Origin of the sequence: Desmospora activa DSM 45169 (assembly GCF_003046315.1) — a bacterium.
Lineage (GTDB): Bacteria > Bacillota > Bacilli > Thermoactinomycetales > DSM-45169 > Desmospora > Desmospora activa.
The window spans coordinates 2,649,690-2,754,541 of sequence record NZ_PZZP01000001.1 but is presented as its reverse complement, the minus strand read 5'-3'; the positions used below and the strand labels follow the sequence as shown (position 1 = coordinate 2,754,541).

99 protein-coding genes, 7 tRNA genes, 1 rRNA gene, 1 pseudogene and 1 riboswitch are annotated in these 104,852 nt (G+C 48.6%); of the genes and pseudogenes, 75 read left to right on the top strand and 33 right to left on the bottom strand.

All coding sequences use genetic code 11. The annotated features are described in order from the left end of the window. The 6 genes from rrf to C8J48_RS13275 form a co-directional block, all read left to right on the top strand. Positions 1-95: ribosomal RNA gene (rrf, locus tag C8J48_RS13300) — 5S ribosomal RNA — on the top strand; the annotation flags it as partial. A gap of 89 nt (positions 96-184) precedes the next feature. Beyond that, positions 185-523 (top strand): DUF4190 domain-containing protein, encoded by a 339-nt coding sequence (locus C8J48_RS18955; RefSeq protein WP_211316628.1) that lies wholly within the window; start codon positions 185-187, stop codon positions 521-523. A gap of 19 nt (positions 524-542) precedes the next feature. Then, positions 543-636 (top strand) — tRNA-Ser (locus C8J48_RS13290). A gap of 52 nt (positions 637-688) precedes the next feature. Continuing rightward, a tRNA-Phe gene (locus C8J48_RS13285) sits at positions 689-764 on the top strand. A gap of 5 nt (positions 765-769) precedes the next feature. After that, positions 770-845, top strand: a tRNA-Thr gene (locus C8J48_RS13280). Between the two features lie 9 nt (positions 846-854). Beyond that, positions 855-928, top strand: a tRNA-Trp gene (locus tag C8J48_RS13275). On the opposite strand, the gene C8J48_RS13270 is transcribed toward C8J48_RS13275, so the two are convergent. Then, positions 895-1,434 carry a YugN family protein gene (locus C8J48_RS13270; protein WP_107727506.1) on the bottom strand — a complete coding sequence of 180 codons (540 nt, stop codon included), beginning with the start codon at positions 1,432-1,434 and terminating at the stop codon, positions 895-897. The two genes, C8J48_RS13275 and C8J48_RS13270, sit on opposite strands and share 34 nt — an antisense overlap. Between C8J48_RS13270 and C8J48_RS13265 the strand changes: the two genes are divergently transcribed. The 3 genes from C8J48_RS13265 to C8J48_RS13255 all read left to right on the top strand — a co-directional run bounded on the left by C8J48_RS13265 (position 1,399) and on the right by C8J48_RS13255 (position 1,856). Beyond that, positions 1,399-1,472: transfer RNA gene (locus C8J48_RS13265), tRNA-Cys, on the top strand. The genes C8J48_RS13270 and C8J48_RS13265 overlap by 36 nt on opposite strands. Before the next feature lie 213 nt (positions 1,473-1,685). Then, positions 1,686-1,773 (top strand) — tRNA-Leu (locus tag C8J48_RS13260). A 6-nt stretch (positions 1,774-1,779) separates the two neighbouring features. Then, positions 1,780-1,856: transfer RNA gene (locus tag C8J48_RS13255), tRNA-Arg, on the top strand. 96 nt (positions 1,857-1,952) lie between these two features. On the opposite strand, the pseudogene C8J48_RS19230 reads toward C8J48_RS13255, so the two are convergent. Continuing rightward, positions 1,953-2,159 (bottom strand): annotated as a pseudogene (locus C8J48_RS19230) (hypothetical protein); the annotation flags it as partial. 647 nt (positions 2,160-2,806) lie between these two features. On the opposite strand from C8J48_RS19230, the gene C8J48_RS13245 reads away from it, so the two are divergent. The 11 genes from C8J48_RS13245 (at position 2,807) to C8J48_RS13195 (ending at position 14,682) form a co-directional block, all read left to right on the top strand. Continuing rightward, positions 2,807-3,430 carry a glycoside hydrolase family 11 protein gene (locus tag C8J48_RS13245; RefSeq protein ID WP_107727504.1) on the top strand — a complete coding sequence of 208 codons (624 nt, stop codon included), beginning with the start codon at positions 2,807-2,809 and terminating at the stop codon, positions 3,428-3,430. A gap of 220 nt (positions 3,431-3,650) precedes the next feature. Beyond that, positions 3,651-4,493, top strand: coding sequence for a formylglycine-generating enzyme family protein (locus C8J48_RS13240; RefSeq protein WP_107727503.1), 843 nt, complete (start codon positions 3,651-3,653; stop codon positions 4,491-4,493). Between the two features lie 448 nt (positions 4,494-4,941). Continuing rightward, positions 4,942-6,213, top strand: a complete 1,272-nt coding sequence (locus tag C8J48_RS13235; protein WP_245891154.1) for an ABC transporter substrate-binding protein — start codon at positions 4,942-4,944, stop codon at positions 6,211-6,213. Between the two features lie 41 nt (positions 6,214-6,254). Further along, on the top strand, positions 6,255-7,154 hold the full coding sequence (locus tag C8J48_RS13230; RefSeq protein WP_107727502.1) for a carbohydrate ABC transporter permease: 900 nt from the start codon (positions 6,255-6,257) through the stop codon (positions 7,152-7,154). Positions 7,155-7,167: 13 nt separating this feature from the next. Then, positions 7,168-8,037: a carbohydrate ABC transporter permease gene (locus C8J48_RS13225; RefSeq protein WP_211316627.1), complete on the top strand. Its 870-nt coding sequence runs from the start codon at positions 7,168-7,170 to the stop codon at positions 8,035-8,037. Between the two features lie 27 nt (positions 8,038-8,064). After that, entirely contained in the window at positions 8,065-8,730 is a 666-nt protein-coding gene (locus C8J48_RS13220) for a ThuA domain-containing protein (protein WP_107727501.1), read from the top strand. Beyond that, positions 8,727-9,827: a Gfo/Idh/MocA family protein gene (locus tag C8J48_RS13215; protein ID WP_211316626.1), complete on the top strand. Its 1,101-nt coding sequence runs from the start codon at positions 8,727-8,729 to the stop codon at positions 9,825-9,827. Before C8J48_RS13220 ends, C8J48_RS13215 begins: the two co-directional genes overlap by 4 nt. Then, positions 9,799-10,077, top strand: a complete 279-nt coding sequence (locus tag C8J48_RS13210) for a TIM barrel protein (protein WP_107727499.1) — start codon at positions 9,799-9,801, stop codon at positions 10,075-10,077. The genes C8J48_RS13215 and C8J48_RS13210 overlap by 29 nt, the downstream gene beginning before the upstream one ends. Continuing rightward, complete coding sequence (locus C8J48_RS13205; protein WP_170105485.1) at positions 10,068-10,619, top strand: RNA-guided endonuclease TnpB family protein; 552 nt, start codon at positions 10,068-10,070, stop codon at positions 10,617-10,619. Before C8J48_RS13210 ends, C8J48_RS13205 begins: the two co-directional genes overlap by 10 nt. A gap of 257 nt (positions 10,620-10,876) precedes the next feature. Further along, positions 10,877-12,052 carry a Gfo/Idh/MocA family protein gene (locus C8J48_RS13200; protein ID WP_425430463.1) on the top strand — a complete coding sequence of 392 codons (1,176 nt, stop codon included), beginning with the start codon at positions 10,877-10,879 and terminating at the stop codon, positions 12,050-12,052. A gap of 479 nt (positions 12,053-12,531) precedes the next feature. After that, a complete protein-coding gene (locus tag C8J48_RS13195; RefSeq protein WP_107727496.1) occupies positions 12,532-14,682 on the top strand; it encodes a S8 family serine peptidase in 2,151 nt (716 codons plus the stop codon). Between the two features lie 56 nt (positions 14,683-14,738). Here the strand turns inward: C8J48_RS13195 and C8J48_RS13190 are convergent, their stop codons facing one another. The 3 genes from C8J48_RS13190 to mnmA form a co-directional block, all read right to left on the bottom strand. Then, the gene (locus tag C8J48_RS13190; RefSeq protein ID WP_107727495.1) at positions 14,739-15,554 is read right to left on the bottom strand and encodes a hypothetical protein; all 816 of its coding nucleotides are present in this window, start codon (positions 15,552-15,554) and stop codon (positions 14,739-14,741) included. A 289-nt stretch (positions 15,555-15,843) separates the two neighbouring features. Then, entirely contained in the window at positions 15,844-16,206 is a 363-nt protein-coding gene (locus C8J48_RS13185) for a hypothetical protein (RefSeq protein ID WP_107727494.1), read from the bottom strand. 193 nt (positions 16,207-16,399) lie between these two features. Continuing rightward, entirely contained in the window at positions 16,400-17,485 is a 1,086-nt protein-coding gene (mnmA, locus tag C8J48_RS13180) for a tRNA 2-thiouridine(34) synthase MnmA (protein WP_107727493.1), read from the bottom strand. A 325-nt stretch (positions 17,486-17,810) separates the two neighbouring features. Between mnmA and C8J48_RS13175 the strand changes: the two genes are divergently transcribed. Together C8J48_RS13175 and C8J48_RS13170 are read left to right on the top strand one after the other, a co-directional pair. Then, the gene (locus C8J48_RS13175) at positions 17,811-18,722 is read left to right on the top strand and encodes a tetratricopeptide repeat protein (protein WP_107727492.1); all 912 of its coding nucleotides are present in this window, start codon (positions 17,811-17,813) and stop codon (positions 18,720-18,722) included. A gap of 37 nt (positions 18,723-18,759) precedes the next feature. After that, a complete protein-coding gene (locus C8J48_RS13170) occupies positions 18,760-19,089 on the top strand; it encodes a hypothetical protein (RefSeq protein ID WP_107727491.1) in 330 nt (109 codons plus the stop codon). Between the two features lie 36 nt (positions 19,090-19,125). On the opposite strand, the gene C8J48_RS18800 is transcribed toward C8J48_RS13170, so the two are convergent. Beyond that, entirely contained in the window at positions 19,126-19,281 is a 156-nt protein-coding gene (locus tag C8J48_RS18800; protein ID WP_170105483.1) for a hypothetical protein, read from the bottom strand. 319 nt (positions 19,282-19,600) lie between these two features. Here C8J48_RS18800 and C8J48_RS13165 point away from each other — a divergent pair, with 319 nt between their 5' ends. From C8J48_RS13165 to ade, 5 genes are all read left to right on the top strand, one after another. Continuing rightward, entirely contained in the window at positions 19,601-20,695 is a 1,095-nt protein-coding gene (locus C8J48_RS13165; protein WP_107727490.1) for a PQQ-dependent sugar dehydrogenase, read from the top strand. 390 nt (positions 20,696-21,085) lie between these two features. Next, entirely contained in the window at positions 21,086-21,709 is a 624-nt protein-coding gene (locus C8J48_RS13160; protein ID WP_170105481.1) for a DUF47 domain-containing protein, read from the top strand. Continuing rightward, positions 21,702-22,694 carry an inorganic phosphate transporter gene (locus tag C8J48_RS13155; protein ID WP_107727488.1) on the top strand — a complete coding sequence of 331 codons (993 nt, stop codon included), beginning with the start codon at positions 21,702-21,704 and terminating at the stop codon, positions 22,692-22,694. The genes C8J48_RS13160 and C8J48_RS13155 overlap by 8 nt, the downstream gene beginning before the upstream one ends. A gap of 154 nt (positions 22,695-22,848) precedes the next feature. Beyond that, the gene (locus C8J48_RS13150) at positions 22,849-24,159 is read left to right on the top strand and encodes an NCS2 family permease (protein WP_107727487.1); all 1,311 of its coding nucleotides are present in this window, start codon (positions 22,849-22,851) and stop codon (positions 24,157-24,159) included. 4 nt (positions 24,160-24,163) lie between these two features. Then, a complete protein-coding gene (ade, locus tag C8J48_RS13145) occupies positions 24,164-25,933 on the top strand; it encodes an adenine deaminase (RefSeq protein ID WP_107727486.1) in 1,770 nt (589 codons plus the stop codon). Positions 25,934-26,130: 197 nt separating this feature from the next. On the opposite strand, the gene C8J48_RS13140 is transcribed toward ade, so the two are convergent. Then, complete coding sequence (locus C8J48_RS13140) at positions 26,131-27,036, bottom strand: zinc dependent phospholipase C family protein (protein WP_107727485.1); 906 nt, start codon at positions 27,034-27,036, stop codon at positions 26,131-26,133. A gap of 242 nt (positions 27,037-27,278) precedes the next feature. Here C8J48_RS13140 and C8J48_RS13135 point away from each other — a divergent pair, with 242 nt between their 5' ends. Both C8J48_RS13135 and pepV read left to right on the top strand, forming a co-directional pair. Beyond that, positions 27,279-28,103, top strand: coding sequence for an inositol monophosphatase family protein (locus tag C8J48_RS13135; RefSeq protein ID WP_245891153.1), 825 nt, complete (start codon positions 27,279-27,281; stop codon positions 28,101-28,103). Between the two features lie 77 nt (positions 28,104-28,180). Next, a complete protein-coding gene (gene pepV / locus C8J48_RS13130) occupies positions 28,181-29,593 on the top strand; it encodes a dipeptidase PepV (protein WP_107727483.1) in 1,413 nt (470 codons plus the stop codon). Positions 29,594-29,643: 50 nt separating this feature from the next. On the opposite strand, the gene C8J48_RS13125 is transcribed toward pepV, so the two are convergent. From C8J48_RS13125 to C8J48_RS13095, 7 genes are all read right to left on the bottom strand, one after another. Then, complete coding sequence (locus C8J48_RS13125) at positions 29,644-31,200, bottom strand: protein kinase domain-containing protein (protein ID WP_146160493.1); 1,557 nt, start codon at positions 31,198-31,200, stop codon at positions 29,644-29,646. 101 nt (positions 31,201-31,301) lie between these two features. Further along, complete coding sequence (locus C8J48_RS13120; protein ID WP_107727481.1) at positions 31,302-32,402, bottom strand: AI-2E family transporter; 1,101 nt, start codon at positions 32,400-32,402, stop codon at positions 31,302-31,304. 167 nt (positions 32,403-32,569) lie between these two features. Further along, entirely contained in the window at positions 32,570-33,283 is a 714-nt protein-coding gene (locus C8J48_RS13115) for a hypothetical protein (RefSeq protein ID WP_107727480.1), read from the bottom strand. Positions 33,284-33,488: 205 nt separating this feature from the next. After that, positions 33,489-33,983, bottom strand: a complete 495-nt coding sequence (locus C8J48_RS13110; protein WP_107727479.1) for a DinB family protein — start codon at positions 33,981-33,983, stop codon at positions 33,489-33,491. A 78-nt stretch (positions 33,984-34,061) separates the two neighbouring features. After that, on the bottom strand, positions 34,062-34,520 hold the full coding sequence (locus tag C8J48_RS13105; protein ID WP_107727478.1) for a DinB family protein: 459 nt from the start codon (positions 34,518-34,520) through the stop codon (positions 34,062-34,064). A gap of 116 nt (positions 34,521-34,636) precedes the next feature. Further along, complete coding sequence (locus C8J48_RS13100; RefSeq protein WP_107727477.1) at positions 34,637-35,611, bottom strand: helix-turn-helix transcriptional regulator; 975 nt, start codon at positions 35,609-35,611, stop codon at positions 34,637-34,639. Between the two features lie 195 nt (positions 35,612-35,806). Then, the gene (locus tag C8J48_RS13095; RefSeq protein ID WP_107727476.1) at positions 35,807-36,961 is read right to left on the bottom strand and encodes a cysteine desulfurase family protein; all 1,155 of its coding nucleotides are present in this window, start codon (positions 36,959-36,961) and stop codon (positions 35,807-35,809) included. A gap of 170 nt (positions 36,962-37,131) precedes the next feature. Between C8J48_RS13095 and nadB the strand changes: the two genes are divergently transcribed. The 5 genes from nadB to C8J48_RS13070 all read left to right on the top strand — a co-directional run bounded on the left by nadB (position 37,132) and on the right by C8J48_RS13070 (position 42,616). Then, positions 37,132-38,676 (top strand): L-aspartate oxidase, encoded by a 1,545-nt coding sequence (nadB, locus tag C8J48_RS13090; RefSeq protein ID WP_107727475.1) that lies wholly within the window; start codon positions 37,132-37,134, stop codon positions 38,674-38,676. After that, a complete protein-coding gene (gene nadC, locus C8J48_RS13085; RefSeq protein ID WP_107727474.1) occupies positions 38,642-39,490 on the top strand; it encodes a carboxylating nicotinate-nucleotide diphosphorylase in 849 nt (282 codons plus the stop codon). Before nadB ends, nadC begins: the two co-directional genes overlap by 35 nt. Beyond that, positions 39,487-40,590, top strand: coding sequence for a quinolinate synthase NadA (gene nadA, locus C8J48_RS13080; protein WP_107727473.1), 1,104 nt, complete (start codon positions 39,487-39,489; stop codon positions 40,588-40,590). The genes nadC and nadA overlap by 4 nt, the downstream gene beginning before the upstream one ends. A gap of 350 nt (positions 40,591-40,940) precedes the next feature. Continuing rightward, positions 40,941-42,371 (top strand): multicopper oxidase family protein, encoded by a 1,431-nt coding sequence (locus tag C8J48_RS13075; protein ID WP_107727472.1) that lies wholly within the window; start codon positions 40,941-40,943, stop codon positions 42,369-42,371. Between the two features lie 38 nt (positions 42,372-42,409). Then, positions 42,410-42,616, top strand: coding sequence for a DUF5957 family protein (locus C8J48_RS13070; protein WP_107727471.1), 207 nt, complete (start codon positions 42,410-42,412; stop codon positions 42,614-42,616). Positions 42,617-42,816: 200 nt separating this feature from the next. Here the strand turns inward: C8J48_RS13070 and C8J48_RS13065 are convergent, their stop codons facing one another. Together C8J48_RS13065 and C8J48_RS13060 are read right to left on the bottom strand one after the other, a co-directional pair. Continuing rightward, entirely contained in the window at positions 42,817-43,320 is a 504-nt protein-coding gene (locus tag C8J48_RS13065; RefSeq protein ID WP_245891151.1) for a GNAT family N-acetyltransferase, read from the bottom strand. A gap of 231 nt (positions 43,321-43,551) precedes the next feature. Then, positions 43,552-46,053 (bottom strand): golvesin C-terminal-like domain-containing protein, encoded by a 2,502-nt coding sequence (locus C8J48_RS13060; protein ID WP_107727470.1) that lies wholly within the window; start codon positions 46,051-46,053, stop codon positions 43,552-43,554. Positions 46,054-46,373: 320 nt separating this feature from the next. Between C8J48_RS13060 and pilM the strand changes: the two genes are divergently transcribed. From pilM to C8J48_RS13035, 5 genes are all read left to right on the top strand, one after another. Then, on the top strand, positions 46,374-47,384 hold the full coding sequence (gene pilM, locus C8J48_RS13055) for a type IV pilus biogenesis protein PilM (RefSeq protein WP_107727469.1): 1,011 nt from the start codon (positions 46,374-46,376) through the stop codon (positions 47,382-47,384). After that, on the top strand, positions 47,381-47,986 hold the full coding sequence (locus C8J48_RS13050; protein WP_107727468.1) for a hypothetical protein: 606 nt from the start codon (positions 47,381-47,383) through the stop codon (positions 47,984-47,986). Before pilM ends, C8J48_RS13050 begins: the two co-directional genes overlap by 4 nt. Then, complete coding sequence (locus tag C8J48_RS13045) at positions 47,976-48,878, top strand: hypothetical protein (protein WP_107727467.1); 903 nt, start codon at positions 47,976-47,978, stop codon at positions 48,876-48,878. The genes C8J48_RS13050 and C8J48_RS13045 overlap by 11 nt, the downstream gene beginning before the upstream one ends. Before the next feature lie 171 nt (positions 48,879-49,049). Beyond that, positions 49,050-49,400, top strand: coding sequence for a hypothetical protein (locus tag C8J48_RS13040; RefSeq protein WP_107727466.1), 351 nt, complete (start codon positions 49,050-49,052; stop codon positions 49,398-49,400). Between the two features lie 156 nt (positions 49,401-49,556). Next, complete coding sequence (locus C8J48_RS13035; RefSeq protein WP_107727465.1) at positions 49,557-50,174, top strand: tetratricopeptide repeat protein; 618 nt, start codon at positions 49,557-49,559, stop codon at positions 50,172-50,174. 85 nt (positions 50,175-50,259) lie between these two features. On the opposite strand, the gene C8J48_RS13030 is transcribed toward C8J48_RS13035, so the two are convergent. After that, on the bottom strand, positions 50,260-51,102 hold the full coding sequence (locus C8J48_RS13030) for a MerR family transcriptional regulator (protein ID WP_107727464.1): 843 nt from the start codon (positions 51,100-51,102) through the stop codon (positions 50,260-50,262). 630 nt (positions 51,103-51,732) lie between these two features. On the opposite strand from C8J48_RS13030, the gene C8J48_RS13025 reads away from it, so the two are divergent. The 6 genes from C8J48_RS13025 (at position 51,733) to C8J48_RS13000 (ending at position 56,854) form a co-directional block, all read left to right on the top strand. After that, entirely contained in the window at positions 51,733-52,779 is a 1,047-nt protein-coding gene (locus C8J48_RS13025; RefSeq protein WP_170105477.1) for a PP2C family protein-serine/threonine phosphatase, read from the top strand. Between the two features lie 111 nt (positions 52,780-52,890). Then, on the top strand, positions 52,891-53,460 hold the full coding sequence (locus C8J48_RS13020) for a hypothetical protein (RefSeq protein ID WP_107727462.1): 570 nt from the start codon (positions 52,891-52,893) through the stop codon (positions 53,458-53,460). 150 nt (positions 53,461-53,610) lie between these two features. After that, entirely contained in the window at positions 53,611-54,813 is a 1,203-nt protein-coding gene (locus C8J48_RS13015) for an HAD family hydrolase (RefSeq protein ID WP_107727461.1), read from the top strand. A gap of 123 nt (positions 54,814-54,936) precedes the next feature. Further along, entirely contained in the window at positions 54,937-55,554 is a 618-nt protein-coding gene (locus tag C8J48_RS13010; protein WP_107727460.1) for a superoxide dismutase, read from the top strand. Between the two features lie 227 nt (positions 55,555-55,781). Next, positions 55,782-56,477, top strand: a complete 696-nt coding sequence (gene sleB / locus C8J48_RS13005) for a spore cortex-lytic enzyme (RefSeq protein ID WP_107727459.1) — start codon at positions 55,782-55,784, stop codon at positions 56,475-56,477. Between the two features lie 92 nt (positions 56,478-56,569). Further along, on the top strand, positions 56,570-56,854 hold the full coding sequence (locus C8J48_RS13000; RefSeq protein WP_107727458.1) for an alpha/beta-type small acid-soluble spore protein: 285 nt from the start codon (positions 56,570-56,572) through the stop codon (positions 56,852-56,854). 94 nt (positions 56,855-56,948) lie between these two features. Here C8J48_RS13000 and C8J48_RS12995 read toward each other — a convergent pair whose 3' ends face one another. Continuing rightward, positions 56,949-58,241: a helix-turn-helix domain-containing protein gene (locus tag C8J48_RS12995; RefSeq protein ID WP_107727457.1), complete on the bottom strand. Its 1,293-nt coding sequence runs from the start codon at positions 58,239-58,241 to the stop codon at positions 56,949-56,951. A 295-nt stretch (positions 58,242-58,536) separates the two neighbouring features. On the opposite strand from C8J48_RS12995, the gene C8J48_RS12990 reads away from it, so the two are divergent. Next, positions 58,537-59,658 (top strand): MGDG synthase family glycosyltransferase, encoded by a 1,122-nt coding sequence (locus tag C8J48_RS12990; RefSeq protein ID WP_107727456.1) that lies wholly within the window; start codon positions 58,537-58,539, stop codon positions 59,656-59,658. 88 nt (positions 59,659-59,746) lie between these two features. Beyond that, positions 59,747-59,872, top strand: a riboswitch (SAM riboswitch). Between the two features lie 86 nt (positions 59,873-59,958). Next, positions 59,959-61,263, top strand: a complete 1,305-nt coding sequence (locus C8J48_RS12985) for a homoserine dehydrogenase (RefSeq protein WP_170105475.1) — start codon at positions 59,959-59,961, stop codon at positions 61,261-61,263. 334 nt (positions 61,264-61,597) lie between these two features. Here the strand turns inward: C8J48_RS12985 and C8J48_RS12980 are convergent, their stop codons facing one another. Continuing rightward, positions 61,598-61,984 (bottom strand): Asp23/Gls24 family envelope stress response protein, encoded by a 387-nt coding sequence (locus C8J48_RS12980; protein ID WP_107727455.1) that lies wholly within the window; start codon positions 61,982-61,984, stop codon positions 61,598-61,600. A 199-nt stretch (positions 61,985-62,183) separates the two neighbouring features. Between C8J48_RS12980 and rlmD the strand changes: the two genes are divergently transcribed. The 3 genes from rlmD (at position 62,184) to C8J48_RS12965 (ending at position 66,992) form a co-directional block, all read left to right on the top strand. Next, on the top strand, positions 62,184-63,587 hold the full coding sequence (rlmD, locus tag C8J48_RS12975; RefSeq protein ID WP_245891150.1) for a 23S rRNA (uracil(1939)-C(5))-methyltransferase RlmD: 1,404 nt from the start codon (positions 62,184-62,186) through the stop codon (positions 63,585-63,587). A gap of 269 nt (positions 63,588-63,856) precedes the next feature. Next, positions 63,857-65,236 carry a YjiH family protein gene (locus tag C8J48_RS12970; protein ID WP_107727454.1) on the top strand — a complete coding sequence of 460 codons (1,380 nt, stop codon included), beginning with the start codon at positions 63,857-63,859 and terminating at the stop codon, positions 65,234-65,236. A gap of 148 nt (positions 65,237-65,384) precedes the next feature. After that, a complete protein-coding gene (locus tag C8J48_RS12965; protein WP_107727453.1) occupies positions 65,385-66,992 on the top strand; it encodes an amidohydrolase in 1,608 nt (535 codons plus the stop codon). Between the two features lie 69 nt (positions 66,993-67,061). Here C8J48_RS12965 and C8J48_RS12960 read toward each other — a convergent pair whose 3' ends face one another. Further along, a complete protein-coding gene (locus C8J48_RS12960; protein ID WP_146160492.1) occupies positions 67,062-67,655 on the bottom strand; it encodes a hypothetical protein in 594 nt (197 codons plus the stop codon). A 94-nt stretch (positions 67,656-67,749) separates the two neighbouring features. Further along, positions 67,750-69,015, bottom strand: a complete 1,266-nt coding sequence (locus C8J48_RS12955) for a vWA domain-containing protein (protein ID WP_170105473.1) — start codon at positions 69,013-69,015, stop codon at positions 67,750-67,752. Between the two features lie 252 nt (positions 69,016-69,267). Between C8J48_RS12955 and C8J48_RS12950 the strand changes: the two genes are divergently transcribed. Together C8J48_RS12950 and C8J48_RS12945 are read left to right on the top strand one after the other, a co-directional pair. Continuing rightward, complete coding sequence (locus C8J48_RS12950) at positions 69,268-69,690, top strand: cell wall hydrolase (RefSeq protein ID WP_107727450.1); 423 nt, start codon at positions 69,268-69,270, stop codon at positions 69,688-69,690. A gap of 14 nt (positions 69,691-69,704) precedes the next feature. Then, the gene (locus C8J48_RS12945) at positions 69,705-70,013 is read left to right on the top strand and encodes a spore coat protein GerQ (RefSeq protein WP_107727449.1); all 309 of its coding nucleotides are present in this window, start codon (positions 69,705-69,707) and stop codon (positions 70,011-70,013) included. Positions 70,014-70,240: 227 nt separating this feature from the next. Here C8J48_RS12945 and C8J48_RS12940 read toward each other — a convergent pair whose 3' ends face one another. Next, positions 70,241-70,681: a YtoQ family protein gene (locus C8J48_RS12940; protein ID WP_107727448.1), complete on the bottom strand. Its 441-nt coding sequence runs from the start codon at positions 70,679-70,681 to the stop codon at positions 70,241-70,243. 188 nt (positions 70,682-70,869) lie between these two features. On the opposite strand from C8J48_RS12940, the gene C8J48_RS12935 reads away from it, so the two are divergent. Next, positions 70,870-71,526, top strand: coding sequence for an FMN-dependent NADH-azoreductase (locus C8J48_RS12935; RefSeq protein ID WP_107727447.1), 657 nt, complete (start codon positions 70,870-70,872; stop codon positions 71,524-71,526). 237 nt (positions 71,527-71,763) lie between these two features. Here the strand turns inward: C8J48_RS12935 and C8J48_RS12930 are convergent, their stop codons facing one another. Beyond that, complete coding sequence (locus C8J48_RS12930) at positions 71,764-73,104, bottom strand: dicarboxylate/amino acid:cation symporter (RefSeq protein ID WP_107727446.1); 1,341 nt, start codon at positions 73,102-73,104, stop codon at positions 71,764-71,766. A gap of 292 nt (positions 73,105-73,396) precedes the next feature. Between C8J48_RS12930 and C8J48_RS12925 the strand changes: the two genes are divergently transcribed. Both C8J48_RS12925 and sat read left to right on the top strand, forming a co-directional pair. Further along, positions 73,397-74,134 (top strand): phosphoadenylyl-sulfate reductase, encoded by a 738-nt coding sequence (locus C8J48_RS12925; protein WP_107727746.1) that lies wholly within the window; start codon positions 73,397-73,399, stop codon positions 74,132-74,134. Between the two features lies 1 nt (position 74,135). Next, positions 74,136-75,302: a sulfate adenylyltransferase gene (sat, locus tag C8J48_RS12920; protein ID WP_107727445.1), complete on the top strand. Its 1,167-nt coding sequence runs from the start codon at positions 74,136-74,138 to the stop codon at positions 75,300-75,302. Between the two features lie 107 nt (positions 75,303-75,409). On the opposite strand, the gene C8J48_RS12915 is transcribed toward sat, so the two are convergent. Further along, entirely contained in the window at positions 75,410-76,162 is a 753-nt protein-coding gene (locus C8J48_RS12915) for a S1C family serine protease (protein ID WP_107727444.1), read from the bottom strand. Between the two features lie 164 nt (positions 76,163-76,326). Between C8J48_RS12915 and speE the strand changes: the two genes are divergently transcribed. Next, on the top strand, positions 76,327-77,190 hold the full coding sequence (gene speE, locus C8J48_RS12910; RefSeq protein WP_107727443.1) for a polyamine aminopropyltransferase: 864 nt from the start codon (positions 76,327-76,329) through the stop codon (positions 77,188-77,190). Between the two features lie 94 nt (positions 77,191-77,284). Next, complete coding sequence (locus tag C8J48_RS12905) at positions 77,285-77,848, top strand: biotin transporter BioY (protein WP_107727442.1); 564 nt, start codon at positions 77,285-77,287, stop codon at positions 77,846-77,848. A gap of 13 nt (positions 77,849-77,861) precedes the next feature. On the opposite strand, the gene C8J48_RS12900 is transcribed toward C8J48_RS12905, so the two are convergent. Further along, positions 77,862-78,248 (bottom strand): hypothetical protein, encoded by a 387-nt coding sequence (locus tag C8J48_RS12900; protein WP_107727441.1) that lies wholly within the window; start codon positions 78,246-78,248, stop codon positions 77,862-77,864. Between the two features lie 121 nt (positions 78,249-78,369). On the opposite strand from C8J48_RS12900, the gene C8J48_RS12895 reads away from it, so the two are divergent. Then, a complete protein-coding gene (locus C8J48_RS12895) occupies positions 78,370-78,597 on the top strand; it encodes a YqgQ family protein (RefSeq protein ID WP_245891224.1) in 228 nt (75 codons plus the stop codon). Between the two features lie 178 nt (positions 78,598-78,775). On the opposite strand, the gene leuD is transcribed toward C8J48_RS12895, so the two are convergent. Both leuD and leuC read right to left on the bottom strand, forming a co-directional pair. Next, positions 78,776-79,396, bottom strand: a complete 621-nt coding sequence (gene leuD, locus C8J48_RS12890; RefSeq protein ID WP_107727440.1) for a 3-isopropylmalate dehydratase small subunit — start codon at positions 79,394-79,396, stop codon at positions 78,776-78,778. 12 nt (positions 79,397-79,408) lie between these two features. Next, a complete protein-coding gene (gene leuC / locus C8J48_RS12885) occupies positions 79,409-80,821 on the bottom strand; it encodes a 3-isopropylmalate dehydratase large subunit (RefSeq protein WP_107727439.1) in 1,413 nt (470 codons plus the stop codon). 334 nt (positions 80,822-81,155) lie between these two features. On the opposite strand from leuC, the gene C8J48_RS12880 reads away from it, so the two are divergent. Then, a complete protein-coding gene (locus tag C8J48_RS12880) occupies positions 81,156-82,118 on the top strand; it encodes an SPL family radical SAM protein (RefSeq protein ID WP_245891149.1) in 963 nt (320 codons plus the stop codon). A gap of 183 nt (positions 82,119-82,301) precedes the next feature. Here C8J48_RS12880 and C8J48_RS12875 read toward each other — a convergent pair whose 3' ends face one another. The 6 genes from C8J48_RS12875 to C8J48_RS12850 form a co-directional block, all read right to left on the bottom strand. Next, on the bottom strand, positions 82,302-83,267 hold the full coding sequence (locus C8J48_RS12875) for an LCP family protein (RefSeq protein WP_245891148.1): 966 nt from the start codon (positions 83,265-83,267) through the stop codon (positions 82,302-82,304). Positions 83,268-83,563: 296 nt separating this feature from the next. Beyond that, complete coding sequence (locus C8J48_RS12870) at positions 83,564-84,295, bottom strand: DUF3153 domain-containing protein (protein ID WP_107727437.1); 732 nt, start codon at positions 84,293-84,295, stop codon at positions 83,564-83,566. Positions 84,296-84,392: 97 nt separating this feature from the next. Beyond that, positions 84,393-84,587, bottom strand: a complete 195-nt coding sequence (locus C8J48_RS12865; protein WP_107727436.1) for a hypothetical protein — start codon at positions 84,585-84,587, stop codon at positions 84,393-84,395. A gap of 214 nt (positions 84,588-84,801) precedes the next feature. Then, positions 84,802-86,469, bottom strand: a complete 1,668-nt coding sequence (locus C8J48_RS12860; RefSeq protein WP_107727435.1) for an ABC1 kinase family protein — start codon at positions 86,467-86,469, stop codon at positions 84,802-84,804. Positions 86,470-86,488: 19 nt separating this feature from the next. Beyond that, the gene (locus tag C8J48_RS12855; RefSeq protein ID WP_107727434.1) at positions 86,489-86,848 is read right to left on the bottom strand and encodes a phasin family protein; all 360 of its coding nucleotides are present in this window, start codon (positions 86,846-86,848) and stop codon (positions 86,489-86,491) included. A 172-nt stretch (positions 86,849-87,020) separates the two neighbouring features. Next, positions 87,021-87,989: a LacI family DNA-binding transcriptional regulator gene (locus C8J48_RS12850; RefSeq protein ID WP_245891147.1), complete on the bottom strand. Its 969-nt coding sequence runs from the start codon at positions 87,987-87,989 to the stop codon at positions 87,021-87,023. Between the two features lie 273 nt (positions 87,990-88,262). On the opposite strand from C8J48_RS12850, the gene iolB reads away from it, so the two are divergent. The 16 genes from iolB to ytxJ all read left to right on the top strand — a co-directional run bounded on the left by iolB (position 88,263) and on the right by ytxJ (position 104,667). Then, a complete protein-coding gene (iolB, locus tag C8J48_RS12845) occupies positions 88,263-89,066 on the top strand; it encodes a 5-deoxy-glucuronate isomerase (RefSeq protein WP_245891146.1) in 804 nt (267 codons plus the stop codon). A 243-nt stretch (positions 89,067-89,309) separates the two neighbouring features. After that, a complete protein-coding gene (locus tag C8J48_RS12840; protein WP_107727431.1) occupies positions 89,310-90,797 on the top strand; it encodes a tagaturonate reductase in 1,488 nt (495 codons plus the stop codon). Between the two features lie 105 nt (positions 90,798-90,902). Next, positions 90,903-92,000, top strand: a complete 1,098-nt coding sequence (locus C8J48_RS12835; protein ID WP_425430462.1) for a glycoside hydrolase family 88/105 protein — start codon at positions 90,903-90,905, stop codon at positions 91,998-92,000. A 95-nt stretch (positions 92,001-92,095) separates the two neighbouring features. Further along, on the top strand, positions 92,096-92,926 hold the full coding sequence (kduI, locus tag C8J48_RS12830; RefSeq protein ID WP_107727428.1) for a 5-dehydro-4-deoxy-D-glucuronate isomerase: 831 nt from the start codon (positions 92,096-92,098) through the stop codon (positions 92,924-92,926). Between the two features lie 213 nt (positions 92,927-93,139). Then, complete coding sequence (gene kduD, locus C8J48_RS12825; RefSeq protein ID WP_107727426.1) at positions 93,140-93,901, top strand: 2-dehydro-3-deoxy-D-gluconate 5-dehydrogenase KduD; 762 nt, start codon at positions 93,140-93,142, stop codon at positions 93,899-93,901. Between the two features lie 420 nt (positions 93,902-94,321). Next, positions 94,322-95,284 carry a pectate lyase family protein gene (locus C8J48_RS12820; RefSeq protein ID WP_107727743.1) on the top strand — a complete coding sequence of 321 codons (963 nt, stop codon included), beginning with the start codon at positions 94,322-94,324 and terminating at the stop codon, positions 95,282-95,284. Between the two features lie 299 nt (positions 95,285-95,583). Beyond that, the gene (locus C8J48_RS12815; protein WP_107727424.1) at positions 95,584-96,219 is read left to right on the top strand and encodes a YesL family protein; all 636 of its coding nucleotides are present in this window, start codon (positions 95,584-95,586) and stop codon (positions 96,217-96,219) included. A gap of 167 nt (positions 96,220-96,386) precedes the next feature. Next, a complete protein-coding gene (locus tag C8J48_RS12810) occupies positions 96,387-97,883 on the top strand; it encodes a UxaA family hydrolase (RefSeq protein WP_107727422.1) in 1,497 nt (498 codons plus the stop codon). Positions 97,884-98,080: 197 nt separating this feature from the next. Then, positions 98,081-98,764, top strand: a complete 684-nt coding sequence (locus tag C8J48_RS12805) for a protein kinase family protein (RefSeq protein ID WP_107727420.1) — start codon at positions 98,081-98,083, stop codon at positions 98,762-98,764. Positions 98,765-98,949: 185 nt separating this feature from the next. Next, the gene (locus C8J48_RS12800; RefSeq protein WP_107727418.1) at positions 98,950-99,378 is read left to right on the top strand and encodes a CoA-binding protein; all 429 of its coding nucleotides are present in this window, start codon (positions 98,950-98,952) and stop codon (positions 99,376-99,378) included. Between the two features lie 213 nt (positions 99,379-99,591). Continuing rightward, a complete protein-coding gene (locus C8J48_RS12795) occupies positions 99,592-101,355 on the top strand; it encodes a hypothetical protein (RefSeq protein WP_107727416.1) in 1,764 nt (587 codons plus the stop codon). 195 nt (positions 101,356-101,550) lie between these two features. Further along, positions 101,551-102,243, top strand: coding sequence for a tetratricopeptide repeat protein (locus C8J48_RS12790; protein ID WP_107727414.1), 693 nt, complete (start codon positions 101,551-101,553; stop codon positions 102,241-102,243). A gap of 325 nt (positions 102,244-102,568) precedes the next feature. Next, on the top strand, positions 102,569-102,958 hold the full coding sequence (locus C8J48_RS12785) for a DUF309 domain-containing protein (RefSeq protein ID WP_107727412.1): 390 nt from the start codon (positions 102,569-102,571) through the stop codon (positions 102,956-102,958). 242 nt (positions 102,959-103,200) lie between these two features. Beyond that, a complete protein-coding gene (locus C8J48_RS12780; RefSeq protein ID WP_107727410.1) occupies positions 103,201-103,782 on the top strand; it encodes a hypothetical protein in 582 nt (193 codons plus the stop codon). A 41-nt stretch (positions 103,783-103,823) separates the two neighbouring features. Beyond that, on the top strand, positions 103,824-104,246 hold the full coding sequence (locus C8J48_RS12775; RefSeq protein WP_170105471.1) for a Myb-like DNA-binding domain-containing protein: 423 nt from the start codon (positions 103,824-103,826) through the stop codon (positions 104,244-104,246). A gap of 70 nt (positions 104,247-104,316) precedes the next feature. Next, positions 104,317-104,667 carry a bacillithiol system redox-active protein YtxJ gene (gene ytxJ / locus C8J48_RS12770; RefSeq protein WP_107727406.1) on the top strand — a complete coding sequence of 117 codons (351 nt, stop codon included), beginning with the start codon at positions 104,317-104,319 and terminating at the stop codon, positions 104,665-104,667. Positions 104,668-104,852 lie beyond the last annotated feature (185 nt).

Sequence of the window (104,852 nt, the reverse complement as noted above, 5' to 3'; positions counted from 1 at the left end):
ATCCACCCGTTCCCATCCCGAACACGGCAGTTAAGCCCTCCAGCGCCGATGGTACTTGGGGCGCAGGCCCCTGGGAGAGTAGGACGTTGCCAGGCGTTTTTCCTTTTTAGGATAAAATTAGTGGGTACCTATAGCCTCATGAATTGTATCCATTTATGCTTTAGCTTTAAAATAGGCGATCAAAATGGAACCAGCAAAACAAATGGCAAAATCTGTTCGGGGAAATCCTGCTTTAAACGGACAGGCACTAATAGCGATGATTACCGGAATTACGAGCTTAGTGTTTACTTTTATCTCACCGTTGTTTGCACTTATTTTCGGCATCTTTTCCCCTTTATTTTGTTTAGTTGTTGGTGCGGTTGCTTTGATCCTAGGGTTCGTAGCACGTTCAGCGGAGTCGAGCGGGCAGGCTAAAGCGGGTATTATCATGGGTGCCATCAGTGTTGTTTTATCCATTGGATTTTCATTGCTTTTGCTTTTAGGCACAATTGGGTTCTTGATGTTACCGTATATAATGAGTTAAGCCTTATATATTCATTTATGGAGAGGTGTCCGAGCTGGCCGAAGGAGCACGATTGGAAATCGTGTAGGCGGGCTAAACCCGTCTCGAGGGTTCGAATCCCTCCCTCTCCGCCATAACCTTGTCTTGACTAAGTGGAAAGCGCATGATATAATCTTGAATACCTGCGGTTCGGTAGCTCAGTCGGTAGAGCAGAGGACTGAAAATCCTCGTGTCGGCGGTTCGATTCCGTCCCGAACCACCATTTTCGCCGGTGTAGCTCAACTGGTAGAGCAACTGACTTGTAATCAGTAGGTTGGGGGTTCAAGTCCTCTCGCCGGCACCACTGCGTTGTAGGGGCGTAGTTCAATGGTAGAACAGAGGTCTCCAAAACCTCAAATGCGGGTTCGATTCCTGCCGCCCCTGCCATTTTGAAAATGGTTTTCCAATTGCTTCAGCTCCGATTGAGCACGTTGGACCCATTTTTGTTCCACATCAGCATCTTTGTCCGCGGGTTCTGCAAATTGGTTGAAGGAACCTGATAGCAGTCCGATACTAACATGATCGTCTAATCCTTTTTGATATTCATGTTTGAGGACAAAAGGCTTTCCGATTTGTAAAGTTGCCTTGCGCGTGCCGATACTGCCTTCGATGGCGGTAACCGGGATGCGGAGATAAGCTTGATGTGCGTTGTCGTTTTCCCAATCGAGGGCTTTATCATAATATCCGTGATCATATTCATATCCACCACCAAGAACAAATCCTTCATCATTGAAGAAGCGGTCTATGGTCATAAAGTCATCAGTGATGCCTTCCAATGGGGAAGTTAATGGAATCAAATGTATCACCTCCGTTGTTCTTGAGTTATTGTGTGCGTCTGATTTCTTTTCATTCTTCATGGCGGCATAGCCAAGTGGTAAGGCAGAGGACTGCAAATCCTTTACCCCCGGTTCGAATCCGGGTGCCGCCTCCAAAATGTAAAAGCCACAAAAAAAGATATTGACTTTTACTCGGTGATGTAATACAATAAATAATGTCGCTGCTGAAAGTCATCACTTCACGGCGAGGCGCACCTTTCTCCAAACTAGCGCATAGCCAACTGCAAGCCTTTCGATAAGCCAAGCGGAATCTAATGCGGAGTATCGAAAAAGATGCGTAGGTAAAACGCTGGAAACAGCGTCATTATGCGGACGTGGCGGAATTGGCAGACGCGCTAGACTCAGGATCTAGTGGTCATTGCGACCGTGGAGGTTCAAGTCCTCTCGTCCGCACCATCATATGTGCCCTTAGCTCAGCTGGACAGAGCGTCTGACTACGGATCAGAAGGTCGGGGGTTCGAATCCTCCAGGGCACGCCATCAGGAAAGCCGCTATTGAAGCGGCTTTTTTGCGTTTGGGGGGTAAATTGGGGGTACTCCGCTACTGCCGATTTGCAAACGTATTGCAAACCTTTATCAGTGAAAGCGATCGTTTACTCTGATTAGGCGGCATCGAATCGAACATCTTGGCTGCATCTTTTTGCATCTTGGAATAACGTGGGAGTGCGTATCTAACGTTAGACTAATACTGGTGTGCCCTAAGCGTTCTGATACTATTTCGGGGTGAACCCCTTGTTTTAACATCAGTGTAGCATGGATATGACATAAGTCGTGGAACCAAAAGGGTGTCACTTCTGCTTGCTCAATTGACGGATCGGCGACTGTTGGAGGACTTGGGTTGAGCTTTTACAACGAATCCTTTACTGTTTCTTTGTACTCCGCTGGATGTGGATATTACTGTTTCCATCTGACCATTTCAAACCTAAGAGTTTCCCTTGACGTATACCAGTACTGCATGCCAGATAAGATAAGGTGTATAAGCGTTCTACATTGCAACCAAATATTTATCCATCTCTTCAACAGACCAGATCTTCATTTCACTGGGCTTTTTTTTCGTGGGGGAGTTATCTTCGCAATGTTTTTGTTAACCAATTGCACTTGTTTCGCCTATTCGAGCAAAGTTTTCGCAATAATATTAGTTTGGCCAATAGACAAACTTTATTCCAGGTGATATACTTTTGATAAAGAAAGTGAGATTCATTGGTGCCATTTCAAATGTAAGCAAATATTATGTATCCGCTTACATAATCCACCTAGGGAGGAGATGACAGTCCGAGAGTCACGGTATTATGTAGGTAAGTTTGACATCCTTCACCCAGCTTCGCTCTACTTTGGCACACCTACCCTCTAGTGGTCCCGGTGGCGTCTGCCTGAGTAAGCGTAGCTACAGACTGCCACTGGGACCCCTAGAATCGTTTAGGAGGTAAATCATGTATAAGAAAATCTTGATGGTATCTGTTGCAGCTTTAATGAGTTTTGGCTTGTTTGCAGAACCCGCAAGTGCGAATACCTATTGGCAATATTGGACCGATGGTGGTGGGACAGTAAATGCTACCAATGGATCGGGTGGCAATTACAGTGTTAACTGGACAAATACCGGCAATTTTGTTGTCGGTAAAGGCTGGGATACCGGATCACCATCTCGGACAATCAACTACAATGCCGGCGTCTGGTCGCCGCAAGGAAATGCGTATTTGACTCTCTATGGGTGGACAAGATCCCCGCTCATCGAATATTACGTCGTGGATAGCTGGGGTACGTACAGACCTACTGGAGAGTATAAAGGCACCGTGACCAGTGATGGGGGCACATATGACATCTATACGACTATGCGATACAACGCGCCTTCCATTGATGGCACACAAACTTTCCCACAATACTGGAGTGTGCGACAGTCAAAGAGGCCAACCGGCAACAACGCCTCGATCACTTTCAGCAACCACGTTAACGCATGGCGAAATGCCGGCATGAATCTGGGAAGCAGTTGGGCATACCAGGTATTAGCGACAGAGGGATATCAAAGTAGCGGCAGTTCTGATGTAACGGTGTGGTAATAGATCAACGGCAAGCAGAGCAACTGACGGGCGCCAGACCATTGAGAAAGTCTTTTCATCATTAATATTGCCAGGGCTCGCCGGTCTAACATCCGGCGGCCTTATATATTTCAACAAAAGATACCTTACCACGCAAGACGAACGGCATTCGACGTTGCCAAAGGCGGGTTGCAGATCGTTACGACCTATCGCTTACCCTGTTAGTCCAAAGGAGATATCAATGAGAAAGCCAATTGTGACTTACCTCTTAATGGCAATGATAGTTGTGGTCAGCGCTTGTTCCCAACAAAATCCTCAAGAGGATGATAACTTTGTATTCGTCAAAGGTGGGACTTTTACGAACACACAATCCAACTACTATGGAAAAAGTGTAACAATATCGGACTTTTATATCGGAAAATATGAGGTAACTCAGAAAGAGTGGATTGAAGTAATGGAAAGCAATCCGTCAGCATTCAAAGGAGACCGTTTGCCGGTACAAATGGTGAGTTGGTATGACGCGATTGAGTACTGTAATAAAAGGAGTATAAAAGAGGGCTTGGAACCGTATTACAATATAGACAAGAATAAAAAAGACCCCAATAACAAGAGTGAGCACGATCAGATAAAATGGACAGTAACGGTCAATGAGGGAGCCAATGGTTACCGATTGCCGATTGAAGCGGAGTGGGAATATGCTTCAAGTGGAGGTCAGTTGAGCCAGGGTTACACATACAGCGGAAGCAATCATGCAGATGAAGTAGCATGGTATTGGAGAAACGCTGGAGATCAATACTTAACAGGAGATTGGAACTGGTCTAGCATAGAAAACAACAATAATCAAACAAAATCGATCGGTGTCAAGAAACCCAACGAGTTAGGACTTTACGATATGTCAGGTAATGTAAGAGAATGGTGCTGGAACTGGTACGGAGACTTGGATAGTGATAGCGGTTCTTTCCGGGTTGTGAAGGGCGGCGGTTGGATCGGCGATGTCAGCAACAACGAGATATCTTTTCGGGGCAAGTTTGAGGCGAGTGGTATTGGCCCCGATCAAGGTTTTCGTGTGGTTCGCGGCGAGTAAACGGGAACAAGACATACCAAGCATCGGGGATTGAAGTCCATGAGGAGGACTACTGTGGGATTCTGGGCCTGATGGTTGGGGACAGCGAATCCGAAGCCAGTTCATCCATTAACCAGAATACAGCTGCAAAACCAGCTCTAAAAAAGGCAAATGGAACTTTTTCAATATGTTCATTTCCTAAAAAATAGCAGGATCTAGAGCTGAATCATATCCCATTGCTGATTCGTTAAATCAATCCTTGACAAGGTTTATGAAGTAGTATAACCTCCGAAGTAAGTTTATTGAATGAACAAAGTAAGTACACATATGATGAATAATGAATCGGATTGCCAAAGGAAATGGATGTTATGTAAGTTTTTAAAAAGTTATTTGAAAGCGTTTACATCAATCTAATGAGTATGGAGTAAAGTAAGGTTTTTCGTATAAAAATGAAAAAGGTGGAGTGAAAATGGCAAAAAAATATTTAATATTTAGTTTCCTAGCGATGATAACTTTACTAGTTGTACTTGCCGGTTGTTCATCTTCATCAGCTCAGAAGAAGAAAGAACTTAGAATTTGGACATTCACTGATGAAGCTAAATATGCTGTGGAAAAGTTTCAAGAGAAACACCCCGATATTGATGTAGACCTCCTTTTTATTACCAATGATAACTATGTACAAAAACTAATTTCCGTTTTACAAGTAGAAAAAAACGTCCCCGATGTGTTTTTTGTAGAAAAGAGTTATTGGCCTCAGATTAGACAAATCCCAAGGTTAGAAAATTTATCGCAAGAACCTTATAACGCAGAAGAAATACTAGACCAGCAATATCAATATATCCAAGATAATGAAAGAGATGAGGAAGGCATAGTAAGAGGATTAGGATATCAAGGTACTCCAGGCGGCTTTTTCTATCGACGTGATCTAACGCAAAAATACCTGGGGACAGACGATCCGGAAGAAGTAAGTAAATTGATCTCTAGCTGGGATAAAATCATGGATATCGGAGAGAGAGTAGTTGAGGAAAGTAATGGAAAAGTCCATGCATTGCCCAGCTGGGAAGATATTGGTTCTGTAGAAAGTTCGAATATAAAGGAGCCTTGGATTGTCGATGATAAGTTAGTGATTGACTCAGTCAGGCTGAATCAATTGGATCTGGTGAAAGAAGCTAGAGAGAGGAAGGTGGTTGCGAATTATGAAGCTTGGGGCCCTGCCTGGACTGTTTCTATGCAGCAGGGAACGGTTATGTTCTATGCCCAGCCAACATGGGGACTTCCTCATATTTTTGAAAGGAATGCCCCTGAAACATCGGGTAAATGGGGATTAGCTCATGGACCAAAGGCTTTTAGCGGCGGCGGTACTTTCTTAGCCATGTATAACCAAAGCGAGAATAAAGACTTAGCTTGGGAGTTTATGAAATTTTATACCACGGATCGAGACTTTCTAAAAGAATTGGCAGAGAGCGAGCAGTACTTTTTAAGTAACCAAGAGATCAATACCGAATTAGCTCCAGAATTAACCTCAGACTTTTTAGGGGGTCAGAAATACTTTGAATTCTTTGATGAGGCAGGTGAAGAAGTGCCTTCTGCTCCCCAAACACCCTATGACAATGATATTAATGCTTTGTGGAGTGAAAAGGTAAATGATTATTTAAACGGCAGATTAAAGACGAAAGAAGATATGATTCAAACATTTAAGACAGAAGTCGGTCGCCATTTTCCGGAAATTCAAGTGGATTAGGGGAATTTCGACTTATCCCATCCTACTGAGGGGGAAAAATAATGTTTTCAAAGACATTGCGAAAAGATAATTATGGTTATCTTTTTATAGCGCCGTTTTTTATAACATTTCTCGTGTTTGGATTGTATCCAATTTTGTATTCCCTTTATTTAAGTTTTACGGATTGGGATGGTTTTGGTAATCCGACCATAATCGGATTTGAAAATTATCAGAGATTAGTTGGCGATTTTTTCTTCTATAAGTCCTTGTTCAATACATTAGCGATCTGGATTGTTTCGGTTATTCCACAGCTGACCGTCAGTTTAGTATTAGCTGTCATCCTGCATGAGAAATTTGTGAAAGGTAAAAGTTTTTTTCGAGCCGTATTTTTCTTTCCGAACATTGTTACAGCAGCCTCATTAGGTTTGTTAGTGGCCTTAATATTTAGCTGGCAAACAGGAAGTTTCAATCAGTTTTTAATGGGTTTAGGCATAATTGATGATCCCATTCATTGGACAGATAAACCAAATTTCATGAGGGGGTTGGTATCCTCCATTCTTTTTTGGCAGTATTTTGGGTATTCGATGATTATTTATATCGCAGGTCTCCAAGGCATTTCAAGGGATTTGTTAGAAGCTGCCGAAATGGATGGTGCTTCCAAAGTGAGGGTATTTTTCAGTATTACCTTACCGTTATTAAAACCGATCATTCTTTTTCAAGTGATCACCTCGATTATCGGAGGAATGCAGATCTTTGATCAGCCATACACCTTGACGAACGGATCGGGACAACCCGATAATGCAACACTAACTAGTGTGATGTATTTGTATGATACAGCATTTACCCGCTATCAATACGGTTATGGTTCGGCAATTGCATTTGGACTGTTTCTTGTCATCGTCGTCTTCTCGATACTATCTTTTAAAATGATGAACATCAGAACAAAGAATGAACCAAATTAAGGGGGGGTGTACGATGTCACAGACAAAAATGGCAACCATCAGTCACAAGGTTGCTAAATCGAGAAAAGTAAAACCTAGTCACATGATCGTTCATGTTTTTCTTATTTTGCTGGCAGTTGTTTGTATGGTTCCGTTTTATATGATGATTGTTTACGGTACACATACCAATGCAGATATTGCTTCCAAATTTATTTTTCTTCCAGGTGAAGCGCTCATCGATAATTATCAGTATATGACAGAAAATATCAACATTTGGCGGGGTTTCTTCAATAGTTTAATCATAGCAGGCTGTTCAACAGCGTTAACTCTCTATTTTGGTGCACTAACTGCATATGGTTTTGCAAAATATAAATTTAGGGGCAATAAGGTATTGTTTTGGTTTGTATTGGCAACGATGATGGTTCCTCAGCAGCTAGGTCTGGTTGGGACATTTCGGATTATGTATCTATTGAACTTGTTGGATACCCATGCAGCATTGATTTTACCAGCTGCTGCAAATGCCTTTGCCGTATTTTTTATCAAACAATTTATTGATGGAACGATACCAGATGAGGTGATTGAGTCAGCAAGAGTGGATGGGGCAAGTGAATTCAAAACGTTTCACCGGATCATCCTTCCCATGTTGGCACCAGCCTTAGCCGCACTCGGTATATTCGCATTTATCGGTTCTTGGAACAATTTCATCGGCCCGTTGGTGTTATTATTTTCTAATGAGAAATATCCATTGCCGCTCCTTGTTCAATTGCTTCAAGGATATTATGGCACAAATTATGGTGTGCAGTATTTAGGTGTTGCCTTATCCGTCCTGCCGATACTTATTGTTTTTGCGATTTTCTCCAAGCGGATTATAGGCAGTGTAGCGATCGGTGCGGTGAAAGGTTAGAAAATAACAAAAAGAAGGGTGAGAATATTGAAAAAGGCATTAATATTCCAAGGGGGATGGGATGGCCACGAGCCGGAAGAAGTAGCAAATATCTTATCAGAAGTATTGAAGGAAATTGATTTTGATGTAAAAATCACAGATTCACTGGAACCCTTACGTCAAGACGATCTGACCCAATATGATTTAATCGTACCGAACTGGACACAAGGAACGATTGAGAGAGAACAATTACAGCCATTGCTGGAGGCTGTCGCAGCTGGCACAGGACTTGCCGGTTTGCATGGCGGCATGGGAGATTCTTTTCGAATGGAAGTCGATTATCAATTTATGGTAGGAGGACAATGGGTAGCGCACCCCGGAAATGATGGGGTGGAATACCAAGTCCATATCTTAGATCCCAATCATCCATTAACAGAAGGTATGGCAGACTTTACTGTTGTTTCCGAACAATATTATATGCACGTCGATCCAGCGGTTCACGTCCATGCCACCACTCGTTTTCCCAATGCAGAGGGTCCCTATCAAACAAATGGAGAAGTGGATATGCCGGTCGTCTGGACAAAGAAGTGGGGCAAAGGCAACGTATATTACTGTTCATTAGGGCATGTTGCCGCGATCGTAAGAATGCCAGAGGTGCTTCAATTGATGCAAAAAGGGATGTTATGGGCAAGCAGAGGAGGGGTTGAATCATGAAGCAGCTAAAAGTTGGTATTGTAGGTTGTGGCAATATTAGCGGAATTTACTTAGAGAATGAAAAGCGCTTTCCTAACTATAAAGTGGTAGCAATTGCAGATCTTTTAATCGAGAGGGCACAGGAACGGGCAGAGGAGTTCGATATTCCCAAGGCATATACAACTGATGAATTGTTACAAGATCCGGAGATCGATTTAGTGATCAACTTAACAATACCTGCCGCTCATGCAGAAATTGCCATGAAGGCGTTGGAAAACGGTAAGCATGTTTATGGAGAAAAACCGCTGGCTGTCGAAAGGGAAGATGGTAAGAGAATATTAGACTTTGCTAAACAGAAAGGTCTCTATGTGGGCAATGCCCCTGATACCTTTTTAGGGGCGGGTATTCAGACATGTAAGAAGCTGATCGAAGATGGCTGGATTGGCCAACCTGTTTCCGCAACTGCCTTTATGATGATTCCCGGCCATGAGAGATGGCACCCAGACCCTGCCTTCTATTATAAAAAGGGCGGCGGTCCCATGTTCGATATGGGTCCCTACTATTTAACTGCATTAATTGCATTAATGGGTCCGATTAGACGGGTAACAGGTTCTACACAGACAACATATCCAGAGAGAACGATCACAAGCGAACCAAAATACGGTGAAAAAATTGTGGTGGAAACACCTACACAAATTAATGGAGTATTAGATTTTGAGTCAGGTGCTGTTTGTTCGATCATTACTAGTTTTGATACGTGGTATCACCGTCTGCCGAATATCGAAATATACGGAACAGAAGGCAGTTTAGCAGTGCCAGATCCTAATACATTTGGTGGGCCTGTCTATGTACGAAGAAAAGACGGGGAGGGATGGAGTGAGATTCCATTATTAAATGGCTTGGACAACAACAGTCGAGGTTTGGGTGTCGCGGAAATGGCCGATGCCATCTTAACGAATCGAAAATCAAGAATCGATGGCGAACTTGCTTACCATGTGTTAGACGTTATGCATGGTATCCATGAATCCTCGCAAGAAGGAAGGCACTATGAGACAGTGAGCAGTTGTATGAGGCCTGAATCTTTACCGATTGGCTTTGAAGAAACTAGAGGCATTTAAACAAGCCATTGATTCGCGCAATTTGACCATTAGTGCGCTAAGTTGTCACGGAAACCCGCTTCATCCTAATCGAGAAATCTCTAAAAAACATCATCAATTCGAACAAACCGTATTGTTGGCGGAGAAACTAGGAGTGGATACAGTCGTTACCTTTTCGGGCTGTCCTGGGGAATCAGAACACTCCAAATATCCGGTTTGGGTAACCGCAGCTTGGCCAGAAGACCACCCAGAAGTATTAGAGTGGCAATAGAAAGAACGGGTATTGCCATATTGGAAAGAGCTCAGTCCAAGTGTAAAAAGGGTTCACGTCAGTGGAAAAAGTACCAGAAAGCCAAACGATATGTGCTCTCGATGTCAGAAAAACAACTGCAAGATGCTCTCCATAAAACGACCAGACAATTTGTCGATTGGTGTGTCAAACGGTCCGTATCCGATGTACAGATGGGAAATCCTGAAGGAGTGCAGAGAAAGACGCGGAAGAAAAAGAAAGCAAATCGGAAACAAGGGCAACGTTTATCGAACTGGTCATTTGGAAAAGCGAAAAAATATTTGAAATATAAGTTAGCGATACAAGGAATAAAACTTCGTAAAGTGGATGAATCGTATACCAGTCAGACATGCCCTGTCTGCAAGAAGAGGAAGAAAATCTCTTCTAGAAAATACCGTTGTCTATGCGGATACCAAGAACATCGAGACACCCAAGGAGCGAGAAATATTTTGGCGAAATCCCTCTATGGAGATATTCGGCATTTCGATGTTTCGACGAAGCAAACGTATCTACGGATCGCTTGAGCGAGAAGTAGTAGATGGTCTGTTCCGACCCTGGTACGCTCTGTACCTGTTGCTTACTTAGGAATCAAGAAGGTTTCCGATCACTTTGATCGAGTATAGAGGGAAAACCCTTCGATACGTGAGAGCTTCTTGATTCTGATGGTAAGAAACTCCCACCTCTTCAGGTGGGAGAGGTTCATTGTCTGTAGAAGAGGGCTTTCAAAAGGCAGTTGATTTATTGCGGGAACCCTAATTAAGGAAAAAGTAGGTGATGTATGGTGGGCGTAGAGCAAAAGACGATACGAATTGGTATGATCGGTTATCAGTTTATGGGGAAGGCACACAGCCATGCTTACCGCGATCTGCCTTTTTACTTTGATACGCCATTGAAGCCTGAGTTGAAAGTAATTGTAGGCAGAAATGAAGCGACCGTAAAAGAGGCACAAAAGAAATTTGGCTTTGAAGCGTATGAAACCGATTGGCGTAAAGTAGTGGAACGAGACGATATTGATGTGATTGATATTGTCACGCCAAATCATACCCATGTGGAGATTGCCCTTGCAGCGATTGAGGCAGGCAAACATGTTATTATTGAAAAGCCCCTTGCCTTAACGGTTGAGGAGGCTAAACGTATGTATAAAGCGGCGAAAGAGAGCGGTGTCAAGCATATGATTTGTCATAATTACCGCTTTGCCCCCGCCATCCAATTTGCCAAACAATTGATTGACCAAGGAAAGATCGGGCGAGTATTTCATTATCGCGCCAACTATTTACAGGATTTTATTATTGATCCGGAATTCCCTTTAGTTTGGCGTTTGCAGAAGGATATCGCCGGTTCTGGGGCGCTTGGCGATATTGGTGCCCATAGTTTAGACTTGGCACGCTTTTTAATTGGCGAGTTTACGGAATTGACTGGCACGATGGAGACATTTATTAAAGAAAGACCCCTTGGTGAGATGTCCGGCGGGTTGAGTGCCAAAGGCAATTCGGATCAAATGGGCGAAGTAACTGTTGACGATGCAGTTGCGATTATTGCTCGGTTTGAAAATGGTGCACTGGGTACATTTGAGGCCACACGTTTTGCCAATGGTAATCGAAATAAAAATAAGTTCGAGATCAATGGTGAAAAAGGCTCAATCCGCTGGGATATGGAGAATATGAATAACTTGGAAGTCTATTTGAGTGATGATGAAGCAGGAGAACAAGGTTTTCGTTTAATTAACTGTACTGAAGAAGTGCATCCTTATGCAGGTGCTTATTGGCCAGCGGGACATATCATTGGTTATGAGCATACCTTTATCAACTTGTTCGATGAATTTTTCCGCGGGATTGCAGAGGATTATCAACCAAAACCCAATTTTGAAGATGGCGTAAGGAATCAAATTTTGCTGGAAGCGATTGAAAAATCGGCAGAGGAGAGGTCATGGGTGAAAATTGGACAAGAAATCGAGTAGATGAATGAAAGGCAGACGCTAACATTTAGCGAACTGCCTTCTTTTTTCAGACAAGCATAAAAGTAGCTGTCTAGCGAGCGCCCAGCGACTAGCATACTCCCCTCACCTCTGTACGATAAGTCAACATCGATTCGGCCAAAACTCATCGTCCGTTTATACGGCTGAACTGGCGCTTTGCGCTTTTTTTTTTCATTATTACACCGGTGACGGTTTGAACCGGGGACGGTCGCTATCTAAAAGGTAATCAGCGAATTGGGTACCGGATTATTCAAAGTTCCCTTAGTTCTGGATGATAAATGGCTTGTTTTTGTTAGAAAACCAGGAGTGGTTAGGTGGTATGTTCTATCGATAGATAAGCTTATAGGATAAAAGTTGTAAAAATTCGACATTCAAAATTTATTTATTTAAATTTGCAGGAAATAGCCGAAGTTGTCGCGTATTATTTATCCGTTCGACATTCTGATTCAAGGGGGAATACGATGGGCAGCAAGAAGTGGCGTGGATTATTGCTTACGTTATCGTTGGTAATTGTCCTGGCTGGGATAGCCAGTCCGGTACAGGCATCCTATGTCGATGATGGTGTGAATCAAAATACCCCTTCATCTGACGGAGAGTATTACTTCGTTCAATTGAATGATGACCCGGTTTCGACCTATGAAGGGGATGTATCCGGCTTTGCTGCAACGAAAGTGGATGAAGATGAACAGCTGGATGTAGAAGCGACTGAAGTGAAAAAATACCAGAAATATTTGAAAGAGAAACGCTCTGACTACAAATCTTGGTTACAGAAAAAAAGCGCCAAAGCCAAGGTTGTAGAGGAGTTTGATCTCACCTTTAATGGAGTGGCTGTTAAAGCCGATGGAATTGATCCCAAAGCGTTGGAAGAGGGTCCGGGTGTAGAGAACGTCGTGAAATCAGTTCAGTACTTCCCGGCGATGAATACCAGCCATGACATCATACAAAATCAACCCCTTTGGAATTCCGGTTTTAAAGGGGAAGATGTAAAAGTGGGTGTGATCGACAGTGGGATCGATCAAGATCATCCCTTCTTCCAAGATCCTTCTCTGCCGATGCCGGAAGGGTTCCCCAAGGAGCAAGAAGGGTTTGAAGGCCAATTTACCACCAACAAAGTGATTGCCGCTAAAGTGTATTGGCCTGATCCAAAAGCGACTCCAGAAGCGATTGGCGATCATGGGACACATGTAGCGGGCACCATCGCCGGTATTCAAGATTATAAAGATCCTTCCGGCGTGGCCAAAACGCCCCTTTCCGGTGTAGCCCCACGAGCGTATCTCGGCAATTACAATGTGTTTCCATGTGAAAGCTGCAGTGCCGAAAGCATCTATATCGCAGCAGCGGTGGAAGATGCAGTTCGCGATGGGATGGATGTAATCAATATGAGCCTTGGCGGTACTGCTGAACCCGGTTTTGACTTGTTGGATACGGTGGTTAACGGTGCGACCGAAGCTGGAGTTACAGTAGTAATCTCCGCCGGCAACAGTGGTCCAGGCCCGATGACGATCGGCTCGCCAGGGACGGCTGACAAGGTGATCACGGTGGCGGCTGTGGCCAACAGCCACTTTATCGGGCAAGTGATCGATGTAACGGTGGACGGTGAAACCAAAACCTTACCAGTAGCGACTGCAGATCCCGGTGGTATCGTGACGGAAAAAGTGGAAGCACCGCTTCATGTGGTAACCGATGGAGACGGCAAGGCATGCCAAGGAATCACAGAAGATCTCACCGGTAAAATTGCCGTTATCAAACGAGGCGATTGCACCTTTACAGAAAAGGGAGAAGCGGCCCAGAAAGCCAATGCTGTCGGAGTGATCCTGGTGAATAACGCTCCAGGAGATCCTTCTGGGATGTCGGTTGAGGCAAAAGTGACGATTCCGGTTGTAATGGTTTCCCTTGACGATGGTGAGTGGTTGTCGAGTGGTGCAGAGGCGAGCGCTGTCTTTGATCCAGGAGCATTAGAAGAGTTTAACACGGAAAATGGCGAAACCGTTGCGCTTTTCTCCTCCCGTGGCCCGACAGTTAACTATACGTTGAAGCCGGATGTGGCTGCAGTAGGAGCCAATGTTTACTCTGCAACCATCGGCGGCGGACTCAATTCGAAAAACGGAACCTCCATGTCGGCTCCCCATGTGGCCGGTGCGGCGGCTCTTTTGACCCAGGCCCGTCCGGATTGGACTCCACAGGATATTAAAGCGGCTTTGATCGGAACCGGGGTTGATTCAAAGGATAACGCTGTCCCCTTGGCAGTTGGTGGTGGGATTATTCAGGTGAATGAGGCCTTGAATACGCCGGCTTTGGCCAGCCCGGCCAGCCTCAGCTTCGGCCAAGTGCCGAATAAAGGCAAAGAAAGCGCTAAATCCTTCACTGTTACCCTGACCAACACCACCAACAAAAACCAAGATTATACGATAAGTGTGGATGATGGGAAACAGGTAAAGGTGGACAAATCCACGGTAAAAGTAAACAAAGGAAAGAGCGTCACGTTTAAGGTTACCGTGGATGCTGCCGGCAAGACAGTCTGGAACGATTACCAAGGATACATTACCGTCACTGCGGATAAAGGAAAAGGGAAGAAGATCCGTATCCCTTATCATTATCATGTGACGAATTAAATGATGGTAAAAGCCAACGTTCATTTGAACGTTGGCTTTTATAATGGACATCGATTTTATTTATCAAGCATTTTCTTTTCGTGAAGGAGGTTGCGTAGTTCATCCATTGGAACAGTAGAAGCATACATGGTTAAGTTAGCGGGATAGGATAGTGTTTTTCCATTCATCGAATACGTTAGTTTGGGACGTAAATAAACATTACCCGTAGTATCACTGATATTAATTTTTGCCGTAAGTGTCCCTTCGGCATCAGGTTTAATGGAAAGGTTTTTGGCCGACTCAACTTTTATGTTGTCATTTTTAACAGATAGATGTTTTAAAGTAATCTCACGCTCACTAATGTTAGCGATGTCGCTACGATATTCATAATCACTACTGTAATCTCCAGTCCAGGGCTCGTATAAACTTCCCCCTGTAATCGTTAGATAGTCATTTGGGTCAGGTTTATCCACTTCAAAGGTCCACTTTCCTATTACTTCCTCATATTTATTTTTTCCAGTATCAATGACAATGGTTAGATCATTAATTTTATGGATGCCAACTTTTTTCGGTATCAATGAAAACTCCAATGTGTATTGTTCAAAGTCATCAAATTTGTTTTGAGGAACCATTTTAATATCTGTTACTTCACCGATATCGAAGTTTTCTACATTTACAGAATAACCTTCTAACTCTTTGCTAAAATCGTAAATCGGTATTTGTATTAAGAGTGATTCATCTGTATTTGCATAAAGATAACTTTCCCAGTTTCCATAAATCAATAGTCCTTTAACCTCAGAAAGATTTTGGTTTTCTTTATCACACCCTATCAATAACAATAAATTTAAGATAATCATTAAGCCGATATAAGGTTTTAATGTTCTGCTTTTCACTATGTTTTCTCTCCTTTTTAAAAAGAGGAGCATACAAGATGCCCCTCTTTAATGATTCATAATTTTTTGTAGGAGTAGCTCCAGTTAGAGAACTTTTTGGGGTAAACGTAATCATAGGTGTTGTACCAATAGTCTCTTCCATCGAGATGTTGATACTTGCGTTGTGTTACCTTCCACTTATTATATCGAGCTCGATAAATAATACGCCAAGTTTCACCCTTTGGAACAGTGACACTGTAAGAAGCAGTTTTTGAATAACTTGTTGAGATATTAAATCCCACTGCCGAACTTACTGCTGATTTAGACACCTGCTGATTTCCTGTATATGAATTAGATACGGTGACAGATTGTGAAAATGTGTTACAGTTCCTGGGCCTTTCCCTTCTGGTCCTTGTCTCCAGCTTCCATAAACATCACTCAGCTTAGATTTGGAATATATTTTCCATCCAGTCCACCAAACATCACTAGGGACATTTTCACTGGGAAGCGGTCCTGGCTCACTATTTACAATTTTTTCTTCAGGAACGAACTCAGGATCTACGATTTCTTCATAATTATCCTCTACATCATCATTTGCATAAACATTACTACTGACACCAAATACAGTAGCAAAAATCATTGTTAAAGCCAAGATGGAATGTAGTATTTTCAATATACTGTCCCCTTAAGGGAATCTTTGGAATATACTACATTCAGAATTATAATTCATTTATAATTAAATAGCAATGATATTTTTTCATACTATTATTTGCTTTTATAGAAAAAGTATCATCCAGGTGGGGATCTGATTCAACACTAACATCCCGACCGGGACACTTACCCGCTCGGGATGGTTATTTTCAATCTTAATGGATGGTGTCAATAATGCCTCCACCGAGGCAAACGTCTTTATCATAAAAAACGACAGACTGGCCGGGAGTGACGGCTCGTTGCGGTTGATTAAAGTGAACCCGCACTTTTCCGTCGGCGAGAGGTTCGACGTGAACCGGTTGATCGGTTTGCCGGTAGCGGAATTTGGCTGTGCAGTCAAAGGGTTGGGTGATCGGTTTCCGATTGACCCAGTGTACTTCGGAAGCGGTAAGGCCGTTGGAGTAAAGGGCGGGATGGTCATGGCCCTGCTCCACCAGAAGGACATTGTGCTCCAGGTCTTTGCCGACGACAAACCAAGGTTCACCACTGCCGCCGCCTCCAATGCCCAACCCTTGCCGTTGGCCCAAGGTATAATACATCAAGCCGTCGTGGCGTCCTTTCACTTCACCGGAGAGTGTTTGCATTTCACCGGGTTGGGCGGGAAGATACTGGCTGAGAAACTCTTTAAAATCCCGTTCACCGATAAAGCAGATGCCGGTGCTGTCCTTTTTGTTGGCGGTGGGTAATCCCGCTTTTTCAGCGATGGCTCGCAGCTCATTTTTTTGGAGATGCCCTACTGGAAACATCGCTTTGGAAAGCTGATCCTGTCCTAACGTATACAGAAAATAGGTCTGATCTTTATTGGGGTCAGCTCCGCGCAGGAGTTGATAGCCGTCAGTATGTTGTGCGATTTGAGCATAGTGGCCGGTCGCAATATAATCTGCGCCCAATCCTAGAGCTTTGTCCAGGAATTCGCCAAACTTAATTTCCTTATTGCACATCACATCGGGGTTGGGTGTTCGTCCTTTTTGATATTCATCCAAAAAATATTGGAACACCTTATCCCGATATTCTTTTTCAAAGTTGACGGAGTAGTAAGGGATGCCGAGATGGCTACAGACCCGCCTGACATCTTCAAAGTCTTCTGTGGCGGTACAGTTGCCCCATTCATCGGTATCATCCCAGTTTTTCATAAAGAGGCCGATCACTTCATAACCCTGTTCTTGCAGCAACAGGGCAGCCACAGAGGAGTCGACTCCCCCGGACATTCCCAATACGACACGAGGTGTGGAACCACTCATGGCGTCTCACCTCCTAAAAAATCCTTATAACGATGATTATAGTGGTTATCTTATACCCATTCTTTTGATTATAGTCGATAATCCCAGGGAAAGGGAAGGGGATGTATTCCAGCTGTTTAAACTGAGGCGGGATTAGCAACAATACGGGTCGTCGAGCAAGCGTTGTAGCGCTTCTATTTTATGTATTCATAAAGTCTTGCAGTTTAAACCTCGTTCATTTGTTATAATCGATTTAAACCTTCTTTTTTTGCTTTGTTCGTAATTATTTTAGCTGTTTTATAGGCAAGCGATTTTTTTAATTTTTGAACGGAATGGGGACAAAGAGATGAATCCAGCAGAACGAATCCCCCTTTTCGATGAATGGGGTCATCTGATTTGGACGGATCGCGATGAATTCCGCGATCATGTGATTCCGCAAAATATGGAGGCGGACTGGGATCATGCTGAAAACTTATTTGCTTTTGTCGTTCAATTATACAAGGACGGCTTTATGGAGGAAGCGGGCAGCGGTGCCGACCGCTTGCTGGAACTGAGTGAACATGCGGAAGAAGCGCTGTTGTTAAAAGCGTTGATCCTGATCAGACAGGAGAAGACGGTTGAGGCGGCAACCTTGCTACAGGAGTGTATCCAACGTTATCCGGAGCGAGGGGTTGCCTATACATATCTAGCCCGTATACAGTTGGCTCACTCCGAAAAAGAAAAAGCAATCGCTTCATTATGTGAAGGGCTAAACCGGGAACCGAACCAGGAGTCCGCCCTGCGCTCCTTGATTCGATGGTTGGATGATCGTGAGAAGCTAAAGGATTTACTCCGGGGATGGAGCCAAATGGAGGGTGCTTGGTGGCCTTGTTTGGAGTTGGGAAAAATACTGCTGGCGGAGAGTCACGTCTCGGAGGCGATGGACCAATTTAAGAAAGCGTTTGCTTTTGTTCAGACCTACCGCAACGATGAAGGACTTCCATCATGGGAGGAAGAAGTAGCAGCGATGACCATATCCGCTTGTCTGCGCAAGTTTAACCGGCATGAGGAGCTGATTGGTTTTTGTGAGCAGTACTGGTCTCCAGCCTATTTTACTCCCTTCCATGGGATGGATTATGCCCAAGTTTTGCTGGAAACCGGTCAAAAGGAACAGGCTTTTTCCGTTTTACATCAAATGCTGGAATATGTGGACGAACAGTATTTTAAAATGGTGCAGTTAAAAATCGATCAGTTTAAACAACAGACGGCTCATTCATAAATTGTTTCGTGTGACATTGAAAGTGAGGTGAAGGGAATTGACCACACCATGCTTTGCATTTCCCTTTGATGAGCGCTTAGGCGTTCGTCGACCCCGCTTGTTTGTCGCTTATGAGGAATTATCTCGTGAGTACCTCCATCGCTTTGAGCTGGGTTGCCAAGAAGTATGCTCCGATATCCCGGAACGGATTCGATTGTTTGAGCGGCGATATATGCATCTCTTTGAAGCATTGAACGGAATTGAAAGAGAAGCCGAGATGGATCGAATACTGGAGGAGATGAACGATCTTTCCAGCCGTATCGCCGATTTAAATGTGCTCTACTTGCATATCGAAGGAACCTATATCGGTGCCAATGTGCACGCTTAAGAGAAAACCCGGGATCAAGGATCGCCGGGTTTTTGCTTACGATTCTTGTTTTCTCATCTCTTTTTCTTTTGGCGGAAAGTCGGTCAGCTCGCCACTTTGTTCATAGGCGAACTGAACTTGATCGTTGACGCCTTCATCCACCTCCGCGTTTCTTTGTTGATGTTGCTTTTCATCTTCACGGGATTGTGCCATTTTGTTCACTCTCCTTCCGGGTTCTGGCATGTAGCATGAATCAACCGGTTTAAAACTATACTGTAAAAATTATAGGCGTAAAAATTTGTTGGAGAGGGTACAGGTTTTTAGTGCACTTTTCGGGGAGGGATGGATTTCCTTCTGTATGACTCTGGCCACGCAAAGCGAGCCCGGGAACCGAAGTGACCGTGGCGAGACTGGTGCTTTGAAGTGCATGGAGCGATGGCGGAAATCCACTCCCGACCGCCACAATTTAAGAAACAACTTTTGCTGATGAGTACGAGTGTGTTACCTTAGCCTGTACAAAAGGAGTGAAGCCATGAAGCGCATAGGGTTGTGGTCCTTGGTCTGTCTGCTTGCCTTGGTTGGTTGTTCCCCTAGCACAGATGGGGGAGGCAGAAGTGGTGAAGCGGAAGAAGGCGAGAAAACCCCGTCGGCTGAGGCGGATTTGGAAGTAGTGGCAGATAGCCTGGATATTCCCTGGTCGGTGGTGGAAACGGATGATTCCCTGTTGGTGAGTGAGCGGGAGGGAGCGATTGTGGAAGTGCCCAAAAACGGGCAAGATCCGGTACGAAAAGGAGTAAAGTTGCAACACGAGGTACTTCATCAGGGTGAAGGGGGATTCCTCGGGTTGGAACCGGCACCGGATTTTGAGGAGAGTCGCGCTGTATTCGCTTATCACACTTATCGTAGCGATGGGGAGATCTATAACCGGGTGGTACGGTTGGAAGAGGCGGATGACGCCTGGGAGGAATCGGATGTGTTGATTGAGAAGATCCCGGGTGCAGGTATTCACAATGGCGGTCGCATCAAAATCGGCCCAGATGAGAAACTCTATATCACGACCGGCGATGCAAACATCGAAGAGATTGCACAGGATCGGGAAAATCTCGGCGGCAAGATTTTGCGGATGGAGCTGGATGGAAGCATTCCCACGGATAATCCGATTTCCGACTCCCTTGTTTACTCATACGGCCACCGTAATCCACAGGGGTTAGCCTGGGACGAGGGAGGACAGTTGTACAGCTCGGAACACGGTCCCACCGCCCATGATGAAATCAACCGAATTGAGCCGGGCAAAAATTACGGTTGGCCGGAAATTGTCGGCGATGAGGAAAAAGAAGGAATGGAAACGCCTCTTTATCATTCGGGCACCGATACCTGGGCACCTTCAGGCTTGGCCTATGCCGCTCAAAAGTTATGGGTGGCCGGGCTTCGCGGACAACAGATGCGATCCTTCTCCCCCGATGGGGAACAGACGGAATTAAAACTGGAGGGGGAAGGGCGGCTGCGGGATATTATCCCTGCATCGGATGGTTCCTTCTATATCCTGACCAATAACACCGATGGTCGCGGTACTCCCCAAGATGCGGATGATCGCTTGCTTAATTGGCCCGGATCGAAGGGGAAGTGACAACGGGAGCAGTATGTGTGATAAAGCGGAAATCGATCGTAGTTGTAAAAAAGCTGCTGACTTTTGTCAGCAGCTTTTGGTTGAAGGCAAAGTGAGCGGGGCTGTTCTCCGTCTTCCGCCTCTTTCCTCTGGATTGGTAAAATTTTAAAGATACGCCGAATGCGGTGATCCAGGGATTATCGCTAAATACGGAAACAGGTAAATCCCTTTGAAAATAGGGATTGAAGCACTGTTTTGACGCAGGATAAGAAGGAACGGATTAATTTTGTCGAATTTACAAAGGTGGTTTGCAATTGATCAAAAAACAATTATTATAGGATAAGATTAATGAAAAAGACGTATAGATACCTTATTGGTTTTGTAAAAGCCACGGTATAGGGGGAATTGCTGTTGTTCGGTTTTCAGCGGTCAAAGGACTCGGTGTTCTACCAGACACTGGTGGAAGCGTCGGGAAACATTGTCGAAGCGATGCAGCTGTTTCGACAAAATGTGGAGACCTTAGACCATAAGGAAGAGTATGCCGAGAAACTGAAGGACTTGGAGAACAAAGGGGACGATTATACACATATCCTGCTGCGGGAGTTAAATCAAACCTTTGTGACACCGTTGGATCGGGAAGATATCCTGCAATTGGCGGTGAAGTTGGACGATGTTCTCGATGGGGTGGAAGCGTGTGCCTCTCGCTTTGTGTACTGTCATGTGGAACAAACAACCCCGTATTTGATGCAGTTCGCAGAAATTCTGGAGAAATTGGCTGAACACTTGCAAGAAGCTTTTATCGCCCTAGAAAAAAAGGATTATACCACCATCCAAAACCAAGCTGTGGAAATCAATATGCTGGAGAACCAGGCTGATCGACTGATGCGTGAATCGGTGGGTTCATTGTTTGAAAACCCGACAGATCCGATTGAGTTGATCAAGATGAAAGAGCTGTATGAACAGTTGGAAGCCGTAACGGATACTGCCGAAGACTTGGCGGACGTTTTGGAAAGCGTGGTATTGAAATATGCTTGATCCGGTCGTGCTGATCATATTTGTCGTCGTTCTTGCTCTCATCTTTGATTTTACCAATGGATGGAACGACTCAGCAAATGCAGTGGCTACGGTGATCGGCACCCGGACCTTGACCCCGATGAAGGCGGTTACGATGGCGGCGGTCCTCAATCTGGCCGGCGCTTTCTTCTCGACCGCTGTGGCAAAAATGATCGGGGAAGGGATCGTCGATCCGCATAATGTGACGATGCTGGTGATCGCCGCTACACTGATTGCCGCCACTCTCTGGAATGCGGTGATGACGCTGTTTGGATTGCCGGTAAGTGCTTCCCACGGGTTGATGGGTGCTTTGATTGGAGCGGCATTTGCCTATAAGGGCATGGCAGTGATCCAGGTGAACGGCGTGATGCTGATTTTAGGAGCGATGTTGCTTTCACCGCTGTTGGGTGGACTGGTATCGTTCCTAATGATGAAATTGATTCGTGCTTGGTTTGCCAATCAGCCTCAATCCAGGGTGAAGCGCATCTTCCGCCCCCTGCAGATTTTTTCCGCGGGCTTTATGGCTTTTAGCCATGGAACCGCCGATGCGCAAAAGGTGATGGGGGTCATTACGCTGGCGCTGGTTGCGGGTGGGTTCCAGTCTTCGGTGGAAGTGCCGTTCTGGGTCATCCTCTCCTCCGGCTTGGTGATGGCTTTGGGAACCGCTTACGGCGGATGGAAGGTGATTAAGACTTTGGGCATGCGTCTCAATCACTTAGAAACGCCCCATGGCTTTGCTGCCGAGACGGCGGCGGCGCTGCTTTTGACCACTGTAGCCCGGATCGGGGTACCGGTTAGCACCACCCACACCATTACCGGGTCCATCATTGGTGTGGGGTTGTCTGAACGGGCAAAAGGCGTCCGCTGGGGCATCGCCGGCAAGATTCTCTATGCCTGGATTTTTACGCTACCGGGCACCGCTGTGATGGCATACCTGGTTTATCAAGTGCTACAAGTGCTTGAATAACGGTTTTAAATAGAACGCCGAACTTGCGGCGTTCTGTTTTTATTTACCTATTAAAAATAGAATCCATTATCTCGACAAATATTAGCATACTCATTATCCTCAATACGAATGGGGAAAAATACAGCAAGAGGAACACGAGGAGCGATTGTAGACAATGAACACTTGGTTGGAAAGGCGTTTTAATCTAAAGCATCACGGGACTTCGTTGCGGACGGAGTTTTTGGCCGGTTTGACTACGTTTGTCACCATGGCCTATATTATCATCGTTCAGCCCAACCTGATGGGGGATGCGGGGATGCCTGCAGGGCCGGTGATGGTTTCAACACTGCTGATTTCCGCGCTCTTTTCCATCATTATGGGCTTCTATACAAACCGTCCCTTTGCCTTGGCACCAGCGATGGGGGGGAATGCCTTCTTTGCCTACACCATCGTCGCAGGTGGATTAGCGACGTGGCAGACTGCACTGGGTATGGTCTTTATTTCGGGCACGATTTTTTTCCTGTTGACGTTGTTTGGGGTGCGGGAGGCGATCGCCAACATGCTCCCCAAAAACATCAAACTGGCGATCGGGGCCGCCGTCGGCATTTTTATCGCCGGTTTGGGCTTAAAAAATGCAGGAATTGTGGTTGTGAATGAGGCTGGCAACAGTTTGACCCTGGCCAGTTTTCACAATCCTTCAGTGTTGTTGGCCGTTTTTGGTTTGGTGGTCATTTTTGGCTTGATGGCTCGTGGGGTAAAAGGAGCGGTCTTATATGGAATCGTCTTGACGACTCTGATCGGGATCCCCTTGGGATTGGCGAAGCTACCGGAGGCGCTTTTTCAGCTGCCGCCAAACCCGGCACCGATTCTGTTTCAGGTGGATTGGCTGTCCGCATTAAAGCTTTCTTTTATCCCGTTGGTATTTACCTTTTTTACGGGAGATTTTTTCTCCACGATGGGAACGGTGTTGGGCGTCGGTGGCAAAGCGGGTCTCCTGGATGAAAACGGGGATCTGCCTGATATCAAAAAGCCTTTTATGGTCGATTCCGTGGCGACCATGGTAGGGTCGATGGCGGGGTTGACGACGGTCACCACTTACATCGAATCCGCCAGCGGGGTAGAAGCTGGGGGACGGACCGGGTTGACGGCGATTTCGACGGGCTTTTTCTTCCTCATCGGACTCCTGTTAACCCCGATTTTCCTTATCATTCCCAATGAGGCGACTGCTCCGGCGCTGATCGTCATCGGATTGACAATGCTCTCTTCCCTTAAAGGGATCGATTTTGAGCGGACGGATGAATCAATGGTCGCGTTTCTGACGGTTCTCGTCACGGGCTTTACCTTCAGTATCGCCAACGGGATTGTGTTTGGAGTGCTGGCGTATGTGATCATCAAAATCGTGATGGGAAAAATCCGCGAAATCCCAGTAGGTTTGTTTATTCTCTGTATCCCGCTTATCTACTATCTGTGGCTGATTGGAGCGTGATTGGATGAAAGATGATTTAATATCTGCCGCACGGGGAGATGTTCAACTGGATGTGGCGATCCAAAATGTGAAGATGGTCAATGTGTTTACGGGAGAAGTGTACCCCGCCGCCATCGGCATTAAGCAAGACCGGATCGCCCATGTGACTGCTCCTGGCGAAACACACCTCGACGCCGCCACCACGATCGATGGTAACGGCGCCTTTGCCATTCCGGGCTGGATTGACACCCATGTGCATATTGAGAGCAGTATGTTGACGCCTGCCGCTTATGCGGAAGCGGTTCTTCCCCATGGAACGACAACGGTGGCGACGGATCCCCATGAGATCGCCAATGTGTTGGGGGAGGAAGGGGTTCGCTATATGGTGGAGGCCAGTCGTGAGCTCGATCTCAGGGTGCTAACCTTTCTGCCTTCCTGTGTTCCGTCGGCTCCCGGTCTGGAGACGGCAGGAGCCGATTTTACCCCGGCGGTGATTGCGCGTATGCTCGCCTGGGAGGAAATCGACGGCTTGGCGGAAGTGATGAATTATCCAGGGGTCATCCAGCAGGATGAACGGATGATGGGTATCTTGGCAGCGTGGAAGCAATCGGGCAAATCAGTGCAAGGCCATGCTCCCACCGTCTCCGGCCGCGATTTATCGGCGTACTTGATGGCAGGGGTAAACTCGGACCACGAAAGCCGCACAGGGGAAGAAGCGCTGGAGAAAATCCGCGCTGGTATGTTTGTGGAGATTCGCGAAAGTTCTTTCTCTCTAAATGCGGGTCCAATCGCGGCTACGATCAAGGATAAGGGATATCTGCCCAATGTCTGTCTCTGTTCCGATGATGTAAAAGCAAACCATCTGCTGGAACGGGGGCATATCAACCATGTAGCCCGCCGTCTGATTGAAGAGGGGATTGAGCCGATCGATGCAATCCGTTACGGTACCCTAAACGCCGCCCGCCGTCTCAACCGATCGGATCTGGGGGCGATTGCCGTCGGGTATCGGGCTGATATCGTCTTGGTGAACGATTTACAGTCGCTGCAAGCCACCGATGTGTGGGTAAATGGAAAAGCGGTGGTACGGGAGAGCCGCTTGACCCGTCCACAATCACGGGTAGAGGCACCGGCGTACTTTTTTGAAACGGTTCGGGTTGGAGAGCTTCAGCCGAAGGATTTTGCCATTCGGGTGGATACGGCTGCCGATACCGCCGACATCCGGGTAATAGAGTATGACTATGCCCCGGGGATTCCGACGGACTTTATGCCGGTAACACTGCCGGTACAAAACGGAGAAGTGATGCTGGAGGATTACCAGGGACGAAAAGGACCATTAAATCGGATCGGCGTCTTTCATCGCCACGGTGGCAATCAAAACCGATTCGTCGGAGTACTTGCCGGATATGGGGTTGTAGCGGGAGCTGTCGCGACGACGGTGGCTCATGATAGCCATCATTTGGCGGTTTTGGGGACAGATCCGGCGGATATGGCTCTCGCCGGAAATCTTCTGCGGGAGAAAAACGGCGGTATGATTGCCGTGCACGCTGGCGAGGTGATTGCTGAGTTACCGTTGCCCCTGGCTGGGTTGATGAGTGAGCGCTCAGCCCATGCCCTCGCTCCGGATATCGATACCTTTGTCGAACGGTTACAACAGACGATCATGCCGGGTAAAAACCCGATTCACCGCTTGATCGCCGTAACACTTCCCGTAATCCCACGGGCCAAAATCACGGACCTGGGATTGGTCGACGTGGATCGGCAGCGCTTGGTGCCGCTGGTGATCACGGCGAAATAGGTGGTTGACAAGGTGGCTGTTATCGTGATGAACGGCTTTTCAATCAGGAGGTGGAAACGGAATCACCCGCCGTGCTGCGCTGCTTCAGGCGGGCTTCCGTGTCGATCCACCGTCGGTGCTCCTCGATCCCACGGAAATCGGAACACGTAGAGCAGGCGTTCAACGCTATTTCCACTCGATCGAGAGATGGCGGTTCGTCAGACGATCGGTTCCGCAACTCGGTTTTTCAGCCCTGAATCACAGGGTTTACCGGTATCGTAGGAGAGATTGCCGATATTTTGCGATAAGGTTTCAAGAGAAAGTTTCCCTTTCCAATAAGCATCCGTCTGACATAGGAGAAGGGCGCATTCCTCCAGGGCGGACTCCCACAATGTAAAAAAACTTTCTCGATGCTTTTCATCTGACTGGGCGGGGTGTATCCACTCCGCCTCTCTTTCGTTCAGGTAGTCTGTATCGCTGTCTATGGGGCGATAGCGGAAAGGGGAGATTGAACCCAGAGTCAATACCGACTTGATGCTCCAAGGGTCGTAAAAGAGGCGCAATGCTTTTAACATGTCCCGGTAGGCTGCATTCCAAGTGTCGGGGGTGATGGCGCGGCTCTCCTTTGGAAAGTGTTTGCGAGCGGCAAAATGGAGGATCTCCACCCACTGACGCGGGAGGGTAGGTCCTACATCGATCCGGGGATAGACCGGGGTTCGCCAGGTACGGATACCTTGTAACCCTTCTGCGAGTAACGTGTCGATGATCACCTCAAGCTTTTGATGTTTATATTTACCGTCTCCGGAATGGTAAACGATATACGGATGCAAACGCCGATCCAAGATGTGATGAGTGAGGAAACCATAGACATACTCCCGTATACTGGGATGATCGACACAAGCTTCGATTAGATCGATCAGAAATGGACCACAGTGGCGTCGATGGATGGCTTCTCCCAGCTCGTTGACATGGTTTTCCCGTTTCCACGGCCAAAAATTGTGATAGAGAAGGAAGTCAGGGCCCTGACAGCCCAGTTGGAAGGGAATCGGATCAGTTGGAAGCGGAAGTTCGGCCCGTTCTAGGGCAGCACGACCGAAAAGGATGTGAGTCCAAACATTGGGCATGGGCATTCTCCTTTTCAAATTTTTGGCGACACATGATATCCAATTCGCTGTTGCGGTACTAACTCCTGTTTTGCGTACAAAAGTTGATCCTCAAAATGTGTTAAGGGATGTTTAGACAGCTATTCTTCATTGAAACTGGAAGAGCACTTCGGCTCAAAAATCCCTTCCCCAAGTTGGGGAGCATCTTCTTTCCGTGTTATAGTAAGGTGGATCAATTCGAAGCGAAAGGTGGAGGGATCGCATTGCCGGAATTGGATACAGCGATTGAAGCGGCTCGAAAAGCAGGGGAATTGATCCGTGCAAAAGCGGATGTAGCCAAACGGGTGGATATCAAATCCTCTGCCCATGATTTGGTAACGGAAGTGGATAAAAAATCGGAAGCCTTGGTAAGGGAAGTGATTCTTTCCCACCATCCCGATCATGCCATTCTCGGGGAAGAAGGGGTGGCCGCCGGGGTGGAAGCTTCCAAACGGGCGTTGGCCGAGTATCGCGAGCAGGAGTCACTCTGGGTTGTTGATCCCATCGACGGAACGACCAACTTTGTCCACGGCTTTCCATTCTTCTGTGTTTCCATCGCCTTTGCACAGCGGCAGGAAGTGACAGTGGGCGTTATTTACGATCCGATACGAGATGATCTGTTTACGGCGGAAAAAGGAAAAGGGGCCTACCTAAACGGGGAACGGATTACGGTATCGGAGGAGCGTACCCTATCGGAAAGCCTGCTGGCCACTGGTTTTCCCACCGATGCCCGCGGGGTGCGGCAGGTGAATACCGCTGCCATCTTGAAGCTGGCTCCGCAAGTGCGCAATGTGCGGGCGGCAGGTTCTGCTGCTCTACACTTAGCCTGTATTGCAGCAGGGCGCTTGACCGGATTTTGGGAACTGGAGCTAAACGCTTGGGATTTGGCGGCGGGAGCGCTCCTGATCGAGGAAGCGGGCGGCCAAGTGACAGATACCGTCGGTCGTCCTTACGATCTTGGGGTTCGTCACATCCTGGCTACCAACGGCCATGTTCATCACGATGTGTTGCGCTTATTGGAAGAGGTGGGTTCCACCGGGTTTGAATAAAGTGGGATGGGATAGTGAAATTCTCGGATCGCTCGGTGATGGAGTAGTTAACGGTATGTAAAAAGGAGGAAACGCGTTTGCATATCAACTGGCAGCAGGAAATGGAGAAGCGACGAGAGGATCTGCTCCGTGATCTGACGCAATTGTGCGCGATTGAAAGTGTGTTGGATGAGACAACGGTTCGGCCAGGGGCTCCCTTTGGTGAGAAGATTGCGGAAGCGTTGCAATATATGTTGGAGCGAGGGGAAGACGCCGGATTTAAAACCAAAAATGTGGATGGTTATGCGGGCCATATTGAGCATGGGCAAGGGGAGGAAATGATCGGTGTATTGGCCCACTTGGATGTGGTTCCTACTGGCGATGGCTGGACGAGCCCCCCTTTTTCCCCGGAAATTCGGGAAGGAAAGTTTTATGCCCGCGGTGCCCAGGATGATAAAGGGCCGGCGATGGCCGCTTTTTTCGCCTTAAAACTGGTGAAGGAGTTGGAATTGCCCTTATCCAAACGGGTGCGTCTGATTTTGGGAACGGATGAAGAGGCGCAATGGCGGGATATGAATTACTACTTTGAGCGGGAAGCGATGCCGGAGATGGGCTTCACCCCCGATGCGGATTTTCCCCTGATTACGGCGGAAAAGGGATTGGTCGATCTTACGCTGGCAGGAGATGCTCCCACAGTGGAAAGTTCCGGCGATGATTGGGTTTTATCCCGGTTTGAGGCGGGCCAACGCCCCAACATGGTCCCTGATGCTGCCGGTGCCCGCTTAAGTGGAGATGGCGATGTGTTTGCGATAAAGGAGCAGTATCAGGATTATTTGCTGAAGCGTGGCATTCGTGGGTATGCGGAAGAAGCGGACGATTATCTCACCCTGGTGATGGAAGGAGAAGCCCACCACGGCTCCGAGCCGGATGGAGGCATCAATGCCGCCTATCATCTGGCGGAGTTCCTCGGCACGATTACGTTGGACGAAGCAGGCGGAAAATATATCGCATTTATACGTGATACCTTGGTAGACAGCTTTTTCGGGGAAAAGCTGGGAATCGCCCAATCCGACGAAATCGTAGGCGCTCTCACAGTTAACGGTGGCGTATTTCGTTATGAGGCAGGCGCAGGACAACATGCGGAACTCAATATTCGCTATCCCATCACCGGCGACGAAAAGGCGATTCGTCAACGGGTTGAGCAACGGGTGGCTCCTTATGGGTTAGCTGTGACGGCAGTGGATCACAAAGCGCCCAATTATGTGGAGCCCAAACATCCGTTGGTGACGACACTGCTGCGGGTTTATCAAGAGCAGACCGGTCAAGCGGCCCAACCGCTAGCAATCGGTGGCGCTACATACGCCCGCGCCTTAAAGACAGGGGTTTGCTTTGGCCCTCTCTTCCCTGGGCATGAGGAGCGGGCTCATCAAAAAGATGAATATATCGATGTTGACGATCTTATGCGCGCAGCGGCCATTTATGCGCAAGCGATCTATGAATTGGCGAAATAAATATGGAAAACCGGTGCCGTAATCGGCGCCGGTTTTCTCTTTACAGTAATTTATTCGATTAGTTCCAAGGTATAACTGGCAAAGCCGCTGCGTTTCTGGTCGGCTGATATTTCCCGGTAAAGATCGATTTTGACGAGTCCTTCTCCCTGAGGTAGTTTGGAAATGGCGATATCAAAGGATGTCGCCGAAAATTGCGCCTCGTTTCCGTTGTGGGAGATGGGTTGTTTATCAAGCACCTTGACACTGTTGGTGGGGTCCGTTACATAGACATTGTAGTACACTTGTCCCGGTGGCGATTGGATATCCACATGGACCCGATATTGTCCGTTTGTGCCGCTGGCTTTGAAGTTGCGAAAAACGTCGGTGTTCTGTTTGGAATCGGGGATCTCTTTACGCCATTGATGGCCCTGGGTCGGCGGTTGTTCTTCCTCTTCGTCTCCCTCTTCCGCTTGCTCGGAATCCGATTGCGGGGTTTCGTTTGAGTTTTCCTCTGGTTTTTCCACCGTTTGTTCCGTTGCGGGATCCTCGTCTGCTGCTGTCAGGAAACCGATACCCCATTGCAGGATAAAAAATGAACCGAGAAGCACAACGACTAAGGCAGCCGTCGCTCCCCCCCACCACAGCCACTTTTTTCGTGAAGGGGCAGCATCCGCTACATCCGATTCCTTCTGGTGCGGTGGGTGTGAGGTTTCCGTTGTTTGTTTGGTAGCGGTGTCGTCTGCGGCCTGTGATGGTGACGCGGTGGAGGGTGCAGGATCAATAGGGGCTTCTGTGTCGGTGCTCTCATTGGAGATGTGCACCAAATCCTTCTTCATCTCTTGCGCTGACTGGTAGCGCTCATCGGTGGATTTGGCCATTGCCCGGTGGATGATGCGAGAGAATTCTTCCGGCAAATCGGGATTCCACTGGCGTGGATCGGGTATCGGTTCCTGCAAGTGCTTAAGCGCGATGGCGATCGCTTCTTCTCCCTCAAAAGGCACGCGTCCGGTTACCATCTCAAACAAGACGACTCCCAAGGAATAGAGATCGCTCTGATGGTTGATTCCCTCGCCCCGGGCATGTTCCGGTGAAAAATAATGGACCGAGCCCATGACGGATCCCGTTTGCGTAAGAGTGGAATCCCCGTTTATACGGGAGATCCCGAAATCGCCTATTTTAAATTGGCCATCAGCCGTCGACATGATGTTATGAGGTTTAATATCGCGATGGTAGATTCCTTGTTGGTGGGCGTGGAAAAGCCCGTCACAGATTTGGGTGGCGATAATAGCCGCTTCCTGAGCCGATAACACCCCGGTCAATTGAATCAGTTCATCCAAAGAAGAGCCTTCCATATATTCCATGACGATATAAGGAACCTGGCCTTCTTTTCCTACATCGTAGATATTGATCACATGGGGATGAGACATGCTGGCGACTGCTTTTGCTTCCCGATCAAACCGGCGGACAAAACCATCGTCATGAATCAAGGACTCTTTCATCACTTTGATGGCTACTTGCCGCCTTAGCTGCAGATCCATGCCTAAGTAGACGGTTGACATTCCACCAACGCCCAACCTCCGCAGAAGTTGATAGCGATATCCCAATATATTTCCTTCCAATTGCCTCACCTTTTTCTCTTGATGCCCATCGGTTGGATACCGACCGCCCTACAATTTGGAGGGAAAAATCCCTTCTACAACGAATCGATACCTTTGCTGATAGTGCAAAGTTATTCCAGTACCTCTGTTTCCTCACCGCGTTTGTTGCGCAATTGGATCAGATGGTATGTGTGGCTTACCACCACTTTGAGAACAGCATAGGTGGGAACAGCCAACAATAAACCGAGGAACCCAACAAGGCTACCGGCAACCAGCAATATTGAAATAATGGTTAAGGGATGGATAGCGAGGCGACGGCCCATAACCTGGGGTGAAATCAAGTTGGATTCAATCTGCTGTGCGATTAGAGTAATCAATATCGCCCACAAGGCCATGAGCGGAGAATCGATAAAGGCGACGATAATCGCCGGGATCGTGCCGATGATCGGTCCCAGAAATGGGATGAAATTGGTGAACAACGCGACAAAGGCCAATAATAGCGCGTAATCTAGTCCGATGATGAGGTAACCGATATAGATCAACACACCGACACAGACACTGACGATAATCTGTCCTTGAATATAAGAACTGAGAGCGGTATCCATATCCGATAAAATTTTGCGCCCTTCAGCTCGCTGCGAGGCAGGCAGGAAAAGGATTAGTTTTTTAGGAGCCTTTTCACCCTCTTTCAGCATATAAAACAGGATGAAGGGAACCGTGAGAAAGGCGATAACCACGCTGGCAATCGCCCCGACAAACCCGGCGATGTTGGTGATGAGAGCGGTGATCTCATTGGTTACGTATTGAGTGACTTGATTGGATAATTCCTCTAGGCTGTAATGTTCAAGATACCCTTGCACCCAAGGGTGGCTCTCTAATGCTACCAACTGATCCGTCGCTTCAAGGATTAAAGCCGGCAGATTGTCGATCAGTTTGTTTATCTGTTCCTGCAACGTTGGGCCGACCAACAAGACCAAAAGCGTGATCAAACCGATAAACAGAAGGTAGATTACCAAAATGGAGACGGCTTTGGGTACTTTTTTTCGGTGAAGTAGATTAACCACCGGCCGAAATAGGTAATAAAGCACTCCCGCTACCAAAAAGGGAAAGAATAGTGTTTGAAACATAACAATCACAGGACGGAAAATAAAGTTCACCAGTGAACTCACATAGACAATCAATAAAATCAACAAAATGCCGTAACCCACGCGAAAGACTTTAGACTGGGGCATCGGCTATGACCTCCTCCATCGATATTCCGTTCTATCAACTTGCCCATAATGCCGATTGATCAAACGTTGATAGATTTTTACCATACCGGGAATCAACAAAAAAATCCCGTAAACCTGCGGGTTCACGGGGGTCTATGGATGAGCGCCATCACAGAAGAGAGATCGGATTACTTTTTCTGAAACAACCACTCCAACAGGGTGTCTTTCCGCTCTGGCTTCTCGTGATCATGCTCTTCCTCATCAGATTCATCCCCATCTTGCGATTGTTCTTCGTCCGCGGGATCGGATTTATCCGGTTCGTCATCCCCGTTACCGGGATCCATTTGTTCCGGATCTTCGGAAGCAGGAGGGTTTTCTTTTTGGTCGTCTCCCTCTTCCGGTTGCAGCTGTTCCTCTTCGTTATTGTTGGAGCCGCCTTCCGTTTGGGTATTGCTTACCTCATCTCGATCCGAGGAGTCTTCCGTGGTATCGGATGGGACGGAAGTGACAGCGGGTGTCTGTTTTTGATCGGCTTTCTCGCGGGATTCATCCGACTGGGGGCGGCTCCAGTTTTGTTGTGTATCGGAGGATGTATTTACTGGTATGGTGGTTTGTTGTAAGTCCTGCTCCAGCGTATGTCCGGAATCCTTTGGCTCTTCGGCTGAGGCCGTTTGTTTGTTTTCCTGCGGCTTCACCCGGGATAAGTGGATTCGGGGCTTTTCCGGATGGGATTCATCCCTGGGCTGCTTCTCCGCTGCTGTTAGATCGGGCTTATATCCTTTCGGGGCTTGGGCTATCGGAGGGGTGATAAAGCCCATCAAAACCAGGCTCCCAACAAAGCTGAAAACGGCTGCTTTGCGGATTTGGATCTTTTTACGGTGACTATTCCGCCGTAATTTCATTCTTTCCCTCCTTTCATTAGAAAACTATCACTAGTCTGCATCCAGTACTAGTGTAACAGATAAAAAAAGAGATGTCTGTATGAAGTTCACCGATTTTGCCAAATAAAAAAAGATTTCACGGGAAGTGATTGGATACGTTCTCGCTTGGCATCGCAGACGTGAGAGCGAGATCATATCTAACAATGCTCCATGTCCTCACAAAGGTTTATAATCGATGGATATAATCAGTGGCAACGCCTTTGTGTCCCAGTTGATGTAGCATCGCACTGATATTTCCCCGATGGTAAGTCCCGTGGTTGACGACATGATGGACTAAATCCGCCAGACGAAAATGCTTTGTTCCATATCGGGGATGGGCGGTCGTTACGATTTTTTCCATATCGTGCTGCTGTTCAAAAAAAGCTTGATACTGTGCGGATAACTGGTTAAACATTCCCTCTGCTTCCTCTAATGCCTTCTTTGGCATCGTCTCGCGTAGCCGGTCCGCCTCTGCGCGGATATCTTGAAAAGTGTGCTCCTGCATGGCAGCAAACCAGATGGTATCCACCACATAGATATGAGCGATCACATGTGCGATCGATGGAAAAACACTTTTAATCTCTTGGTGGTAGAGGTTTGGCGGAAGTTGCTTGAGGTGATCCAATACTTGTTTGTTGGCCCATGTGTGATAATCATACATTTGTAAAGCGCGATGTCTCATCAGTGATTCCTCCTGTTTTTTAGGATTATGACTATTATAAAACAACTCCCCTGACAACTACTGTCAGGGGGATTCTACTTAAACAAAAAACGGTAGCTCCTTTACTCCGACCATCCGTGCATATAGCATGAGTTGACCTTTGTGATGGATTTCGTGATCGGTCATTATCGTCAGTATTTTTTTCCTCGGTCCGTGGAAGTTTGGATATGGGGAGTCGTATTGCAACTCCAGTTCTGCGTCTGTCAGCGAGGAGTAAATCGCCTTCGTTTTCTCGGTATAGTCTTGCACAAGCCGAAGCACATCATCCAACGTGTTACAGTCGACGATTTCCGGCATCTTTATTTGCCCTTCACCCGTCTTCACAATCGATACAAACATATAGTTCGACGCGGCCACATGTTGGGCAAGCTCCCCCAGTTCCATCGCACCGTCCCAGGGTTTGTAGTGGAGATACTCGTTTGGAATCGCTTTAAGCAGTTCTTCCAATGCATGGCGATGCCTATACCAATGATTCACCATCTGATCAACTTGTCCCATTGTCTTCCCTCCGTATCGTTGTTCTAAAGCTGTATCGGTTGATTCAAGAGCTACGCTGACTCCATAATCCCTTCCCCTCCATCCTAATGATAAAACAACTTCCCTGTCAGATGTCGTCAGGGAAGTTGGGAAAGGGAATAGTGTTGAGCCAGTTCTTTCACCAGCTCACCAATTTTATCTTTTAATACTGCGGGCTCCAAGATGTGAATACTTGCCCCATATGTGATCAGCAGTCGGGGCAAATACTCCAAAACCGTATCTTCTTCCATCATAAAATGGATCTGTTCATCCCTTCGCTCCACTAGATAATGCCGCAAATACCAATGTTCAGCGAGACGGTCAAGACTCTTCTCTTTCCCCGCAATCTGCACCAAGATTGTCGGTTCCTCCGTGATTTGAAATGAGTTAAACCGATTAAGCAAATAATCGCGGATGGAAAAATCACTTGGTCGTTCAAATGTATCACCAGTCGGTGAAAAATGATGGATGCGATCGACCCGAAACGTCCGCAGATCCTGCCGCAGGTGACAAAATCCCACGATATACCACCGATCGAAACGGTAAGCCAATCCATATGGGTCGATTTTTCTCTCTACGGGATTATCCGCTTTCTTTTTCGTATACGCGATGAGAATCGTCTCGGCGTTTGCCACAGCCTGTTCCAATTGCTGTAATAGAGGCTCCATTGCGTGCCCACGTGCTGGTGCGATTACGTCAAACCCTTCAGTATGACGTTTTAAATAATCCATCTGTTCCTCGTTCAGATGGAACTGAATTTTTTCCAGTGCGGACGCTAAATGGTCGCTAAAGGGATAGCCCGCTCCTTTCGCAAACAAGGCAGCATGAACCATCGCTTTTAGTTCAGTGGAAGCGAAGAACAACGGTGTTTCCAAAAAATTTTCCTGCAAATAGTAGCCACCATCATGTCCCGACTCCGCTATAATCGGGACGCCGCTGGCACATAGCGCATCGATATAGCGATAAACTGTGCGCACGCTGATTTCCAGTGTCTCCGCGATTTGCATCGCCGTTATGCGCTTACGTGCTTTTAACAGCCACAAAATAGCCAATAGATTGTCCCATTTTGCCATAGCTACACATCCATCAACAGAGCCGATTTTCGATTCCGTATTTCCAATTTTATCATACTTGAACACCAGGCATGTTGATTTGATGTTCAGTTGCCGGAGGCGGTCCCGTTTTCCGGGTGCTACACCGAAAATCGTTCCGCTCTTTCCGTTATTACAAAGTAGGCCTTTCCCAATTTCCGTCTCTAGCTCATCCCATCATTCACCCGGTACGAGAGAGCGAAGGTAGCCGATCACTTCCTCTAAACATTTCACCAATCGGTCCACATCTTCCAACTGAGTCTCCCAGCCCAATGTGATCCGTAAGCTTTGGTATGCTTCTTCCGCACTTCGACCCATGGCGGAGAGAACATGGGAGGGAGCGTGTTTGCCGGCGCTACAGGCTGAGCCGCTGGAAACGGCGATTCCGTAACGATTCAGCTCCAACATCACCGCTTGTCCCTCCACCCGGTCAAAGCTGATATTCAGGTTATGAGGGAGGCGTTGTTGTGGATGACCGTTGAGGGTGACTCCGCCAATTTCAGTCTGAATACGGTTCCACAAATGGTTGCGAAGCTGTTCCAATCGCTTCCTTATCGATTCCACTTCCGCTACAGCTAATTGGAGGGCGACACTTAATCCGACGATACCGGCTGTGTTTAGAGTGCCAGGGCGCAATCCCCGTTCCTGTCCGCCACCATACAGAAGCGGGGTTAAACGCACACCTTTACGCACATACAGAAGACCGGTTCCTTTGGGGCCGTTGATCTTGTGCCCCCCGACGGAAAGGAGATCCACTCCCCAGTCATCGACGGTAAACGGAATCTTCCCCACAGCCTGCACGGCGTCAGTGTGAAAGAGGATATTGCGAGCGCGTAACAACTGGCCGATGGCGGCAATGGGCTGGATGGTGCCTACTTCATTGTTGGCCGCCATCACCGATACTAGAATGGTGTCGGGGGTTAAAGCGGATTCCACTTGCTTCGGGGTGATCAACCCGTGTCGATCCACCGGCAAAACCGTCACCGAAAAGCCTTCTGCTTCCAATGAGTGGCATGTTTGCAAGACGGAGGGGTGCTCAATCGCAGTGGTGACAATATGGCGTCCACGATTGCGCAGATAACGGGCGGCACCCAGGATGGCCAAATTATTGGACTCGGTTCCACCACTGGTAAAGATAATCTCGCGGGAGGAGGCGCCGAGGGATTGGGCCGCCAAACGGCGAGCAGCGTTTACTCGATCCGCTGCTTTTTGCCCATCGTCATGGAGACTACCTGGATTGGCAAATGTCTCCTCCCATGTGTTCGCCATGATGGTACGCACCTCGTCACGCAGCGGGGTTGTGGCCCCGTGATCAAAGTAGAGGGGGTTCATATGATCACGCCTTTGTGAAATATTGACCTCATTATACCGTATTGATGCACTTTCCGGCATTGTTTGTGAAAAAATGCTCAGATGAAAATTGAAAACGGTTGACAAATCAGCTGATATTGCGAAAATAGTAGTACTATGGTTGTTACAAATTTGTGAAAGGAATCACAAACATGAGGCAGGCTGATTTTATCGTCGTTGGATCGGGGATTGCCGGTTTGCTTACAGCCTGGGAACTGGCTCGTCACGGTGAGGTGCTGGTACTGACCAAAAACCGTGCCGCTGCAGGTAACACCGCTCGTGCCCAAGGCGGGATTGCGGCTGCGGTGGGAGAAGATGACACAATCGATCTGCATCGCCGGGATACCATTCGCGCCGGGGCAGGTCTCTGTGTGGAGGAAGCAGTTGATATCCTGGTGGGGGGAGGAAAGGAAGCGATCTCCCGCTTGGCACAGTTGGGAACTCCCTTTGACCGAGGGGATCATGGTTGGGCGTTGACACGGGAAGGGTCCCACTCGGTTTCCCGCATTTTACATGCCTACGGTGACGCGACCGGGGCGGCGATCGTGGAGACATTGCTAGCGCGCGTATCGGAACATCCTGACATCCACCTGTGTGATTATGTTTCGGTGTTGGATTTAGTGATTCATAAGGGGAAATGTACCGGGGTTTGGGTACAGGATCAGGATCGTGATCCCCAAATGATACAAGCTCGTGCGGTTGTGTTGGCGACGGGGGGATGTGGACAGATCTTCCGCTTTACCACCAATGATCCGGTGGTGACGGGAGACGGACTGGCAATGGCGTATCGGGCGGATGCACGATTGACGGATATGGAGATGGTCCAATTTCATCCGACGGCGCTGGCGGTGGAACAAAATCCGATGGTGCTGATCTCGGAAGCGGTGCGGGGAGAAGGGGCACGCTTGATCAACGACCGTGGCGAAACCTTTATGGATGCGATTCATCCGTGGAAGGATTTGGCTCCGCGGGATATTGTCTCCCGTGCAATCGATGGCGAAATGCGTGCGGGACGGCGCGTCTATCTGGATGCCCGTCGGATCGACGATTTTGGTCAACGCTTTCCCACGATTGATCGCCTCTGCCGTACCCATGGCGTCGATCCGAGCAGGGGACTGATTCCAGTGGTGCCGGCAGCTCACTTTTTGATGGGAGGCGTAGTGGTTGATACCTGGGGACGTACCACGATTCCCCATCTGTTTGCCGTCGGCGAAACGGCGTGTACTGGTGTCCATGGTGCCAATCGCTTAGCCAGCAATTCTTTGTTGGAAGGGGCAGTGTTTGCCCGACGTACGGCGGAGAAAGCAGCTCTTTTGCCATGTGTGAAAATAGAGAAAGAAGAACGTGTCATTCCATCTATGTGCGTCAATGAACAAGAATCGGCATCCCGTAAACAGCATCTTCGCCATATTTTGTGGGAGCATGCCGGTATTATTCGAGAGGAAAAACGCTTAATTTCAGGAATGAAGGCGCTTACCCGTTTGAAAGAGGAAACACCGGCATCCGATTGGGAGTGCCACAATATGATCACAGTCTCACAACTGGTACTACAAGCCGCTTTATGGCGAAAAGAGAGTCGGGGTGGTCATTTTCGCTCTGATTATCCCACAGTCAAGCCAGAGTGGGCGAAAAAAAGGAGCAGCAGCCAAAGGGGGAAGCCGGATGAATCGGTTACATTTGCAGCAATTGGTACGTGAAGCATTAAACGAGGATATCGGATACGGTGATTGGACTTCGGAGGTGTTGATTCCGGCATCCCATATCAGTCAGGCGCGGTTGATCGCTAAAGAGGAAGGCGTGGTTGCCGGGCTGGAAGTGGCGAGGGAAGTTTTTGCTCAATGGGATCCGCAGTTGACTTTTAACCCTGTGGTAAGGGATGGAGCGCCGGTAGCACCGGGTGAGGTTTTGGTTCAATTGGAAGGCAGCACCCGCTCCATTTTGACGGCGGAACGGGTAGCGCTCAATTTATTGCAGCGGATGTCGGGGATTGCTACAGTGACTCAGCGTGTCGTCCGTTCGTTGGCAGGGCTGCCTTGTCGCGTATTGGATACCCGTAAAACAACACCCGGTTTACGCATGTTGGAAAAATGGGCGGTTCAGATCGGTGGCGGTACCAACCACCGTTTTGGCCTTAGTCATGGGGTGATGATCAAGGATAACCATATCGTCGCTGCCGGTGGATTGCGGGAAGCGGTGGAGTGCGTGCGGCAACGGGTGGGCCATATGGTACAGGTGGAAGTGGAGGCAGACACATTGGAACAGGTGCGGGAAGCGGTGGAGCTGGATATCGATGCACTGTTGCTGGACAATATGGACCTTTCCACCTTGCGAGAGGCGGTGCAGTTGGCGCAAGGAAAAGCGTGGACCGAGGCTTCCGGTGGGATTACACCGGAAAATGCGCGCGCAGTCGCAGAGACCGGCGTTGATGCCATTTCCCTGGGCTGGTTGACCCATTCTGCCCCCGCTTTGGATATCAGCTTGGATTTGATCAACAAGGAGGGATCATCATGACAATCTTATCCCCATTTGTGGATACGGTTTTACCGGAACACTATCGCAACTTGGCCGATGCGGAGTATGACGAACGCATCCATGCGGCTAAAACCCGTTTGGGTAAAGATCTGGTGATTATGGGCCATCACTACCAACGGGATGATGTGATTCGCTTTGCCGATTTTACCGGCGATTCTCTGGAGTTGGCTCGGATCGCGCAACAGCAACAACAGGCGAAGGCGATCGTTTTCTGCGGGGTTCATTTTATGGCGGAGTCGGCGGATATCTTGACCCGAAATGATCAGATCGTCATCCTACCTGATATGAAAGCAGGCTGTTCCATGGCGGATATGGCGGATCTAGAGGAGTTAGAAGAGGCGTGGGAAGTGATGCAGCGGGAACTGGGGGATACCGTGCTGCCGGTTACCTATGTTAATTCTACTGCCGCCATTAAATCCTTTGTCGGTCGTCATGGCGGCACCACCTGTACTTCTACCAACGCCAAAGGGGTGCTGGAGTGGGCATTCCAACAAAAAAAGCGGATTCTGTTCCTGCCGGATCAGCATCTGGGCCGCAATACCGCTTATGCCATGGGCATTCCGTTGGAACAGATGGCGGTCTGGAACCAAGTGCAGGGCGAATGGGAAGAAGTAAAAGGACCACAAGATGATTGGCGTGTTTTGCTGTGGAAAGGCCATTGCTCCGTCCACACCAAATTTACCGTGGACCAGATCGAGCGTGTACGCCAGCGGGACCCGGAAACAAAAGTGATCGTCCATCCCGAATGCACCTTTGATGTGGTGCAAGCTTCCGACCTCAACGGCTCCACCAGCTATATTATTAAGCAGATTGAGCAAGCCCCTCCCGGCAGCAAATGGGCGATCGGAACCGAGGTTAACCTGGTGCAGCGATTGGCCAACCAACATCCGCAGCAGCATATCCAACTGCTGAGCCAGACGATGTGCCCTTGTCTCACCATGAACCGCATCGACCGCCCACATCTGTTGTGGGCGTTGGAAAGCCTGGTAGAAGGAAATATCGTCAACCAGGTGTCTGTAGACACAGACACGGCTCACTGGTCCCGGACGGCATTGGATCGAATGCTAGCGATTCAGTGAGCGTATACGATCCAAGGTCAAAAATAAAACCCTACAGCTAACCGACGTTGCGGTTGGATGTAGGGTTTTTTCCGTGTGAGACTCAACTAAGAAGAATGAGCTCTCATTCCGAAGGGGCAGCTTAATCAACCATGAAATTTAAGGGGAGGTGCTGAGTGGAACGGACTTTCATCCTTGTACGGAAAGCCCTGAGCGTTGTGTGTGGAAAGAGGAAATGGCACGTTAAAGGGACCCTCGGTTGGGCGATTCAATTTCATCCAACCCGTAACTGATCGTCAAAAGTTCACAACATCATGTTGTTAGGATGAACTCAATCGTTGCCACCTCAACACGAGGGAAGGAGATTGAGAATGATTAAGCAGAGCAAAACGATCAGCATGCTGTTGCTCTTGTTGTTGATGAGTCTATTGGCGACAGCCTGTGGATTCCATAGTGGATACCAAAGCGGTAAATATCCCGAAGAGATCAATATGGCAGAACACGGTACACACCATCACGAAAATGGGGGAGGAGACGGCGTCTCTTGTGCAGATATAACTGAAGCCCCCTCAGACGCTCCCGTCAAAAGGTTTACGCTTACGGCGGCTAAAACAACGATCACACTAAATAACGGCAAAACGGTGGAAGCCTGGACCTACAACGGCTCCACTCCCGGACCAGAATTGCGTGTCAAGGAAGGTGATCGGGTCATAGTCACCTTGGCAAATAAAAATGTAGAAAAGGGAGTATCCATCCATTGGCACGGTGTCGTTCTCCCTTGTTCACAGGACGGGGTCCCTGGTGTGACACAAGATGCGGTATGGCCGGGGAAATCCTTTACGTATGAATTTATCGCCAGACATCCAGGAACCTATTGGTATCACTCCCATCAACAAAGCTCAGAGCAGGCGGGGCGCGGATTGATCGGGCGACTGATCGTGGAGCCGAAGAAGGAAACCTTCCGCTATGACCGCGATTATGCCGTTACGTTACAGAAGCTAAATGATAAGCATACCCTTACCAATGGCCAAGTAGACGGCTTAAAGCTGGATGCCAAGCCGGGGGATGCCGTCCGCCTTCGTATCATTAATGCTGACAACGAAGTCCAGTGGATGGGTGTAGCCGGAGCCGATTTTCAGGTTATCTCCATCGATGGGCAGGACTTAAACGGCCCAGATGTGATCCGGCAGCAATGGATTCCGATCGGTGGAGGCCAACGGTATGATGTGCTTTTTACCATGCCTAAAAACGGACAGGTTCAGATCTACAGCAAGGAACAGCCAAAATTAAATCTATCCCTTGGGCATGGGTCAGCACCGGAGAGGCTGAACAAGAATGCGAAGGAGTTCGATTTCACTACCTATGGCACCCCAAAGGAAGACGGAATCACACCAGATATGAAGTTTGATCGCACCTATCAACTCACCCTTGGACTCCTCGATATTAACGGTAAACAGTTTCATGACATCCCACCCTTAATCGTGAAGGAGGGGGAGTGGATCAAGATCCGATTTGATCATAAATTTGGCGGGCCGCATCCGATGCACCTTCATGGTCATCTATTTAAGGTGTTAACGAAAAACGGAAAGCCTTTGTCCGGAAGCCCCATTTATGCCGATAGTATTCTGTTGTTTCGCGGGGATGTTTATGAAATCGCCTTTGAGGCCAATAATCCGGGTTTATGGATGGAGCACTGCCATAATTTGGGCCATGCAGCCAACGGCATGTCAATGATGGTCAATTATGAAGGAGTCACTACTCCTTATCGGGTTGGAACAAAATCGGGCAATCTACCGGATTAACAATGAAAAGTATTGTCCCAAGGAGGGGAGGGAATCATATGAAAAAGGCTATTGTAATCGCATTGGGCCTGATCGGAGGCTTGATTGGCGGATTTATCGCCGGTATTGTCCTGTCCGAAATGATCGCCATGATCGGTCTGCAACTATTTGATCGTCCCATCTGGCTGAGGTGGCTTCGCTTTCTTCCGTTTATTTCTGCTCTGGTGGGTGCCGTTGCGGTACCCGTGGTTTTAAGGCGTATATGAAAGGTTAGCCGCACTCAGGCAGACGCCCTAGAGGAAGTGTGCCAAAGTAGAGCATATTTCAGCAGTTCGATAGGGAAAGTGTTCTAGTAAAGCCAACGTGGTGATGGGCGATGGATAAACAACGCGGGGAATAACAAATCCCCGCTGATTGGATTTCACCGAATGCAAGGGAGTTATCAATGATTGCGCATTGATTCTGCTCAGTAGTCTTTATGGACAGCATAAACCAATACTTGTTTATTCCACTTCGTCACTTCTTTTTCCAGAACCATGCCGATTTTCTCTGCAACCCGTCTACTCGCTAAATTCAAGGGATCAGGAAGAGAGATTAGCCGGTTTCGGTTTAGTTCATGGAAACCGTATTCACGGCAAGCGAGGGCACCTTCAGTCGCGAACCTTTTTCCCCAGAACTTTCTCACAAACAAATAACCAATCTCAATTTCAATCACTTGCTCAACCTCTTGAGGGGTTAGCCCCACTTGCCCGAGAAACTCACCACTCTTTTTATCAATCGCCGCCCAAAGACCATAACCATTGTTTGCGTATAAGTTTAAATTCCATTGAATCCAACTTTTCGTCTCAGCCACGTCTTTTGTAGAAGGGTAGTGTTCCATTGCGATTGGATCACGAAAAATAAGTAATAAATTATCCACATCATCCATCGTTAACTGTCGCAAGATCATTCTCTTGGTTTCCAGGATCAATGCGATCGTCTCCTTTCACTTAATAACGAACCCTTTTCGATTTTAATTATGAAAAATCCTATAACTAAACGATGTAAGGTTGATATCCTCAAATCAATCTGGTTGGACATTTTTGGTGGGAAGGTAAAAAGTTTTAACCTTCGGTGTGGCTTAGATAGCGGTAATAAACCTCCTCTATTCAAAAACGAAAAGAGGAGGTTTCGTATTTAGGGCGCTAATATCTCTATTTTACTATTGCCCGACCGGCTCCACCAAGATGGCGTCGGCGACGACGAGGCCGCTGGCATCGTCTGAGAGCATGACTTGGTTGGTTCCGCCTTTTTCAAAGGTGTAGGTGCCCAATTCCACCCAGACACCGTTATTCTCCTGTTGATTGATGCGGACCATCTTTTCCCCGTCGCGGTGGCGGACGGTATATGGCGCATCGGTGGCGCGGTTGGTGTAGGGTTGAAAACGGGTGTAGATCTTATAGGTGCCGGAGGTGGGGATATCCAGATTCCAGGTGAAGGTGTCTTCTCCGGTTCCCTTGTGGTTATAGATGTAATCCGAACCATAGTAGGTTTTGATCGCAGTGGAACTAACCCAGTTGTCACCGGTGGCGGTGTTGCCGGCGTCATCGTTGTCGCTAATGGTCATATTGGGTACCCACTCAAAGCGGACAGCATCGGCAATGACGTAACCGTCAGCATTATCCGTCAAGCGGACGCGGCCTTCTTGCCCCGCTTGAAAGGGGAAGACGCCTACTTCTACCCAGCGGCCGCCGTTTTGTTTTTGGTTGATGCGCTGGGTATAGCTGCCGCCGTCATAGGTGACGGTAAAAGGAGCGTTTGTTGCCCGGTCGGAACCGGATGGATACCAAGTGGAAATACGATAGACACCGGTTTTGCCGGGGGTGAACTTCCAGGTGAAAGTGTTGGCTCCGCTACCGGCGCTGCGGGTGCGGTAATTGGTCCCCCAGTATCCCTGCACATTGCTGGAAGTGTTCCAGGTGCCGGTGATGGCAGTGGCTCCCTGATCGGCGTTGTCGATGACCCTTTCCGTCAGTGGCGGGGCTTCCGCCGTCAACTTCAGCCGCACAGCGTCGGCGATTATATAGCCGTTGGCATCGTCGGATTGGATGATTTTATTGGCGCCGCTGTCAAAGGAGTAAGAGCCGATGGAAACCCATTTGCCGCCGTTGCTCTGTTGGTTCACCCTTTTGGTCACGGCTCCGGTTTTGGCGTGAACCGTGTAAGGAGCATTGGTGGCTCGATCAAAGGCGGCGGTGTAATGGACAAAGACTTCATATGTTCCCGCTGTGGGCAGTTGGAAGTTCCAGGTAAAGGTGTTGGCCCCGCTTCCTTTGGTACGGGTTTGGTAGTTGGAGCCGTAGTATCCTTGCACATTGGTCGATTGGTTCCAGGTGCCTACCGTGCGATTGGCGCTATCCAGGTTGTCAACGGTTACCTCTCCATTGGCGGCATCCATTTTGGCTTTCACATCGTTGCGGATATTGGGCAGATCCGCGTGTACATAGGTGCCGGGGCATGCGGTGCTGTGTCGGGGAAAGTCTTTATGCCCCTGTAGCGTTGGCACATCGCGGTCGACTCTGGGTACGTTGGGGTCATTGTACTCATAGTTGCGGACAAAATCTTTTTTGCCCAAGGGATCGATCTTGTGCAAATCGGCTTGATATACGAGTAAATCGATCAAAGATTTGCGCATGGCGGCGGGAAGTTTCTTTTCACTGTAGTTTCCCATGAGGGAGACACCAAAGCTACCATAGTTAAATGAGTAGGCATGGGCAGCGACCACACCAGGAGTGAGCACTTCGCTGTCTTTTCCTTTCCGTCCTTCATAGATGCGGCCGTCACTGCCGATGATGGCATTGTAACCGATATCTCCCCAGCCTCGGGTTTTGGCGTGATAGTAGTAAATGGAACGCATACGCGCTTCCGGGTTGGGGTCATCATTGGGGGTATCGGTGTGATGGACGGCAAGGTGAGTCACACTGGTAGCGTATTGTCGCGGCCAATCTTCGCTGCCGTCCGGGAGATAGCGCAGCGATTCATCCGCTCCCCACTGTGCGCGACTGACGATGGCGGGTCGATTGACGGCAGCGATCGCCTTTTCGCTCAAGAGGGAGGCCAAGGAGACGGTGTCTGCGGATGCCGTCGACTTCCCGTCGGTCGAGTTGAGGAACACAACGGTCACATCTTGTAACGTATCCGCGTCTTTAGCGGAATCGAGCACCGCTTTGTACTGTAAATATTGATGATAATCGACTGTGATCAGGTTGGAGTAGAAGCGCTCTGTCTCTAGATGATCCGGTCCTTCCAGCGGATCAACATCGACCGATTGCCAGGGAGTCCACTCCTGCTTGTCCGCTGATGTGCGTACATAAAAGCGGATTCGCTCCTGCTCCTTCAATAAGTGGACCGGACCCTTTCCTTCGTTCCAATGGATGACGGCATCGGTAAAGGGAAACTCTGCCGTGATGACAGGGGACTGATACTCACCCAATTTCTCCTCGTTTTTTACCGTTATCTCCGCTTTTTTTCCGCGAGGTTTTACCTCCAGATTGGATTTCTTCCCTTTTTCAAAATGGGTCGAAGTTTGATGGTAAACCTCATCCGCCATTACTTCGATTGAGGAAGGTTGCGCCCAGGAAGCTGGAATAACGGGAGACAATAGCAACAACAACAGCAAGACAAAGAAACTGATTACAAGGGTGATACGAGAAGAAATACACATCAATACTCGATCCTCTCTGTTAATGTGTAAACAGCTTTCAAATAATCATTCGTAAACCAGTCTCTTTTTGTGTCCCTTTTGGCAATAATTTTTAGAAAATTACCGAAGAGGTTAATAGTTCTTTGGTATGATGTCGCTTTTGGTCCAACGGTGTATTTTATGGGCGGAAAGGGTTTAAATGGGGAAAAAGGAAAGGAAATCGGTCACGTGATATCCAATTGATAGAGGGATGTGGCGGTATCCTTACGATGATGCGTCGGGACTGAAATGTCAATCCCCACGCGGTCCACAGCATGGATAGATAAAGGAGAAATGAATGCATGCTTGGGTTCCGACGTTATGCCATTGGAGTGGAACTGACGGATTCCGTGTTTAAATTGGTCGAGTTAAAAAAAGGCTTTCGCCGACTTCAGTTAAGCCAGTATGTGATTCATCCATTACTGCCTATCTGGATGGGGGAACGATCGATCATCGATCCGGACGAGCTGATTCAATCGATCCAGGATGTTTTGTCCACACAGCGGCTTCATACCCGACAGGTGCGGGTTGCGCTGGGACACCGGCATGTGGTAACGGGTAGGTGGCATCTGCCGGAAATGGGAGCGGGCCGCATGAGACGCTGGATTGAAAAAAAGGTGTTGCCGGAGTGGGATCTCCCCTTTGATGACCCGGTGTTTGATTTTCAGGTGATCGGTCATGTCTGGCAGGATGGAGATCGGCAGGAAGTGGTGGTGGCCGTCTCTTCCCGCCGCTATGTGGAAGAATTGGCGGAAGTGTTGCGGTGGTGCGGCTTGGAGCTTGTCGCTGTCGATTTGTCCGCCCTCAGCCTCAACCGTTGGTTTGAGTATTCATTTGCCGAGGCGATTCGCAAGTGGGGAATGCTCCATTTAACACACAGTGGAGTGGATGTCAGTCTATTTAACCAAGGGGTGTTACAAGGGGCAACTTTTATTCCTTTGGAGTTGAAGCTCTTTTTGGAAGGGGTACCTGATCGGCCGTCGATCGACCCGTTGCAGCCGCTGTTAAAAGATGAGAGCCAGCGACAGAAATATGGAAAGGCGCTGTTGAAAGCGATGCGCCCGGATCAGTTGGGCTGGATTGGGGGAGAGCTGTGGAAACCGGATCGAGAGTGGGTGTTGAGCGGGGAAGGCATTGATATCCACCAATTGTCGTCATGGTTACAATCACAGGATGGCATTCCCCCGATACATGTGGCTGAAGGGCCGCAAGCTCTGATGACGGGAGATTTACAACTGCATTCCTCCAACCATTTAGGTAATGCGCTTTCCGCCCCCTTAGGCGCTGCGTTGACGGGGGTGGGAATCACATGAACTTGTTGCCGCAACCACCTGCGGGGCGTCGGTACTTTACTCTTGGATTGGTGATTGTGCTGTTATGGCTTCTTCATTTTGCCGGGTTTGCTTATTGGCTCATCGGTGAGCAGCGAGAGGTTGAACAACGTCTGGAAGCGGAAGCCAAGTCCTTACGTGACCAGCAACGGGAAGCGGAACGGACCGTTCGATCCCACCAGGCTTTTATGAACCAACATGGTACAACCATCACTTATCGCGATGCGGTAGATGCCCTACGGGATGGACGCCTGATCTGGCAGGATGGATTAAATGCGGTGTACGACACACTGCCGGCCAATGTTTCGCCACTGCGGATGGAGGCGAACGGATCCCGTCTTGATGGGTGGGTGATGTTTGCATCGCCGCCAGAGGCGGTAGATTTTCTAGAATCGTTGCAGGAACAGAATGCTGTTGAAGACGTCTCGCTTCGCTGTCTAGGGCGGCAATGTGATGGGGTGTCTCCACTACCAGAAGAGGAGGGGGACGGACAGATGCTTCACTTTCAACTGAAACTGCGTCAGGCTTCTCCCGTTTCCGGTGGCGGGGACCGTGAGGAAGGAGGCGGAAGCGATGGATCGTAAACCGCGCCGACGCCCCTGGGGCTGGTGGAAATCGGGCAAAACTCTCTTCTGGATCTGGTTGGGAGGAAGTCTCGCCATTGGGTTGACGTCCCTTGCCTTTTTGTATCCGACTGATCTTAATCTAAAGCGACTGGAAAATCAACGTGTGCAAGCGGAAGGTTATTTATCTGACCATCAGGAGGTCTTGGCAGCAGAGGAGGAACAGCCGTCGGCGCCGGATGAGGACGAACTGATGCTGATGCAACAACAGATTCCGTTACAGCCGCAACCGGCACGTCTGTTGGCTGAGATCCATGCGGCGGTGAATCGTTCCGGTGGGAATTGGGTGGAATTGCGGACCGAATCGGATCCGTCCAAGCTGACTCTGCTGGAGTGGCCTACTGAAACCTCGCCGCAGACAGCGGTCGATGAAGACGAACAGGATAGTGTGGAAGAGGAAGAGACAAGGGATTTGGATGAAACGATGAAGCCGGATGCAGTGGAGGAAGAAGTAACGGAGGAAGAAACCGCCCCCACAGCAGAAAGTTCAGCGGCGCATCCCAGATCGATCGAGCAACAAGATCTGGTACCGACTCTGCCTAAAGACTCCTCTATCAAACCCTTGTGGGCCGATCTCTATGTTGAAGCTTCTCAACAGGAGATGGAGTCGCTACTGTATGAACTGGAGCAGCTGGAACGTCTAGTGGCTGTGCAAGGATGGGATTTTGAAGAAGGAAACGGAGAACGGGGGAGACTTCGGATTCGATTTGCATGGTTTAGCTATCAAGATCCCAGATTGGCTGGACTAGCCGAATTGTCCCCGCTGCCGCCACTGCAAAACGGAGAAATGGAAACGGATGAGAAAGAGAAGCGGGACGGCGAAGATCGCGAAGCTGAGATAACGCTTCCCTAAATCCCTCTTTTTTAGGTGTGTGGAATCGAGTCATCGTCAGTTTTGCCGTGCCAATTTGGTACGGCCTTTTCCAAAAGGCTTGACCTTGATAAAAAGACGTTGAACAAAAGAGAGAAACGGGCCGTGTTTGCCCGATCGATCAAGACTGGAGAGGACAGGTGATCGGCAGTGATGGCCGAGGTGAATAAGTGTTGGTACATCCCTTTAGAGGGAGATGTGTACCGTATTCAAGTGGAAGAGCGTTGGGGATTTCGGATACTGCGGATCAATGATCGGTTACATCGACTCTACCCTCCCGGCTTTGCTTCCGGCGGGGATACGGAAAACCGTTTTCATTGGATTCCGTTCCGATTGGAGGGGCATCAGTGTCATCTCTATTTGTTGTGGCGGGAAAGCCATCTTGCGCTTAAGGAAAAGACGATATTTCTACACTGCGATCTGCTGTTGGATGGAAGATCGGTAGAGACGGGGAAAACGGTGAACGAGGATACGTTTGGTCTAACAGCGAAATGGATGTCGTAGGATAACGATGCACCCAGCGAATGGGTGCTTTTTATTTGCGAGAAAAAGTGAATCCTTTGGTTGGAGAAGCGATCTTCATAGAATATAATTGTCTTAAAGGAATGTCTAGGAATTGTTTTGCCATTTGTCAATCTATCATTCGAGGAGGAATATCGATTGGATCATGGTGAAAAGACGGATCAATTGACAGAGCAAAATGCTGAAGTGGTTGATCTTAGCGAAAAAAAAGAAAAGATGGATGGAGACGAACAGGTTCAATCGTCACAAGATGAAAAGACAGATCAATCGATTGAGCAATATGGTGAAGTGATCGACTTTAGTGAAAAAAAGGTAAAAATGAATGTATCCGAAGGAATGAGATGGTTACGAGAAGCTGCTGAACTTGGAGATGCTGTGGCGATGGGTGAGTTGGCAATTCTCTTTTTAAACGGTGAGAAAGTAGAGCAGAATTTAGTGGAAGGAGAAAGGTGGTTACGAAGAGGTGCTGAAACGGGCGATGGTTGGTCGATGACGGAACTGGGTTATCGCCTTCTAGTGGGGAAAGGGTTGAGGCAAGATGCAGCGGAAGGGGAAAAGTGGATACGAAAATCAGCGCAAACTCATTATCCACCAGCCATGCGGATACTAGGCTATCGATTGTTAAAAGGACAAGGGTTGGTGCAAAATATAGAAGAAGGAGAAAAATGGTTACGGCAAGCCGCAGAAGCGGGAGAGGTGATTGCAAAGCGGGAATGGGGATTATACTTGATTAATAAGGACAAATCCGATTCATGATCGCAATTTTAGCTGTGCCCTTCTCCCTTTTTAAAAGGAGGAGGGCACATTCTCTTTTCCTATGGATCGATATGGAGACTCTGGTTTAACGCTCTCGATATTCCTGCTCCGGTGAAGGAGGTTCCTGCCAGTATGTAGATGCGACTTCCTGCATCGCAAATGAAGCGTTTTCCCATGCTTCCCATTCATGCATGCTGGGAGCGCGGAAATCCTCGGATGTCGCCAAGTTGCGGGCGCGACGGGCTTCTCGTTCCAGCCGGAATGCCAGTTGGTTGAAGCGGGCGCGTATGTTGGACTCTATAGAACCATTGGCATGATCGCGACAATATTGAAGGCAATTGGGACACATCATCCATTTGAGTGCACCATCCACATAGATATCAGCAAAGATCGCCCCGGGGTAAAAGCGGTCATGCACTTCACAGAAGTCACAGTACAATTCGTTCTGTCCAGTCATAAACCCTAGCTTTACGCTTACTTGTCGCTGTTCTTGTTCCACTTTCACCTCTTTTTGTTTCTTTTTTTCCACCACTTTAAAAAATCGCTCCATCCATTCTCTCCATTTTAGATTGGATAAAGGCTTTTTTTGTCTCAATGCGCGAAATTGAGCCGTGATTTTTGCAAAGGCATTTTTCCACGATCCGGCACTGTCCCGAGCTTCTTGTTCGCTATGCTCCCGCTCTCCGGTCTCCAAAACAGTTAGGTTGTGCGTGGTTGTACGGCTTTCATCACTGTTGAGAATTCGGGCGATCGCTTCTTCTGAAAACCAGAGCTTACCATCTTCTTTTTCAAAGGCTGACAAACGATGTTCCGATACTAATATCCGTACTTCCTCTTCAGAGATGCGAAGAATCCGCGCCGCTTCTTTCAAGGGAATAAGAGTCTCCGGTTGATGGGAATTTTGCTCCCCCTGATCGTTAAACGTCATGGTGCACGTGGCCCCTTTCTGTTCCGGAATTCCTTGGTTTTCCAGATTCGACTAGCATCCGTCGTTTCTCCTTCTTTTTAAGGCCAAAAAATGAGAATCAATCAACCGATGGATTGAGCCATCGGTTGTCGGATGAAAAACCATCGGTTTTACGTCTAACGTCACAATGCATTCGCCTTCGATCTGTTGTAATGTTTACTACTAACGTCTTGACACCCATCCGCTAATTATATAATAAGTCGATTTTTTCTGGCTACCCTGCAAAGGAAGTAGAGAGATGTCCAATCACTTTGTTTTCAGCTTTGTAACTACTCCATCGGCCTTAATTTTTCCTCCCACTTTTGTGTATCTGTGGTATGATAAGAGTGAGAAGGGTGAGTATTGGACGAATTGCGGTTACAATGATTGGCTGCTCTTTCTTTGGTGTGATTATCGATGGAGCGGCACCACGATTTTTCGTTCTGTTACAGTGAACGAAATGCTACCGACCGAACCGACCCAGGCAATACCCTGGGTCTTCTTTCATCCATTAAAAACAGCCAGGGATCGTGAATGTATCCCTGTAGCCAACACAGGAGGACGATCTTCCAGCTATTTTGCTGATGATCGGTCTGGGGAGAGGTGTCGGGATTGGAACTCCTGTTGGAAAAACAATTTGCCGCCGCCATCGACAATCTGTCTGTGGGTGTATGTATCACCGATCCAAGACTGCCGGATAACCCCATTGTGTATGTTAATCCTGCTTTTACCACGTTGACGGGTTATACGGCGGACGAGGCGATTGGGCGAAACGGACGCTTCCTGCAAAGTGAAAACACCGATCCGGATGCGATTGAGCAAATTCGGTTTTCTGTGCAAAAGCGAGAACCTGTCAAGGTGGTTCTTCTAAATCAACGCAAAAACGGTACATTGTTTTGGAACGAATTAAAGGTAAACCCCGTTTGGGATGAAAAAGGAAACCTTGTTCACTTTATTGCGATGCAATCCGATGTAACGGCGCGGATTCAGGCCAAACGTGAGATGGCGTTGGCCGCCAAAGTGCAGAAGACGATGTTGCCGGCACCGTTGGATAACGACTTCGTTCGCATCGATACGCTCTATAAACCTTATCAGTTTATCAGCGGAGATAGTTATGACTATCAATGGGACACTGAGGGGGAAAAGCTGTCGGGGTATCTGTTTGACATTATGGGACACGGGGTGGCGACAGCACTGCAATCGTCAGCACTTCGGGTTTTGTTTGAGCAAGTATCCAAAAAACCCCTCTCGGTTGCAGAGAAGTTGGCGTGGGTAAATGATGCCAGCCTGCCGTACCTGGCGGCGGAGTATTTTATTGCCGGGATTGCTTTTGAACTGGATTTTCAAAGACAAACATTGTCGTATGCAGCGGGAGGCGTCAATTATTTTCTTGCTTCCACTCCCGACATAGAGGGCATTGTTAGTGTGCCGGGTATGTTTCTCGGCATTTTTGAAGGAACCTCATTCCAACAAAATGAAATTTCGTTCCAATCAGGGGATTCCTTTTATTTCTTTAGTGATGGACTGCATGAGCTCATGCCCTCCCCGCTGGAGGATTGGCCTGCCGATTTCGATTCGACGGTGGGTTGGCTGCGCGAGCTCTCTCATGATCCGAATCGACGGGATGATATATCAGCATTGTGCCTTCACATCAAGTGAAAGAGGCAGCGGCTCCCGGAGGATTTGGATTGGGAGCCGGGTTTATCTCCAGCAGGCGGAAGGGAAAAAATCCATGTAGTTACTTTCTTTTCGCCTGAGGGGGGTTCGTCTATGTTAAAAACGCCCAAGTCCCCGGAAAAAAAACTTGAATATATTGTGAAGCGGGCCTGGGAAGATGTAGAGTACCCCCATCTCCAGCCTTATGTGGCCAAGCTGAAATATGAAGATCGCAAATGTACGCTTGAAATGTGTCTGACGGCGCAAGAAGCCGATATATACCAAAATGCGAGAGCGGAATACGAAAAATCACTTCAGACCAGTTCCGACCTGAGAATGATTCAGCATTTGAAATCACAGCGTTTTATCTGCCTGCATGATCACTTTACCGAGCAGATTCGTAAATATGACAGTTTCCGTCATGACGATCCTTACGCCTTGGATCAGACGATTGAATACTGCCAAGTTCAGATTCAATATGCCCCTGTCGCAAAACGGGCATTTGAAAACGATCCCTTCCATCCCCATATGCCAGAGCACATCGGATATCAAAATTTGATCCAAATTTTGCAAGAAAAAGGGAAGACCGGCGAAGCCCTCTACCTAGCTAAACTAGCTTGGGAAGAAGGGTGGAAAGGGGATTGGGCGGATTTGATGAAACGATTGGGTAAAAGCGCACCATAGGGCGAAAGTTGCGATAACAAAGGATACGATAAGAAGGACAGGCTCCGGTCAGGAGGGCCGTCCTTTTTGTGTTGGGCTTTCAGTACGTACTCTGGTAAAGTATTAACCATGGAGAGTTGAAAGATTTTTATTGGAAAGGGAGGATGGCAGATGGTTCAGGTTGTTTTATTTGATGTGGATGGCGTGTTGTTAAGCGAGAAACGCTGCTTTGATTCCACCTGTCTCAGTGTGTGGGAATTATTGTATAGTGAGTATAGCCTGGGTCTGTCCGGCGGTTCCTTCCATCCCGCTCCCGCAGAAGAAACCATCGAGGAAATACGGCGAGCGGTATTGGATGATGAGAGGGTACTGGAATGGCTCAAATCAATCGGGGTTAATTCCAATTGGGATATGGTGGCGCTGTTATTCGGTTTTCAATTGCAGCGGTTACTACAACAACTTCATCAGACGAACCCTGATTTTGTGGAAGAGATCTTGGCTCGTCCGATCGGTCGTTTAGCACTGCAACAGATTGGGGAAGAGACCCAACGGGCAAAAATCGAATTTCAACCCCATTTTCATGAGGTGCGCGACGCTCTGGATGCGGAAGAGAGCGGGGAAGTTAAACTGTTGGAAAGATTATCCCTACTGGTGGCAGACTGGTCCGGTAAGGAGACAGATGTGTTTACCCATGGCGGTTCCCTGTGGAAACTGGGGCGGGATGTTTATCAAGAATGGTATCTAGGACATGATCAGTTTGAGCAACATGAGAAAAAGCGAAGCTTCTATCCGGAAAAAACGGGATTTTTACAACAGGAAATCCCTCTGGCAGAACCGGAGACAATTCGAGCCACCTTGGATGCTTTGGCAAATGAAGGGATCAGCCTAGGAATCGGTACCGGGCGGCCTGCACTGGAAACACGGGTACCATTGGAAGCATTGCAACTGTGGGATGCCTTTGATGCAAATCGAATTGTGACCGCCTCGGACGTCCGGCAAGCGGAGGAGCTGTATACCGAGGAAGCTCCCCTGGGAAAACCCCATCCCTTTACCTATGTAAAAGCGTATTTGGGGCGGAATAAACCGGATGCCAGAAGTGTGGGTGCCCGTTTGCCGTTACCGCAAGGCGATCAAATCCTGATTGTGGGGGATTCGGTGGCGGACCTATTGGCGGCACGCCGGATGGGTTGTCAGTTCGCAGCGACACTAACCGGACCCTCCGGACAAAAAGCACGTGCTAAATTTGAGGAGTTACAGGCGGATTATATCTTGGATGATGTAACCCAATTGACTGAACTTCTGCAAGAATGGATCCAACGCCGGGAAGAAGAAGAGAAACAACAAGAAGCGACATCTGATTCCGTTCAGGGGTGAAAACGAGAATATTGATATTCCCATAGGTTTTTAGCATAATATAAACGGGAATATCCCTTAATGGACTCCTCTCCACATTTAGGGGAGGAAATTTTTAAACCTACATACAGGAGGGTTTTTCGTATGGCTAAACATGAATTGCCTGCACTGCCTTATCCCCCTGATGCACTGGAACCCCACATTGACGCGCAAACGATGGAGATCCATCATGGACGCCATCATCAAACCTATGTGGATAAGCTGAATGCTGCATTGGAAGGGCATGCACAACTTGCAAGCCTATCCGTGGATGAATTGATCGCCAATATCGACCAAGTGCCGGATGCCATTCGTGGTGCAGTCCAAAACAATGGCGGCGGCCATGTGAACCACACGCTCTTCTGGCAAATTTTGAGCCCAGACGGTGGCGGTGAGCCAACCGGTGAAGTGGGAACTGCTATCAACGAAACATTTGGCGGCTTTGACAAGTTTCAAGAGGAGTTTGCCAATGCAGCCGTCAATCGCTTCGGCAGCGGCTGGGCTTGGTTGGTGGTGAAAAACGATGGGAACCTGGCGGTGATCAACACTCTAAACCAGGATAGCCCGTTGATGGACGGCCACACGCCAATTTTGGGGCTGGATGTGTGGGAGCATGCATACTACCTGAAATACCAAAACAAACGTCCCGATTACATTAAAGCTTTCTGGAATGTCGTTAACTGGGATGAAGTAAATAAACGCTATTTGGATACTAAAAAGTAAACGAAAAAGTTGTGCGGTGGGTCCTCCCCGCCGCTTTTTTATATAGGAAATTAGAATATATTACCTTACATACTAATCATTTGCTATTGAATCCGTTAGCGAGGCCTTATATAATGCCTGGTGTGGTTGGAAACTTTCGTTTTCCATTACAAATTTAAGTGGGATGAAATCGAGAGATTCATATATAAAGAGAACGGGAATTCCCACAAACTTAAAGGAGTGAAAAGATGAAAAGCATCTTGACGATCGGGTTGGCTCTCGCCATTACCGTCGTCGGTGTAGCAGTGCCTTTCGGAAAGCAAGCGGAAGCAGCTGCTCCTACCCTGGTGCACTACGGTAGCTCCAATGGGGATGTGTGGGATCTGCAACACCGACTGACGAAGTTGGGTTATGCACCGAAGGTAGACGGTATCTACGGTTTGCAAACGGAACGGGTTGTGATTCAATTCCAAAAAGATAACAATCTTCGCATCGACGGCATTACCGGACCGGAAACCTGGACAACCCTAAAAAAAGCGACGGCTGGGAAAAAGGCTAAAGAAGTCCAAGCCAATAAGAAAGCCAACTTGAGCAAAGAAGACATGGAGTGGATCGCCAAAGGCGTATACAGTGAAGCTCGGGGTGAACCCTATAAGGGTCAAGTGGCGGTTGCGGCTGTCATCCTTAATCGAATGGAATCCTCGCAGTATCCGAATACCGCCAAAGAAGTGATTCTTCAACCGCGGGCGTTCACTGCCGTTGATGACGGCCAAATTTGGTTGACACCTAACGAGGAAGCATACCGGGCTGTTCAGGATGCCGTTAATGGTTGGGACCCTTCCCAAGGGGCATTGTTCTACTTTAACCCCGTTACAGCTACCTCCAAATGGATTTGGAGCCGTCCGCAAATCGACAAGATCGGAAAGCACATTTTCGCGAAATAAGCGCTAAAAACAGAAGAACTTCTTGGATATACCGCCTTGAATCAGGCGGTTTTTTATTACAAAGAATAGAGGGAGAGAGGGGGTGACAAGGAATGGCCCGACGCAGGAGAAACCGTTTATTGGTTCCAGAGGCGAGAGATGCGATGAATCAGCTAAAGCAGCAGGTAATGGCTCGGCAGACGGACGATCCCGGTGCGTCAACCGAAGAGATGAAGTCGGAAATGGCAGATCGCCTCGGTGTTCCATACAGGGAGGACGGAAAAAACGGTGACCTTAAAGCGGAAGAGGCTGGACGCTTAGGTGGTCCAATCGGCGGTCAGATGGTGAAGGAAATGATCCGAATGGCGCAAGAAGAGTTGGCAAACAAATCCCGTTAAGATATTGAATCAATAACGGTATGTTGGGCAATCGTAACAGATGAGTTTTTCTGTAAGAAAAAGCGGCTCCGACGGAGCCGCTTGCGACTGATTGTTATGATCCGTTTCGCATTTTTTTCTGCAGTTCATACAGCTGTCGCATATTGTGAGCAAATTGCTCATCACCCAGTTGTTCTTGTAGCTGAACCAAATGAAACAAAGCGTCATGTTCCAGTTGCAACAGCTGATGTTCTTGACTCCGTTCTAAAGCACTCTGATATTGGGAGGCGGCCTGCTGATGGTCGCCACGCGCCCAATAATGATCACCGAGAGCGAGCAGGGCTTGTGCCAGCGGACGTGGATCATCGCAGGAACTGCTGTATTCCACGGCCTTATGGAGCCAGAGCCTAGCGTCTTCATGCCGGTTCAATTCTGTATAAGTTTGTCCCAGTCCGATATGAATGGATGCCATTCGTTTCGGATCGGAGATGACGGATTCCCAAGCTAACGCTGTACGTAAACTGATCTCTGCCTGCAGCCAATTCCTTTGGTCCATCTGAATTTTTCCGGATAAGGCCCATAAACGGAAAAGAGCCTGCCGATCGCGATAACGGTGAGCCAGTTGCAAGCCTTCAGCCGCAATCCGGCCCGCTTCTTCCAGCAATCCAGTGTAGCGCATGATTTCCCCGTGAAGACGATACCATTCCAGCTGAGTGGAAGGTGAACCGAGAGAGCCGCTCTCCCAAGCTTGCCTTACCGTTTGCAGGCATTCAGCCCGACGGTTGGTCACTTCCAGTGTAAGGGCGCGCAATAGTAGTAGTTCTCCCCGGATCTCTCCATCCTCTTCCGGTGGGTGAACTTCCAATCCGCTGTCCGCATGGTGCAAGGATTGTGACCACTCGCTCAGACGAAAATAAAAACGGGCCAGTTCCAGATGGGATTGAATGATCTGGTTGGTATCGGAGTCTTCTTTTGCTAAGCGCAGTGCTTGATGCAGCCACCGCTCCCCCTTTTTCCAATCGGTGCGTTCCATGGCTAGTCGCCCTTTGATATGATAACCTTTAACGGCAAGGGGATGCTGATCATCTGGAGTATGTTCCACCCACTCCTCGGCAAGGTGGGGATAGCCGAGGTCGATTAAGGTTTCGGCTGCGATCAGACGATGGGCGATCTCTTCTTGTTCGCTTTGATTATTGGCCATCATCTGTTGAAGATCCGTCATGCTTACGTTTAACTTTGTAAGCAAATAATCAATTTTCTGCGTGTTCACATGGGGAAGGCCACGCTCGATATTACTGATGGTGGCAGGAGAAATATTGGTGTCTGCCAAATCTTCTAGGCGAAGGCCTCGTTCTTTTCGGACTTTGCGAATAAGCTCTCCCACTTCGTGCATACGTAAGATATCCACTCTTCCACCCTCTTCAACAGTTACCGAAGTCTAATTGGACAAAATTATATCATAGCAATTTTTTAAAAATCAGGGGATTGAAAGAGGTAAATCTTACCGCAAAAAGAAATGCGTCAAATCAAGGGATTTTTAAACGCATATTTACTGGTATATTGAATTAATAGAAACATATACAAATTATAGAGTGAAGGAAAAGCAATCGTCACCATTAATATTTTGTTTAATCCTTGTTAACATCCCCTTTTTTTGGAGTGAAATCGTGCATAATAAAGGTATAAAGCTAGGAGGGAAACGGATGGAACGGATCATCATTTTAACAATGGGTTTCGGTTCCGGGCACAATGCCGCTGCAAAGGCGTTGCAGGAAGAGTACGAAGCTCGGGGAGTACCAGCTGAAGTGATCGATTTACTGGAGTTGGTCCCCGGTTCTGTGCATCCGTTTTTGCAATCGGGTTATAACCGGATGCTGAGTCGTTTTCCCTTTGTCTACTCCTATTTGTATGATCGGACCAATCATTCCGCCTGGTTGCGGACCTTTTCCTCGGAGATCATCGAAAAAACCGGTTGGATGATCCGCCATAAAGTAAACCGGTTGTTGTATCGCTTTGCACCGACACGGGTGGTGAGCACCCATCCCTTTAGCCTGTTGCTGTTGCCGTCCCGTTGGCGCTCTCTGCCGACGGTGGGTGTGTTGACGGATTATGAGTTGCATCCCCTGTGGTTGATGGAAGCGCCGGATCTGTTATGCGTACCCGCCCGTCTGCTGACATCGGAGCAGCGAAAGTGGCTCTCCTGGAAGTGGGGGGGACAGTTAGTGGAAACGGGGATTCCCTATAGCCACCGATTCCGGGAATCGGTTTCCGCTTATGAAGCGAAAAAGCGACTGGGAGCCGATCCCAACCGCCCGTTGGTTCTACTGATGGGAGGGGGACTGGGCTGTGGTCCATTGGCCAAGTTGGCGCAAACCCTAGCGAACTTTACTGGGGAATTTCAATTATGGGTACTGGTCGGATCCAATCGAAAGCTGTGGAAGCAGCTCTCCGACTTTGCAGCGAATAAAGATGTTCGCATCTATGGTACCCGCGATGATATGCCCCTCCTGATGGATGCTGCCGAAGTCTTGGTAACAAAACCGGGAGGTTTAACGGTGACAGAGGCGATGATTAAAGGCGTACCGTTGATTTTGTTTGAAGCTTTGCCCGGTCAAGAAAGGGCTAATTTGGCTCATGTTGTGCGTCACGGTGCCGCCAGGGCGGCAACACCGGATACATTGGCGGAAGAGGTGGTCCGATTGATCCGGCAACCTTCCCTACGTGATTCGATGTCCGACAAACTAGAGTTGTTGGCTTCCCCCGATTCAACGAGACAGATTGTTGATCGCTCTCTTTACTCCCAGTCATGGAACTCCGCTCTCTGAACCTTTGGCCAGAGGCGGTTTTTTTGTTTGACAGAATGATCGAGCTGTTGCATAATACTTGGTATTACTCATAATCGAACATGAAAACTCGTTATCCAGAGTGGTGGAGGGACTGGCCCGATGAAGCCCGGCAACCGTCCGATCCGGAATCACAGATTCCGGGAGGGAAATGGTGCCAATTCCTGCTGCGCCTGCGGGTGTGGAGAGATAAGGAGTGGACGGTTTAAACCGCTGTTCTATCAGCAACCCCACCCCCTCCTTATCGGAGAGGGTATTTTTATTTACAGGGGAGGGATCGTGGTGCGACGAATCGGGGTGGGCCTGTTGGGCTTGGGAACCGTCGGGACTGGTGTTTTTAAGACATTGGAGAGTAATCGGGATGTGATTGTGAAGCGAACAGGTCTATGGTTTGAGGTTCGCGGAATTTTAGTACGCGATACGGGAAAACAGCGCCGTGTGGCAGGAATACAATCGTTGCTCACAACCCGATTCGAGCGGTTGTTAGAGCAAAAGGTAGAGGTGGTGCTGGAGGCGATCGGGGGAGTGGAACCGGCCCGTACCTATGTGGAACGGGCATTGGTTGCAGGATGTCATGTTGTGACCGCCAACAAAGAACTGATCGCCAAGCACGGAGTTGAACTGGAGCGTCTTGCCCGCCAAAAAGGAGTGCAATTGTTGTATGAGGCCAGTGTTGGCGGAGGAATTCCGATATTGGGAAGCGTACGCCATCTGTTGAAAAGTAATCGCATCCATCGGTTTTCCGCCATTCTTAACGGCACGACCAACTATATTCTGACCAAAATGGAATCGGAACAAGTTTCTTTTGCACAGGCACTGGCAGACGCTCAAGGGCGAGGGTATGCAGAAGCAGATCCAAGCGCGGATGTGGATGGAGTGGATGCCGCCTATAAACTGGCGATCTTAGGACGATTGGCTTTTGAAACAACGATTCCTCCGGCCGAAATCTCCTGTCGGGGCATCCGGGATATTGCGCTGTCAGAGTTGGCGCTTGCCCGTTTGCTGGGGTATCGCATCAAGCTTTTGGCATTGGGTGTGCAGTATGGGGAAAAGGGTCCCATCTCACTCCAGGTAGGACCTACCCTACTTCCGCTCTCACACCCCTTGGCCCGGATCGAGGGTGTACACAACGCCGTCCGCTTGGAAGGGGATGTGGTGCAGGATGTGATGCTGGTCGGTCACGGTGCCGGGGAAAAACCGACAGCAAGCGCCATGGCGGAAGACTTGTGCAATGTGTTTCTTCTGCCGGGGGATCGACAGGATTCGTTGGCGGCGGCGACGTTGTTGCCGCCGGATGCGGGAGGATCTCGTTTTCTCTTTTTGGAGACCCGCGAATCGATTCCAGCGGAGGCTATACCCGCTTTACGGGAAACCCTTCGCCGCATTGGATTGGCTGTTATAGATATGGCGGTTCAGCCAAAGGACGGAAATTGCGTGGCCATGATATTACGGCGTTGGGATCCTTCCTATCCATCGGTGCTGTTGGCGGAATTAGGGTTCAATGTAAGTCGCGTGATCGATCGACCGGTGTTTGGAGTGGGGATTGAAGAGACGGCAGAAGCGATGTTGGAAACAACAATTTCATAACAACCTACACATTCGGGAATGTGAGTACCGTGTTGTGCTGGGACTGCATCAGCATGACTGGTGTGGTATGGGTAGCCGTCAGCCTGCCCTGATGTAACATCAATTCAAGATCAGAGATTCTGAGAATCGCTCGCATGACTGGATCGTTACAAGCTCACCGTTTCAATGGTAAGTCGTTGACGAGGATGCATGAAGGATTAATCTTGTTGAATTCAGATAATCAACGAGCCTGTCGTGGTCCGATTTCTTTTTACAAGGGAAAACCCGGCCGTCTACAAAAGTCGATGCCGGGTTTTTCGATGTAACTTTTTCTGGGGATATTGATTCCATCGGATTATCGTACACGTCCTCGCTCAGGCGGTGCTGCCGAAACTTCTTCCGGGAAGGAGACACCTTCGACATACATGACGACTTCCACTACACGCAATCCGGTCATATGCTGGATGGCGTTGCTGACATTTTGAATCACGTTTTCATAAACCTGTGGAACATTGCGACCATATTCCACAATCACCCGCAGGTCGATGGCCACTTCCTGCTCTCCCGCTTCCACCTCTACCCCTTTGGTGAGATTTTTGCGGCCGAGTCGCTCGCTGATTCCCTCTACTACTCCACCGCTCATCGCGGTAATGCCCTCAACTTCCATCGTGGCGATCCCAGCGATTGTTTCCAAGACATGCGTAGAAAATTTAAGACCGCCTCTCGGTTGGTAATCTGACATGGTGATACCCCCCTGACTATGGGATTGACGAATGGGCAGAAACCCCTTTCGTGGTTAGTATATCAAGAAGTATGTCGAATTTGGGCATTTCTTCACATTTCGATACAATGTAGTAGGGCCTTTTCGTTGTTAAGGTCTTACGTTAGCATGAGATAGGCTGGTTGATTATGCAAAAAATATACAGTGTCAGAAGGGTTATTTGAAAGCGAAGGGAAACGAGGAACAGATGATTTCGGATATACAGCTACAGATTGGGCAGATGATTCGTCTGCCGATCCGTAAGATGGGGATCAATGGTGAAGGGGTTGGCTATTATCGAAAGCAGGTTGTATTTGTCTCCGGAGGCATTCCAGGGGAATATTTGCTGGTAAAAGTGACCCGGGTGGAGAAACGTCATGCCTCTGCGCAAATTGTCAAACGCTTAAAATCGTCTTCGCATCGAGAAACTCCTCCCTGTCCCGTCTATTTGGAATGCGGGGGTTGCCAAACGCAGCACATCCAATATGCGATGCAGTTGCGGTTGAAGCGGGAATTGGTGGATGAAGCGTTTTCCCGCTATACGGATGTCGACTCATTACCGCTGGAGGAGACGCGGGGGATGGAAAGGCCATGGGATTATCGCAATAAAGCACAATTGCCCCTCAAGGAAGAGAAGGGCCGAGTAAAGATGGGCATGTACGGTGCGGGGTCACACCGCCTCGTCGATCTAAGTGGATGCCTGGTGCAACATCCTGCGATCAACCAGACTTTGGAACAGGTGCGAAAGCTGTTGCAAGAGACGGGGATTCCGATCTACGATGAGCGGACCCATCGTGGCTCCCTTCGCCATGTGATGGCTCGTCGGGCTTTTGCCACTAGGGAGATCCAGGTAGCGTTGATCAGCCGTACACCTACGCTTCCCAGGGAGAAAGAGCTAATCGAAGGGATTCGACGATTACCCGATGTGGCCAGTCTTGTCCTCAATCACAACCCCCGGCGCACATCGCTGGTCATGGGTGAGAAAACGAGGTTGTTATGGGGCAAGGAAAAGATTGAAGAACGCTTGAGATCCCGTATATACGCCTTGTCCGCCCCCTCTTTTTTTCAGTTGAATCCGGCCCAGACGGAAAAGTTGTATGATGAAGTGCGACGGGCGGCCGCTTTAACCGGGGCGGAAACCGTGGTGGATGCTTATTGCGGTGCGGGTACCATCGGGTTATGGCTGGCCGACGCCGCCGCACGGGTGATCGGGATGGATACCGTCCCGGAAGCGGTGGCCGATGCCCGCTACAACGCTCGCCTCAATGGGATCAAGCATGCGGAATACCATGTGGGAAAAGCAGAGGAACTGCTCCCCCGCTGGGCAGAGGAAGGGCTGAAACCGGATGTGGTGGTTGTTGATCCTCCTCGCACTGGGATGGATGAAGGGCTGTTGCGTTATCTGACGAAGAAACCGGTAAAAAGGTTGGTGTACGTCTCTTGCAATCCCTCCACTCTGGCAAAAGATTGTAACCGCCTCACCCGTTCCGGTTACCGGGTGGAACGGATTGTACCCTTTGATCTATTTCCGCAGACCGCCCATGTGGAAACATGTACGCTGTTGGTGCATGATTCTCGCAATTGAGTAGTTTTTACCGATAGACCGGGACTTAAGTAGATTTCCGGCAGTCTATCCGCCTTCGGGGTCTTCCGTAGAATAATACAGTAGAGGCCCTTTGCCCTTAAAAATCTTTCTGTAATGAACATCGCTGGGGTTTCCTCTTACTTATGGTGGCAGGTTATCGACATCGTGGCATGTGATAAACCATACTGTTGCCAGTGGTAGGGTATTCTGCTATCCTCGTGTAAGGTTATGCAGTTGTTTTGTATAAAAATACTAACGAGGTGGCTCATATGCCTGCACCCCAGCCAAAAAAATTGGTTTCTCTAACTTGGGAGACAGCCGGTTGGAGGCGACTCTTACGTTTTCTTCTCCCCTCATTACTGGGGGTGTTCTTGTTTCTCACCCCTGTTTATGTATCTGATAAATGGAATATTCCGGTAGGAGTGATGGCCGAAACCGTTCAATCCTGGTCGGCGGCATGGCTCCCGGGTATCATGACCACAGTGATGGTAGTAGCTGCTCTTGGTAGTATTCTTTTTCGGGTGTTTCAGCCACATTGGATCGCACGATCAGCGATTATGCGCCCGCTGTTCGATCTTTCCTGGGGATGGTTGACTTTTCGTGTCGTTGGAGCGATATTTGCTGCCATGACATTGTGGGAATGGGGGCCAGAGGCGATTACATCCGAAGTGACGGGTGGTACGGTATTGTTTGCCTTGATTCCGGTATTGGCCACCTGGTTTTTGTTTGCTTCCTTGTTTATGCCTCTGTTGATGGAATTTGGGCTGATGGACTTTATTGGCACTGTTGTGCATAAGGTGATGCGGCCACTGTTTCGCTTGCCGGGCCGTTCATCCATCGACGCAGTCGCTTCTTGGATGGGGAGTGGTCCAGTAGGAGTGTTGATCACCACGAAGCAGTATGAAAAGGGATATTATACGCAGCGGGAAGCGGCGGTAATCGCCACCAACTTTTCCATCGCCTCCATTGCGTTTAGTTTGGTGATTGCCACCTATATCGGAGTAGGGGCTTATTTTCTTCCTTTGTACGGGACGATTCTCTTGGCGGGGGTGGTGGCGGCTTTTATCTGTCCGCGTATCCCTCCCCTCTCCTGGAAACCGGATATCTATTATGAGCCAGTGGGTAAACAGATTGACGAAGAAGTGCCCGCCGGAAAATCACCATTGACCTGGGGGATGGAACAGGCCAAAGATCAAGCCTCAAGGGCAAGCATTCGTGGTGTGTTAAAGGCCAGCTTGGCTAATGTGTTGGATATTTGGCTGGGGCTGATTCCATTGGTGATGGGGCTAGGTACGCTCGCTTTGATAGTGGCGGAATTTACACCGTTGTTCCAGTGGTTGAGCATACCTTTAATCCCGCTGTTGACCTTGTTACAAGTACCGGAAGCGGAGGCGGCTGCGCCCGCGTTGATCGTCGGTTTTGTCGATATGTTTTTACCCGCGGTGATCGGAGCGGGAATCGAAAGTGAATTGACGCGTTTTGTGATTGCGGGAATGGCTGTTTCCCAGTTGATCTATCTTTCTGAGATCGGGATATTGCTTTTAAAATCGAAGATTCCAATCCGTTTTTGGGAACTAGCCGTCATCTTTTTGCAACGGACACTGATTACCTTGCCACTGTTTGTATGGGTGGGACATGTGTTGTTTTGAGTCCTTGTTGATGGTTGAAGTGACAGCCTTTTTACAGTAAATCGCGGGAGTGTCAATATCAATGGTACCGTGGAGATTTTGAAAAAGATGCGGGAATGACCAGCTTTTAGTCTTTTGGAGAAGCCGACAGGAAAGTAGGGGATAAACGGTGGAACGGGCTTTATTCATCAATGGCCAGGTGATCACGTTAGACTCGACGCGTCCTACAGCGGAAGCGGTCTATATCGAGTGGGGACGTATCCGCGCAGTTGGGGAGACAGAGGAGTTGCTGCTTCAATTTGGACGCCATGATGTGCCGGTGGTGGATTGGGAAGGAAATGTGGTTACACCGGGATTGGTGGATAACCATCTGCATTTGCTGGCTTATGGGATGGAACGCTCTCTACTTGATTTATCCCAGGTGAACTCCAAAGAAGAATTGTTGCGGTGCTTGCGGGAAGTTGTGGCCAAAACGCCGGAGGGCCGATGGATTCGCGGGATTCATTGGGATCAGAACCGCTGGAAAAAGCCTACTCTTCCCACACTGGCAGAAATTGATGCCGTCACCCCTTTCCACCCTGTGTTGCTGACCCGGACGTGTCACCATGTGTATTTGGTCAATTCCACTGCTTTGCGAACGGCTGGGATTGGGCAGAATGAGCCGGACCCGAGTGATGGATCTTTTGGTCGCGATGACAGGGGCAATTTCAATGGATTGGTATATGAAAACGCATCACAGCCGTTTTTTGCAGCCTTACCTGCCGCGACAGACGCAGATCGAAAAAAATGGGCGCAAACGGGGGCGCAAGAAGCGCTCTCTCTTGGGCTGACTGCAGTCCATACGGAAGATTTGCGCACAGCGGAAAGCGTCGATGCGCTAGAATCGATTTTTCGAGGGTTGGTGGAGGTGGATATTCCTTTACGCAGCCATCATTTGATCTATCATCCTTATTTGGAAGAGATCAAAGAGCGAGGATGGAAAACGGGAGATGGCGATGAATGGTTTCGCATCGGGGCGATGAAGCTTTTTGCCGATGGCAGCATTGGCGGGCGCACTGCCCTATTGTCGCAACCCTATGCCGATGCACCTGACACCTGTGGCTTATCTGTCCATATGCCGGCCGAGTTACAGCGATGGGTAGAGCACGCCCGCCAGGCAGGGATGACCGTAGCCATACATGCCATCGGAGACGGTGGAACCGAGATGGTGCTCGACGCCTTGGAAGCATTTCCGTTGCGGCAGTGGGTATCCGCCCCCAACCGGGACCGGCTGATCCATGCTCAGGTGTTGCGACGAGACTTATTACAACGCTTGACGCAATTGCCGCTGGCGTTGGATATCCAACCGCGCTTTGTTGCCAGCGATTTCCCGTGGGTGATGAACCGACTGGGGCGTGAGCGACTGGATTACGCTTATGCGTGGAAGACGCTGTTGGAAACCGGCTTACCCTGTGGAGGAGGAAGCGATGCCCCAATTGAGCCGCTTAATCCGCTGCTCGGCATCCATGCTGCGATTACTCGGCGGGCACCGGAAGACGCTCACGAAGAAGGCTACCTGCCGCAACAGAAACTAACCCCTCTCCAAGCGTTGCGTCTATTCACTCTGGGTGCGGCAGCGACTGCGGGGGAGGAAGGGGAGCGCGGCTCCATCTCCCCAGGTAAATGGGCTGATTTTACCGTATTTGATCGGGATTTGTTGGGACCGGATCCGGATGAATGGTTACAGGCTCAGGTGAGAATGACCGTGGTAAACGGGCGGATTGGTTATCGGGCGTAAAAACACCGTAGAAAATAAACAAAACTCCCCTGGGTAAGGGAGTTTTGTTTGAGCAGGTAAAAGGGGGTGTCAGGGTAGGGGATTGCTGTCTTCTTGAGACTCAGCCATTACTTCCACTTGATAATAGATGGTGGAAAACGTCGTACTGATGATCATGGTACAGATAAAAAGTACTAAAGTTGGTAATCCCGTTGCCGCTCCTCCACCTGTAACTGAAACAATGGAGCCAGCAATAAATAGGATACCGATCCATCGAAGGTTCCCATCTTTCTGGCTTTTTGGTTTACCATTTTTAATATCCATATTGAACAATTTGCACACCGTTGCCCGATGTTTATAACCCAATATGATTGAAGCGACAAACAAAACAGCGAACACAACCCCTAACCACACGGCTTCTCCTGAAATTCTCCACGCTAATACCAAAGCATAAAATGCGCCGAGGTTTACAGATACGATTGAAAAAAGATAGCGATGGGACAAACGATAAAAATGGCCAAAAAAATGACCATAACCAATCCAACAAATCAAAAGAAATAAAGATAATATCCATATTTCCAACCATACAGTTGAGACATCAGGTAAAATCGCTGCACAACCTCCAACAACGAATGGAAAAGAGATTATAGCGAAATATGCTGCAATCGACGGTTTTTCTTTCACCATTACATCTCTGCTATCAATCGACGTTTTTAGCTGAAACCATGGTAAAGACTAATGAGGGATGGAAGAGCATGTATCCATCCCGCTTTCATTCTTATGGAGCTTTCTCTTCAAGCTCTTTTGTTGTTTTCTCATCATCCTTTTCTATATCTTGATCCAACTGATTCAAGTATTCACTGATGTATTGATCGAGCTCGTCTCCACGTGATTCAATCCATTCATCGATCTTATTATTATCCTCGATTAAATTCATATCTTCCATCATCATTGCTAGTTTATAGAATCGACCTTCTTCTCTGGACAACACTTCATAAAAATGATCTTCTAACTCCATTAAGTCAAAATGCTTATCCGAGTTTTGTTCCGCAACCGAATAATAATTATCGTTTTTCCACTGCTCCCAAGCCGCATCGATCTTTAAACGCTCATTCTCCATCCATGCTTGCAAATCCTCGCCTGTGTCTACGGTTTCATACACGCCACCACCAGCTTCAGCTACTTCCTTTAATTCTTTTTGTCCTTTGTCATCCACATCAAAGCCAATGATATTGACCATCGCCTGTATATTCGATTGATTGAGATGCTTCGCTTCTTTGATCGGATCACCACCACAAGTTTCCTCTCCATCACTCACCACATAAACGAGATTGCGGGCGTTTTCGGAATTAGCACTTAGATCATCCTTGGCACTTTTAATGGCGGCTGCCAGAGGAGTCCAGCCTATGGGCTTTACGTTATCCAATACTTGTTGAAAACGATCATCATATGTATGAGCTTCGTAGATAACCTCATTGCTATCACATGACACTGCTTTATCTTTTTCGCTGTTACTTCCTTTGTGGCCGTAAATACGGAGGGAGACATTGGTTCCTTCTGGAAGGTTAGAAGCAAAGTGATTAACCGCTTCCTTCGCTAAGTCCATTTTTACTCCACCTGGAACTTGCCCGGCCATACTTCCACTTGCATCCAACAAGATGGCTACATTCAGTTGTTCTGGTACAAAATCAATCCCTGCAGCAATATCCGGTTGATCACTCAGCCGGTGTTCGGTATCAAACGCATCCAATCTCTTTTTAAACGGTCGATAATCTTCCGCTACATAGGATAGCATTAACGCAAATGCTTCATCGGGGTTCATTTTGTCATGTTTTTTAAGCTCTTGTTCAATTTTTTTTACATTGTATTTGTCTCCAGCGAAGGTGCCTGGTTTTGCTGTTAGGATGTCTTCAATCGATTGTGTTTTAGCGAAGTTTTTTTCCCTGCTCTCATCGTTATCAGCTGCATTATTTACAGGCGAGTTACATCCAATTAAAGCGATGCATAACAAAGTCACCATGGATAGTCTTACACGATCGAGCATGATTGGTTGCCCCCTATAAAGATGTGGATAAAGTTGAGTCATCAACAAAAAGACCGAAAGAAATAATGATTTAAGGGATTCTTTACTGTCAAATGCATGTTCATTTTATACCATCTGGTCAATATAACCAAGGAATTTATTGATATTTTCACAAAAATAATATCGGAGTTGTATAAGATCGACAATTGCACTTACAGCTTCCGGTTCTTTTTTTCCTTCACCTGAAATAGGGTTAAGGGTGAGGTGGTTTCTATGGCGGTGGTACGGACAAACAGCGAGCACGTCAAGTTGTTGGCGCGGTTGATGCGGGCGGAAGCGGAAGAGGATGGCGAGCAGGGGATGTTGATGGTGGGAAATGTGGGGGTTAATCGGGTGAGATCCAACTGCTTGGATTTTCAAGATCTGAGTACATTGCAGCAGATGGTTTTTCAATCACCCGGTGGGTTTGAGGCGGTACAAAAGCCTTACTTTTATCAGGCGGCACGCCAACGGGAGATTCGCTTGGCGCGACGGGTGGTCAAAGGGGAACGAATTGACCCGGCGCGTTATGCGCTCTGGTTTTTTCGACCGCCAGGAGTCTGTCCGCCAACTTGGTTTAATCAGACAAACAGCGGCCGTTTTAAAGCGCACTGTTTCTATGTTCCTTCTGCGACCGAGTGTCCTAACGTTTATTGAGGGGGTGTAGCGGGATGTATTGGAATTATCCCTATCAGGCTCAGGTGGCTGATTATAGCTGGGTATCCCAGCGGCGTGAACGGGTCTATACCGAGGATCTGTTGGAGCGGAACGTCGGCAAGCTGATTACCGTCTACCTCACCTTTGAGAACAATCCCCAGTGGAACGCAAAAAGAGTGACAGGCACGCTGCGCGGGGTGGGGCGGGATTTTATCCTGGTTCGTGATCAACAGTCGGGCAAAGATATGGTATTCCATAATATCAATGTCGATTATGTCGTGTTTGAAAACCAGCCTGCCGCCTTAGCCGGGGAAGCGGAGTGAGGATTTGGAGATTAGTGGGGATTGGTTTTCCAATATCCTTTATCCACGTGGGTTTATTTTCATCTGGTTTCCGTATATTGAACTAGGGGTGATAAATCTCACCCCATAGGTGCGACTTTCATCAGCGCTGTCTGCGACCCCGTATTACGTATCATAAAAAGTGACCCGCCCACGGTTTTCTAATTGGGACAGGGTCACTTTTTTCGAGCCCCCGTATGAGGGCCTTTTTATTCTAATACATATGCCAACGCATCCAGGGCTTGCTCCGGTGTTTCCACAACCACTTGCGCCCGTTGTGCCAGCTCTTTTAAAGGGTGGATCAGTGCTGGCGGCCGCACTAAGATGAGGGGTTTGTTGGATTGAATCGCGATGGCTGCGTCCATTGCCGTGTTCCATTGGCGGTATTTTTCTCCGAACAGGGCGATAACCACATCCGCTTTTTCCATCCATATACGGGTGCGCAGATTATTCATCTCAGAGGCGGCTTGATCCCGGTACTCCGCGTTGGGCTGTTGCCCCTTGATCGCTTCACCGATGTCATCGGAGCGGTCGTGATCTTCTTGCGGCCCTTTAAACACGATTGGAAGATTACGCTCCTCCGCTTTTAACCGCAGTTGCTCCCGCCAATCATCGTGGATCTGACCAGCCAAGTAAACAATGAGCTGCATTTTTTCCACTCCTTTATGTACGAAATAGAGTCATCATTTTTATGGTATCAGATATTCGGCTAAGATCAATCGAGGAAAGCGCTTTCTCTAGTTGATTAACTTGACAAAAGTAAGTAAATCGATTATCCTTCTGTTTAGTAAGTCACTAAATATTAGTTAGTTTTACATCGAGAAAAGGATGGGGAGACATGAGCAAAGTATTATATGTTACCGCCAACCCAAAAGCGGTAGAAGACTCCTTTGGATTAAAAACGGGACAAGCTTTCCTGGATGCTTACAAGGAAGCCAACCCTCAGGACGAAATCATTCATCTGGATCTGTATAAAGAAGAGATTCCATTGATTGATGCCGATGTACTTTCTGGATGGGGCAAGCTGGGTGCGGGCCAATCCTTTGATGCGCTTACCCCGGACGAGTCGAAAAAAGTGGCCCGGCTCGGCGAATTGGTCGATCAGTTTGTGGCGGCTGATCGCTATGTATTTGTTTCTCCGCTGTGGAACTTTGGTGTTCCTCCGCAGTTGAAAGCTTATATCGATGCCGTGGCGGTTGGAGGTAAAACCTTCCGCTATACGGAAGCAGGTCCGGAAGGGTTGTTAAAAGGGAAAAAAGCGGTCCATATCCATGCGACCGGCGGCGTCTACAGTGAAGCACCGATGGATGCCATGGATTTCAGCAACCCTTATTTGGTGGCGGTACTCGGCTTTTTTGGCATTACCGATGTGGAAACCGTTCGCGTTGAGGGGATGAACCAATTCCCGGACCGGGTGGATGCAATCTTGGCTGAAGCCAAGGAGAAAGCACGGGAAACGGCGAAAACATTTGCAAGTGATACAGTAACCGCCTGATCGAGAAAATTGGATTGCACCGAAGAAAGCCCGACATCTTGACCGATGTCGGGCTTTCCTGTTGCGACAAATTACTGCTTTATCCGTTGAGCGCTCTACTACGCATAGCGAGACCCAGGAGCGAAGCGATCAAGGCGAAATTTGTACTGGTGAGTACAGGCTTAAGGCGGATAATCCCCCCGACCGCTAGCACTCACGTACGTGTTTGATGCCGGGTTGTTTGTTGTATCGGTGACATCAACTACTGGTCGCTGTGGTATTGGAAGGGGTGTTCAATTCCAGTTCATCCGGGGAGTCGTTATTGTTAAAAGCTTCGCGGTCAAACTCTCCTTCTGAATCGGCTACCACCAGGGAGACAACGGTGTCTCCGGTAACATTGACGGCGGTGCGTCCCATATCCAACAGTGCATCGATTCCCAGTACTAGGGCCAGCCCTTCCAGGGGAAGTCCCAAACTGCTCAACACCACTGTCGTCATAATGGAAGCGGTGCCGGGCACCCCGGCGGTCCCGATAGAAGCCAAGGTGGCAGTGCCGATGAGCAGCAGATAATCGGTCACCCCGAGATCGATGCCAAAGACTGTCGCCACAAAGATGGCGGTTACTGCAGGGTATAGCCCTCCACAAGCATCCATATTCATGGTAGCGCCAAGAGGGGCAACAAAGCTGGATATCTTCTCCGACACTTTTACCCGATTGGTTAAGGTTTTAATGGTGACGGGAAGTGTGCCGTAGCTGCTGCGGGTGGAAAACGCGACCACCACCGCTGGATAGATTTTACGGAAAAAGCGAATTGGGTTTACCTTGGCTACAAAGGTGACGATACTGCCGTAGGTGATCACCATATGGATCAGACAAGCCAGATACACAGCGGCAATCATCTTGGTCAAGGGAAGTAAGGTGTCCAACCCATAACTGGCGGCGACGGAAGCCAGCAACCCAAACACCCCGTAAGGGGTTAGTTTTAAAATCAATTTGGTTACACGGAATATAATGCGTGAAAAAGCCTCGATAAAATCTTGAAACGGTTTGACACGGGCAGCGTCACGCTGGCTTTCAATGCTGATGGCGATCCCCAGGATGATCGTAAACAGAATGATTGGCAGAATTTTATCATCCGCAGCCTGAGACACGATATTGGAAGGAATCATATCCAGGAATACCTCGGATACTGGTGGAATCTCCCGCGCTTCCACTTGCTCGCTCCCCATCTGGATACCGGCTCCGGGGTTGATTGCGGTTCCAACCGCAATACCGATCCCGCTGGCGATTATAGCGGTCAACAGAAACCAAGCAATTGTTTTGGTACCGATTTTCCGCAATTGGGAAGGATCGCGCAAACGGGTGATGCTGGTTAATAAGGCGGTTACCACCAACGGGATTACCAGCATCTTAATCAGACTGACGAATGCCTGGCCGAAGAATTTGACTGGCTCGGCGGTTTCACCAAAATAGGCCCCAAAGGCTACACCTAGCAGCATGGCAATCAAGACACGAATGCCGAAGCTGATTCGGAAGAACTGTTTCAGAGAAAATAGGAGCAACAGCAAAACAACGGCTACACTCCACATCAACCACATCGTACTCACCCTTTCCTATAACCGGATTATCTCAATGATTAATTCTTATGAGGTCTGTTGATTATCAAAATGTTGGAAGGGCGGCCCTCCCTCTTTATCCGATATATAGCTTGATCAACAACCTGTAATTCTCATGCGATTAATGGGTTTTATATTACGCCTTTCGAAGGAGTATGTCAATACTTTTGTAAGGAGGATCGGTCGAAAAAAGGGGCACCTACCTACTCGATTTGGAATATGAAAAAAAGGGAGGAGGGAGATATCATTGCTCAATCGATCCAAGATGGCTACGATGTCGACAGAAGTGGCGGAGGTTAGTGATCAGGAAGCAGTTAAAGAGGCGGCGCAAGCCCTTCGTCGCTCATCGCCACAGGAAGTGTTGCAGTGGGGGGTGGGGCGATTCGGGAACTCCTTTACCCTGGCATGCAGCTTTGGATTGGAAGATGTCGTGTTGGTGGATATGCTGTTTCAACTGAACCCGGAAATCGAGATTTTTTATCTAGACACGGATTTGTTGTTTGCGGAAACACATCAAACCCGTGAACGATTGTCGAAACGATATGGGAAACACTTTATCCGCGTGGTACCGGAGCTTTCGCTGAAGGAGCAGGAAGAGGATTACGGGGAAACGTTGTGGAAGCGGGACCCTCACACCTGTTGTGCCATTCGCAAGGTAGAGCCACTGCGCCGTTTTCTCTCCGACTACCGGGCTTGGTGTACAGGGATTCGACGGGAGCAGTCTCCAACCCGATCCCAGGCGGAAACGGTGGAATGGGATGAGATATTCCAGATGGCCAAATTAAATCCCTTGGCCCATTGGACGATAGAAGAAGTGTGGGATTATGTCCACAAAAATCGTGTTCCCTTTAATCCGATGCATGAGCAGATGTATCCCAGCATCGGGTGTATTCCCTGTACGCAACAAGTACGTCCGGGAGAGGATAGCCGGGCCGGTCGCTGGCGGGGGATGTCCAGGACCGAGTGTGGCTTGCACCAACATCAATCCGGCTCCTTGGCGGGAGGGAAGTAAGATGGTGGCAGATCCTCATGGAGGACGGCTGGTCGATCAGGTATGGAGTGGAGCGCGCCGACAGGAGGGATTGCGTCGGGCGGAAAAAGGGCTGGCGGTTTCCCTGTCAGCGGCTGCTTTAGCCGATGTGGAATGTTTGGCGACAGGGGTGTTTTCTCCTCTACGGGGTTTTTTGACGGAAGAAGATTATTATCGTGTTTGTAATCGTATGCGTTTGGCGGATGGAACCGTGTGGAGCATCCCGATAACCTTGCCGGTTTCCCGCGATGTGCGGGAGGGGATGGAGTTGGGGTTGCGGGATGCCGCCAGCGGGGAGATCGTAGCCCTAATGGAAGTGAAGAGTCTGTTTGCAATTGATCCTGTGTGGGAAGCGGAGCGCGTCTTTGGCACTCAGGATCAAAAACATCCAGGTGTAAGCCAGTTGTTCCGCGCATCGCGGTGGCGGGCGGGTGGACCCGTTTATCTGTTGCGGAAGCCGAGGCGAGATAACTTTGCCGAATACCCCGCTTACCCTGCTGAGACGCGTACCCTTTTTCAACAGCGGGGTTGGCGGACGGTCGTGGGATTTCAGACGCGTAACCCTGTCCACCGTGCCCATGAATATATCCAAAAGTGTGCCTTGGAGATAGTGGACGGTTTGTTTTTACATCCACTGATAGGTCCTACCAAAGCGGACGATATTCCGGCGGAAGTTCGCATGCGCAGTTATGAGGCGATTTTGGAAGCTTATTACCCCCGTGATCGAGTATGCCTGGGCATCTTTCCGGCAGCGATGCGATATGCCGGGCCGCGGGAGGCGGTTTTTCACGCACTGGTGCGAAAAAATTATGGCTGTACCCATTTCATCGTAGGACGGGATCATGCGGGAGTGGGAGATTATTACGGCAGTTACGACGCACAGGATTTGGTCCGTTCCTTACCGGTGGAGGAACTGGGCATTCAACCGCTCTTCTTTGAACACAGCTTTTACTGTCGTCGTTGTCAAGGCATGGCATCGTTAAAGACGTGTCCACATACCGAAGCTGATCGACTCATCCTGTCGGGCACCAAGGTGCGAACGATGCTTCGTTCCGGCGTTACACCGCCCCCTGAGTTTTCCCGTCCTGAAGTGATCCGTGTATTGCTGGAACCGTTGCAAATAAAAAGCGAGCAATCCGTGGGTAGATAAAGCATCTCCCGCGGATTGCTCGCTTTTCCTGTGTAGGTGAGTAGGACTAGGTATGGTATAATTCCCTTGAATCCAGGTAGGCTGGATAGCGGTTGGCTAGTATCCACTTATCCGCTGAAGTGGGATCGGATCAAGGGTTTGACCTCATCGATGGGGATGGCAAAACTGATGCTTTGAGAAGGATAGACGACCAAGGTGTTGATACCGATAACCTGCCCCAAGATGTTTAACAACGGTCCACCACTGTTGCCGGGGTTGATGGCGGCATCCGTCTGGATTACATTGCCGAAGTGGCGGTTTTCCAGGCGAAGGGGGCGATCTTTGCCGCTGATGATACCGATGGTAACGGAATCGTTTAACCCCAAAGGATTGCCGATGGCGACAGCCCATTCCCCCACTTCCGTCAACTGGGATGAGCCCATCGGAAGCGGTTTAAGGGGTTGAGACGCTTGTACGCGAATGACGGCGATATCGTGGCGAGGTTCTCTCCATACTACTTCCGCCAGCAGCGGCTTTTTATGTCCATATAGGTTGACCAGTATCCGATGGGCATTTCGTACCACATGCTCGTTGGTCAAAATGAGCCCTTGGGGTGAAATGATAAAACCCGATCCAAATTGGCGCTGCTTACGTGGGGTCGATTGGCCGCCCCATTCAGACAAAATGCGGCCAAAAAAGGACGCCGGTACCGCTTCGTTTTGGTCTTCCGCCAAAATGGAGACCACACTGTGGCGGGCGCGGCGGATGACGGGAACAAAGGTGTTGGCCGGGTGACTGGCAGACAGAGAATGTACGTCACCGCGGCGGCGTCTGGCGTGGTTCATGGTTGTTGGTGCATGGAATGCATCTGATACATACACCAGTTCCCCCTCTCGATCGACGTTTGGCAAGGTGACGCTTAACAGATGTCACGCCTGATCCGTTTGTATATTTTATTGGCGGAGTGGGGAGAAGTGCGGGCGATTGTCCGGCTGAGACAGCAGTCTTATCATTGATTCATAAAAAAAGAGGAGGGTACCCAGCGTTGACGATTAAAGGTGTGTTCGTCTGGGATGACACGGATTGGCTGTCTGATCCCGAAGACCGTTTTGGCTTTCGCGCGACATGGAAAGTAAAGCGGGTATTGGCCAAGGAGGAGTCGGTCTTTCAGGAAGTGGCGGTGATTGAGACAGAAGGTTTTGGGAAGACATTGGTATTGGATGGCGTGGTTCAGACCACGGAAAAAGATGGCTTTATCTATAATGAAATGATTATGCACGTTCCGCTGGCGACCCATCCCCAACCGGCAGACGTTTGTATTGTCGGTGGTGGTGACGGTGGGGCAGCACAGGAAGCGGTAAAATATTCCTCCGTGCAAGCAGTAGATATGGTGGAGATCGATCGCAAAGTAGTGGAAGTTAGTCAACGCCACCTACCAGAAGTGGCCGGCTTTGGTGAACCGGATCCGCGCATTCGCTTTGTTTATGAGGATGGGACTGCTTTTATCAAGGAGCGGGAAAACGCATATGATGTGATTGCCATCGATTCCTCCGATCCCGTCGGTCCGGCGGCCGTATTGTTTGAAAAGCCATTTTATCAGGATGCGAAACGAGCGCTAAAGGATGACGGAATTTTAGTGTGCCAAAGTGAGTCCCCCGTCTTTCACCCTGAGGTACTAAAGCGGGTCCATCACACCTTACGTGAACTGTTTCCGGTGGTGCGCACTTATTTGGCGGCGATTCCCACCTACCCCGGCGGAGTATGGAGCTTTACTCTGGCATCGCTGCGGCACGATCCGTTGGAAGCGGACGGACAGCGACTGGTGACCGCGGGAAACCGCTATGTTAACCACGATATACTGGATGGATGCTTTCGTTTGCCACAGTATGTAAAAGAGCTCTTGTCCTGATGCGATATATGTTAACTTAGGATATATGAAGGTTGACAATTAGTCGACCTTTTTTTATGATTTCCTTGACCTATAGGAAATCGAGGTGTTGTGCATGAAGGGAAAGACAGCTTCCATTCGGTTGATGTTGTTTGCTGCGATGTTTGCGGCCTTGACCGCGGTGGCGGGTCAGATCGCCATCCCGTTACCACCGGTACCGATTACGCTGCAGACACTGGTGGTGATGTTGGCCGGATCGGTGTTGGGCGCCCGTTGGGGGGCGACAAGTATCGCCGTTTTGATCCTGCTGGCGGCGTTTGGAGTACCGGTATTGTCAGGGGGAAGTGGTGGGTTGGCGATATTGGTGGGACCTACTGCGGGATACATATGGAGTTGGCCCTTGGCTGCTTTTCTCATCGGCTGGTGGACGGAAAGGATGGCTCCCCGGCTTCATTTTTGGCGACTGGCGCTGGTTCACTTCATTTGGGGAACGGCGCTGATCAATCTCGTCGGAATGTCATGGTTAGTATTGGGAGCGGGGTTGGATTGGCGAGTGGCGTTGGCGACTGGCGTGTTGCCCTTTATTCCGGGCGATATCATAAAAGTGCTAATCGCCTCATCGATCGCCTTAAGTCTGTACCGAGCGTATCCGATTATCGACAAAAAACACGCCGGATGATAATGGGTTTTATCTACGTAGTGATGGCGGCAAAGGTATCCAGTTGTTGTAACTGCTGAATAAAGCGATCATTGAGTGGGACCAACAAATCAGTCGGACCTCGCTCATAGCTGCCATTTCGATTGATGACCCGAATGCGATGGGCTGAAATGCGATAATAATGTTGAGGAAACCGTGGGCGAACGGCGGAGTCTCCGACGATTTCCCACAGGGGTGTCGGCCGTTTCAAGCGAAAAGGAATTAATCCCAATGTATCGGAAAGCATGATTTGATAAGAAGTATGTGGTTTTTGGAAAATCAGTTCTTTTGTGGTCAGCGTGCAGCCCAATTGATTACGCTTTTGGGAGATGATCAGCTCGCCTTCCATCGATTTCACTTGGATAAAATCAGAAAATGGCATATGGCCACAACCCTTTTCACGTAGTAGTAAGCTTGTTGGCAAACAGATCGGATATCGTTGATCTTATTTTACCATATCTAAACAAAGGCTTTTTGCCGTCGGATTTTATATTTTGGGGTTGGTGGAAAAAGTGGTTCAGGAAGCATCCATTCGAGTGATGGCAGATGTACGGGCGTTGTTAAAGCGGTTTGGCACGATTATTTACACAGGGGACCCGTTGTCGGATCTATATATGATGGAAGAGGAGTTGCTGGAGCTTTACCAACTGGGCATGGTGGAGGCGAAGATATGGATGGCTGCACGTCAAGTGATTGCCCAGGAAAAACGTCGCTTAGAGCAGTCTCATTGAGTGAAGCCGGTGCTGCTCCCCTGATAAAAGGATACATTTTACGGCGGTACCTTGGTACCGGAACCGGTCAATATGCTTGATTGAATGCGGATTTCGACTTCGCTACAAATCGGCATAAGCGAAAGTGAATTTAAAAGCCAGCCTCCAACATTATTGGACGGCTGGCTTTTTAGTTCGATTATGTTCGTTCCACTGATTGCAATGAATAATAACCAGGAAGCTTTGCTTCGTATGTGGAGATTGTTTCATCCGATTGCAGGGTGATGGCGATATCGTCTAAGCCGTTTAAGAGGCAGTGGCGGCGATAAGGCTCTACTTCAAAGTCGACTTCAAAATCGGAATCGTCTTTGACGAGGCATTTTTCTAGATCGACGGTTAGTGTTTGGCTTTTTCCTTGATTGATCCGTTGAAACAATGCATCCACTTGTGTTTCCGGCAAACGGACGGGTAGAATCCCGTTTTTAAAGCAGTTGTTATAAAAGATATCGGCAAAGGACGGAGCAATTACTACCCGAATACCATAATCGAGAAGAGACCAGGGAGCGTGTTCACGGGAAGAACCGCAACCAAAGTTAGTACGAGCCAACAGAATCGATCCCGTCTTGTAATCATCCCGATTTAGCACAAAATCGGGGTTGGGATTGCCTTGACTGTCAAAGCGCCAATTGTAAAAAAGATATTGACCGAAGCCGGTCCGTTCGATTCGTTTTAAAAATTGCTTAGGAATAATCTGGTCGGTGTCAACATTTGCCCGGTCCAAGGGGATGACACGACCGGTGTGGATTGTCAGGGCTTCCACGGTAATCCCTCCTTAGTCTTGATAGTCCCATTGACGGATATCGGTAAACCGTCCCTCGATTGCAGCTGCTGCGGCCATCGCCGGACTGACGAGGTGTGTGCGGCCACCGCGACCTTGTCGACCTTCAAAGTTGCGGTTAGAGGTAGAGGCGCAGCGCTCTCCCTCTGACAAGATGTCGGCGTTCATGGCCAGACACATACTGCAACCGGATTCGCGCCATTCAAATCCGGCTTCGATAAAGATTTCATGTAAGCCTTCTGCTTCCGCCTGCTTTTTCACCTGTTGTGATCCGGGTACAACCATGGCATGGACATGGGGGGAAACGCGTTTGTTTTTTACCACTTTGGCGGCTGTGCGCAAGTCCTCCATGCGGGAGTTGGTACAGGAGCCGATAAAAACGCGATCCAAGCGGATTTTCGAGATCGGTGTGCCAGGGGTTAAGCCCATGTATTCCAGCGCGTTGCGAGCAGATTGACGTTCAGTTTCAGTGGGGAAAGAATCGGGATCGGGAACAGATTGGGTAATGTCTGTGCCCATGCCGGGGCTTGTTCCCCAGGTAACTTGAGGGGCGATCGATGCAGCATCTAACTCTACCCGGCGATCATAGACGGCTCCTTCATCGGTTTGCAGGCTTTTCCAATCCACTACGGCACGTTCAAAATCATCCCCTTTGGGAGCGTGTGGGCGTCCCCGCAGATAGGAGAAGGTGGTCTCGTCGGGAGCGATCATACCGGCACGAGCACCTGCCTCAATCGACATATTGCAGACGGTCATCCGCTCTTCCATCGACAGATTACGGATGGCTTCTCCGGTGTATTCAATCACAGTGCCGGTAGCGCCATCAGTGCCGATTTTGGCGATTACAGACAAAATCAAATCCTTGGCGGTCACGCCTGGGGCCAGTTTGCCCTTAACATGTACCTCCATCGTCTGCGGTTTCAATTGTTGCAGACATTGCGTGGCCAAAACATGTTCCACTTCACTGGTGCCGATCCCAAAAGCAAGTGCGCCAAAGGCACCGTGTGTGGAGGTATGACTGTCTCCACAGACGATTGTCTTGCCGGGCAGTGTCACTCCTTGCTCAGGGCCGATCACATGAACGATGCCTTGATCGGGGTGATGTAGATCAAACAGGGAAATTCCAAACTCGTGGCAATTTTTAGCCAGCGTGTCCATCTGCTTAGCGGAAGTGCCGTCGGTAATCGGTAGTGAACGGTCGGTAGTAGGAACATTGTGATCCATGGTTGCAATCGTAAGATCAGGACGGCGTACTTTTCGTCCTGCCAGACGTAATCCCTCAAATGCTTGTGGAGAGGTCACCTCATGAATCAAATGAAGGTCGATATACAGAATGGCCGGTTTGCCCTCCTGCTGCTCAATCACATGGCGGTCCCACACTTTTTCAAACAATGTGCGTGGTTTCACTCCTCCATCTCCTTTCCCCAAGTAAAATATATTGTTCCCATTGTAGCAAAGTTTCGGACGGTTTCAAGAGGGATTTAAAAAAGTGCAATCATTTAACTGTAAAAATAAAGGAAAATAGACGAGAGAGTTGTCGTGCAAAGCGAGACCCGGGAACGAAGTAACCGAGGCGAGACTTGTGCTTTGGAGTGCAAAGCGAGACCCGGGAACGAAGTACCCGAGGCGAGACTTGTGCTTTGAAGTGCAGGGAGCGCACACGAATAACACCCTATCAGTTCGGAGATAAGTTTGTCAGCGCCTCAAAGAGGTTGATTTGCTCCAAAGTTGCAAGCGTGGTATGATTAAAACATATGTTCGATGGATGGTGATTCTGTTGAATGGAGAGCTGCCAGCACGCTGGTTTCCAAAAAAACCAAAATCGATTCTTAACCGTGTCGAAGGGATGCCCTTTCAATGGTCGATCAATCCATACAGAGGTTGTGGGCATGGGTGTCACTTTTGTTATGCCCGCGGGACCCATTCTTGGCTGGGATATGGGGCCGATGACAGTTTTCGCAATAATATCGTTGTCAAACGTGACGCTGCCGACGTGTTGGAAGCGGAACTGAAGAGAGGGAAGTGGACAGGTGGCGGGATTAGTTTAGGAACAGCAACTGACCCCTATCAGCAGCTAGAAGGAAAGCTGGGTGTCACTCGCTCGATCTTAGAGGTGCTGCGAAAATATAAAGTGCCTTGCAGCATTACCACCCGCTCGCCTTTGATTTTGCGCGACCTCGATCTTTTGCGGGAAATGGAAATTCACTCCATCAACATCAGCATCAGCACTTTGGATGAGGGTGTGTGGAAGTGCACAGAGCCTTCTTCTCCTCATCCGCAGCAGCGGTTACGGACAGTGGCACGATTGGTGGAGGCCGGGCTATGCGCGGGGCTGTTTTTGGCTCCCATTATTCCTTATCTGACGGATGAAGAGCAGACGGTGGAGAATGTAATTCAGGAAGCACAGGCTGTGGAGGCTCGTTTCTTGTCGCCTTCTCTCTTGCGATTAAAGCCAGAGGTAAAAAGCTGGTTTTTTCGTCAGCTGCAGTCACACTATCCGTTGGAAGTGGCCCGATTGGCTCGCCTATATGAAGGCGCGCATGCACCGGAATCCTTTCGTAAACCCTTACTTCATCGTATCCGTTGTCAGATCGAAGCGGCGGGGTTTTCAACAGAGATCCCGATCGTAAATGATGGTGACAGAGTTGGGTCCGCCATGGCTAAAAAAGATGAGGGAGACTCTATTCAGCTCAGCTTATTTTAGTTTGAACAATGTACTGGACTCCTTCGATTTTTAAACTCAAATGGCCGGACATACCCTGGTTTGTCCCGATCCGAATGATCTCATCTACAAGCATAACAAACCCACAGCCCCTTTCTCATCGGAAGGCGAAAAAGGGGCTGTGGGGTATTAGGTTGATCAATATCCGCTCGATGGTGACGTCTCCTATGGAGTGTTTGAGTCCGGTATGCCTGAACCGTCTGGCGATTGTTCGGGGTTGGTCGGTTCCGGTTGACCCTCGGTATTTTCCTCCGTCTCATCGGTAGGGGCCTGTTCCGGATCATACGGTTGACCGTCCAAAGTTTCCAAAGGTAATTCCAGATGTTTGCGCAAAAGATTGCTGACCCGCAACCGCTCTTCATCACTGATGTAATGATACCAAACGCCTTCAGGGTTGTTTTTGTCGTCATATCCTTCCATCTTGATCGATTCGGAGTCGTCTTTGGATTCACGGTATATTTTTTGCAAATCCATGATTTGATTCATCTTAAAATTGTGGGTAATATTGTTTCCCACTGATTGCATAATATCGTCTACTTTGGTGATGGATGTTATGCTGAGAGCCTGGTTCATCAGGCTTTGTAAGACTTCGCGTTGGCGGTCGTTGCGACCCGCATCCCCGCGGGGGTCCTGCTTTCGCATCCGGACATAGCCTAAAGCCTCTTCACCGTTTAAATGGGCAGGCCCTTCTTCATAGGTTTTATACTGATTAAAAAGACGTGTCGTAAAGGTGAAGGGGACATTTACTTCAATCCCGCCAAGTGCGTCCACCACTTCCATAAAACCGGTGAAATTAACTTTGACGTAGTAGTCGATGGGGATATTGAGTAGTTCCTCCACTGCGATCGCCGAGTTGGTTACCGCTCCTGCGTTTGCTTTTTGTCCATAAACCGGTGCGGCGTTGATCTTTGTCTTTACCCCGTTGGAGTTAGGGATCTCCGTATAGGTATCCCTGGGAATACTCAACATTTTCATGGAATGATCGTTTGGATTAAACGTAGCTACCATGATGACATCCGAGCGCCAAGGCTGATTGGACTCCACCTTGACGTCGGTACCCAAGATGAGGACGGAAAAGGGTTCGTCTGTATTTACTACTCCATCCCGTTTAGCCGACTTATCCCGTTTCATTTGATCGAAGGATTCACTTGCCGCGTCCCATATGAGATAGATAAAATAACCGGACACCAGCAGGCAGACGGACATGAACACGGCAAGAATGCGGAGCCACCATTTTTTCTTTTTTTTCTGTTTGACGCGTTCTACTCGAGATTGATCGATAAGTCATACCCCACTTCGGCATCCAGTTTCCAGATTTTGTTTTATCTCAAGCCCGTTGGTTATCCCGCTTTAGGACTTCCGGGGAAGATTTTTGTATCATCAACAGACTTGGTTTTATCCCAAAATGGTAGAGAGGGAGTAGCGGATCATGCCCTTCGTCGCCTCCGGCGTCTGATCCAACGTACCATTAACACAATTAGTAACAGACCGATCAGCAATCCGATCAGCAACACGATAAGAACCAAGGTGTAGGGGTTGGGAATATCCCAATTAACCTCTACCGTCTGCACTTCACCCGGTTTTAGATCCCATGCCAGCGTTTTGCCGTCATCCGATACCTCATTGGCATTGTGCTCGTCTGGCTCCAGCGGCAGGGTTAACCGCAGGGTTAGGTTCATCTCTTTGGCAAATGCTTGTTGCAGAGGATCGTCGCCTACCAATGTAGTTAAGTCGACCTCGCGTTGAAAGCGGATATGGGTTATAAACAGACCGGAGTCTACTTGCAACGGGCCGATATTTTCCTCTCCCAATATGGGAAAGGGAAGGGAGCTGGCGGTTTTCCCCTCTGGAGTCAGCTCCTCCAGTAGGTCTTCACCAGGGGGATCTTCAGCCACATTCTCCACAGAACGGCTTGCTACCCATCCGATTTGCTCTCCCTCTTCGATCGACTCCACCTCGTAGCCTTTCCGTTCAAGTGATTCCTTGTATGAGGTCAATTGCTCAGCTAGGAGAGGGTTACTCAAAACTTTTAATTGATAAGTGCCAGAACCATCCCAATTGATCGTCACATGCATGTCGGCATCTACACACCCGCTGAGCAACAGCAGGCACAAGACCAGCAACATCGGTTTCAACCAGCGGACAACTGTTGTGGGCATTGATTCCCTCCTGCGGATTTGGTGTATAAAACCAAATAGAAAAGGCCACCAAAGGCCGAAAGAGAACTGGCGCTATACGCTTATACGCACGATGTTATTATGCCATCTCTACGACAGTGAGGAGGGCGCGGACATGTTTGTCCACGGATGCGGGATCAACCTTGCCGTTTTCATCAAAACGGACATTTTCCAGTGCCTCGGAAAAGACAGAAGGCTTCTCAAACCGAACAATCCCCTCATTTACCAACTCTTTCAATTTTACAACTTGTTGCTGCAATTGTTTATCTGTCAATTCTTCCCCTCCTTCAAACGGCCATTTTTCCAAAAAAGTTTCGACAAATTTCGTCGCTATTAGCGTATCGCAAATTGAATACAATTGAAATAAAAAGATGGTCTGAATCGTGGTGTTTTTCCTTAAATTGATATCATTATTATATGTGGAACCCTATTTTTTTGAAAGGTAAATGATGGGGGTGAGTGTAATCACTTTCGATGAAAAAGGCAAGCTATAGTCGCCCTGAACGAAAAATGCTCCAGATCAACCAAAAGAGCATAAAGATCGCGATAATAAAACCGATTTCAATGGCGGGCACTTTCCATAGAATCGTCTGCTGCCGGGTTAGAGAGGAGCCGATGATCAAGCCGCACATGATAATGCTAAACGAGAGCAGCACAATGCTGTAGGAGAGGCGGTTTACAATCTGATCCAGCTTGCGCAGAAAAACGTTGAGACGGGGAACGCCTACGTCTACTTGAATCCGGCCTTTTTTCAGCATTTCCGCCAGATCGTGCAACTGGCGCGGCAGTTGCAACAGGGATTCTCCGTAGTCAAAAGCGTTTCTCCAGGTTTGTTCCGCCAGCCGCTTGGGATTGTAGCGTTCCCGTAAGAGCATCTCACCAAAAGGCTGTGTAACTTTGGTGATGTTGATGGATGGATCCAATTTTTTGACGATCCCTTCCAAGCTGATCATGGTTTTTCCCAGTAAGGTTAGGTCGGAAGGGATGCGGATACGATGGCGGAAAGCGACTTCAAACAGATCGTTGATCGCTTCACCCAGACGGACATCGGCGAGAGGAACGTCCACATATTTTTCCGCCAGTTCATCCACATCCAGCCATAGCTCTTCCCGATCGACATCGTCAGGAACGACTCCCATCTTTAAGATCGCTTTGACCACGCCGTCGGTACTGCGCTGCATCATGGCGATAACCAAAGAGCCAAAATGATGGCGCATCTGTGGGGAAAGGCGCCCCACCATACCAAAATCGATAAAGACGATTCGCTCGCCTGGAAGAGCGAATAAGTTGCCGGGGTGTGGATCGCCATGAAATAAACCGTCCACCAGTACTTGGCGGAAAAGGGCTTGTACCAGCCGCTCCGCCAACAAACTGCGATTGAGTCCGTTTCGGTCCAGTTCATCCAAGTGGCTCATTTTTATTCCGTCAACAAACTGGGTGGTTAAAATCCGCCTTGTGGTTAGCTCCCAATAGACGCGAGGCACTTGAATCGGGTCGGATTTGCTCAGTTGTTGACGTATTTTTTCCGAGTAGCGGGCTTCCTTGGTATAATCCATCTCCTGGCGGACCGTCCGTACCAACTCATCTACCACACTGCCGACTTGATATTGTTCAGCCCAATCGAGTCGATGTTCTGCCATCGTAGCCAGATCCCTCAAAATATGAAGATCCGTTTCCACGATCGATTCAATACCGGGCCGCTGAATCTTGACCGCAACGAACTCACCGTTATGTAAAACCGCCCGATGCACTTGACCGATCGAGGCGGCGGCAAGGGGTTTTTCGTCGATTTGGGCAAAATGGCGCCTCCAATCCCCCAATTCTTCTTTTAACACGGTTTGAATGGTGGCAAAGGGATGCGGCTTTACTTCGTCGTGTAGCTTTTCTAATTCCCGGATCACTGTTTCCGGCAACAGATCGGAACGGGTACTGGCTACTTGTCCCAGTTTGATAAAAGTAGGCCCCAGCTCTTCCAGGGCCTGGCGCACATGCCGACCGGTCGGTGCCGGAGGCGGGGTTTGATCCGTCTGTTCTCGGGGCAGGGAGAGTTTTTGAAAGAGGTTGAGGTCTTCCAATAAAAACCCAAAACCGTGGCGGGCGAGAGTGGAGACAATCTCGCGATAACGGCTGATGTTGCGAATCGTTTGACCGAACACGGTACCACTCCTTTACGGGTTAGACGTCAGGTTTGCCGTCTTCCCGATCCTTGCGTGCGGCTTGAATTTCATCGATTTGCTGGAGCGTGGCCAATTCGTTTTCTAGCATTTGAATGCGCCGCTCTAAGCGATGGATATCATCCTGGGTGGCGACATTCCAATCATGGAGCGTTTTTTGTACCTGTGTTTGAATGGTATCTTCCAGTGCCTGTTGTTCCTGTTCCCCGCGGGCAATTAGTTGATCCAGCAGTTCACGGGAAGCTTTGGGGGTCATTTCCCCTTTTTTCACCAGCTCCTGAACCGTTTTTTCAATCCGTTCTTTGCTGATGACAGCCAGCCCCAATCCAGCCGCCATCCCTTTTTTCATCCAATCTTTCATCGTGATCGCTCCTTTTTTCACGGGACTACGCATATGGCCTTTCGCCAAGGGTCAAGTGGTTTCCTTCTTCTTTTTCCCGTTGGTGCAGCAGGCTAATCAAACCGGTTCAGGCTGTCCCACTTAGCGGAAGCTGTACAGGGCGCAAACGTAAAACCCCTCCCCTCTATACAACTCAAGAGGGTGGAGGGGCACAGGAATTGCGAATAATTAGCTCCGAATCCAATAGAGGGGAATCGATCGTCTCCTCCCGGATCAGCTTGATTAGTGATTGTGTGATCTGCTCCGCAATTTTGTCGAGGGGAGTCCCCACCGTCGTCAACGGGATTTCCACATTTGTCGCTTGTGGGATATTGTCGTAACCGATAAGGGAAATGTCAGCTGGAATCTCCATCTTTGCCTCTTTGAGCGCCCGCAACACCCCGACGGTGATATCGTGACTTCCTCCGATTATGGCGGTTGGAGTTTGAGATTGAAGCAGTTGTTTGGCAGCACGGTACCCTTCCTGTGACCCCAGTCCAGCGGTGTCGATGGGGATTGCACAGGTGGGGGCCAATCCTGACGCTTTGCTGCCGCTCATAAATCCTTTTAATTTTTCTTGTTGGTTCCGATTTTGTTTGGAGAGGTCACCAATATAGGCAATATGGCGATGTCCCAACTGGTAGAGATATTCCACCGCTTTTTCAATCGCTTGCCGCCGGTTGACGTTAAAAGTGGAATAAGGGGACGGACCAGGCTCCCCATAATATAGGATGGGAATTTTTGATTCAATGACAGTAGAAGTTCCCTCTTCGTTAAATACGAGAATGGCGTCTACCAGATAACGGTTGAAAACCGTGATCGCCGTATCGACCGGATTGATGGAAAGGAGCATATGGTACTGGTGTTTTTCCAACTCGGCGTTAATCTTGGTGGCTAATGCGGATAAAGCGGCCCTTTCCACTGTGGGCCACACAACCCCGATGGCGTTACTTTTTTTTGATACCAAACTTTTGGCGGCGATATTGGGTTGATATCCCAATTGATTTGCAACGAGCAATATTTTTCGCTTGGTCTGTTCCTTGACGAGGGGACTATTTCGCAGTGCTTTAGAAACCGTGGAGTAGCTGACCCCGGCAACTTTGGCGATATCTTTGATTGTCACACCCACAGTCGCTCACAGAAATGCGAGCAGGAATCTCACTGCCTGCCGGCATGAAAAGATGCCCGCCTCCTGTTCCCTCCCTTCATTATGATTAGTAAATAACGTTGTTATTTAGTAATTAGCACGATAATGGCACTATGATTATAGCACACTCAAAATGGAGATGGAAAAATCCACATTTTCTCTGAAGAAAAGTCGATTGATCCCGAGCGAGATATACGCTATATTGGTTATTAACAACGTTGTTAAATCCTTTTGGAAAGGATGAGTCAGTTGGCAAAGCTGGTTAGAGCGGTAGAACAGCGCGGACATCAGGAAATTTTACTTAGGAAAGAGTCCGGCTTAGATTATTTGGAGCTGTCCAAATTGAAACTTTCACAAGGTGAGCGATATCAAGCGGAAACGGAGGGTTGGGAAGTCGTTTTGGTCATTCTATCAGGGGTAGCCTCTATATCTTCGGAAAATAATGAATGGTCGCATCTGGGTGGCAGAAAGGATGTATTTGACGGAAAGGCGACAGCTGTCTACATTCCGTGCCGTTCAACCTTTGCTGTTTACGCTGAGTCAGAGGTGGAGATTGCGATTTGCCGAGCAAAAGCGGACGAGAAGTTTCAACCGTTTGTAGTGAAGCCGGAGGAGGTCGTCGTTAACCGACGCGGTGAAAACAACTGGCACCGGGAAGTCCACGATATTATTGTGGCAAACGGTGAAAATCGCGTGCAACGGATTGTGATCGGGGAAACCTTCAATGAACCGGGACAATGGTCCAGCTTTCCCCCACATAAACACGACGGAGAACATGCGCCGGAGGAGCCGGATTTGGAAGAGATCTATCATTATCAGGTGCATCCGCAGCAGGGATTTGGTGTGCAAATGCATTATGTCAAGGATGACGGTATCGATGATGCTTATACCGTTCGGCATGGGGATAGCTTTGCGATTGATCACGGTTACCATCCGGTCGCCGCTGCCGGTGGATATCGCTTATATTATCTCTGGTTTTTGGCAGGAGGCTCCGGTCGCGATTTGCGCCCCTACGATGATCCCGATCATCGCTGGCTGATCAGGAAGGAATAAGGAGGCTGATCTGCTAGTGCCCCATCCAGTATCTTTGATTGGTATTTAGGGAGGGATGGATTTCCTTCTGTGCGACTCTGGCCACGCAAAGCGAGACCCGGAAGCGAAGCGACCAAGGCGAGACTTGTACTGGTGAGTGCATGGAGCGAAGGCGGGAATCCACTCCCGAGGGGACTAGTTGAAAGGAACGAGGGCCGTGTGGGCGGCCAAGACGCCCGTAAAGATGGAAGGAGGTTGACGGTGATGAAGCCACTAACTGAAGAGCGAGTACGCCAACACCGGGGGGAGTCACTGATTCGCCCTCCCGAACGGATTCTTCAATTTGGCGAAGGTAACTTTTTACGGGGATTTATCGATTGGATGATTTATCGTATGAATGGTGCGGGTCTGTTTCAGGGATCGGTGGTTGCGATCCAACCAACTCCCCATGGCAAAGTGGTTCCCAAGCTGAATGCACAGGATGGGTTATACACAGTCGTGCTGCGGGGCATCCAGGATGGGAAGCAGGTGGATGACGCCGAGATTGTTTCGGTGATCAAGCGGGGGATCAATCCATATGAAGATTGGGAAGCGGTTTTGCAAACGGCGGAGAACAGACAGATCCAATTTGTTTTTTCTAACACGACCGAGGCAGGCATTACTTATGCGGAAGAAGAATTTTCTCTTGAGCGGGCTCCGCTCTCCTTTCCTGGAAAATTAACCGTGTTGTTGTACCACCGTTATCGGAAGTTTCAAGGTGACCCGAGTGCCGGTTGGACGATTATGCCTTGTGAATTGGTGGACAACAACGGGCAAGTGTTAAAAGCGATCGTTCAGCGCAAAGCGGATGATTGGCAGTTGCCCCACGCTTTTCGTCAGTGGGTAGATAAGTATAATCGGTTTTGTGATACTTTGGTCGACCGGATTGTGACCGGTTATCCGGCGGCGGAAGCGGAAGCGTTTGCACAGCGATTGGGGTACGAGGATCGCTTGCTTACCGTGGGCGAACCATACCATCTCTTGTGTATCGATGCTGACGAAGAGACACAGGAAGCGCTCCCACTACATCGAGCAGGATTAAACGTCCATTGGGGAGATGTACATCAGCATCGAGAGCGAAAAGTACGTCTGCTCAACGGCGCTCACACTCTGTTGTTCTCCATCGGTCTCCTATGTGGAAAACGGACAGTGGGTGAGGTGATGCAGGACGCACGTCTGCGCCGGCTGGTCCATCATGCTTTGTTTCAAGAGATCATCCCCACTCTGGACGGGGATGCCCGCTCATTGGAGCTTTTTGCTAAATCGGTGTTAGAACGATTTGAAAACCCTTACAACCGGCATTTGTTGACGGATATCGCTTTAAACGCCGTCTCCAAATACCGGGCGCGGGTGCTGCCCACCGTGTTGGCACAGGTGAAAAAAGGGAATCTCCCCTCCATTGTTGTTTTCTCCTTAGCGACACTTCTGTTTTTTTATCGCCCTGCTTCCCGGGATACGATAGGAGGCGTACGGGATGAGCCTGGGATTGTCCGCTTCTTGGAGAAAGCATGGAACGATTGTGGAGAGGCGGAGGGATCGTTGCGAAAATTGGCACACCAAATTCTTGCCGATGAAGCATGTTGGGGTAGGGATCTTTCCCGTATCCCCGGGCTGGAGGAGCAGATTGCCCGCCATCTGGGGGATCTACTGGAAGTAGGTGTGGAAACGGCTGTTCAACGCCTGTTGCAGGAGGTGGGGGAACCCACGCTTTAAGATTCCACACTCCTTACGATGTGGGATGCATAAGTAGGGGCTTCCTCCGCCCATCCCTACTTTGGACAACAGACGGAAAACAGAGTGGTGGAAAGGATGGAAAAAATGCTGTTAAAAAAAGCTTCCCCGATGGTATGGGCTGAGACGGCATGTGATGCTATGATCGCAACCTATACGCCTGCACAGCTCCCACCCGCCAATCGCTGGCATTACCATCAGGGTGTGTTTTTGCATGGGATGAACCGGTTGTGGGAGAAGACAGCAAAGACCGAACATTGGGAGTACATGAAGGCGTATGTCGATCATCTGGTGGATGACCAAGGGAATCTGGTATGTGCCAAAGGAGAATTAGATTCGATTCAGGCGGGACTGCTGTTACTTCAGTTGTTTGAGGTGACGAAGGAGTCAAAATACCGATCAGCGGCGGAACGGTTGTATCACTTGTTTCCCACGTTTAACCGTACGCGTGAAGGCGGCTATTGGCATAAAGACAAGTATCCCTACCAAATGTGGCTAGATGGTTTATATATGGGGGGACTATTTTCGCTTCAATATGGCCGGATGGTAGGAAAACCGGAGATCTGGGAGGACGTGCTTCACCAGTTTCGTTTGATGACCAAATATACCAAGGATGAGAAGACAGGACTGTTATACCATGCATGGGATGAAAGTCGGCAGATGCCTTGGTCAGATCCGGAAACCGGACGCTCCCCTGAATTTTGGGGCAGGGCGATTGGATGGTATGGGATGGTTGTCGTTGACTTTCTCGCTGAGCTGCCGGATGACGCACCGGGTCGTCCCGAACTGCTTAAAGCGCTGACGGATCTGATACAGGGATTGATTCGTTTTCAAGATAAGGAATCTGGATTATGGTATCAAGTGGTAGACAAGGGAGATCACCCTGACAACTGGTTGGAGACTTCATGCAGTTCCCTTTTTGTCTACACCATTGCCAAAGCGATTACCCAAGGTTATATCGATGCCCGTTATCGATCGGTGGTAGAGAAAGGGTTTCAAGGGTTACTGCAACAAATAGATTCCCATGATACAGAAACATTTGTACTGCCCAACATCTGCATTGGAACAGGTGTAGGCGATTATAAACACTATGTCAACCGCTCTAAATGTGAAAATGATCTGCACGGTGTGGGGGCGTTTGTACTCGCTTGTGTCGAAGTGGAAGCATGCCTCCGTCATGCTTAGGCGCCAAATTGGGAGAATCATTGACTCCGTAATCCTTCCTCCTGACCAATCAATGGACAGGTATTAGCTACGATTAAGCGAAAGGGGATGAAATGATGGAAATTCGCCATGCAACCAATCCAGTTGAGGCAAAACAGTATACGACGGAGCGACTGCGTCAGGAATATTTGATTGAGGACCTATTTCAACCGGATCAAATCAAACTGGTTTACACACACCATGATCGCGTAATCGTGGGGGGAGCTGTTCCAGTAAAAGAAACACTGGCATTAGAAGTTCCCGCTGAATTGCGGACGGATTATTTTCTGGAGCGGCGCGAGGTGGGCTTTATCGCCATTGGCGGGCCGACAGTCATCACCATAGATGGAGAAGAGCATCTGTTGCAACACAAAGACGGGCTATATGTTGGCAAAGGCGCCCGCGAAGTGAGCCTTCGCAGTCAAGACCCGTCGCAACCGGCAAAGGTGTATTTTGTCTCCACTTTGGCACACCAATCATATCCAACCGCCAAAATCGCATTGGCAGAAGCCAATCCCGTTCATCTCGGTTCATTGGAATCATCTAACGAACGAACCATCTACCAATATATCCACGCTGACGGAGTGCAAAGTTGTCAGTTGATGATGGGGATGACTCTGCTAAAGCCCAACAACATTTGGAATACGATGCCTCCCCATCTACATGACCGCCGGATGGAGGTATATCTTTATTTTGATATGGATGAACAGGCACGCGTGTTCCATCTGATGGGAGAACCGCAGGAAACCCGTCACCTGGTAGTGAAAAACGAACAAGCGGTTATCTCACCGAGCTGGTCCATTCACAGCGGAGCGGGTACCAGCCCTTACACCTTTATCTGGGCGATGGGCGGGGAGAATTATACCTTTAAAGATATGGATGCCGTTGCGATGGAGGACCTAAAATAACCTCCACTTCATTCCGGAGCCTAGCAAAACACTCCAGCTTCTTTCGTGCTTGGAGGCTTAACCATTTCTCCTCCGCTATCCGAGAATAGAGGTATCAACAAATTTGACATCTGATCGTTTTGATAGTGGTAATCCCCTTCTCCTGGGAACCACATGCCTTGATTGTCTTGGGAGGAGTGAAGGTTATCAACGTGATAAAGGAGGAGTGCGTCTGTGGGAAGTGTCGACTGGTTTTCGCTAGAAGGGAAGACCGCGTTGGTGACTGGTGCGCGCACAGGGATCGGGCAAGCGATTGCGGTCGGGTTGGCACAAGCGGGGGCTGATCTGATTTTGCACGGCCATCGTGACAATATGCAAGAAACGGAAGAGCGGATTGCCGCCACCGGCCGTTCCTGCCGGACGATCCTGATCGATTTGTCCGATCCAGCAGGAGTGAAAGTCGCTTGTGAGAATCAACTTGCCGGTGCCGATATCGATATCCTGGTAAATAATGCCGGTATCATCCGCCGTTCTCCGGCGGCAAAGTTCCAGTACGAGGATTGGCAGGAAGTGATCGATACCAATCTAAATTCACTGTTCCTATTGACACAACTGCTGGCACAGCCGATGTTGCGCCGTGGTGCGGGCAAAATTATCAATATTGCCTCGCTGTTATCGTTTCAAGGAGGCATTACGGTTCCCTCCTATACAGCGAGCAAACATGCCGTGGCGGGGTTGACAAAGGCGCTGGCCAACGAATGGGCGCCGTTAGGGGTGCAAGTCAATGCCATTGCACCTGGATATATTGCTACCAATAACACGGAAGCCTTGCGGAAAAATGAAGAGCGAAACGAACAAATTCTGAGCCGGATTCCTGCCGGTAGATGGGGAAAGCCGGATGATTTGGTCGGTGCAGCCCTCTTTTTAGCTTCTGCTGCGTCCAATTATGTAAATGGTCATGTGTTAGTTGTAGACGGAGGATGGATGGGAAGATGATCTGGAATCGGTTTGTGAAGCTGGGAAGAGACGCGGAGACGGAAATCGGGACCAGCCCTTTATGATCATCAACCTGCGTGTGGATTACTCCACACGCTTTTTTTTGACCAAAAATAAAAAAATAGTTGAAAGCGTTTACATGATTAATTATAATATTGTCAAATAACAACGTTGTTATAATTGTATAAATGATTGAAAAGAATTCCCCTATCCCCCTTCATTCCGGTGGTAAATGACGGTCTATTACAGGAGCATAAGGGAATTCCGCTTGCTGACGGAGCTTAGTCATCGACCGATCGGATCAGTTTTGTGGTGCTGGATTGTTGCCCTGCGAGGAGGTGTCGGCTGTAAAAATAGGAGGGTGTGATCTTGGTTGCAAGCGATTGAATGGGGGAAATTTTTAAAAAAGGGGAGTATCAGATGAAAAAAGCATTTGTGTGGTATGTGGCAGTCAGTTTGGTACTAGTTGGGATTCCTTTTCTGCCTCTCTCGGCGGTAGAGGCTGATGTCGGCAAACAGGACGTGGAAATCGCTGCCACCCCAGTAGGATTTGCCTCCGTTAATGGGAGTACTACCGGCGGTGCAGGTGGCAGCACTGTGACTGTTTCCAATGCCACGGATTTAATCAACCAAATGCAGGCTACCGGTCCCCGCATTATCCAAGTGTCCGGTACAATCTCATTGCCTGCGGGCATGCATCGGGTAGCCTCCGACAAAACGATCATCGGATTGGGCTCCAATGCCCGCATCACCAACGGTGGTTTCAACCTCCGCAGTGTCAACAACATCATCATCCAAAACCTCACGTTCTCCGGCTCAAATGATGATGCCATCAATGTGGGTTACGGCAGCCATCACATCTGGATCGATCACAATACATTTAGTAACGCTTATGATGGTTTGGTCGATATCAATCGCCAGTCCAGTTATGTCACCGTTTCTTGGAACCGCTTTCAAAACCATGATAAAACCTCCCTGGTCGGCAACACCGATAATGCTCCCGAAGATAGAGGTCATCTAAAAGTTACTTATCACCACAACTGGTTTGAGGGAACCGGTTCTCGCCATCCACGGGTTCGATTTGGTGAGGTTCATGTGTTTAACAACTATTATGATGCGGTGAGAGGGTATGGAATTGCCTCCACGATGGAAGCGGATGTTGTGGTTGAATCCAACTATTTCCGCAATGTGAGCAATCCGACCCATGTAGGTTACGGTTCTTCCGGTCCGGGGGATCTAGTTGAGCGGAACAATGTTTATAGCAACTCCGGTACGCCGGAAACACGGGGTTCCGCTTTTAATCCACCCTACAGCTATTCCCCTGACAATGCCGCAAATGTTCCCGATCGGGTGCGAAATGGTGCCGGAGCGGGTAAATTGTGATCGGTTGAAGGAGTAGCCGTTCTCTCGATTTGCACCTTGCGATCAATCGTAAAATTAAAGGGCCATACCCCATGGTAGTTGGGGTGACGGCCCTTTTTTGTGGATCGTGATTCGATGTTTTGGTGATGGCTGCACTGTTTCTCAAACGCATGATAAAAACGATGGGATGAAAGAAGTGCTGTAATATAGTAAAATAGGATTGATAGCGCTTACTACAAACGGCGGAACGAAAGATGCGCCTTTTTTAACTACATGATCCAGATGACCAAAAGAGCGGTGGCTAAAAAGGAGTGGGTCAATTGGAGTACCGTGGACTGACAGGCGTGTTGTACCAATGGTGTGAATGGATCATGAGACTGGCTTATCTCCACATTTTATGGCTGCTTTTTACACTGTTGGGCGGCGTGATCCTCGGAGTGGCTCCCGCTACCGCAGGCATGTTTGCAGTTTTGCGCCAATGGTTTTTAGGGCGGGAGGATGTACCCGTCTTTCGCACCTATTGGCAATCGTACCGCCGCGAATTTTGGGGAGCCAATCTACTGGGGTGGTTGTTGTTTGTGGTTGCAGCCGTTCTGTTTGTCGATCTGTGGGTATTTCGTCTGGTTGACGGATGGGTGGGGCTTGCTTTAAGTCTGTTTTTCCTCAGCTTATTGTTTTTGCTTGCGATTACAGTCCTGTATGCTTTTCCGGCTTTTGTCCACTACCGCATGGGGATTCTGCAATATGTAAGGTGTGCGCTGGGTTTGGGCATGTCCCACTTACCGCTTACCTTGTTGATGTTTGTATCTATTTTTCTTATCGGCTGTCTGTATGTCTATCTGCCGGGTCTGATTCCCGCGTTTGGTTTTAGTTTGGTCGCTTTTGTCATTATGAAGTTGTCCATGATTGTTTTTTCCAAAGCAGAAGAACGATTTGCCGATCAAAGCACTTCTTAGTCATATAAGAAATCGATCCGTCATTTTCTCATGAGCAGAGTGAGACAGATCGACTTCAAAATGGAAGGGGTTTTTGAAAGACTCAAAAATCCCTCTCGCCTGCTTACATGGAAAGGGTTAGCGTTATTTTTTTACTTCATTTTAACAACGTTGTTAGGGGGATTGGCATGCGATCACAATGGTTAAAAGTGCATCCCGATGATACGGTGGTTGTAGCCTTACGCGATTATGCGGCGGGAGAGAGTGTACAGGTGGAGAAAGGAGAAGTGATACTGAAAGATAACGTTCCCTCGGGGCATAAGATTGCCATCAGGGAGGTGGCGGTTGGGGCCGACATCATCAAATACGGCTATCCCATCGGAAAAGCTTCCACCTTGATTCAAACTGGGGAATGGGTACACACGCACAATGTTCAAACCGGTTTGACCGGTGCATTGGAATATGAGTACCTTCCCACCAAAAGCGAAAAAGCGAAAGAAACCTCGTCTCTCCCCACATTCCAAGGATATATCCGCAAAAATGGAGAGGTAGGGGTGCGAAATGAAATCTGGATTATCAATACCGTCGGTTGTATCAATAAGACGGCTGAGATGATCGCTCGCTTAGGGAATGAGCGTTTTCAGCGGGAGGGGGTAGATGGCGTTTACCATTTTCCGCACCCCTTTGGCTGTTCTCAGTTGGGGGACGATCTGCACAATACGCAAAAAATCTTGGCGTCGTTGGTCCATCACCCTAATGCTGCTGGTGTGCTCGTACTGGGATTGGGATGTGAAAACAATTATCTGGCGTCATTTAAAGAGGCAATCGGCCCTTATGAGGAAGAGCGGGTGAAGTTTTTAGGTGTACAGGAAGCGGCGGATGAGATTGAAGAAGGATTGGCGTTGATTGAGGAACTGAGCGATTATGCGGCTTCCTTTTCCCGGCAACCGGTTCCGGTTTCCCGCTTACGAGTAGGGTTAAAATGTGGTGGTTCCGATGGATTTTCCGGCATTACCGCCAATCCGTTGGTGGGGGCTTTTTCCGACCGTCTAATCGCCCATGGAGGGACGACAGTGTTGACAGAGGTGCCGGAGATGTTTGGCGCGGAGACGATCTTGATGCAACGGGCGGAAAATGAGCATGTTTTTACGCAAATGGTGGGACTGATCAACGGGTTTAAAGATTACTTTATCAAACACGGACAACCGGTTTATGAAAATCCCTCCCCCGGCAATAAAGAAGGGGGGATCACCACATTGGAGGAAAAATCACTGGGCTGTGTGCAAAAAGGCGGCTTTGCCCCGGTGATGGATATCCTTCCCTACGGAGGGCGCGTGACCAAACCAGGGTTGAATATTGTTCAAGGCCCGGGAAATGATCTCGTTTCGGTGACGGCGTTATCCGCTGCTGGCGCGCACATCGTCCTGTTTACCACCGGCCGGGGAACCCCCTTTGGTGGGCCGGTTCCAACGGTAAAAATATCGACCAACAGTCAGCTCTATGAAAAAAAGAAAAATTGGATCGACTTTAACGCCGGAAGTTTGCTTGAGGGAAACGACATCGGTACATTGTCGTCCGACTTATTTCAATATCTGATTCAACTAGCTTCCGGTGAAAAAAATACTCAAAATGAACGATTCGGTTATAAAGAAATTGCGATTTTTAAAGATGGTGTTATTCTTTGAAAAGGAGATCGAAAGATCTCCTTTTTTGTTTTGCTGACACTGTTGTCATCATGGAAACGTTAATATGAAGGAGCGATTCCATTCCATATGGAATCAAATTTTTAGATAGGGGTTGGATGAGCGATTCAGGTTAAAATATCTGCTGAAGATCAAATATCATACATAATAGTACAGGATAGAAAGGGGGGAACGGCCTGATGTCGTGGAAAAAGGTAATTCCCTTGCTACAGCGCGTCAGTTTGGAACCGCGTCCTGACAATCAGTTGGTAAAGATCTTCCATATCCCGGCACCCTTGGAAATCGTGGGGGTGGGTACGGATGCGGTTGTCGTTTATCATCCGCAGGACCGGGATACGGTATTTAAAGTGTTTGCGCCGAATCGGGAACAAGTCTGGGCCAACGAGGTGGAAGTATACCATAAGTTGGGGAAATCACGATGGTTTCCGCTGTTAAAAGATGCATATCCCGGTTGTCTGGTGTTGAGCTACGAGCGGGGGAAGACACTTTATGACTGCTTGATTGAAGGGATTCCCATCCCGGAATCGGTGGTGGAGGAAGTGGAGGAAGCACGCCGATATGCACGGGACCGGGGGTTAAATCCACGGGATATCCATTTGAAAAATGTGTTGTTGCAAGATGGACACGCCAAGCTTCTCGATGTATCGGAATATCTAAAGTCGGGTGACGATGGTCGCTGGGATCATATGGTGCAGGCATATCGCCGCTTTTATCCTTTATTCCGGGGGAAACGGATTCCCGTCGCACTCTTAGAGGAGATTAAGCGGGCATATCGGGAATGGGATGGCCGTTCCCTTCCGTTGACCGATTGGGCACGTCGTTTTTTACCGGCTATATTTTCCGACGATCCTGAGTCCAACTAAACGGTTTTTTCACTGCCGCTGAGGTTCTGTTATAATGAAGGTGGTTGTTTCGTTTTTCGAAATAAAACGTAGCTTCAATAAAAGCAGGGAGTATTCAGGCGGCTCTGGTGTTAGGACGGGAGCCAATCATGCCACAGGCGTATGCACGTGCATTTTGATCTTGAGAGAGTGGAGGAGGGGCTGTTATGCATCAAAATCCGGGAGAAGACCAACTCAAAGCCATGCTGACGAAAGCGAAAACGATTGCGGTCGTCGGCTTATCCGATAAACCCCACCGTACCAGCCATATGATCGCCCAGGCCCTACAGAAGGCGGGATATCGCATTATCCCCGTCAATCCTGCCTTACAAGAACCGGTCTTGGGTGAGCAGCCGTACCGGTCCGTGACGGAGATTGAAGAAGCGATCGATATCGTCAATGTGTTCCGTCGTAGCGAACATTGTGTACCGATCGCCCGTGATGCAGTCGCGGCCGGTGCAAAGGCCATCTGGTTTCAACAAGGTGTGATCAATGAAGAAGCGGCGGTGCTTGCACAGGATGCAGGCCTAACGGTAGTGATGGATCGCTGCATAAAAGTGGACCACGCGATTTTATTGGGTCGCACATCAACTTAAAATCATCCGCACAAATCGTAACGATTCATTTTTGTTGGGATGATTATCCTTTTGCGAAACGCGATAAAAACGGTAATTTCGACATGAATCGGCTTTTTCTTAGTGAAGGAAAAGTCGATTTTTTATTTTTTTATGATAATCACTGCTTTTTGACACGAAAATTGGAGTTGTCTGCGAATAATATACAATAGGGAAAGAGAAGGGGGGCGTGAGATGGAACGAAAGAGCTGGGCCGTTCAAATCGGGGGAAACCATCATATTGTCGAACTAGAGAACGATTTTGGAGCGGGTTTAATCCGGATCGACGGAGACTTGGTTGAACGATGGAAGGGCAGAGAAGAACGGGATTGTCACCGCTTTTTTAATCTGAAAGAGCATTGTTGTGGACTACATATGCGATATGACCACCACCAGAGAGAATATGACTATGATCTGTCATTGGACGGATTTTCCGTCATAAGCGGAAAAGATGTACCCCCCTTCTCGTCTTCGCCCTCAAAAGGGATTACCAAGCGCTGGATTCTGCGTCTGAATGACGGGTTACACACCTTGCTCTATCAGCATGTTCCCTTTGAACGGCGAATGATTTATCTGGACGGACGACTGGTGGAAGAGAGCCGTTTTTATGCCGAGGAAGATAGTGATCATCTGTTGATTTTTAAAGGTCATCGGATCGGGATTCATCTTTCGCAGGTGGATCGATATTATTTTTGTTATGACTTATCGATTGATGGATTGTTGCATGAGGCGGGGAAACAGATTGAGCCTGTTCCTCCTAGTCCCTCCGAATACCGCAAAAAAATATGGTTTATCACCCTGGAAGGCATCACCCACACCATTATGTTGGAGCACCGGGGGATGAATCATGAAAAGAAGTTGGTGGTGGATGGTCAACTGCTCGTCCAAAGCGGATTTGCACCGGATCAAAAAGATAGCCAACACCCGTTTTTCTTGGGTAATCACCGTTGTGCCCTCAGTATCAGGCATCATGGCAAATGGATGTACCGCTATGATTTGATGGTAAACGGAATCTCGGTCGATACGGGTGAGACATTGGATTTTAAACCAGCCGTCAGCTCTTCCGGTGGCGGCAAACGTATTTGGCGCTTTCATCTACAGGGAAAGACCCATACGGTCTTGGTGGAGCATGGACCGACAAAAGCGAAAATTTGGGTGGATAAGGAGTTAGTAGGGGAAAAGAATTTCTGGAAAAAGTCCAAAGATAGCTATTTTGCATTTCAGACGGGGGAGCATTCCTGTGCTTTAATTGTGCGGCAATTAAACGGATTCGAATATATGTATCAATTGTTTGTCAATGGCTATTCGATTGATACCGGTGAACCACTGTATCCATACAAACTACAGGGGAAGGATGTTGTGTGGCTGTTACAGTTGGAGGGTGGTAGTTGTTCCATTCGCTTGGAGCATCAACGGCTATCTGGAAAACGCTTTCTGTTTCTAGACGATCGTCTCATGGATGAACAACGGTGGAAAGTTGGGGAAAAAGGAAGTATCCACGCCTTTCGCATCGGACGTCATTGGGCCGTGGTGGAAGTGCGAGAAGAGGAGAATCATTCCTTCAGTTATCACTTATACGTAAATGGACACCGGGTAGAACGGGAATCCCCGGTATGTATGCATCCGCTGGATGCCACGGATGAATTGGCTTTTCTAAAAGAGCTAAAGCAGCAAAAACATATCCAACCAGGTCGAATCCGTTGGAGGAATCGAGTGGTTGGAGCCGTTTCCACCTATGTGAGCGTATTGCTCTTTCTCTTGATTGTCCATTATTTGGTGGGAACACAATGGCTGGGATGGACGCAACCTCAACCCTTCAGCTGGTATCTTTTTCTTCCTACGGGCTTAATACCCTTGCGGCTCTGGGATGCCTATCATACCAATTCTTATATTCGCTGGGTTTTGCTCGGGGGCGGTGTCATGTTAGTTGGTATCAGCATTTATGAACTTTTTTTCTAAGAAAACAGAACGACCGCACTCGATCGATATTTTTTCCAGCAGTTAAACTCAGGCGGAAAAATTCCGCCTTTTTTGGCGTTCATTTGTCGAAAAAACGTGACAAAAATTGTCGAATGCGATAAAATCGAATCGTTGTTATGAACGGAGAGGTGAGGGACCGGAATCCTTAGCAATCAGGGAGAAGGGGGAATCGAAATGGCTGGTTTGGGTACGGCGACGAAGGTGGAACCCTTCCGACCCAAAAAGGGGGATCACCGGCAAACCGAAGGAGACCCCAGCGTGACCCGCTATTATGAGCTGGCGCGTTTGAAATACGAGAAGAAAAAGTTTCCGGAGGCACTGGGCGCCATTGAGAAATTGTTGGGCCAAGATCCTTTTCACGCAGGAGGATTATTGCTTCACGCTCTGATTTTGGAAGCAGCGGGGCGCGTGGATGAATCCCGGTCCAGGTTTGAGCATGTATTGGCCAACCATCCAACTCTCAGCCAAGCGTATCGGGAATTTGGACGGTATCTTCTGTGGCGAGAACAGGCGTTGCAGTCGGCAGAGTCCCATCTGTTGCGAGGATTGACTATAAACCCGCAAGATTCTTTCGCCCACGCGTTACTGGCGAATGTTTATGTCCGTACAAACCGAAAACAACAAGCGGTCTTACATTTGGAGATCGCTTCGCGTCAACCTGTGGATGATATTCGTTATATTGAAACCTGCGCCGATGTACTGGGGCGATTGGGAGAGGGAAGCGAAGAGGTTCGTTATCTGCTGCACACGATTCTATCTAATTCTAGAAATCGCGTTTTGAAAAATCGGGTGCGAAAAGCATTACGTTCCCAGGAGAAATCCAAAGGAGACACCTTAAAACGAGTTTTTCAGCGCGTATGGTCGTGAAGCGATAATCTAAATCAATTGTAAAAAAAATAACGAGCATATATCGACAAATTTCGAACATTGTGGTAAGATGAAGCTGTAAGCGAGGTTGACCTCCTTGCTTAGGCTTGGCGAAGCCATCGTGGAGAGTTACGCTCAAAACGAGAAGCACCCGTACAACGGGAGCACGTCACGCTACCACGCTTCTTAACTCCTTAATCTTGACCCTCTTTCATGTGGCCAGGTTTTTGCCTGGTCTTTTTTTATTTACTTACCCTGTTGTCGAAAAGGGTAAACCGAGATGATATAAACTTAAAAAAGTCGACAGTGAAAAGGAGCGAGCAGTTTGAGCCGGGAACAAGCGTACCATCCCCTATACATTCAGTTCTTTCACCATTACCATCAACAGGAGTACTGGGAAGCGCATGAGGTGTTGGAAGAATTGTGGCAAACGGAGCGGGATAATGATTTTTATCATGGCCTGATCCAGATTGCGGCCATTATGCACCAGTTGAAGAGAGGTAAGGTGAGAGGAGCACGCAAATTGGCTTCATCGGCGCATCGTTATCTCAGTCCGTATGGATCAGACCAGGATGGAGTCGACGTCGCGGATATCCTTTTATGGCTGTCCACCTGTTTACGTATGTTGCCGGAAGAAATCGGACAAATGGAGCCAGAGCAGGTGGAAGCAATCGGATTGGGAGTATGCCCGCTCCCGTACTTGCATCAGGTATGAGCCGGATGGGTGAAGGTACCCTCCGGCTCTTTTTAATATAAGCTTGTAAATGACTTTTCAGAAATTGCCGTTCTAAGCATCCCCACAAAGGAGATACCGAACGACGCTCGCTATCATCCCCATAGCTGAAGCTAAGGGTTTTCCCGCTCGCAAAGATATAAAAAAGATACTCGTAAACGATAGCAATTGCTGGGCGGCTGACATATATTATAACGACGAAGCGAAGAAAGGGGAGCGGATCCATGAAAGGTCGTTCCTGGAGTGCGGAAGAAGATCGTATCCTGACGGAAGAAGTGTTGGCATCGGTTCGCCAGGGACAGAGTCAGTTGGAAACCTTTGAGCGGGTAGGAAGGCGGATTGGACGGACAGCGGGTGCCTGTGGCTTTCGTTGGAATGCGGTGCTTCGCAAGCGAGAGATGCGCGCTTTTCAAAAGGCAAAGCACGAACGGGTAACGAAACAGTTGCAACGGAATCGCTCCTCCGGCGATTCTTTAAAAGGCGTTATTCGTTCATTGCGACAAATGGATCAAGCCTACCGGGAGGACCAGCAGAAGTTGGATCAAATGGAACGTCTACGGCGAGAGCGTGAGCGTAAGCTGAGGGATTTAAAGGAGAAGCATAATCTTTTAAAGGATGAGTGGGAATCTTTTCGCAACTTTCAGGATGAAATCAAGGATCGGTATGCCAGTTTGGTAAAATTGTTGGAGCAGGCACGGGACAAACAACGAGAAATGGAAAAAGAAGAAGAAGAGGAGCGAGAAGAGGCGGTTTCCTCAGTTGGTAAAGGGGCTGACGTGGATACGAACCGGCAGGCCGAATCATAAGCTGGAGGGACAGGAAGCGTTGACGAAATGAGGTGCCTGGTTTGTCCCGTTCTTGGACCCCTGAAGAAGATCGGAACTTGCTCCATTGGGTGGCACAGTGTAAAAAAACAGGGATGTCACGTACTCAAACCTTTGATATCATCGGTGAACGCTTGGAAAGAAGCAGCAACGCTTGCTATCTTCGATGGAAAAGTTTAATCAATCGCAAGGGAATAGAGCCAGGAACCGCCATCGATAAGCTATCTGAATGGAGCCATGAATATCAGAAGTTGAAGGAACGTCTCAACCAATTGGAACAGCAGGTCGGTTCCAACGACGAGAAAATGGAGCAGTGGATTCGTGAGAGCCGAAAACTGCGGGAAGAGATGCGCTTTTTTGAAACCTTGTTGTTGGAAGAGTATCAGCTGCTGCTTAACCTGTTGAACAAGAACAATCGATCGGCACGACTTCACCAAGCCGATTAATAGGGGCGAATGCGCCCTTTTTTCATGATACAATGGAGACGGATTTCTGTAGTTGAGGAGTGGAGAATATATGTCCAAATGGATCGAGATTACAACGACGGAAGAATGGTCGCGTTGGCGTAGTGATCCCAACAAACGGCCGGCGTTGATTATGAAACACAGTACACAATGTTCCGTCAGCGCCGATGCTTATCGGGAGTTTGAGACGTTTTTGGCTGAGAGCGCACCGACGGATGTGGATTATTTGTTTGTAAAGGTGATTGAATCACGAGCTGTATCCAATCAGATTGCGGCAGATTTGGATGTCAAGCATCAATCCCCTCAGGCTATTCTCGTTCGCAACGGTTTGCCACTGTGGGACCAATCGCATTGGCATATTACACAACAATCACTAAAAGAAGCGGTGGATCAGCATTTATGATCCAACAAACCCCCATGTGGGAAAACATGGGGGTTTGTTATAAAAAGTTCCCGATTAACTGGGATAAAATGAGAAGAGCCCCCCTGAGGGGAGGGCAATCACGGGGTCATGAAGCACCACTTCGCCGGTATTATCAGTAGCAGATCAGAGCGAAGATGGTAGCAATGACCAGCAGGAAGATCAAC

Excerpts from the sequence above, each read along its gene's own strand:
- C8J48_RS13245 (WP_107727504.1), top strand. The coding sequence starts at position 2,807 with ATGTATAAGAAAATCTTGATGGTATCTGTTGCAGCTTTAATGAGTTTT.
- C8J48_RS13050 (WP_107727468.1), top strand. The coding sequence starts at position 47,381 with ATGAACTTGTTGCCGCAACCACCTGCGGGGCGTCGGTACTTTACTCTT.
- C8J48_RS13235 (WP_245891154.1), top strand. The coding sequence starts at position 4,942 with ATGGCAAAAAAATATTTAATATTTAGTTTCCTAGCGATGATAACTTTA.
- C8J48_RS13010 (WP_107727460.1), top strand. The coding sequence starts at position 54,937 with ATGGCTAAACATGAATTGCCTGCACTGCCTTATCCCCCTGATGCACTG.
- C8J48_RS13000 (WP_107727458.1), top strand. The coding sequence starts at position 56,570 with ATGGCCCGACGCAGGAGAAACCGTTTATTGGTTCCAGAGGCGAGAGAT.
- C8J48_RS13015 (WP_107727461.1), top strand. The coding sequence starts at position 53,611 with ATGGTTCAGGTTGTTTTATTTGATGTGGATGGCGTGTTGTTAAGCGAG.
- C8J48_RS13230 (WP_107727502.1), top strand. The coding sequence starts at position 6,255 with ATGTTTTCAAAGACATTGCGAAAAGATAATTATGGTTATCTTTTTATA.
- C8J48_RS18955 (WP_211316628.1), top strand. The coding sequence starts at position 185 with ATGGAACCAGCAAAACAAATGGCAAAATCTGTTCGGGGAAATCCTGCT.
- C8J48_RS12945 (WP_107727449.1), top strand. The coding sequence starts at position 69,705 with ATGTATTGGAATTATCCCTATCAGGCTCAGGTGGCTGATTATAGCTGG.
- mnmA (WP_107727493.1), bottom strand. The coding sequence starts at position 17,485 with ATGAGTGGTTCCACACCTCGTGTCGTATTGGGAATGTCCGGGGGAGTC.
- C8J48_RS13040 (WP_107727466.1), top strand. The coding sequence starts at position 49,050 with ATGGCCGAGGTGAATAAGTGTTGGTACATCCCTTTAGAGGGAGATGTG.
- C8J48_RS12990 (WP_107727456.1), top strand. The coding sequence starts at position 58,537 with ATGGAACGGATCATCATTTTAACAATGGGTTTCGGTTCCGGGCACAAT.
- C8J48_RS13215 (WP_211316626.1), top strand. The coding sequence starts at position 8,727 with ATGAAGCAGCTAAAAGTTGGTATTGTAGGTTGTGGCAATATTAGCGGA.
- C8J48_RS13240 (WP_107727503.1), top strand. The coding sequence starts at position 3,651 with ATGAGAAAGCCAATTGTGACTTACCTCTTAATGGCAATGATAGTTGTG.
- C8J48_RS12820 (WP_107727743.1), top strand. The coding sequence starts at position 94,322 with ATGAAAAAAGCATTTGTGTGGTATGTGGCAGTCAGTTTGGTACTAGTT.
- C8J48_RS13120 (WP_107727481.1), bottom strand. The coding sequence starts at position 32,402 with ATGCCCCAGTCTAAAGTCTTTCGCGTGGGTTACGGCATTTTGTTGATT.
- ade (WP_107727486.1), top strand. The coding sequence starts at position 24,164 with ATGAAAGATGATTTAATATCTGCCGCACGGGGAGATGTTCAACTGGAT.
- C8J48_RS12870 (WP_107727437.1), bottom strand. The coding sequence starts at position 84,295 with ATGCCCACAACAGTTGTCCGCTGGTTGAAACCGATGTTGCTGGTCTTG.
- C8J48_RS13075 (WP_107727472.1), top strand. The coding sequence starts at position 40,941 with ATGATTAAGCAGAGCAAAACGATCAGCATGCTGTTGCTCTTGTTGTTG.
- C8J48_RS13030 (WP_107727464.1), bottom strand. The coding sequence starts at position 51,102 with ATGACGTTTAACGATCAGGGGGAGCAAAATTCCCATCAACCGGAGACT.
- C8J48_RS12840 (WP_107727431.1), top strand. The coding sequence starts at position 89,310 with ATGAAGCCACTAACTGAAGAGCGAGTACGCCAACACCGGGGGGAGTCA.
- C8J48_RS13150 (WP_107727487.1), top strand. The coding sequence starts at position 22,849 with ATGAACACTTGGTTGGAAAGGCGTTTTAATCTAAAGCATCACGGGACT.
- C8J48_RS13095 (WP_107727476.1), bottom strand. The coding sequence starts at position 36,961 with ATGAACCCCCTCTACTTTGATCACGGGGCCACAACCCCGCTGCGTGAC.
- C8J48_RS13020 (WP_107727462.1), top strand. The coding sequence starts at position 52,891 with ATGTTAAAAACGCCCAAGTCCCCGGAAAAAAAACTTGAATATATTGTG.
- nadC (WP_107727474.1), top strand. The coding sequence starts at position 38,642 with ATGAATCGGTTACATTTGCAGCAATTGGTACGTGAAGCATTAAACGAG.
- C8J48_RS12880 (WP_245891149.1), top strand. The coding sequence starts at position 81,156 with ATGATTAAAACATATGTTCGATGGATGGTGATTCTGTTGAATGGAGAG.
- C8J48_RS13110 (WP_107727479.1), bottom strand. The coding sequence starts at position 33,983 with ATGAGACATCGCGCTTTACAAATGTATGATTATCACACATGGGCCAAC.
- C8J48_RS13060 (WP_107727470.1), bottom strand. The coding sequence starts at position 46,053 with ATGTGTATTTCTTCTCGTATCACCCTTGTAATCAGTTTCTTTGTCTTG.
- C8J48_RS13195 (WP_107727496.1), top strand. The coding sequence starts at position 12,532 with ATGGGCAGCAAGAAGTGGCGTGGATTATTGCTTACGTTATCGTTGGTA.
- ytxJ (WP_107727406.1), top strand. The coding sequence starts at position 104,317 with ATGTCCAAATGGATCGAGATTACAACGACGGAAGAATGGTCGCGTTGG.
- C8J48_RS12795 (WP_107727416.1), top strand. The coding sequence starts at position 99,592 with ATGGAACGAAAGAGCTGGGCCGTTCAAATCGGGGGAAACCATCATATT.
- sat (WP_107727445.1), top strand. The coding sequence starts at position 74,136 with ATGGTGGCAGATCCTCATGGAGGACGGCTGGTCGATCAGGTATGGAGT.
- C8J48_RS12925 (WP_107727746.1), top strand. The coding sequence starts at position 73,397 with ATGTCGACAGAAGTGGCGGAGGTTAGTGATCAGGAAGCAGTTAAAGAG.
- C8J48_RS12790 (WP_107727414.1), top strand. The coding sequence starts at position 101,551 with ATGGCTGGTTTGGGTACGGCGACGAAGGTGGAACCCTTCCGACCCAAA.
- C8J48_RS13165 (WP_107727490.1), top strand. The coding sequence starts at position 19,601 with ATGAAGCGCATAGGGTTGTGGTCCTTGGTCTGTCTGCTTGCCTTGGTT.
- C8J48_RS12935 (WP_107727447.1), top strand. The coding sequence starts at position 70,870 with ATGAGCAAAGTATTATATGTTACCGCCAACCCAAAAGCGGTAGAAGAC.
- C8J48_RS13045 (WP_107727467.1), top strand. The coding sequence starts at position 47,976 with ATGGATCGTAAACCGCGCCGACGCCCCTGGGGCTGGTGGAAATCGGGC.
- nadB (WP_107727475.1), top strand. The coding sequence starts at position 37,132 with ATGAGGCAGGCTGATTTTATCGTCGTTGGATCGGGGATTGCCGGTTTG.
- C8J48_RS13115 (WP_107727480.1), bottom strand. The coding sequence starts at position 33,283 with ATGAAATTACGGCGGAATAGTCACCGTAAAAAGATCCAAATCCGCAAA.
- C8J48_RS12940 (WP_107727448.1), bottom strand. The coding sequence starts at position 70,681 with ATGCAGCTCATTGTTTACTTGGCTGGTCAGATCCACGATGATTGGCGG.
- sleB (WP_107727459.1), top strand. The coding sequence starts at position 55,782 with ATGAAAAGCATCTTGACGATCGGGTTGGCTCTCGCCATTACCGTCGTC.
- pilM (WP_107727469.1), top strand. The coding sequence starts at position 46,374 with ATGCTTGGGTTCCGACGTTATGCCATTGGAGTGGAACTGACGGATTCC.
- C8J48_RS12900 (WP_107727441.1), bottom strand. The coding sequence starts at position 78,248 with ATGCCATTTTCTGATTTTATCCAAGTGAAATCGATGGAAGGCGAGCTG.
- kduI (WP_107727428.1), top strand. The coding sequence starts at position 92,096 with ATGGAAATTCGCCATGCAACCAATCCAGTTGAGGCAAAACAGTATACG.
- C8J48_RS13140 (WP_107727485.1), bottom strand. The coding sequence starts at position 27,036 with ATGCCCAATGTTTGGACTCACATCCTTTTCGGTCGTGCTGCCCTAGAA.
- C8J48_RS12905 (WP_107727442.1), top strand. The coding sequence starts at position 77,285 with ATGAAGGGAAAGACAGCTTCCATTCGGTTGATGTTGTTTGCTGCGATG.
- C8J48_RS13100 (WP_107727477.1), bottom strand. The coding sequence starts at position 35,611 with ATGGCAAAATGGGACAATCTATTGGCTATTTTGTGGCTGTTAAAAGCA.
- C8J48_RS12930 (WP_107727446.1), bottom strand. The coding sequence starts at position 73,104 with ATGTGGTTGATGTGGAGTGTAGCCGTTGTTTTGCTGTTGCTCCTATTT.
- C8J48_RS12970 (WP_107727454.1), top strand. The coding sequence starts at position 63,857 with ATGCCTGCACCCCAGCCAAAAAAATTGGTTTCTCTAACTTGGGAGACA.
- C8J48_RS12855 (WP_107727434.1), bottom strand. The coding sequence starts at position 86,848 with ATGAAAGATTGGATGAAAAAAGGGATGGCGGCTGGATTGGGGCTGGCT.
- C8J48_RS12805 (WP_107727420.1), top strand. The coding sequence starts at position 98,081 with ATGTCGTGGAAAAAGGTAATTCCCTTGCTACAGCGCGTCAGTTTGGAA.
- C8J48_RS13070 (WP_107727471.1), top strand. The coding sequence starts at position 42,410 with ATGAAAAAGGCTATTGTAATCGCATTGGGCCTGATCGGAGGCTTGATT.
- C8J48_RS12835 (WP_425430462.1), top strand. The coding sequence starts at position 90,903 with ATGCTGTTAAAAAAAGCTTCCCCGATGGTATGGGCTGAGACGGCATGT.
- C8J48_RS12800 (WP_107727418.1), top strand. The coding sequence starts at position 98,950 with ATGCATCAAAATCCGGGAGAAGACCAACTCAAAGCCATGCTGACGAAA.
- C8J48_RS13225 (WP_211316627.1), top strand. The coding sequence starts at position 7,168 with ATGTCACAGACAAAAATGGCAACCATCAGTCACAAGGTTGCTAAATCG.
- C8J48_RS13155 (WP_107727488.1), top strand. The coding sequence starts at position 21,702 with ATGCTTGATCCGGTCGTGCTGATCATATTTGTCGTCGTTCTTGCTCTC.
- C8J48_RS13175 (WP_107727492.1), top strand. The coding sequence starts at position 17,811 with ATGAATCCAGCAGAACGAATCCCCCTTTTCGATGAATGGGGTCATCTG.
- C8J48_RS12955 (WP_170105473.1), bottom strand. The coding sequence starts at position 69,015 with ATGCTCGATCGTGTAAGACTATCCATGGTGACTTTGTTATGCATCGCT.
- C8J48_RS13105 (WP_107727478.1), bottom strand. The coding sequence starts at position 34,520 with ATGGGACAAGTTGATCAGATGGTGAATCATTGGTATAGGCATCGCCAT.
- C8J48_RS12810 (WP_107727422.1), top strand. The coding sequence starts at position 96,387 with ATGCGATCACAATGGTTAAAAGTGCATCCCGATGATACGGTGGTTGTA.
- C8J48_RS12950 (WP_107727450.1), top strand. The coding sequence starts at position 69,268 with ATGGCGGTGGTACGGACAAACAGCGAGCACGTCAAGTTGTTGGCGCGG.
- C8J48_RS12980 (WP_107727455.1), bottom strand. The coding sequence starts at position 61,984 with ATGTCAGATTACCAACCGAGAGGCGGTCTTAAATTTTCTACGCATGTC.
- C8J48_RS18800 (WP_170105483.1), bottom strand. The coding sequence starts at position 19,281 with ATGGCACAATCCCGTGAAGATGAAAAGCAACATCAACAAAGAAACGCG.
- nadA (WP_107727473.1), top strand. The coding sequence starts at position 39,487 with ATGACAATCTTATCCCCATTTGTGGATACGGTTTTACCGGAACACTAT.
- C8J48_RS12875 (WP_245891148.1), bottom strand. The coding sequence starts at position 83,267 with ATGAAACGGGATAAGTCGGCTAAACGGGATGGAGTAGTAAATACAGAC.
- C8J48_RS12780 (WP_107727410.1), top strand. The coding sequence starts at position 103,201 with ATGAAAGGTCGTTCCTGGAGTGCGGAAGAAGATCGTATCCTGACGGAA.